The sequence below is a fragment of the Pseudomonas sp. P116 genome (genome assembly GCF_020149425.1).
Taxonomy (GTDB): domain Bacteria; phylum Pseudomonadota; class Gammaproteobacteria; order Pseudomonadales; family Pseudomonadaceae; genus Aquipseudomonas; species Aquipseudomonas anatoliensis.
On the sequence record NZ_JACVHB010000006.1, the window covers coordinates 230687 to 346029 of the forward strand.

Sequence of the window (115343 nt, forward strand, 5' to 3'; positions counted from 1 at the left end):
AAGCGGCCAAGGGTATTGGCCACGCCGTTGATTTCCGGTGGGAAGGTTTCGCTGATCAGAGTGATATGTAGAGCTGTCGTCATGACCTCAGTGTCGGCTGAGGCCATGTCGAGCTTGTGACGTTCGGATGATGGATTTGTGACGCCGCGTTAGCGCTGGGTCACGAGATTCTCGGCACCGCGCTCACGCACCCAAAACAGGGTCGCCCCGGCTACGGCGGCCGGCATCATGAGGATGTTGACCACCGGAATCAGCAGCACCAGATACACGATCCCGCCGAAACTCATGCTCTGCCAGCGCTTCTCGCGCAGCCAGGCGAGCATCTCGTTCCAGCCCAGTTTGTGGTTGTCCGCCGGGTAGTCGATGTACTGGATCGCCATCATCCACACGCCGAACAACAGCCACAGCGGTGCGGCGACGATGTTCACCACGGGGATGAACGAGAGAATGAACAGGCCGATCGCCCGAGGCAGGAAGTAGCCGAGCTTGCGCATTTCCCGGGCGAGGGTACGCGGGACCATGGCGATCAGTTCGCCCCAGCTGAAGGCCGGGAAGTCGTCGGTGCCACGCACCACCACTTCGACTTTTTCCGCGAGGAAACCGTTAAACGGCGCAGCAATGATATTGGCTAGCATGGTGAACGTGAAAAACACCATCAATGCCACCAGCACCACGAACAGCGGCCAGAGAACGTAGCTGAGGAAACTCAGCCACTCGGGCAGCGATGGCATCAGCGTGTCGACCCACAGGCTGAACTGGTGGCCGGCCAGATAGATCAATCCGACGAACAGCACCAGGTTGATCGCCAGCGGCAGCAACACGAACAGGCGCAGGCCCGGACTGAGAACCAGTTTGAGGCCTTCGCGCAGGTATTGCGGGCCGGACAGAACAGGGGCGGGCATAAGGTGCTCCGAGCAAGGGAAAACGCGCCGACCTTACCGACTTTGCACCACGTGCGAAAGCGCGGCAGAGCGATCGACATTCACTGTAACAAAGACGTCCATCTCGTCAGTGTCTCGGCATAGAGACCACCTATGAGCTGGATTGTTAAACCGTATTTCCTTAATCTTGCCCCCCTCGATACGCTGCACCCAACTTTTTACAGGACTGTCGAGTTCATGCCTTCCCCAAGGTTATCCACAGTCCTTTTTTATTCCGCCGGCAGTCCGGCGTCCGCGCCAGCTGTATTGGCCGGTCAACAGGAGCAGATTCATGTCTGAAGTCCGTCATTCGCGAGTGATCATTCTCGGTTCCGGCCCTGCCGGTTACAGCGCTGCGGTGTATGCCGCACGTGCCAACCTCAAGCCACTGCTGATCACCGGCATGCAGGCTGGCGGTCAACTGACCACCACCACCGAAGTCGACAACTGGCCGGGCGACGTCCACGGTCTGACCGGTCCGGTGCTGATGGAGCGCATGCGCGAGCACGCCGAGCGTTTTGAAACCGAGATCGTTTTCGATCACATCAATGCCGTCGACTTCGCTTCCAAGCCTTACAGCCTGACCGGCGACAGCGCGACTTACACCTGCGACGCCCTGATCATCGCCACCGGTGCCAGCGCTCGTTACCTGGGCCTGCCGTCGGAAGAAGCGTTCATGGGCAAAGGCGTTTCGGCCTGCGCGACCTGCGACGGTTTCTTCTACCGCAACAAACCGGTTGCAGTGGTTGGCGGCGGTAACACCGCTGTTGAAGAGGCCCTGTACCTGGCCAACATCGCCAGCACCGTGACCCTGATCCATCGTCGCGAAACCTTCCGCGCCGAGAAGATCCTGATCGACAAGCTCAACGCTCGCGTGGCTGAAGGCAAGATCATCCTCAAGCTCAACGCCACCCTCGACGAAGTGTTGGGCGACAACATGGGCGTGACCGGTGCGCGTCTGAAGAACAATGACGGCAGCTTCGACGAAATCACCGTTGACGGCGTGTTCATCGCTATCGGCCATACCCCGAACACTTCTCTGTTCGAAGGTCAGCTGGAGTTGAAGGACGGCTATCTGATCGTGCAGGGCGGCCGTGAAGGCAACGCCACCGCCACTAACGTTGAAGGCATCTTCGCTGCCGGCGACGTGGCCGACCACGTTTACCGTCAGGCCATCACTTCGGCCGGCGCCGGTTGCATGGCGGCACTGGACACCGAGCGTTACCTGGACGGTCTGCAGAACGCTTCGTTCTAAGATCGCAGGCACAAAAAAACCGGCTTCGGCCGGTTTTTTTATGAGAAGCAAAAGATCGCAGCCTTCGGCAGCTCCTACAGTAGATTTGTGTAGGAGCTGCCGAAAGCTGCGATCTTTTGATCTTGAATCAGCGACGGGTCAGGGGTTGTGTTTCGAACTTCACGCCCGCCAGACCCTGCGCGATCAACGCGCGAATATTGCCGTGATCACTGCCCTCAGGCGTGGCCACTACGGAGCGGTAATGCTCGCCGAACGCCAGCAGCGCTTCCTCGTCACTCAAGCCTTCCAGCAATGCCAGACCCAAGGTCTTGCACGAGCCTTCGTTCTGCCCGGCGGCGTTTTCCACGCCACCGTTGTTGAACGCTTGAGGCTGGTAGTCGTAGCCCGCGGCGATGAACGCCAGGGTGTCGGCGAAAGCGTGTTCGCCGCTCTTTAGGCTGGCGCGCAGGGTGTTCAGGTCACTCATGGGTTTTTCCTTTGGCGAACGCTGCTTGTTGCTCAGCGCTGGCTTCTTGCTGAAATTGGGCTTTCCACTCGGCGTACGGCATGCCGTAAACCACTTCGCGGGCGTCGTCGAGGCTTACCTCGATCTGGCGCTCATCGGCTTCGGCCTTGTACCACTTCGATAGGCAGTTGCGGCAGAACCCGGCGAGGTTCATCAGGTCGATGTTCTGCACATCCTTGCGGCTGTCCAGGTGCGCGACCAGTCGGCGGAAGGCGGCGGCTTCGAGTTCGAGGCGTTGTTGCTCGTTCATGGGAGTCTCTGCGAGACAGCTTCAAGCGACGAGCTTCAAGCTGCAAGATGGTTGGCGGTGATACGAAGTTTACAGCTTGGCGCTTGAAGCTTGAAGCTAGCGGCTCGCTGCAAGCGTGATTGACACCGACTCGGCAAAGCGCAGCGCGTGCGGCTTGTCGACTTCGACTTCGGCGTACAGCACCGAGGCGTTGGTCATCACCAGATCGAGCAATTCCTGGGTCAGGCGCTCGAGCAGGGCAAAACGATTGCCCTCGACGTGGGCGATGATTGCCTTGGTGATGGTGCGGTAATTGAGCGCGTGGTCGATGTCATTGTCACGCACCGCTTCTTGCGCGGCGTACAGGATGGTCAGGTTGATCAGCACATCCTGCTTGTTGAGGATTTCGTCCTCGTTGATCCCGATAAAGGTGCGCAAGCGCAGATCCTTGACCCGGATACGCGCCATTCCCGGCTGAAGTTGTGGCATTTACTTGCTCCGTCCAATCAATTGCAGGAACTCCTGACGGGTGTTGCTCGAGTCGCGGAAGGCGCCGAGCATGACCGAGGTGTTCATGGTCGAATTCTGTTTTTCGACACCGCGCATCATCATGCACATGTGTCTGGCCTCGATGACCACCGCAACACCGGCGGCATCGGTAACCTGTTGCACCGCATCGGCAATCTGCCGGGTGAGGTTTTCCTGAATTTGCAGGCGTCTGGCGAACATGTCCACCAGTCGCGCGATCTTCGACAGCCCCAGCACTTTGCCAGTCGGAATATAAGCCACATGGGCCTTGCCGATGAAGGGCAGCAAGTGATGTTCGCACAACGAGTACAACTCGATGTCGGCGACGATGATCATCTCGTCGCTGTCGGAGGCAAACAGCGCGCCATTGACGATTTTGTCGACGCTCTGCTCGTAACCGTGACACAGGTATTGCATGGCCTTGGCCGCCCGCGCCGGCGTATCGAGCAATCCTTCACGGTCGGGATCTTCACCGAGGCCAATGAGGATTTCACGGTAGTTCTCGGGCAGGGAACGGATCATCGAACATCCTCGCGGGGCAGCGTTATTTGACGTGCCTTCCGCCATTGACGGTCAGGGTCGTGCCGGTGACATAAGGGTTGTCGAGCAGGTAGCGAAGGCTCTGGTAGATCACTTCGCTACCGGGTTCGATGCCCAGCGCGGATTTGGCCAGGGCCTTGGCGCGGTACGCCACGTCGTCGTCGGGGTTGAACAATAGCAGGGCCGGCGCAATGCCGTTGACCTTGATCGCCGGCGCATAACGGGCGGCGAAGGACAGGGTCAGGCTGTCGAGCCCGGCTTTGCTGGCGCAATAGGCGATGTGCTTGCTGCTGCCCTTGCGAGTGACATCGTCGCTGATGTGGATGATGTCGGCGGGTGTCGATTGCTTGAGCAGGTCGACGCAGTGCAGGTTGATCAGATAGGGCGCCAGCATGTGAATATTGACCATGCGGTTGAACGCTTCGGCTTCGCTGCCTGGGGTTTCCGCCTGCCAGTCGGAGGCGTTATGCACGATCGCCCGCAGGCTGTCGGTGTGGGTGTTCAATTCGGCGATGAACGCGAGGATGCCGGCTTCGCTGGAAAAGTCTGCGAATACGCCGATGGCGCCCAGATCACGTAGCGTCTGGACACCGGGGCGTTCGCTGCGATAGGTGAAAATGACGCGGTGGCCGTCTTCGAGCAAACGCTGCGCGCAGTGCAGACCGACACGTTGGCCGGCGCCGGTGATCAGGATCGGGGCGGAGGTTGTAGTCATGAACGGCTCGCGTCGCGGTGGGTGCAAAAACTATAACAGCGGCGGGCCTGAAAAGATCGCAGCCTCCGGCAGCTCCCGCACTGCGCCACTGTCGCAACTGTGTAGGAGCCGCGTAGGAGCCTGTAGGAGCATTCGAGTGCAACGAGGCTGCGATCTTTTAGCGGTTCTGCGCAGAGGGTGCGACAGGCAACGGACGCGCAGGCGTGCTGTTCAACCAGTTCGCCAGCAACCGCGTCGACAACGGAATAAAGAAATAAACCATCAGCGGCGTCAGGCATGCCGTGCTGATCAACACTTTCGGCAAAAGGCTCATGTCCACGAGCAACGGACCCACGACAAAATTGAACAACAGCGACACCGGAAAGAATGCCAGCCAGATCGCAATCGCCTGTTTCCAGCGCGGCGGGCGCTGGCCGACTACGCTTGTGCCGAACCAGCCTTCGATGCCACTGACACGATGCTCTTTGGGATGGGCAAACAGATCGCTGCCACGATCCAGCCAGGCGGTACGCGAGGCCGAATGCTCCCACGCATGCAAAGTCTGTTCATCGACAAAGCGGAAGATAATCTGGAATTCGTTATCGCCGGGCGGCGGTGCGAGCACGCCGGAACCCAGATAACCGGGGAAATCGGTGGCCAGTTGTTCGCCTTCGCGCAGCCAGGCGATCAGATCCTGATAGCGGCCATCGGCGACGCGACGCGCAACCATCAGCGTGACGGGTGAAGTAGACATTGTGTATCTCCGTATCTCGATTGCGTCACTCCGGGTAGGAGTTTCGCCTGACGCAAGGCCGGGGTGGAGGCCTGCGCTTTTCAGCAAGCAAGGATTATTCCTGATTTTCGTGTTTAAACCAGAGACTTTCGTCGCATATCTCTACTTGAACGCAATCAGGGCATCGGGGTTAGAATGGGATCCAATTCACCCGTCCGGAAGTTGAGGCCCAATGCCTGTCATGACAGACGCGCACCCAGTTTCTCAGGCATCTGTTGCGCTCGAGCGCGAGGATCTGTTTCCTATCCGTGAAGTCGCGAGGCTGACAGGTGTCAATCCGGTCACGCTGCGCGCCTGGGAACGTCGCTATGGTTTGATCCTGCCGGTGCGCACCGAGAGTGGGCATCGGCTGTATTCGATGACCGAAATCGAGCGCGTTCGCAGCATCGTCGACTGGATCGATCGTGGTGTGGCGGTCAGCAAGATCGGCAAGATTCTCGCCAGGACCGAACCGCTGAAGGTTCTCGCGCACATCATTCCCGATGATCTGGTGCAAGCCGATTATCTGCAATGGCAAGTGCAGCTCCAGCAGGCGATCAGCTCTTTCGATGATCAACTACTGGATCGGGTCTACGGTCAGATCTTTTCTTCTTATGCGTTGCCCGTTGTGTTTCAGGACATCCTGATGCCGTTATGGCTGCAGTTGTTGCAGCGTCAGGATGGCTTTGGGCAGACCAGCGAATGGTTGTTCTTTGACGGGTTTCTTAGGGCGCGGGTGTTACACCGAATCATCACTCTGCGTGGCGCACAACCGCGACGGGTGATCGTCAGTGCGCTGGCCGGGCAATGCCGGGAGCTTGAGTTGCTGGTGGCGGCGCTGTTTCTCAGTGGCAATGACGCAGGCGTTCGTGTGTTGACCACCGGCCAGCCGCTCGATGAGCTGACCCTCGTTTGCGAGAAGATCAAACCTGACGCACTGGTGCTGTTTTCCAATCACGCCCCGAGTGCCGATTTGCCCCGGCGTCTGAATCGATTGGCCTTGAGTCTTGATTGTCAGCTAATGCTCGCCGGCGATGCGTCTGATCTGGCGCAAGAGAGTCTGGCCGGATCATCTGTGGCGTGCCTGGGTAATGAAGGGATGAACATGCGTCAGCGCATGACGCAGTTTCTGGCGGGGAAGCTTGATACCTGAGAATCAGGTGTGCAGGGCAGGGTGCGTCAAACGATGTTGCTGCAGGATGAACTGTCGAAGACGCTCGGTTTCGTCGCTGTCTGTCTGGCTGAGTTCGTAGGCGTAGAAACCACTCTCGGTTTCGCGCTCGAAATTGCCGCGCAATGCGATCCGCTCATAACCCGAAGGGCTGAACCACAGCGCGAAATGCTTGGGCGGTTTGGTCTTGTTGCGCACTTCCAGCAGTACGCCTTTATGTGAAACCTCGTGAACCCACAGCGTGCCCGCCTGGCCTTTGGCATTCTCCAGCGCCACCGGCTCTTCAAGTGTCAGCCGCCACGGACGAACCATCGGGCCATCTTCGTAGATGCTTGGCACACCAAGGCGCAGGTGCAGCGCATGAAACTCGTCTTCCACCAGATGCAGCGGAAACGTCATCTGCTGATTTTCGAAGTTGGCCTGAATGGTCACTTGCTCGTGAGCGGCCAGACGCGTGAGCAAATCACGGATCTGCGAACCACCGTTAACCAGCAGACTCGACGTCGCATCCCGCACATTGAGTTGCGGGTTGTGCTGCATGGTCTGGATAAAATCCAGCTCATCCTGGGTCAGGAGCGCGTCGCGTTGCATGGCTAACTCGAAAGGAATAGTTACAAAGTCATTGGTGATTGTAGTTAATGACAACCAGTTCGATGTTTTGTTTTAACCGTTTGTCGCTTTCAAGGCGGCGAGTTCTGTTTCCAGTGCAGCGACCCGGGCCTCCAGCTGCGCGACACGTTGCTGAGCCTTGACCTGCATCGTCACATCTTTTTGCACGCCGACAAAGTAAGTCTGCCCGTCATCGGCATTTTTTACCGTTGAAAGTGACAATTCATTCCAGAACGCCGTGCCGTCCTTACGGTAGTTGCGCAAAATTTCCCGACACGAGCCGTTGGTACGCAATACATCGCGAATGAGCTCCAGGCTCTCCTGATCACGGTCGCCGGCCTGCAGAAAGCGGCAATCCTGATAGAGGATTTCTTCGCTGGAGTAACCGGTGAGACGCTCGAAGGCCGGGTTGACGTAGATCAGGATGTTGTCCCGCTCGCCTTCTTTTTCCGCGACCACAATCCCGTCATTCGATGCGTTGATCACCATTTGCAGCAAGTGAGCGTTGATCATCCTTGAATCCTTTCAGAGCTGGCATTGGCACGCATTCTAGAAGAACGGCGGTGCCTGTCCATAGGACATCAGCGCTCATTGAGAGCCAATCGCAACTTCACGGCTGAGGCTGTTACTATCGGCGCTCTTTTTTTCAGTTTCAGGATCAGATTGATGAAAGTCGCCATCCTCTCCGGTTCGGTCTACGGCACCGCCGAAGAAGTCGCCCGCCACGCCCAGAACCTGCTGAAAGCCGCTGGCTTTGAAACCTTCTACAGCTCACGCGCCAGCCTGGCCGAGGTTCAGGCTTTCGCGCCAGAAGCGTTTCTTGCCGTGACCTCGACCACCGGCATGGGCGAGTTGCCGGACAACCTGCAACCGTTGTATTCGATGATCCGCGATCAATTGCCTGCCGCCTGGCGTGGTTTGCCGGGTGCGGTGATTGCTTTGGGCGACGCCAGTTACGGCGACACCTTCTGCGGTGGCGGTGAGCAAATGCGCGAACTGTTTTTCAGCGAACTCGGCCTGCGTGAAGTTCAAGAGATGCTGCGCCTCGATGCCAGCGAAAGCGTCACCCCGGAAACCGACGCCGAGCCGTGGCTGGCGGATCTGATTGGCGCGCTCAAGGGCTGATTGCCGCACCTTTGTTGGCGCCGTTGCCTTGACATGGATCCAAGGAGTTTGCATGGCTGACCCGTTCAGTCATCAAGCTGGCTGGCAATGCAACTACGCGATCGACTGCGCCTGACTAGACTGCTGACACCAGCAGAACAATAAGAACGCAGAGGTGCATACAGTGAGCGTAGCCCCCGTCCAGTCGTCCCTTAATGTCAAAGAGCGGGTCAGCGCCGCCGAGTGGCAGACACGCGTCGATCTCGCCGCTTGCTATCGTCTGGTCGCGTCGCATGGCTGGGACGATCTGATCTTCACGCACATATCCGCCAAGGTGCCGGGCACTGAAGATTTCCTGATCAATCCGTTTGGCCTGATGTTCCACGAAATCACCGCCTCAAGCCTGGTGAAAGTCGATCAAGCCGGCAACAAGCTCATGGACAGCCCCTACGAAATCAACCCGGCCGGCTACACCATTCACAGCGCCGTGCACGAAGTGCGTCACGATGTGGTTTGCGTGCTGCATACGCACACCGCTTCGGGCGTGGCGGTGTCGGCGCAAAAGCAAGGCGTGTTGCCGATCAGCCAGCAGTCGCTGTTCGTGCTGTCGAGCCTGGCGTATCACGGCTATGAAGGGGTGGCGCTGAATCACGAAGAGAAGGCGCGCTTGCAGGCCGACCTCGGTGAGAACAACTTCCTCATGCTGCACAACCACGGTCTGCTGACCTGTGGCGGCACCATCGCTGATACCTTCCTGATGATGTTCACCTTCCAGCGCGCCTGCGACATCCAGGTGATGGCCCAGACCGGCGGCGCTGAACTGATCGCCATCGAACCGCAGATTCTGGCAGGCGCCAAGGCAATGATCGCCGGCGTGACCAAAAGTGCTCAAGGCATGGGTGGCGCGCTGGCCTGGCCGGCGCTGCTGCGCAAACTCGACAAACACGACCCTGGATATAAACTCTAATGCCTCTTGCCGAGATTCCTCTGTGTGTCTGGCGTAAACGCAGCCAGACGTTTGTCTTTCGGGGCCAGTCGATCCGCTACTGGACGACGGGGCAGGGTGAGCCGCTGCTGCTGATCCATGGTTTCCCTACCGCCAGTTGGGATTGGCATTATCTGTGGCAACCACTGGCCCAGCGTTATCGGGTGATCGCTTGCGACATGCTGGGTTTCGGTGATTCGGCCAAACCGGTCAATCACCGCTACAGCCTGCTGGAGCAGGCCGATCTGCAACAGGCGCTGCTCGCGCATTTGCAGGTCGAACAGCCGCTACACATCTTCGCTCACGATTACGGCGACAGCGTCGCGCAGGAGCTGCTTGCCCGGCACTACGAAGACAAGATCGAAGTCGCCAGTTGCGTGTTCCTCAACGGCGGTCTGTTCCCGGAAACCCATCGTCCGGTATTGATGCAAAAGCTATTGCTCAGCCCGCTGGGCTGGATGATCGGCCGCGCCTTTACTCGCGACGCACTGGTGAAAAGCTTCCGCCAGATCTTCGGTCCGCAGACCGGGCCGACCGAGAGCGAGCTGGACGATTTCTGGAGCCTGGTCGACAGCAATCACGGCCCGCGCATCATGCACAAGTTGATTAACTACATCCCCGAACGCCGGGTGCAGCGTGATCGTTGGGTGGCGGCGATGCAGCGCGGCGAAGTGCCGTTGCGGGTCATTGATGGTGAAGTTGATCCGATCTCGGGTGCGCACATGGTTGAGCGCTATCGGCAGTTGATACCGGATGCCGACACCGTGCTGTTGCCGGGCATCGGCCACTATCCGCAGATCGAAGCGCCGGTGCAGGTGCTCAAGCATTACCTGGCGTTTCGCGAACGTTTTGCGCTGCCACCGCGCAAGGTCGCGTGTTCCTGACAGATCAAAAGATCGCAGCCCGCGGCAGCTCCTACACCCATCCCATGTAGGAGCTGCCGAAGGCTGCGATCTTTTGATCTTTTGATCTTTTGGTTTTGCGCTGCACATCATCCCCCAGCCTTATCGCGCACCATTCAGCCCCAGCCGTGTTCGTTGTGACCGAAAGCCCCGTGCCTGACACTCGGGGTCACTGTCCCTTGGCCTGCTGGAGTTGCCGCGATGAATGAGTCTGTGCGTTTCGAAGATAAAGTCGTGATTGTCACCGGAGCCGGTGGCGGCCTCGGACGGGCGCACGCTTTGCTGTTCGCCAAACAGGGCGCCAAAGTGCTGGTCAATGATCTCGGCGGCTCGACTCAAGGCGAGGGCGCCAATGCATCTGCGGCTGATCGAGTGGTCGCGGAAATTCGTGAAGCCGGCGGTATCGCCGAAGCCAACCACGACTCGGTTACCGACGGCGACAAACTGGTGCAGAACGCGCTGGATGTTTTCGGTCGCGTCGACGTCGTGGTCAACAACGCCGGGATCCTGCGCGACAAGACCTTCCACAAAATGGACGACGCCGATTGGGATCTGGTCTACCGCGTCCATGTCGAAGGCGCCTACAAAGTCACCCGCGCCGCATGGCCACACCTGCGCGAGCAAAACTACGGCCGGGTGATCTTCACTGCTTCAACTTCAGGCATCTACGGCAACTTCGGCCAGTCCAACTACGGCATGGCCAAACTCGGCCTCTACGGCCTGACCCGCACCTTGGCCATCGAGGGCCGCAAGAACAACATCCTGGTCAACGCCATTGCACCGACTGGTGGCACGCGCATGACCGAAGGTTTGATCCCGCCGCAAGTGTTCGAACAACTGAAGCCGGAACTGGTCAGCCCGTTGGTGGTGTACCTGGCCAGTGAGCAGTGCCAGGAGACTTCCGGGTTGTTCGAAGTCGGCGGTGGCTGGATGGGCAAGGTGCGTTGGGAGCGCAGCCTGGGCGCCGGGTTCGATCCGCGAGCGGGCTTCTCGCCCGAGGATGTAGCGGCGCACTGGCAGCAGATTTGTGATTTCGAAGGGGCGGCGCATCCGAAGGACAATATTGAAGCGCTGAAGGAAATGATGGCGAATTTGCAGAAGTATTCACTTGAGTAGTTCGGCCACCCGACTGATGTAAATCGCAGTCGGGTAGTTTTTCTGTGTTTTATTCGTAGCGTTTGTCTGTCATGAATGCCGGCGGTTTCCAATTAGGACCTTTGATCGTTTTTCCATTTTCATCATAGGCCAATACCCCGTCTCTAAAGAGCGAGTTGTACGTGTCTACAAAGACAGCGTGGGGAACTTTGTCCTTTTGATATGTTGCATACATTTGATCGATGCGCATGGGGTGAAAAGCTAGTGCAAAGAGAGAAATAACATCTGCCACCGATTCGTTTTTTATAATTTTCTCGACAGTGCTCATTGGCCGAAACTCCTCAGGTCGTTTTGATATTACCTTTGACATAACCACCCGCGTACGGACTGCTAAACACCACATAAAGCGGCGCAATCCCAGAGTCCTCCGGAAACACAATGATGAATCGTTCCCAGCCCTCGACCAGAATAGGATGCAGATCCAGACGCCCTTCAACCGGGACAATCGGTGCGCCGGAATACGCGGTCGACTCGGTTTCGACCATTGGCGATTCGGTCGAGCTGTTACCCGGGGAGATGGCGGGTGTCCAGGTCAGGAAGTCGGTTGGCGAATCCGGGAGCGCGGCCTCGTAAACATCATTCAGCAAGTCGTAAGCCGCATTCAGAACCAGCACGCTCGAGCGAATATGAAAGTCATCGGTCGAGGCGACGAATACTTCCGCGCCAGCGCCGAATGGCCGGACGCCCAAGCCTACCGGCATCTCCAGCGTGCCTTGTCGGTCGGCTATATCGCGCAGTGTCTGGGCAGACTCCGACGACAACTCGGAAAATGGAACGCTCATGGCAAACCGCTCGCCGTTTCCCAGGCGTGACGGCATCAATAAAGCCGCGAAACCTATCAACACCGGGCTGCCGAACAGCGCGGCGCCAGATGCTTTCACGGTCAGTAAACCTGAGCGCAGTGCATTGAGAATTGCGGAAGACGTCGCCGGGGGAAGACGTATGGCTGTCGAAGCAAAGGAGAAATGCGGGCTGGTTGAAGCCACTACTCCTGACGCAGCATAAACACGTTGAGTCTCTGGCGAATGGTGCCCCGGATTTTGAGCGTCAGCCTCAGTCGTAAAGTCCGGTTCAATGTCTTGCAGCCCTGGTTCATTTCCCAATTGCTGCTGGTTCTCCAATGTCGCCAGATGAGCTTGGCGTTTGGCTAAGGCGGTCGCGGTATCAAGGACTTTGTGGCGAAGTTCCATGCTCTTTTTATCTGCTTGAACCTGCTTTTGTATCGCCTCAATGCGCAGTTCCATTTCCGCTTGAAGGCGAGCCTGCTCAGCGGCGAACACCCGTGCGGCTGTTTCAGCATTGGCTTGTGCTTCAGCCAATGCGATCCTCAATTGCGCAATCCGCTCTCTTTCCCGACCTTCAGCATCGGCATTGATCCGCGCCACTTCAGCGGCTAGGCGAGCCTGTTCAGCATCCCGGCGTTGTTTCTCTGCGAGTGCGGCCAGCCTTGCCTGTTCCCGAGCGCGGGCTTGCTCTTGCTCTCGGCGTGCTGCTTCGGCAAGTTCTCTCTGCCGTTGTTGTTCGGCTGCGATCCGCGCATGTTCTGCAGCCAATCGCTGGGCTTCTTGCGCAGCGGCAGCCGCTTGCGCCTGATCATTGGCCAGCACGGCGGACAGCCAGTTCTGCACATTGATTTGCTGTTGATTGAGAAGCTGGACAGTCTGATTTAGCAGCCTCGCTTCATGGGCCGCCCGATAGGACTGACTCCATAGCTCTCGCACGGGCGGGCCTGTGCGGTTCGTTCGCCGGATAGCCGAGGCCTGATTCAGAAAATCATTGAAGTTTTTACCCAGCGGATCACTTCCAAAAAAACGATTGGCAATAGTGATCTGCTCGTGAAGTTGAGCGGACTTGCGTTGAATGAGGGTATTTCTTACATCCAGTTCGCGGACTATTGCTGCCGCGGGTGGTAGTGGACTGGTTGACCGTTCCAGCCGTGTTGCAGCGAGTTCATTCTCAATGGATTGAGGCAATGAGATGGACTTCGCGCTGAACTCCTGTTCCAGGGTGACTTGAGTTTCGTACATTAGTTCGCGGGTTTTATGGTTGGCGCCTGCCGGCCCAAACATGCCGCTATAGGAATAGCCCTGATTGCTTTCCTTGAAGGGGTCGTAATGATCAGGGGCGGGTGCATTAATATGTGTTGCATCAAGTATCAAGGGTGGAGGTCTTTGCATATTCATGTCCTTTTGAATTGCGTGGCGGCTCGCTGGAAAGTAGGCGCGGGCGATAGTGACTTCCGTGTCACCGGCGAATATTTGAGATGTTTCAAGTTACATCAGAATTGCTGTTGCAAAATCCGAGAAGCTTGTAAGTAACAAGGCGTTGTTTTGAGAGGTTTTTCGCAGACTAATAGCGAAGTGAGGAGGATTCTTCTGCGCTGCAGGAAAGGTCCGACGTTTTTCTCGGAATGTTTTTACAGTTCGTAGGGATGCCTTTTTCAACAGCCATAAAAAAGGCCGCTGCAAACGCAGCGGCCAAGGTAAGACGTTGGATCAAGGAGCTACAAATCAACGTCAGTGAACACCGGGGCGATAAACCGAATCTTCGATTCATCTGAAATCTGTCAACAGTGGCCTGAATTGCTCAGTAGCCAAGGCTGGGTGCTTTTCGGCGTGTCCCGTGAAAGCCCGCTCAGAATACGGTTTCAAATCTGTAGGAAAAATACCGATTCCAGACATGCACTGTTACGGGGCATGCAACAGTCTGCAGCGGCTGATGTGCACCATGCGCGGCACTGATGATTCTCTATCCAGCCTATCCATGATCGATGCAAAGCCGCGTACTGCATGGGCATTCATCCTTTCGAGCGACAACGCGAATACCTCCTTGGTGCGCTTATCGACCCGGTCACGCGGCAGTAGGGTGGGGCCTTCTGTCACTCACCGGGGAAGACGCATGACAACAAAAACAATGCGCGCCATCTTCACACCGCAGGCGCTGGCAGCCGCGGTGGCTCTGGGTTGCTGTGCCCAGGCGCATGCGGTTGCTTTCAATATCGGAGAAATCGAGGGCACGTTCGATTCGTCGCTCTCGGTCGGTGCGAGTTGGGGCATGCGCGATGCCGACAAGTCGCTGGTCGGTACGGTCAACGGTGGGACCGGGCAATCCTCGACCGGTGATGACGGGCGTTTGAACTTCAAGAAGGGCGAGACTTTCTCGAAAATCGTTAAAGGCATTCACGACCTCGAACTCAAGTACGGCGATACCGGTGTGTTCGTGCGTGGCAAATATTGGTACGACTTTGAACTCAAGGACGAGGACCGCGAGTTCAAGCAGATCAGTGACAGTGGCCGCAAGGAAGGCGCCAAATCATCCGGCGCGCAAATTCTCGATGCATTCGTCTATCACAACTATTCCATCGGCGACCTGCCGGGCACCGTGCGCGCCGGCAAACAAGTGGTCAGTTGGGGCGAAAGTACTTTCATCGGCAACTCGATCAACAGCATCAACCCGATCGACGTGTCGGCATTCCGTCGTCCCGGTGCAGAGATCAAGGAAGGCCTGATTCCGGTGAACATGTTGTTCGGCTCCCAGGGCCTGACCGACCAGTTGACCATCGAAGGCTTCTATCAACTGGAGTGGGACCAGACCGTTGTCGACAACTGCGGTACGTTCTTCGGCGTCGACGTGGTGGCGGACGGCTGCTCCAGCGGCTACACCGTCGGCAACCCGGCCATTGCGCCGCTGGTGCCGTTGACCACCGCGTTTGGTCAGGGCATTCAGGTCACCCGCGAGGGCGTAGTCATCCCGCGCGGCGGCGACCGCGATGCGCGGGATTCCGGGCAGTGGGGCACGGCATTGCGCTGGCTCGGCGACGATACCGAGTACGGCCTCTATTTCATGAACTACCACAGCCGCACGCCAACAGTCGGCACCACCACCGCAGGGCTTTCGACTCTGGCGGCATTGCCGGGCATGGTCGGTATTGCCAACGGTCTGGCTCCCGGCAGCGGTGCCGGGCTGGCGCAAAGTGTGATGCTCGGGCGCGGTGGCTACTACCTCGAATACCCGGAAGACATTCGCCTGTACGGTGCGAGTTTCTCTACCACGCTGCCCACCGGCACCGCATGGACCGGCGAGATCAGCTACCGACCGAACGCTCCGGTGCAAGTCAGCACCAATGACCTGACGCTGGCATTGCTCAACCCGATCGCCGGCGGCGCAGCTTCGCCGATCGCCACCTCGCCGGGTTCGGACAATACGGGATACCGGCGCAAGGAAGTGACGCAGATCCAGAGCACCCTGACGCACTTCTTCGACCAAGTGCTGGGCGCCCAACGCCTGACCCTGGTCGGTGAAGCGGCGGTGGTACGGGTCGGCGGTCTGGAGTCGCGCAGCAAGCTGCGTTATGGCCGCGATTCGGTATACGGCCAATACGGTTTTGGTGGCGACACGGACGGCTTTGTCACCTCGACTTCGTGGGGCTATCGCGGCCGCGCCATCCTCGATTACGCCAACGTGATCGGCGGGATCAACCTCAAACCCAACCTGTCGTGGTCGCACGACGTCGCCGGTTATGGCCCCAACGGCCTGTTCAACGAAGGCGCCAAAGCGATCAGCGTCGGCGTCGATGCCGACTATCGCAACACCTACACCGCGAGCCTCAGCTACACCGACTTTTTCGGTGGCGACTACAACGTCCTCGAAGACCGTGACTTCGTCGCTCTGAGCTTCGGCGTGAACTTCTGATCTGCCCGAGAAGGATGAAAGCAATGCGCAAAATGATTCTGCAATGCGGTGTGCTGGCCCTGAGTCTGCTGGCGGCCAACGTGATGGCGGCGGTGTCGCCGGATGAGGCGAACAAACTCGGCACCAGCCTGACCCCGCTGGGTGCCGAGAAGGCCGGCAACGCCGACGGCTCGATCCCGGCATGGACGGGCGGCATCGCGAAAAACGCTGGTGCGGTGGACAGTAAAGGCTTTCTCGCCGACCCGTTCGCCAATGAAAAACCGCTGTTCACCATCACCGCTGCCAACGTCGATCAGTACAAAAGCAAACTGTCTGAAGGTCAGGTAGCGATGTTCAAACGCTATCCGGAGACCTACAAGATCCCGGTCTATCCGACCCACCGCACCGTTGCCGCACCGCCGGAAATCTACGAATCGGCCAAGCGTAGCGCCCTTAACGTTACCACCATCAACGACGGTAACGGCCTGGCCAACTTCACCGGCAATCGCTACTACGCCTTCCCGATTCCGAAGAATGGCGTGGAAGTCTTGTGGAACCACATCACCCGTTATCACGGCGGCAACGTCAAGCGGATCATCACCCAGGTGACACCGCAAACCAACGGCAGCTACACGCCAATCCGCTTCGAAGAAGAGATCGCCGTGCCGCAACTGATGAAAGATATCGATCCGGAAAAAGCCGCCAACGTGCTGACCTTCTTCAAACAGTCGGTGACGGCTCCGGCGCGGCTGGCCGGCAACGTGCTGCTGGTGCACGAAACCCTTGATCAGGTGAAGGAACCGCGCCTGGCGTGGATTTACAACGCCGGTCAGCGTCGCGTCCGGCGCGCGCCGCAAGTGGCATACGACGGCCCGGGCACCGCCGCCGATGGCCTGCGCACTTCGGACAACTTCGACATGTTCTCCGGTGCACCGGACCGTTACGACTGGAAACTGGTCGGCAAAAAGGAAATGTACATTCCGTACAACAGCTACAAACTCGACTCGCCGAAGCTCAAGTACGACGACATCGTCAAGGCCGGGCACATCAATCAGGACCTGACGCGTTATGAGCTGCACCGCGTGTGGGAGGTGATCGGCACGGTCAAGGCGAACGAGCGGCATATCTACGCCAAGCGCCACATGTACATCGACGAGGACAGCTGGCAAGTGGCGCTCGCCGATCACTACGACGGTCGCGGGCAACTTTGGCGCGTCGCCGAAGGTCACGCCGAGTACTACTACGATCATCAGGCTCCGGCCTACACCCTCGAAGCGCTCTACGACATTATTGCCGGTCGCTACATCGCGCTGGGGATGAAGAACGAAGAGAAGCACGGCTACGAATTCGGCTTTGAAGCCAAGGCTGCCGACTACACGCCAGCGGCCCTGCGTACAGAGGGCGTGCGGTAACGGTTCTGATACATCGGCGGAACAAAAGGCGACCGTGCGGTCGCCTTTTTTATGGCCGCTAATCAGCGCGCTGAATACTTGTCAACAAGCCGCCGGGAGAGGGCTAGGGTGAGCTCACAACTATAAAAAGGCTCATCCGATGACCGCCATGACTGCTTGTCTGGATCGCCCCGGTTTTCTCCCCAGACTGTCCTCCCATCACCAGCCACGCACGCGATTGAGCGAGCCATTGCTGGCATCGGTGGCACGGGTCAGGCTCATTTGTGCACCCGCCGGCAGCGGCAAGAGCGCGCTGCTCGCCGAGTGCCTGCTTCAAGCGCCGCAACGCTGCGAAGTGTGCTGGCTACCACTGGCTGGCGCCGCTTTGAGTGTCGACGAATTTTGTCTGCGATTGGCACAGGCATTGGGACTGGCTGAAACAACGGAGTCCGGTCTGGTCGCTGCGCTGAGTCGTTGGTCGTTGCCTACCTGGCTGTTTATCGATGACTACTGTCGGCTGCCGGAACCTGCGCTGGATGCGTTGCTTGACCGTTTGCTGACGGTCAGTAGCCCGGCGCTTACCTGGTGGATCGGCACCCGCCGACGGCCACAATGCAACTGGCCGCGGCTGCTGCTCGACGACGAACTGTACGAGTGTGAAAACGCGACGCTGGCGCTGTCTGCGGACGAAATCGCCCAGGCGCTGCGACATCTGTCGCCCGAGCAGGCAAGCAGTGTGGCTGCACGTATCGTCCAGCGTACCGGTGGTTGGTGCGCCGGGGTGCGCATGGCGCTGCTGCAAAAGTGTGACTGGTCGCAAAGCAATCAGCCGCAGCAACGGGTGGATACGCTGCTGGATTATCTGCAACACGAGCTCTTCAATAACCTCACGCCGGAGCTGGCCGAGAACTGGCGTGTGCTCGCGCATCTACCGCGCTTCAATGCCGAGCTGTGTGAGCATCTGTTTGGTGCCGGAGAGGGCGCACAGTGCCTGCGCACCCTGCAAACACTGGGCTGCTTTATCGAGCCGTGGCACGACTCGGCCGACTGGCTGCAGGTTTTTCCACCGTTGTCGCGGGTGATGCGCGACGAACAATGGCCCGCAGGTCGTTCCTGGCATCGGCGGGCGTGTCAGTGGTTTTCCTGGCGGCAGGATTGGCGTTCGGCCTTCGAACAGGCGTTGCTCGCCGAAGAACATGAAATCGCCGTCAGCCTGTTGCAGCACTTCAGCTTCGAGCATTTGTTTGAAGAGCAAACCGTGGTCCTGTTACTGCAATTGCATGAGTATCAGGCTGAAGATTTGACCCTGAGCACGCCGCAACTGGTCGGTCTGATCACAGCTGCATTGCTCTTCGCCGGGCGTTTCGAGCAGGCGGCGCAATGCATCGAGCATTTAGGGCGGTTCATGCCGCAGCCTTCGCCAGCTCATGAGCGGCAATTGATTGCGCGTTGGCAAACGTTGAAGGGGTGGTTACTGCATCTGGAAGGGCGGATGGAGGGCGCTCACGAATACTTTTCGCAAGCGTTGGAGGTACTCGATTTCGATAACTGGATCGCTCGGGTGATGTGCTTGTCAGGGTTGACCCAGCAGGCGTTGTTGCGTGGCGAACTGGACGTAGCCCATGCCCGTAATCGTCAGGCACTGTGTCTGGCACGGGCGCAAGGCTCGCTGGTTTTCGAAGCACTGCTGGAGCTTGATCACGGGCAATTGCTCGAACAGCGCGGCGCGGCACCTCGGGCTGAAAGTCTTTTGGCGGGCGTGCATGATTTACTCGTCCGGCAACCGAACCGCCTGACCCCACTGTTGGGACGGATTGCGCTGCGTCGTGGGCGTCTTGCGCTGAGTCAGGGCCAGGATGTCTTGGCGGCGGATTTTTTCCAGTCCGGTCTGGACGGTTGCGGGCGCAACCATGACAAGCGTGCCCTCTACGGCTATCTGGGGCTGGCGCAACTGGCTGCCAATCAGGCGGATTATGAGAAAGCGTTCGTGTGGCTGCGCGATGCGGAACGGCTGATGCAACAGCGGCAGATTCCAGACACGGTTTATCGTGGCGTGGTGTTGCAAGTCAGCAGTCTGTTCTGGCTGCAGCAGGGCCGTCATGAGCTGGCGTGCGAGGCGATGGCACGTCTGTTACGGCACTATCAAGGAGCGGACGCTTTGCAGGCGCCGCCGGCAACACTCGAGTTGATTCCCCGCGTCGAGTACTTGTTGATCCTTGCTGAGGCAGGGTCAGGCTCGGCTCGCAACCCGATGGGTCGGCTACAGCGTCTGCTCGAAACGGCGCAGCGCTGCAGGATGCTCATTCTGGAAACCGACTTGCATCTGGCGATGGCAGAAGTTGCTTTTTCGCAGGGTGATCAGACTTCGGCGCGCGCCAGCCTGCAGCGGGGTCTGGAGCTGAGTCGTCAATATGGGCTGCATCAGGCGTTGCGTGAACTGCAACTGCGCCACCCGGGGCTGTTGCAAATACTGGCAAACACGGTTTCGGAGCCGGCCACTGTTGAAGTGGCGAGCGGTAGTGGTTTGCTCAGTCAACGTGAGTTGGAAGTTTTACGCCTGATTGCCAAGGGCCATTCCAATCAACAGATTGCAGATGAGCTGTTTATTTCTCTGCACACGGTAAAGACTCACGCCAGGCGGATACACGGAAAACTGGGCGTCGAGCGAAGAACGCAGGCTGTAGCCAGTGCCAAGTTGCTGGGGTTTGAGCTGTAGCAATAGTTTTCAAAGAGATTGTGCAAGAGGAAGCGGCGGGCGACAGCAAAACTGTGTTGCTGCAACCCTTCACAACGTCGCTGACCGGCGGATCGACGCAGGCGGCTAAGCGTCAAACCCCATCCGCCAACTCACGGCCCGCGTCGCAGCCAACAACCGCTGCGCCGCCGGGCCGTTTTCGTCGGCGTGGAACAGCGAGGTCGGGCCAACGATGGTCAGCACCGCTGCAACTTGTCCGACGGCGTTGAACACCGGTGCCGACAAGGCATCCACACCCGGCATCAGCAAGCCGTGGACATGATGCAGGCCGCGCTCGCGGATCTGTTCGCACAACGTCGCATAGGCGGTTTCGTCCTTCAACGGATGCTCGGCGACGGCGATTTCCCGCTCGCGCAATTCGTCGGTTTCCCGATGCGGCAGGTAGGCGCTGAACACCAGTCCTGTCGAGGAACTGAGCAGCGGCAGCACCGAACCCAATTGCGTCACCACCGTCACTGCACGCACCGCCGGTTCGATGTGCACCACGGTTGCTCCCTGATTGCCCCACACCGCGAGGAAACAGGTTTCGTTGAGTTCGTCGCGCAGTTCCGACAGGGGCAGGGCGGCGACTTTCAGCACGTCCATACTGTTGAGTGCCGCCAGGCCCACGCGCAGTGCTTCGCGGCCGAGACCGTAGTGGTTGGTCGCTGGATTTTGCTCGGCGAATCCGCTGGCAATCAACGCCTGCAAGTAGCGGTGAACCTTGCTCGCCGGCATCTGCACGTGTTCGGCCAGGCGCGACAGCGAAGTGGAGGGCGACAACTCGGCCAAAGCCTTGAGAATGTCGGTGCCGACTTCGGCGGAGCGGACTTTCTGTTTGCCGTTACTGTCGCTGGTTTTTTCCATGGTGCGGCCGGGTTCCAATACGAATGGGCGTCTTTATAGCTTGACGCTGGATAGCGAGCAAATTACGTTATGCGTAATCGAATTACGATAATAACAACCCCGGCGTGCCGAAACCTCTGAGCCAGAGCGATGGGCCACTGCCGACTCCCTGTTCAGGAGGCTCCATGAACCTCGATTCAACCGCGTCGACGCTGGCTTATCAGTCCGGTTTCGGCAACGAATTCAGCTCTGAAGCGTTGCCCGGCGCGCTGCCCGTTGGCCAGAACTCCCCGCAAAAAGCCCCCTACGGCCTGTACACCGAATTGTTCTCCGGCACCGCGTTCACCATGACCCGCAGTGAAGCGCGGCGTACCTGGATGTACCGGATTCAGCCCTCAGCCAATCACCCTGCATTCGTCAAGCTGGAGCGGCAACTGGCCGGTGGGCCTTTGGGTGAAGTGACCCCCAATCGCCTGCGCTGGAACGCGCTGGACATGCCGGCCGAACCGACCGATTTCATCGATGGACTGGTGAGCATGGCGGCCAATTCCGGCGCCGAAAAACCGGCCGGCATCAGCATCTACAACTACGCGGCCAACCGCTCGATGGAGCGGGTGTTTTTCAATGCTGACGGCGAACTGCTGCTGGTGCCACAACTGGGACGTCTGCGGATTGCCACTGAGTTGGGCGTGCTGGAAGTCGCCCCTCTGGAAATCGCCGTGCTGCCACGTGGCCTGAAATTCCGTATCGAACTGCTCGACCCGCAAGCGCGCGGCTATGTTGCCGAAAACCACGGCGCGCCGTTGCGCCTGCCGGACCTTGGGCCGATCGGCAGCAACGGTCTGGCCAATCCACGCGACTTCCTCACCCCGGTCGCCGCTTACGAAAACCTGCAACAACCCACCACGCTGGTGCAGAAATTCCTCGGCCAGTTGTGGGCCACCGAGCTCAATCATTCGCCGCTGAACGTGGTCGCCTGGCACGGTAATAACGTGCCGTACAAATATGATCTGCGCCGCTTCAACACCATTGGCACGGTCAGTTTTGATCACCCCGACCCGTCGATCTTCACCGTGTTGACCTCGCCGACCAGCGTGCACGGTCTGGCCAACCTCGACTTCGTGATTTTCCCGCCACGCTGGATGGTGGCCGAGAACACCTTCCGTCCGCCGTGGTTCCACCGCAATCTGATGAACGAATTCATGGGCCTGATCCAGGGCGAATACGATGCCAAGGCCGAAGGCTTCGTGCCCGGCGGTGCCTCACTGCACAGCTGCATGAGTGCTCACGGCCCGGACGGCGAGACCTGCACCAAAGCGATCAATGCCGAACTTGCACCCGCAAAAATCGACAACACCATGGCCTTCATGTTCGAGACCAGCCAAGTGCTGCGCCCAAGCCGCTTCGCCCTCGACTGCCCACAACTGCAACCCAATTACGACGCTTGCTGGGCCACATTGCCCGCCACGTTCGACCCGACCCGGAGATAACCCATGACTCAGAATTCCATCACCCGCAGCTGGGTTGCGTCGGCCAACGGCCACGCCGATTTCCCGCTGCAGAATCTGCCGCTGGGTGTGTTCAGCATCAACGGTTCAGAACCGCGCAGCGGTGTGGCCATTGGTGACCACATCTTCGATCTGCAAGTTGCCCTTGAAGCAGGTCTGTTCGACGGCGCCGCTCGCAGTGCTGTGGAAGCCACCCGTGGCGGCCAGTTGAATGCCTTCTTCGACCTCGGTCGCGAGGCGCGGGTTGCCCTGCGCGAACGTCTGCTGGAACTGTTCAGCGAAACCAGCACCCAGCGCGGCGACATCGAAGCTCAAGGCGCGAAACTGCTGCCATTGGCCGCCGATTGCCAGATGCATCTGCCGGCGCGCATCAGCGATTACACCGACTTCTACGTCGGCATCGAGCACGCGCAGAACGTCGGCAAACTGTTCCGCCCGGATAACCCGCTGCTGCCGAACTACAAGCACGTGCCGATCGGCTATCACGGTCGTGCGTCCACCGTGCGTGCGTCCGGCACCGATGTCCGTCGTCCTAAAGGCCAGACCCTGCCGGCCGGCGCTACCGAGCCGACTTTCGGCCCATGCGCGCGTCTGGACTATGAGCTGGAACTGGGTATCTGGATTGGTCAGGGCAACGAGATGGGCGACTCGATCGCCATCGGTGATGCCGCCGAACACATCGCCGGTTTCTGCCTGCTCAACGACTGGTCGGCTCGCGACATCCAGGCCTGGGAATACCAGCCGCTAGGGCCGTTTTTGTCCAAGAGTTTCATCACCAGCGTCTCGCCGTGGGTCGTCACTGCCGAAGCGCTGGAGCCGTTCCGCGCCGCACAACCGGCACGTCCGGAGGGCGATCCGCAGCCGCTGCCGTACCTGTTCGACAAGCGCGATCAGGACGGCGGTGCATTCGACATCGAACTGGAAGTGCTGCTGCTCACCGAAACCATGCGCGAGCAGAATCTGCCGGCTCATCGCCTGACCCTGAGCAACACCCGCTACATGTACTGGACCGTCGCGCAAATGGTCGCGCATCACAGCGTCAACGGCTGCCAGTTGCAGGCCGGTGACCTGTTCGGTTCGGGCACGCTGTCCGGTCCGGAAAACGGTCAGTTCGGCAGCCTGCTGGAAATCACCGAAGGCGGCAAAAAGCCGATCGAACTGGCGTCCGGCGAAGTGCGCAAATTCCTTGAAGATGGCGACGAAATCATCCTGCGCGCACGTTGTGCCCGTGACGGTTTCGCCTCGATCGGCTTTGGCGAATGCCGCGGCAAAGTGCTGGCGGCGCGCTGACAGGAGCGGCTCATGGATCTCTACACCTATTACCGCTCGACCTCGTCGTATCGGGTGCGGATCGCACTGGCGCTAAAAGGTCTCGACTATCAGGCGTTGCCGGTCAACTTGATCGCGGCGCCCGGTGGCGAGCATCGGCAGCCGGCGTATCTGGCGATCAATCCACAGGGCCGCGTGCCGGCCTTGCGCACCGATGACGGCGAACTGCTGATTCAGTCACCGGCGATCATCGAGTACCTGGAGGAACGTTATCCACAGGTGCCGCTGCTCCCCGAAGACCTTGCTGCCCGCGCCCATGTACGCGGCGTGGCGGCGGTGATCGGTTGCGATGTGCATCCGCTGCACAACGTCAGCGTACTCAATCGGCTGCGGCAGTCGGGGCATGACGAACCGCAGGTCACGGCGTGGATCAGCCATTGGATCAGCCAGGGACTGACGACGGTGGAACAGTTGATTGGCGATAGCGGATTCTGTTTCGGTGAGTGGCCGTGCGTGGCGGACGTGTATCTGATTCCGCAGTTGTACGCGGCTGAGCGCTTCAATGTTTCGCTGGAGGCTTATCCGCGGATTCGTCGAGTCGCGGCGCTGGCCGCTGAGCATCCGGCATTCATCCAGGCTCACCCGTCCAACCAGCCAGATACACCGTAAGCCTCAACAAATAACCTGTGGGAGCGGGCTTGCCCGCGATAGCGATTTGGCAGGCACATTTATGTCGGATGCGCTGCCGTCATCGCGGGCAAGCCCGCTCCCACAGGGTTTGTGTTGCACCACCAAAAAACCATAAAAACAAAACAGGTACCTCGCGATGCACAACCAGATTGCCAGCTTCCGGGCGGCACTCAACGCCCGTCCTGTGTCTCGATATCAGTGGTTGCTCTTGATCCTGCTCGCCTTGTTGCTGGTCACCGATGGCTATGACGCCCAGGTGCTCGGCTACGTGGTGCCTGCACTGGCGCAGGATTGGGGTCTGGAAAAAGCCGCGTTCGGGCCTGTGTTCAGTGCCAACCTGCTAGGCCTCACCATTGGCTCCCTCGCCGTCACGCCGCTGGCCGACCGTTTTGGCGTGCGGCGAATTCTGCTTGCTTGCGTGCTGATCTACGCCAGTCTGACGCTGCTGATGGTGTTCGCCGACTCCCTGAATTCGCTGATGGTCGCGCGCTTCATTTGCGGCATCGGTATGGGCGGTGCAATGCCTAGCGCGATGGCGCTGATGTCGGATTATTCGCCGCCACGCTTGCGTACCTTGATGGTCACGCTGGCGGCTTGTGGCTTCTCGTTTGGTGGTGCGGCGGGTGGTTTTGTAGCCGCCGGGTTCATCGATCAGTTCGGCTGGCAGGCAGTGTTCCTCGCCGGTGGTGTGACGCCGCTGCTGCTGTTTCCGTTTCTCTGGTGGATGCTGCCCGAATCCTTGCCGCGCCTGCTGCGTGATCAGCCACCTTATGCGCGACTGCGCAGAGTTACCGGGCGAATGTTGCCGGGCTGGCAACCTCCGCTGGCCTCGGTCGAACAGAATGAACGCGAGCAGGGCAGTAAACTGACCGTGGTCGAGCTGTTCCGCAATGGTTACGCGCGGCCGACCCTGCTGATCTGGGCGACCTTTTTTGTCAGCCTGATCTTGCTGTATTTCATGATCAGTTGGTTGCCGTCGCTGCTGCTGGAAAGTGGCCTGAAACTCAATGAGGCCAATCTGGTGACGTCGATGTTTCTGTTCGCCGGCACCCTGGGGGCGATTTGCATGGCCTGGTTTGCCGACCGTTTGAAACGCAAGGTGCGACTGTTGTCCGGCGTGCTCGCAGGCGCTGCGCTGTGCACCATTGTGCTGGGGCTTAACCACGACAATCCGCGTTATCTGGTGGCCTGCGTGTTTGCTGCCGGGTTCTGCATCATTGGCGGACAACTGACGCTGAACGCTTTTGCCAGTAATTTCTATCCGGCGCATGTGCGCGCCACCGGCACCGGCTGGGCATTGGGTGTGGGGCGATTTGGATCGATTCTCGGGCCATTGTTCGGCAGCCTGTTGCTGGCGATGCACATTCCGGTTCAGCAGATTTTCTTCTTCTGCGCGATTCCGGCCATCATCGCCGCACTGCTGATTATCCAGGTGCGTTCGCCCTCGGAGACCGTTGGGCAGCCGGTGGTGGAGCAAGCACTGAAAAGCTGAAGATCAAAAGATCGCAGCCTGCGGCAGCTCCTACATTGGGAAGGTGTACACCCTGTAGGAGCTGCCGAAGGCTCGGGCCGCGATCGGACGATCTTTTGCTGTTAGTGGACGACTGAATTCGGTGGCAGATGCCCGAGTCGTTCGGTCAGGCGTAGCCGTTGGATCGGGTCATCGCTGAGCAACAGCGCATGTTCCAGATCAAACCGCTCGGCGTTCGGGCAGTCGAGCCGCTGATACAGGCTGGCCCGGGCCAGATAATCGGCGGCGCCGGCATCGCCCAGTTCAAGCACGCGTTCGGCGTCAATCAGCGCCGCGATGAAGTCATCCTGAGTCAGGTACAACTGGCGCAAATTGCGCGACAAGCGCTGCAGCATCTGCGCCGGCGTGGCAGTCAACAGGTGCTCGGCATTGAGTTTCATGTTGGGCCCGTATTGGCGCTGTAACAGCTCACGACAGTCGTTGGGGTACAAACGGCGACCGCCGCACGGATCGAGCAGATGATCGGCACCGGGCACGCGCAACAGGAAGTGCCCGGGGAAGTTGACCCCGACCAGGGGAATCTCCAGACCGCGCGCCAGTTCCAGCGCAATCAAGGCCAACGCCAGCGGCTGCCCGCGACGGGTCTGCAACACTTTGTGAATTAAAGCGGCCTGCGGACGGAGCGGGGCGAAGTCATCCATGGCAAAGCCCAGATCATTCATGCGCCGCAATAACGGCTGCGCCAACTCGCTGACTGGCAACATCGGCAAACCGTAGCTGACACGCTGTTGCAGATCCTTGAACTCCACCAGCAGCGCCTCGGGATCGACTGCTTTTTCGTGCTCGGCGGCCATCCACAGCGCGGCTTCGAACAGCGCGGGCGGTGAACGGTGCAGGCACTCGAAAAAGCGTTGGCGCGGACTCATCGAAATCTCCGTGGAATGCCTCGTTTTTAGCCCCGTCCGTGGCATTCGTCCAGTGGCTCGGTAAACAGGTCGAGAGATATGCCGTAAAGCCGTCGTCTGCACGCCTGCTTATTCCGGTGCGCTCCAGTAATTTTCAAGGGCAAGCCTATACTGGCGTTCTACAAGAAGTGATTCGGGAGCCCAACGATGTTTGCGCTCATGCAAAGCACTCGCCTGGAATCGCTGCACCTTAGCGTCGACCCGGTTTGCGGGTTGAAGGCGGTCATTGCCATCCATAACAGCCGTCTGGGCCCAGCCCTGGGCGGGTGTCGTTACCTTGCCTACCCCAACGACGAATCCGCCGTCGAGGATGCCATTCGCCTCGCTCAGGGCATGAGCTACAAAGCCGCGCTGGCGGGCCTGCCGCAGGGCGGTGGCGTTGCGGTAATCGTGCGCCCGATACATGTTGAAAATCGTGCAGCGCTGTTCGAAGCCTTCGGCCGGTGCATCGACCAGCTCGACGGTCGCTACATCACTGCCATCGACAGCGGCACCTCGGTGGCGGACATGGATTGCATCGCCCAGCAGACCCAACACGTCACCAGCACCACGTCGGCCGGCGATCCGGCGCCGCACGCGGCGATGGGTGTCTTCGCCGGCATTCGTGCCACGGCGATGGCGCGCCTGGGCAGTGACAACCTCGAAGGCTTGCGCGTGGCAATTCAGGGCCTGGGCAATGTCGGTTATGCCTTGGCCGAGCAACTGCACGCCGCTGGCGCCGAGTTGCTGGTCAGCGACATCGACCACGGCAAGGTGCAACTGGCGATGGAACAGCTTAATGCTCACCCGATTGCCAACGACGCGTTGCTCAGCACGCCGTGCGACATCCTTGCGCCGTGCGGTCTGGGCGGTGTGCTCAATAGCCACTCGGTTGCGCAACTGCGCTGCGCGGCGGTGGCTGGTTCGGCAAACAATCAGCTGACGCATCTGGATGTGGCCGATCAACTGGAACGGCGCGGCATTCTTTATGCGCCGGATTATGTGATCAACGCGGGTGGGCTGATTTACGTCTCGCTGAAACATCGCGGTGAGGAATTGACCACCATTACCGCGCATCTGTCGAAAATCAGTTCGCGGCTGACGGAAGTTTTTGCCCATGCGCAGGCGGAGAAACGTTCACCAGCGCGGGTGGCGGATGAGTTGGCGGAGCGGGTTTTGTATCGGTGATGGAGCGAAGATCAAAAGATCGCAGCCTTCGGCAGCTCCTACAGGGGCTGCGATCCTTGATTGGGGGCGGTGTTACTTTGCAGCTTTCGCCGCTTTGGCTGGCTTGACCGGCGCTTCGGCAGATTCGTCCACCTCGGCTTTTTCGACCGGCTCGGCCGGCGCATTGATCAGCTCCGACAGAGCATCAGGCTGGCTCTTGAATGCCCGGGCGAATACATCACGGTTCTTCGCCATGTAGATCCCGGCTTCTTCCACTTGCTGTTCAGTCAGGGACGGAACGGCTTTTTGCAACACATCGGCCAGATATTCGGCCAGTTCGAGCATTTTGTCATGACGGTCAGCTTCGGCTTTATCCATGAACAAGCGCTCCAGATCTCGGCTGCTGCGGTATACCACTTCGACGGCCATTCACCACCTCACATGCCTTCACATTTAGTTGTCTTTGCGACTACTGTATCTATATACAGCGAAAAGGATAAGCGAATCCCTGCGCTTTGGGTAGTGGCATTTCAATGTAGACCGAATTCAGGGTTTGTCAGTCGAGCCGTGTGACTGCCATTCGCAAGCAGGCTCACCCCACATGAGCAGGGCATGTGCGACCAAACGCCACAGCGCGGGTTTTGCGGCACATCGCCATGATGCGTGGCCCTGTTTCTGCATGAAATCAGGCGCGTGCAGAAAACCGTCACGTCCAACACGCATCATCCGCTCGAATCGGGCTAAGGAACTTCATCGTGAAAATCAACTGGGCCGAGAAACTGCGGCAAAACGTGCATCAACTGGCCGAGTCCCTGGGCAACCTGTTCGTCGAGACTTTTCACTACCTTGCGCTGTTCGCCATCGGTGCGGTGACCGCGTATGCAGCGGTGATGGAGTTTCTCGGGATGCTCGAAGTCGGGCACATCAAGATCGATGACATTCTGTTGCTGTTCATCTATCTGGAACTGGGGGCGATGGTCGGGATTTATTTCAAGACCAACCACATGCCAGTGCGTTTCCTGATCTACGTGGCGATCACCGCGCTGACGCGATTGCTGATCTCCAACGTCTCGCACCATAACCCGCCGGACATGGGCATCATCTACCTGTGCGGCGGCATTCTGCTGCTGGCATTTTCGATTCTGGTGGTGCGTTACGCGTCGTCGCAATTTCCTTCGGTGAAGATCGAATACCCGCAACGCAAAGTCGGTACGGGTTCGAGTGAGCATCCCGATGTTGAGAAGGGCGAACTTTAAAGACCGGCCGCTGGCCGTGGCTGGCCTTTGATCTGTGGCGGTGGCGGGGTCAGCCCGTCGCCGTTGGTCATGGCTTCGAGAATCGCCATGGCGCTGTGGCCCTGCTCGATGGCGATGCCGAATTGAATGCTCTGCACCAACAGCTTGAGGCGTTTAGGGTCATTGCGCTGTTCGGCGCTGATCATCCGCTTGGCCACGATCCGGCCGCTGTTGGACAGGGTCAGCATGATGCTGCCGTCCAGGCCTTGAATGCTCAGGTTGATCTGATAGTCCGGCGCGAAGGCATCGGTAATGATCTGAAAAGGGTTGTCCATGATGCGTCACCGCCTGATTGAACGTGCAGTTGTTGACCGGCCGTGATCGGGTTGGTTCGCCCAACCAGACCATCGGCCATTCCGTGGCCATTTCGCCAAATTGTTTCTATGTAGGAGCTGCCGGAGGCTGCGATCTTTTGATCTTTCTTCAGACGACCAGGATCAAAAGATCGCAGCCTTCGGCAGCTCCTACAGAGGTAGCAAGGTGCATGCCGGGAAAATTGTCGAACAATGAATACGGCAACAAAAAGGCGAGCACTGGGCTCGCCTTGTTCATTTTTGGCCCGTTTGCGGGCGGGTGATCGCAGACAGTGCAGTCAGGCCGATCAGCACTCCACCCAGTTCACCGCCAGACCGCCCCGCGACGTCTCTTTATATTTGTCGTGCATGTCGGCGCCGGTGTCACGCATGGTGCGGATCACCCGGTCGAGTGAGATGAAGTGGTTGCCGTCACCACGCAGGGCCATTTGTGTGGCGTTGATGGCCTTCACCGCAGCGATCGCATTGCGTTCGATGCACGGCACTTGCACGAGGCCGCCGACCGGGTCGCAGGTCAGGCCAAGGTTGTGTTCCAGGCCGATTTCGGCGGCGTTTTCCAGTTGCTCGGGAGTGGCGCCGAGTATTTCGGCCAGACCGGCGGCCGCCATGGCGCAGGCCGATCCGACTTCGCCCTGACAACCGACTTCGGCGCCAGAGATCGAGGCATTTTTCTTACACAGAATGCCGACGGCGGCCGCGGACAGGAAGAAAGCGACGACGTCATCGTCAGACGCGTCCGGGTTGAATTTCATGTAGTAGTGCAAAACCGCCGGAATGATCCCCGCTGCGCCATTGGTCGGCGCGGTGACCATGCGCCCGCCGGCAGCGTTTTCTTCGTTGACGGCGAGGGCGAACAGGTTGACCCATTCCATCGCCGACAGCGTCGAACTGATCACATTCGGCTTGCCGATTTCCAGCAGGCTGCGGTGCAGTTTCGCTGCACGGCGCGGCACCTTCAGACCCCCGGGGAGGATGCCTTCGTGGCGCAGGCCCTGCTCGACGCACTCGCGCATCACCGACCAGATATGCAGCAGGCCCTGACGGATGTCCGCATCGCTGCGCCAGGCGCGTTCATTGGCCATCATCAGCTCGGAAACGCGCAGATTGTGCTGCTTGCAAAGCGACAACAGTTCGGCGGCGCTGGAGAAATCGTAAGGCAACACCACGTCACCGGCTGGAGCCACACCAGACTCAGCTTCCGTCGCTTCGATGATGAAGCCGCCGCCGACCGAGTAGTACGTCTGCGTAAACAGCTCGGCAGATTCGCCAAAAGCTGTCAGAGACATGGCATTGGGGTGGTAGGGCAGGCTCTCGTCCAGCAGCAGGAGATCGCGTTGCCAGTCGAAGGCAATCGACCGTCCGTCGGAGAGGGGCAGTTGCCCGGTGTTGCGCAGTTGCTCGATGCGCGCATCGATTGTCGTCGGGTCGATGCTGTCCGGCCATTCGCCCATCAGGCCCATGATCGTGGCGCGGTCGGTGGCGTGACCCACACCGGTGGCCGACAGCGAGCCGTACAAACGGATTTCGACGCGACGCACATCATTGAGCAGACGTTGATCGGTCAGGGCTTGAGCAAAGGTCGCGGCGGCGCGCATCGGGCCGACGGTGTGGGAGCTGGACGGGCCGATGCCCACTTTGAATAGATCGAAAACACTGATAGCCATGCTAAACCCTTACAAGCAATGGAGGAGGAATCGCTGCCATTTTTTGTCGGACAAGCGCAATGTCGGCGATACTGCCTCGCTCGGTCGGACGTGACCAACGAAACTTCCTAAGACAGCCTTTAGCAGGACTAAACGATGAGTCGTCAATTGCATGCCCAGACCTACGTCTGGCTGCAGGTATTTTCCTGTGCCGCGCGGCACCTGTCCTTCACCCGTTGTGCTGAGGAACTGCACATCACGCCGGGTGCGGTCAGTCAGCAGATCCGCCAATTGGAAGAGCGCCTCGGCTTTCGCCTGTTTCACCGGCGTGCGCGTGGCGTGGAGTTGAGCGCGGAAGGGCAGCGGCTGGCGATCACGGTGAATGAGGCGTACGGCAGCATTGATGCCGAACTGCGTCGACTGGATGCCGGGATGATCAGCGGGATCTTGCGGGTACGTTCCATCCCATCGTTCCTCAGCAAATGGCTGACGCCGCGTTTGCCGCGCTTGCAGCAGCGCTACCCGGACATTCAGTTGCGACTGGTGGCCGAGGACAGCAGCGTGCCGTTGCATGAGGGCGATTTCGATTTGGCCATCGACCTGAACGACGGTAGTTATCCGGGATTGTTATCCACAGCGTTGCTCGATGAGCAGATTTTCCCGGTGTGCGCGCCAAGCCTTTTGCGCGGGCGCCCGCCGCTGCATGGACCGGTGGATCTGGTGCATTTCCCCTTGCTGCACGACATCACCGCCTGGCGCGGCAGCTATGAATATGCGGAATGGGAGTTTTATTTGAATGCAATCGGCTTCGAAGGCGCCGACGTGCGGCGTGGGCATACTTTCAATCGCAATCATCTGACCATCGAAGCGGCCATCGCTGGCATGGGCGTCGCGATTGCCCGGCGCACATTGCTCAATGATGAGCTGGAAAGGGGCGCGTTGATCGTGCCGTTCGGGCTGTCGGTGCCCAATCACAAACGTTATGTATTGCTGTATGCGCCGGGCGCGTTGAGTCATCCGGGCGTGCGTGCAGTGCATGACTGGCTGGTGGAGGAGGCGGGGATTTTTCGCGGCTTGCACCCGTTGAACGACGGGCAATTGTGAGCAGATTTTGCCGGAAGGCATGCCGACCCAACTCCCGACCTTACCAGCGCCTTGCTCGGTTGTCCGGCTTTTTTTGCGAATGAATATTTATCTTTTTTCAGGGGTTGAAATGTTCGACGGTCGGGCCGATTGTTGTAACCAAGGGGTCAGGAAATTCAATTCAAGGCCTCTCGCGAGCTAGCTGAAATAAGGGATGAACTATGCAAATCCAAGTCAACAGCGATAACCATATTCAAAGTAGTCAACGACTGGAGGAGTGGGTACGCACCACCATTGAGAGCACGCTCGAACGTTATGAAGAAGACCTGACCCGTGTCGAAGTCCATCTGAGCGACGAGAACGGTGACAAACCAGGTCCCCACGATTTGCGCTGCCAACTGGAAGCGCGGCCAAAAGGCCATCAACCGGTTTCCGTTACCCATAAAGCCGATTCGCTGGAGCTGGCGATCGATGGCGCTGCCGAAAAACTCGAGCACGCGCTGGAACACCTCTTTGGCAAACTGCGAGGTAAACCACGTGCCGCTGTAGTGCCGTTCAGCAAAACAAACGACGCGCTGCTGGAAGAAGAATTTCTAGAGAACGAACAGGCAGCGATCAACAGTTGATGCGCTGAATAGTTAGTCACCCAATGAGGACGGGCCTGCTGATGCAGGCCCGTTTTTGTTTGTGGTGTTGCTGGAGGTTGTGCACGGCTCAGGCTCCAAACCCTCACCCCAGCCCTCTCCTGGAGGGAGAGGGTTAGGGTGAGGGGCTTTTCAAAACATCAGAACGCCACAGAAGTTTGCACATAAACCGTGCGCGGCTCACCCACATACTTCCCTTTGTTGTTGTCATCGAACGACCGCGTGAAGTACTGCGTGTTGAAGATGTTCTTCACGCCCACCGCCACATTCAAATCCGACAATTGCGGTCCGAAATCGTAGCCCGCGCGGCTGCTGAACAGCATGTAGCCCGGGATCTTGCCGGTGCTGCCGTCGGCGCTTTCTTTTGAGGTGTTGGCGTTGTCGGCGAACTGGTCGCTCTGGAAGCTGCTGTCCAGATTCAACTTCCACGGGCCTTCGGTGTAACCGACGCCAACCGTGCCTTTGTGTTTCGAAGAGAACGGCACGCGATTACCCTTGTTCGGTCCATCTTCGCGGATGTTCGCGTCAACATAGGCGTAGGACGCATAGACATCGAAACCGGCCAGTGCCGGGCTCAAGTCATCGAGCGCGTAATTGATGCTGGTCTCGATGCCTTGATGGCGAGTTTCGCCACGGGCGATCACCGAATCGTTGGTCTGGTTACTTTCGTACTGATTGTCGAAGTTGATCAGGAACGCACCGATTTCCGCGCGCAATGCGCCGTTGTCATAGCGAGTGCCGAGCTCCCAGGTGCGGGCCTTCTCCGGTTTTACTTCACCACTGGTCACCCGGTTGGGCATCTGGCTGTACTGCACGCTGCCGAACGAGCCTTCGGTATTGGCGTACAGATTCCAGCTATCCGTCAGGTGATAGAGCACGTTCAGCGCGGGCAGCGCGGTGTTGTAGTCGCCCTTGTATTTGACGTTGGTCAGGTTGTTGGTCTGCTGGGATTCGATCATCTCGTAGCGCACGCCCGGGGTGATCGTCCATTTGCCGATGTCGATGCGGTCGTCGACGAAGAACGCATTGGCCTCGGTGCCGCCCCGAGTGTCGCGGTCGTTACGGCTGTTGGTGGTCGGGTATTCGTTGCTGGCGATCGGCGTGCGATAGCGCAATTCGTGGCCGGCCTCGTTGATGTAGCGGTAGCCGACGCCGACTTCATGGCTGGTCGGGCCGAGATCGAAGCCTTGGGCGAAACGGGTTTCGAAACCGCGCACCCAATACTCGCGTGGCGACAGCGACAGGAAGGTGCCCTGATCCAGATAACCGCTGCGCAGGGTTTTGGTGAAGAACGTGTTAGCGGTGAATTCGCGGCGATCTTCCTGATAGCGATACCCGAAGTTGAACATCGTGCGACGGCCCCAGAACTGGTCTTTGGGGCGCGTCGATTGGTACGGATCGGCATCGTAATCAGCGACGTTCAAACCGCCGGGCATGTCCGCTTTACCTTCGTAATACTGGGCCATGGCGTTGAAGCTGTTGGCGTCGTCGAGCTGGTATTTGCCCTTGAGGATCAGGTCGTCGATTTCGGTGTCGCTGTGTTCGCGCCAGTCGCCACCGCGGGTGCCGGAATACAGAAGGGCGCCGCCCAGACCGTTGGCGTTGGTGCCGCCGGCCAGCAGATTGGCGCTGGTCTTGAAGCCGTCGTGGCTCGACGAAGGGCTGGTCTCGGTCTGAAAGCCTCCCTTGACCGTCGGCTCGTCAGGAATCGCCCGGGTCACGAAGTTGACTACGCCGCCGACGTTCTGCGGGCCGTAACGTACTGCACCGCCGCCGCGCACCACGTCCACGGCATCCATGTTGCCCATGCTGATGGGCGCGAACGATAACTGCGGCTGACCGTAAGGGGCGAACGGCACCGGGATGCCGTCCATCAACACGGTCGAGCGTGCAGCCAGGCGCGGGTTCAAACCGCGGATGCCGAAATTCAGCGCCATGTCATGGCTGCCCGTGCCGTTGTTTTCCGGCGCGTTGACGCCGGGAATGCGGTTGAGCACATCGCGTGCCTGAGTCGCGCCTTGGCGTTCGAACTCTTCGCGGCGGATCACGTCGCGGGCGCCGGGATGTTCAAACACGTTGATCTGCGCCGCGTCGCCGAGCCAGTCGCCGACGACTTTCGAGGTGTCCAGCTCCAGCGCTGCATCACTGACCGGTTGCAGGCTGAAAGCGTTGTCGCCCTCGGTGCGGGCTTGCAAACCGGTGCCTTCGAGCAACGCATCCAGACCTTGCTCGGTCGTGTAATTGCCTTCCAGACCACGGCTTTGCACGCCGCTGGTGACTTGCGAACCGAAAGAAATCAGCACCCCGGCTTCACGGCCAAACTGATTGAGAGCGTTTTCCAGCGCCGACGGTGCGATGTGATACGCCTTGGCATCGCTGGCCATGGCAGCGGGCAGGGCGCTGAAGCTCAGGCTGGCGCCGAGGATGAGATTGCGCAGGCAGCGGGCCAGTGGCGTGAGGCGGGTGAGGTGCATGGTGGATGATCCTGAGAAGGTTGAATCAAGGTGGCTTTCCTTCTCTGTCACGCCAGATCTGAAAAACGGCTCATTTATTTTTGAAGATCAAAAGATCGCAGCCTGCGGCAGCTCCTAGAGGGTGAACACAAATCCCATGTAGGAGCTGCCGCAGGCTGCGATCTTTTGACCTTGCGGTTACACCCGCGCCCCAACGCTCACCCAATACCGGGTAAAGCGCTTCACCTTCACCGGCAAAGTGATTTCCAGCAGATCGAGAATCCGCTCACTGTCGTCCAGTGGATACGTCCCGGAGATCAGCAGATCGGCGACTTGCTTATCGCAATTGAGCTGCCCGCGCCGGTAGCGGCCAAGTTCTTCAAGGAAGTCGCCGAGGCGCATATGCGCGGCCACCAACATGCCGTCCGCCCAAGCGCCGCTGTTGGCGTCCAGTGGTTTGGCGTCGCTGGCGGCAGTCGCGGTGAAACTCAATTGCCGAGCGACCGGCAGCAGCATCGGCGCGCGTCCGTTGGCAGTCAGTTCGACGCGACCTGCAAACAGCGCCACCTGTGTGCGATCGGCAAATTGCCGCACATTGAGTCGTGCGCCCCGGGTTTTCAGAATGCCCTGCGCGGTGTGTATTTCGAACGGTTGCGCGGCCGTCAGGAGGATTTCGCCTTCGAGCAAGCGGATCAAACGTTGATCGACGCGCACGTCTGCCGCACTGGCCGTGTTCAGTTGCAACTGATCGTCCGCCCCCAGACCGATCTTGCGACGCTGGCCAATCGGGCTGCGGTAATCGGCGAGCAGCGAAGGTAGCGGATTGTGCTCGCGCAGGCCCCAGGTGGCGGCAGAACCGGCGCCGAGAATCAGCAGCAGTTTCAGTGCCTGACGTCGGCTACCGGACTTCGGCCTGTTCAATGCCGCATGCGCCAGCGGTGAAGAAACACCGCGCAAACGCTGGTTGACCCGTTGAATGTGTTCCCACGCGCGGCGGTGCTCACTGTGGGCATCCAGCCACTGCTGCAACGCCAGTTGCTGGCGCGCGTTGAGCGCACCTTGCTGCACTTCCATCAGCCAGTGCACCGCTTGTTCAGCCACTTGCGAGGAAAAATCCGCCGCTTGATTCATAGGGCGAAATAGCAGCGCAGCGCCGCTTTGTTCAGATGACGTTTGACCGTGGCCACGGAAATACCCAGCTCAGCGGCGATCTGCGGGTAGGTCAGGCCATCGACCTGCGCCAATAGAAAAGCGCGTTTGACCTGACGTGGCAAACCATCGAGCAACTGATCCAGCTCGATCAGGGTTTGCAGGATGATTGCTTTGTCTTCCTCCGACGGCGCCACCATGTCCGGCATCTGCGCCAATGTTTCCAGATAGGCGCGCTCCAGATCCTGGCGGCGGTAGTGATTGAACAAAACCCGTTTGGCGAGGGTGGTAAGAAAGGCGCGTGGTTCGATGATCACCGGTGGCTCGCGCGCGGTGAGCACTTTGATAAAGGTGTCCTGCGCCAGATCCGCCGCGCTGTCCGGGCAGCCGAGCTTGCGCCGCAGCCAGCCGGTAAGCCAGCTGTGGTGAGCCTGATAAAGCGATTCGACGGGATGGGCGGATGGCAACGGTAGTGCTCCGGGCGCTTTCGCTCTGCGGCAGAAAGCATGCGTTAGAGAACAAGAATGGTTCGCATTGTAGGGTCGGAGATGGCTGCCCGGCAATCAGATGCTTTTGCATATGAGAATATTTATCATTAAACTCGATCGCCTGTTGGTTCGGCTTGTCGGCCGGACGTTTTTCGTTTCAGGGTGGAAACATGAAAGCCAAACTCGCCACACTCCCGATGTCCTATCGTCTGGCCGTTACCTCGCGGGTGCTGGCGGCGGTGTTTGGCGGCTATCTGGTGGCTGCACTGGCCAGTGTCACCCTGACGATGTGGCTGCCATTGAGCCGCGCCGAAGCGGTAGTGACGGGCATGACCGTTTCTTTTCTGGTCTATCTGGTTGCGGTGCTCTGGTGTTTTGCCTGCCGCACGGCGTGGTCGGCATGGGTCGGTTTGCTGGTGCCGAGTGTGATTCTGGCGACCATTTCCGGCGCGGCGCGCGGGTTGGGTTTCGCATGAAAGAGGGTTTCCGCCAGGCCATGGCATGGCTGCACACCTGGACCGGGCTGGTGTTCGGCTGGTTGCTGTTTGCGATTTTCCTCACCGGAACGCTGGCGTACTTCAATGACGAAACCACTCACTGGATGCAGCCGGAAATCCCCGCACGGCCGATCAATGCCGAAGCGAGCCTGACGCTCGCCCAGGACTATCTACAGCAACATGCTGGCGATGCCTCACGCTGGCTGATCGACTTGCCTGACGCCCGCGACCCCGGCCTGACCGTGCGTTGGCAACAAGCGCCAGCCAAACCCGGCGAGCGCGGCCGCTTCGAATCGAAAACCCTCGACGCGCAAACCGGTGCCCAAGTGCAGGGCCGCGAAAGCATGGGCGGCGAGTTCTTCTACCGCTTCCATTTCCAGCTGCAGATGCCTTATCCATGGGGCCGCTGGCTGGCGACGATTGCCGCCATGGTGATGTTCGTCGCGCTGATCACCGGGATCATCACCCACAAAAAAATCTTCAAGGACTTCTTCACGTTCCGCCCGCGCAAAGGCCAGCGTTCCTGGCTCGATGGGCATAACGCCGTGGGCGTTCTGGTGCTGCCGTTTCACTTGATGATCACCTACAGCAGTCTGGTGATTTTCATGTCGATGGTCATGCCGGCGAGCATCGTGGCGTCTTATGGCAGCGACGTTCGCAAGTTCTACGATGAGGTTTTTCCTGCGTCGAAAACCCCGGAGCGGGCCAACATTCCTGCGGCACTGGCACCGATGGCGCCGCTGCTGGTCAAGGCCACTGAGCAATGGTCGGGTGGCTCTACCGCACGACTGTCCGTGAGCAATCCGGGCGATGCAAATGCCACGGTGGTGTTGTCCCGCGCGGGCGACCGAGTGGTCCACGATTTCGGTCGCGCGGTGACCTTTAACGGCGTCACCGGGCAGATGCTCGACAGCACGCCGGAGCAACCTGTGGCGATGGCAGTCGGTGGCGCGTTCTACGGTTTGCACATGGGCCATTTCGCCGGGCCGGTGCTGCGCTGGTTGTATTTCATCTGCGGTCTGGCCGGCACGGCGATGATCGGCACCGGGCTGGTGATCTGGCTCGGCAAGCGTCAGCTCAAACATGCCAAGAGCGGCGTCATGCCGTTCGAATTGCGCCTGGTGGAAGTGCTGAACATTGCCAGCATGGCCGGGTTGGTGACGGCAGTGGCAGTGTTTTTTCTGGCCAATCGGCTGTTGCCGGTGGGTCTGGCCGGGCGTGCCGATTGGGAAGTGAATGCATTCTTTATCGCCTGGGGTTTGAGCGTCGTGCATGCGCTGTTGCGCCTGGGACGCAAAGCCTGGATTGAACAATTAGCGTTGGGCGCTTTGCTGTTTATCGCGGTGCCTTTGATCAATGCGCTGACCACGCCGTGGAACCTTGGCGTAACGCTGGCGCAGGGCGATTGGGTGCTCGCCGGTTTTGACCTGACCTGTCTCGGGACAGGTGTGTTTCTAGCGTGGGCCGCGTGGAAAATGCAGCGCGCCGGCAGCACCGTCAGCGTGAAAAAAACTCGCCGCGAAATACCTCGCCCCGTCACGCTAGAGCAAGGGACAAACTGATGCTGCTGGCGCTATTGCTGTGCTACGCCGGGTTCACGGCATTGTGTCTGTCGATGCCTCGGCACCACGATGAATTGCTCGGTCATAAACCGTCGACGCGACGGGGTAGGGGTCTGAAGCTGGCGGGGTGGTTGCTGCTGGGTTTGTCACTTTGGGCGGCAGTCACAGGCAACGGCTGGAGTATGGGGCTGGTCGACTGGTTCGCGGTGCTGATGCTCAGCGCCCTGGCTTTGGTGCTGTTGCTGCCGTATCGCCCGCGTCTGGCGTTGGCGCTGGCCGGGTTAAGTCTGTTGGCCAGTCCGGTCGCAGCCTGGGCGCAGTGCTGACGTGCTGATCGGTCATCCCCCGGAATCGCGCGACGACGAACCGCGTGGCGCGCGTGCGCATTTCCTTCAGGTGTTCCTGTCCCAGCGTTCACAGATGGAAGCGTTGGTGAACCGCCGCGTTGGCTGCCGGGCGACGGCAGCAGATCTGGTGCAGGATCTGTTTCTGCGTTTCTGGCGTCGGCCGTTGGTACAGGTCGAAGAACTCAGCACCTACCTGTTGCGCTGCGCCGGCAACATCGCCATCGACCATTTGCGCAGTGAAGGCACGCGGGTGCGCGTCAATGAAGGCTGGCAACCCGACGAGCCGGACAGCCATGGCAGCGAACCACAAGCGGCACTCGAAGCCGGCAATGATCTGCGCCATGTCGAAGCGGCGTTGCGCGCCTTGCCCGAACGCACCCGGCAGATCTTTTTGCTCAATCGCATACACGGCCGCAAGTACGCGGACATCGCCAAAGCCATGGGCCTGTCCCAAAGCGCCGTGGAAAAACATATGATGCGCGCCCTCGAGGCCTGCAAGGCCAGCCTGCGCGAACCCGCGCCACGCACGCCAGGGAAAGCACCGTGAAACACACCGATCGCGTCACGCCGACGCCCTCCCAGGAACAGGCCGCGTTTGCCTGGCTGAGCCTGTTGCATGATCGGCCCAGCGCAGGGGATCAACTCAGGTTCAGCCAGTGGCTGCGCGCCGACCCCGCCCACGCCGAGGCCTACGCACAGGCGCAAGTGGTCTGGGAATTGAGTGAAGGCCCGGCGAAAACTCTGGCCGATGAAGAGGCTTTCGCGCTGCAAGGCTATCTCAACGCTATGGATCGCCCGCGTCGCCAGCCGCTCTTGCGCTGGTCCGGCGGGTTGGCGATGGCCGCGTGTCTGTTGCTGATGATCAGCCTCGGCACCGGGTGGCAACCGCAGCGTTGGCTCGATGATCTCAATGCCGATTACGTTTCTGCTCCGGGCGAAGTCCGCACCGTAACCCTCGCCGATCAATCACAAGTGACGCTTGATGCGGACAGTGCCATCGCCGTGGATTTCAGCCAGGGCGAGCGCCATGTGCAGTTGCGTCGCGGCGCCGGTTTTTTCAGCGTCACGCACACGGGCGATCCGTTTGTTGTCGAGGCTGAGAAGGGCCAGGCACGGGTGCTCGGGACGCAATTCGAAGTGCGTCTGCAACCGCATGGGGCGCAGGTGACGGTGTTATCCGGGCGCGTCGGCGTGACGGCCGATCAAGGGGGCGAGCAGCAGATTCTCACCGCCGGCCAGCAAGTGGCTTACGGTGATGGGGCTGCGGAAAAACTCCATGCCGTAGACAGCGAGGCGCAACTGGCCTGGCGCCAAGGCTGGCTGACTTACTACAAATCGACGCTGGCGGATGTAGTGCAGGATCTTCGCCGTTATTACCCGGGGCGAATTGTTTTGCTCAACGATGAACTGGCGGCGCGCAAGGTCAGTGGCAGTTTTCCGAGCAAGGATCCGCAGGCAGTGCTTAATTCCCTGCAAGGGGTGTTGGGGTTTGAGCAGCATCGGGTTTTGGGGCAGTTGATTATTTTGCGCTGACAACAAAGTCAAAAGATCGCAGCCTTCGGCAGCTCCTACAGGGTGCGCGCACATCTACTGTAGGAGCTGCCGAAGGCTGCGATCTCTTGATCTTGAAAATAATTTCAAAATTGTAGTGAGGTAAACCCGAGCCCCATCCGTGTAGTGACTGAAACTGCGAGTCATTCGCATCCGTTGCGGTTCTACACAGGTCATTGAGCAATGAAGTCCAGGGCAAAATCGGGTTCGGTCAAACAATGGTTGGGCGTTTCGGCATTAAGTTTTTCGGCATTGGCGCTGTTGCCGATGAGCGTCGCACTCGCCGCTGAAACCGTCAGCAGCCAGGCGCAAAAGCAATTCAATTTCGCATTGGTTGCCAAACCGTTGCCGCAAGCCCTGAGCGACTTCAGCCGCGTCACCGGGCAAAGCGTGGTCTACACCGATGAAGCGCCGTACGGCCTCACCGCGCCAGCCGTCAATGGGCAGATGAATGCAGAACAAGCGCTGCAACGCCTGCTTGCCGGTTCCGGCCTGAGCTTTCGCCGCACCGACAGTCACACCCTGGCACTTGAGCCGCAGCCCACCGAAGGCGCGCTGAATCTGGGCGCTACTACCATCACCTCGATGCGCGATGAGTCGACGAGTTACCAGCCGCCGCCAACCAGTTCGGTGATGCGTTCCTCGGCCTCGCTTCAGGAAATCCCGCAGACCGTCAACGTCATCCCCGCGCAGGTCATTCGCGATCAGGCGCCGCGCAATCTCGACGACGCGCTGGCCAACGTCAGCGGTATCACCCAGGGCAACACGCTGGGCAGCACCCAGGACTCGGTGATGACCCGCGGTTTCGGTGACAACCGCAACGGCTCGATCATGCGCGACGGCATGCCGATCGTGCAGGGCCGTGGCATGAACGCCACGGTCGATCGCGTCGAAGTGCTCAAAGGCCCGGCCTCCTTGCTGTACGGTATTCAGGACCCGGGCGGCGTGGTCAATCTGGTCAGCAAGAAACCTGAACTGACGCAATACAACGCCTTGACCTATACCGGCTCGACCTACGGCGATGGCAAGAACGGCAGCGGCGGTACCTTCGACAGCACGGGCGCACTGGGCGATTCCGGGCTGGCCTATCGCATGGTGGTGGATCATGTCGACGAAGATTACTGGCGCAATTTCGGCACGCATCGGGAAACGTTGATCGCGCCTTCGCTGGCCTGGTACGGCGAACGCACCCAACTGTTATTCGCCTACGAACATCGCGAATTCCTCACCCCGTTCGACCGTGGCACGCTGATCGATCCGCGCACCAATCACCCGTTGGATATCTCGCGCAAGCAGCGTCTCGACGAGCCGTTCAACGACATGGAAGGGCGTTCGGATCTGTATCACTTCGAAGCCGATCACGAGCTCAACGACGACTGGAAAGCCCACTTCGGCTACAGCTGGAACCGCGAAACCTACGACGCCAGCCAAGTCCGCGTAACCGCTATCGACACCAACAAAGGCACGCTGACCCGCAGCATGGACGGCACCCACGGCGCGATCAGCACCGACCGTTTCACCACCGCCAGCCTCGAAGGCAAGGTCAAGGTGCTGGGCATGCAGCATGACCTGGTGTTCGGCGTCGATGACGAGTACCGCAAGATCTACCGCGCCGACCTGATACGCCAGAAAAGCCTGAGCACCTTCAGCTACACCAACCCGGTGTACGGCCGTGAAGTCGAGGGCTCCACGGTCAGCGCCGCCGACAGCGCGCAGACCGATGAACTGCGCAGCGACTCGGTCTTTGTGCAGGACTCCATCCACCTCAACGACCAGTGGATTCTGGTCGCCGGCGGACGTTTTCAGGAGTACGACCAGTACGCCGGCAAAGGCGTGCCGTTCAAAGCCAACACCGACAGCAACGGGCAGAAGTGGGTGCCGCGCGCCGGTCTGGTGTATCGCTTTACCGACGAGTTGTCGTTCTACGGCAGCTACACCGAATCATTCAAACCCAACTCGACCATCGCCCCGCTGAGCGGCAGCAGCACCGTGCTCGACGGCAGCATCGCGCCGGAAGAAGCGAAGTCGTGGGAGCTGGGTGCGCGACTGGATATGCCGGGGCGCATCACCGGCAATATCGCGCTGTTCGACATCAAGAAACGCAACGTGCTGGTGGCCAATTCCGAAGGCCCGACGACGATTTACAGCGCGGCCGGTGAAGTGCGCTCCCGCGGTCTGGAAGTGGACCTGACCGGTCAGTTGAGCGACCGCTGGAGCATGATCGGCAGCTACGCCTACACCGATGCCGAAGTCACCGAAGACCCGGAATACAAGGGTAAGCGTTTGCAAAACGTGGCGAAGAACAGCGGCTCGTTGTCGGCGGTGTATGACTTCGGCAGCGTGATCGGCGGTGATCAGTTGCGCGTTGGTGCCGGGGCGCGCTACGTCGGCGAGCGGGCGGGTAACGCGGTGAATGATTTCGATCTGCCGAGCTACACCGTGGCCGATGCCTTCGCCACTTACGACACCAAAATCGAAGGGCAGAAGGTCAAGTTTCAGCTCAATGTGAAGAACCTGTTCGACCGCACTTATTACGCGTCGGCGGCGAGCCGGTTCTTTGTGTCGATGGGGGATTCGCGGCAGGTTTCGTTGTCCAGCACATTAGAATTTTGAGGTGCCTGCAAAAGATCGCAGCCTTCGGCAGCTCCTACAGGGGAATGCATTTCAAATGTAGGAGCTGCCGAAGGCTGCGATCTTTTGATCTTGCTCTAACGCAAAAACGCCTGCCGATACTCCCCCGGTGTCCCACCCAAAACCTGCCTGAACCGATTGGTGAAATGACTCGCACTGGCAAACCCGCACGCCAATGCAATCTCCCCCAATGGCAACGCTGTCCCCCGCAACAACTCTCGCGCCCGGCTCAAGCGCCGCGCCAGCACGTATTGATGCGGCGGCAGCCCGAAGCTCACGCGAAACATTCGCGCAAAGTGATATTCCGACAGCGCGCACAAACCGGCCAATTGCCCGAGGCTGATCGGCTCGGCCAACTGACTGTCGATGAAGTCCACCAGTTGCCGACGCTGGTGCGGTGCCAGCCCGCCCTTGAGGCGCAAACCCTGACGCGCACCGACCTGGCTGAGCAAGGTATGGCTGATCAATTCATGGGCAATGCTGCTGGTCAGCAAACGTTCGGCCGGCTCGTCCCAGTTCAGGTTCAGCAGTTGCCGAAAGCGCTGCGCTTGCTGCGGGTCTTCGAGAAAGGTCTGCTCGCGCAGTTGCATCTCGCGCGGCTCGCGATCGAGCAACGTCACACAACCGAGGGCAAATTGCTCGGCACTGAAATACAGGTGCGCCAGACGGATATCGCCATTGATCACCCAGCCTGATTCGTGATCCGCCGGCAAGATGCACAGTTTGTCCGGCCCGCCCTTGTGGCCCGGCTGACCGCGACGAAACGTGCCAGTGCCACCGGCGATATAGCAGGAGAGGGTGTGATGGCTCGGCGCTTCGTATTCCTGGGCGTCGTGATGATTGGTCCACAAAGCCGCAGACAAGCCGTCACCGAGTTCGACGCTGTGCACAAGGCATGCGTTCTGCGAGCGGTTAAGCGCTTGGAAGACTTGCAGGTTTTCGATGGTGGCCATGATCGGTTCTCTTCAACGACTTGCATCCTACTCCGTCGCATTCGCGCTGCCAGCCAGTCGGCCGACAAAAGCGCAAGTTTATGCAAGCGGGATTTCCATGTCGCGACGGACACTGAAATCCAATTGAGGAGCGTCTGCCATGAACCTGTCGTTGTATCTGCTGACCGTGCTGATCTGGGGCACCACCTGGATTGCCTTGAAATGGCAATTGGGCGTGGTGGAGATTCCGGTGTCGATCGTCTACCGCTTCGGTCTCGCCGCGCTGGTGCTGTTTGCGCTGTTGCTGCTCAGCCGGCGGTTGCAACCGATGAACCGGCGCGGGCACCTGATCTGCGTGGCGCAGGGCGTGTGTCTGTTCTGCGTCAACTTCATGTGCTTTCTGACCGCCAGCCAGTGGATTCCCAGCGGTCTGGTGGCGGTTGTTTTTTCCACCGCAACCTTGTGGAACGCGCTCAATGCGCGGGTGTTCTTCGGCCAGCGCATTGCCCGCAATGTGCTGATGGGTGGGGGCGTGGGGTTGTTCGGCCTGGGCCTGTTGTTCTGGCCGGAACTGGCCGGCCATCAGGCTACGCCGCAAACCTTGCTCGGTCTTGGCCTGGCACTGTGCGGTACGTTGTGTTTCTCGGCGGGCAATATGCTCTCGAGCCTGCAACAGAAGGCCGGGCTCAAACCCCTGACCACCAATGCCTGGGGCATGGCTTACGGTGCCGCGATGCTGTCGGTGTGGTGTCTGGTCAAAGGCATCCCGTTCGAAATGGACTGGAGCCCGCGTTATGTCGGCGCGTTGTTGTACCTGGTGATTCCCGGCTCAGTGATCGGCTTCACCGCCTACCTGACGTTGGTTGGGCGAATGGGGCCCGAACGTGCAGCGTATTGCACAGTGCTGTTTCCGGTGGTGGCGTTGAACGTTTCGGCATTTGCCGAAGGCTATCAATGGACAGCGCCGGCGCTGGCGGGCTTGGTACTGGTGATGCTGGGCAATGTGCTGGTGTTTCGCAAACCACGTATGTCCGTATTGCCGAGTCAGGGCAAACTGGCCTGAAATTTTTGAGCGTTGCGCGTTCAGCGCTCAACTTTCATAACCATGTAAATCAATACCGGAAGTATAAAGTCGATAATGTGTCGGGCCCAGTCCTTGGCATTCCATGATTGTGAGGTGTCCATGTCGAACCATTCAACGCCGATGGTTTGCAGGCCCACGTAATATATGAATATGGCGATCATCAAACCGATAATCGAGAGTTTCTTGGCGTCGTGGAAGGCTTCTGCTGATTCGTCCAGCTTTTGATAAAGGTGATAAGTGCCCAGCAGGCAGCACACGGTGTAAATCACTTCCAGGGTTATGATGAGCCAGTAAATGCGGTGGTGCAGCATGGGCGATGTGATTGCTCTATAACGAATGTTTTCGTTGGTTTTAGTGGTGTCCATACTGAGGATGTGCCCGACATATTCATAGTTTGACGGGTAGTCAGTGAAATTGCTGTATATCACCAGAATGCCAAAGAAGCTGATGTAGGCCATCAGCATTATTTTGCTGTAGCGGACAAGTTGGTCGGTGCTGAGGTTTCTCAAGTTTTATACTCTCCAGAGAGGTTTTTGTCTGGCGAGTTTATAGCGGCAGTGTTTATTTCGTTGTTCAGTAAAGTTGCAAGTTATGTGTTTCGGGAGAATGAACGGGCAAGTGCTGCAGAGCACTTGCCCTGTTTTTTATCCTCGCCAGACCTGCGGGTTGACCAGATCCTGCGGACGTTCGCCGAGCAGCGCGCTGCGCAGGTTGGCGAGGGCGCGATTGGCCATGGCTTCGCGGGTTTCGTGGGTGGCCGAGCCGATGTGCGGCAAGGTCACGGCGTTTTTCAGCTGGAACAGCGGCGACTCGGCCAGCGGTTCTTTTTCGTAGACGTCGAGGCCGGCACCGCGGATGCGGTTGTTTTGCAGCGCCTCGATCAGTGCCGGTTCATCGACCACCGGGCCGCGGGAGATGTTGACCAGAATCGCGCTCGGCTTCATCAGGGCCAGTTCACGATAGCTGATCAGGTGGCGGGTCTTGTCACTGAGTGGCACCACCAGGCAGACAAAGTCGGCTTCGGCCAGCAGTTGGTCGAGGCTGCGAAATTGTGCGCCGAGTTCTTGCTCAAGTTCGGTCTTGCGGCTGTTGCCGCTGTAGATGATCGGCATGTTGAAACCGAACCGACCCCGGCGGGCGACGGCGGCGCCGATGTTGCCCATGCCGACGATGCCGAGGGTTTTGCCGTGTACGTCAGAGCCGAACAGCGGGGCGCCGACGCTGGCTTGCCATTGGCCTGCCTTGGTCCAGGCGTCGAGTTCGGCGACGCGGCGGGCGCTGCTCATGATCAGCGTGAAGGCGAGGTCGGCGGTGCTTTCGGTGAGCACGTCCGGGGTGTTGGTGAGCATGATCCCGCGTTCGTTGAAGTAGTCGAGGTCGTAGTTGTCGTAGCCGACCGACACGCTGGAGACCACTTCGAGTTTTGTGGCGGTTTCGAGTTGGGCCTTGCCGAGTTTGCGGCCGACGCCGATGAGGCCGTGGGCGTGGGGCAGGGCTTCGTTGAACTGGGCGTTGATGTCGCCGGCTTTTGGGTTGGGGACGATGACGTCGAACTCTTGTTGCAGGCGTTCGATCATTGGGGGGGTGATGCGGCTGAAGGCCAGGACAGTCTTTTTCATCGTTTTTGGCTCTTGTTCGGGCTTGATGCCAAGCAAGCTAACATTTTTGTTTTGGGGTGTCTTGGCGGCCTTTGGGCCGACCATGTTCTTGGGGGGGTTGGGTGTATATCCGTTGCTTGGGGTGTTGCTGATCAGGGTTCCGCGCTTACGGCGGGTCACTTTTTCCAGACGCCGAAAAAGTAACCAAAAAGGCTTGCTCCTACGTGCGGCCCGCTCGCTGGGGCTCGGGGTTCCTTCGCTCCGGGATCGATCCGGGCGCAGCGTCTACGGTTTGCTTCGCTGCACCTCCTTTCGCTGTGTTTGGCTTCGCCAAACGGTCGCTGCGCTCCCACGCCCGGATCAATCCCTGCGCTCAGCCTTCCGACGTCGCCCGTGGATCAAGATCAAGAGCTTTACTCGAGCTAACGCTCATTGTTGAGTGGGGCGGCATTCGCCGCGTGCGGGTTGTACTCATCTCCCGTGTAGGAGCTGCCGATGGCTGCGATCTTTTGATCTTGCTGATGGCGGCCTGACAGCCGACCGGTCTTTGGCGGGTGCACTCCTTTCAAATGTGGGAGCTGGCCTGCCAGCGATGGCGGCCTGACAGCCGACCGGTCTTTGGCGGATGTACTCCTTTCAAATGTGGGAGCTGGCTTGCCAGCGATGGCGGCCTGACAGCCGATCGATTTTTAGCAGGTTGTATGCGATTCAAATTGTAGGAGTGAGCCTGCTCGCGATGACGGTGTGTCAGGCACCAACGATGTTGAATGTGAGCCTGCAATCGCGAGCAGGCTCACTCCTGCAAGGGGTCAGCTGTGTGGCGCGGGTTGGGGTATGTCGACGTTATCCAGCACCCGATTCACCGCCAGTTCCGCCAGCATGATGATCTGCTGAATCGCCAGAATCGTCCGGCGCTGCGGAAGGTCGACGTACGCAGCAATGTCACTGCTCATGAGGCTGGCTTGCGCCAGTGATTCGCAGGCGTGGACGAGGAGGCTTTCGTTGTCTTGGTCCGGCGCGACCTGGAACATGGTGCTGGGTTTGTGGAAGCGCAGGGTCAGGGCGTTGGGTTTGAGGTAGTGGTCGAGGGCGCGCTCGGCGGCTTCGTGGAATTTCTTCGAACCGGCGGCTTCGTAAGGCGTGGTGTTATCCGCTTCGGGTGGATTGGGTGTTGGCTTTTTCAAGGTGAAACTCCATTCGGGATGTGGAGTTCGCCAGACGCTGCGACCAAGCAGAAGGGTGGCGAACCGTACGCGGGTTGGTCGACCAGGGAATGGAAACCCGGCAGGGCCGAGGCCCTCCCACGCACAGCTCGCCATTAAGCAAGCTTGAAAAGTGCGCCATTCTAAACCCGGACGACCAAGTCCGGTCGCTGATTCGTCAGCGACACCCAAAGCCTATCCACCGCACTTCCGACGGACAACCTTCAAAACCTGTCGGAAACTTCCGCGAAAACCACGAAATGTAGGAGCTGCCGTAGGCTGCGATCTTTTGATTTTTAAACATCAAGGTCAAAAGATCGCAGCCTTCGGCAGCTCCTACAGGTTTCACGGTGTGTTGAAAATCACTTGGCGACTCGGGCTCCGGCGAGGCTGCCGCTGAGTTCGTAGGCGGCCAGTTCCGCCTGATGCGCTGCGAGAATTTCCGGCAGGGAGCCGCGCAGGTACTCGACCCAGGTCTTGATCTTCGCATCCAGGTATTGGCGCGACGGGTAGATCGCGTACAGGTTCAGTTCCTGCGAGCGGTAGTTCGGCATGACCCGCACCAGCGTGCCGTTGCGCAAACCTTCGATGGCGGCGTACACGGGCAGGACGCCGACGCCCATGCCGCTGATGATTGCGGTTTTCATCGCGTCGGCAGAGTTCACCAGAAACGGTGAGCTATTGATGGTGACCATCTCCTGACCTTCCGGGCCGTCGAATGCCCATTTCTCCAGCGGGATCACCGGGCTTACAAGGCGCAGACAGGCGTGGTTGAGCAGGTCGCTGGGCTTTTGTGCGCAGCCGTTGGTTTTCACGTAGGCCGGTGAGGCACAGACGATGCTGTAGGTGATGCCCAGGCGCTGCGAGACGAAGCCCGAGTCCGGCAGTTCGCGAGCCAGCACGATGGAGACGTCGTAGCCTTCATCGAGCAGGTCTGGCACGCGGTTGGCCATGGTCAGGTCGAAGGTCACGTCGGGGTGTGTCTTGCGATAACGGGCGATGGCGTCGATGACGAAGTGCTGGCCGATGCCGGTCATGGTGTGCACTTTCAGCTGTCCGGCCGGGCGGGCGTGGGCCTGGCTGGCTTCTGCCTCCGCTTCTTCGACGTAAGCGAGGATTTGTTCGCAACGTAGCAGATAACGCTTGCCGGCCTCGGTCAGGGCGATGCGCCGGGTCGTGCGGTTGAGCAGTCGGGTTTGCAGATGGGCTTCCAGGTTGGAGACCGCGCGCGAAACGTTGGCGGTGGTGGTGTCGAGTTGCACGGCGGCGGCGGTGAAGCTGCCGGCTTCGGCCACGCAACTGAAGGCGCGCATGTTTTGCAAAGTGTCCATGGGGTGCTCTCAAGGCAGATGGCAAATTGTGACACGAAGTTTCGGGGCCGAAACCCCCGACCAAGGGATTATCTCGTTAACGGTAACAAAGATTCACAAGATTCCCAGCTTATCGCGGCCAAGGCGCCCACCTAGAATTGCGCCGTTCCCTGTAGGAGCTGCCGAAGGCTGCGATCTTTTGATTTTGTTTTAAGGGATCAAGATCAAAAGATCGCAGCCTGCGGCAGCTCCTACAGAGTGAGTAAGCCCCGCCATATCCCCTTCTCAGGAATTCGCAGCTGTGCCGCGTCGCATCAACAGAGCGCTTTTGCCGCTCAGTGTTCTGGCTTTCGCCCTGGGTCTCGGCGGCTGCATCTCAACCGAAGGTATTGCCCCGCAGGGCAAGGCACTGCAAGCCAATGCACTGGCTACCGACGACGCCATCGCCCACGCCGCCCGTGACGCCAATTGGCCCACCGCACAATGGTGGCAAGCCTACGGCGACCCGCAATTGAACCGCTGGATCGACCTCGCCGTACAAGGCAGCCCGAGCATGGCCATGGCCGCCGCGCGGGTGCGTCAGGCCAAGGCCATGGCCGGTGTCGCTGAAGCGGCCGAGTCGTTGCAGATCAATGGTGAGTCAACGCTCAAGCGCCACAACTGGCCGACCGATCAGTTCTACGGTCCGGGCGAGCTGGCCAACACCACCACCTGGGACAACAACGCCGCGCTGGGTTTCAGTTACGCCCTCGACCTCTGGGGACGCGAAAGCAATGCCAGCGAACGGGCGGTGGATCTGGCGCACATGAGCGCTGCCGAGGCGCGATTGGCGCAGTTGGAGTTGCAGAACAACATCGTGCGTGCCTACATCGAACTGTCGCTGCACTACGCCCAGCGCGACATCGTCGCCGCGACACTAAAGCAGCAACAGCAGATTCTCGATCTGGCGCAAAAGCGTCTGGACGGCGGGATCGGCACGCACTTTGAAGTCAGCCAGGCGCAAACGCCGTTGCCGGAAACCCATCGGCAACTCGATGCGCTGGACGAAGAGATCGCCCTCAGTCGCAATCAACTCGCCGCACTGGCGGGTAAAGGCCCGGGTGACGGCGCGCAGTTGCAGCGCCCGACGCTGGCCCTCGGTGCGGCGCTGAAACTGCCTTCGGCACTGCCCGCGCAATTACTCGGTCAGCGTCCGGATGTGGTCGCCAGTCGTTGGCAAGTGGCGGCGCAGGCGCGTGGCATTGATGTGGCGCACGCCGGTTTTTATCCCAACGTCGATCTGGTCGGCAGCCTCGGTTTCATGGCCACTGGCGGTGGGGCGCTGGAGTTTTTGACCGGCAAGAAACTCAATTACAACGTGGGGCCGGCGATCTCGCTGCCGATCTTCGACGGAGGGCGACTGCGTGCCGAACTGGGTGAAGCGTCGGCCGGTTTTGACATCGCCGTGGCGCATTACAACCAGACGCTGGTCAATGCGCTGAAGAACATCTCTGACCAGTTGATCCGCCGTGAGTCGATGGACAAGCAGCAAGAGTTCGCCGCCGAATCCGTGGCCACCGCGCAGAAGACTTACGACATCGCGATGATCGCTTATCAGCGCGGCCTCACCGATTACCTCAACGTGCTCAACGCGCAAACACTGCTGTTCAAACAGCAGCAAGTGCAACAGCAGGTGCAGGCAGCGCGGTTGAGTGCGCATGCGGAATTGGTGACGGCGCTGGGTGGTGGGCTGGGTGCGGGGAATGACGTGCCGAGCGACGAGAAAACCCAAGCCCCGAAAACTCCGATGCTCCTGCGTTGAACACCCAACTACTGCACACCAATCCTGTGGCGAGGGGATTTCTGTGGCGAGGGGATTTATCCCCGATGGGCTGCGCAGCAGCCCCAAAACCAGCGTGCGCGGTGTGTCTGTGAAAACTCGATTGCATTGGTTGGGGCCGCTTCGCAGCCCATCGGGGATAAATCCCCTCGCCACAGGGTTTTCCATGTACCTAAGTAAAACTTCCTGCCGACAACCATGAGCAAGTTTAAATGACTCCCTTGCCCGCCCCCCTGCGCTGGCTCTACTCCCTGGAATGGCGCCGGGGTTTTTTTGACTGGGCGCGCAGCGATGGCGTGACCTGGGTCTACATCTTCAAGGTGTTGCTCGCCGCGTTCCTCACCCTGTGGCTGGCGATGCGTCTGGAATTGCCGCAACCGCGCACGGCGATGATCACCGTGTTCATCGTCATGCAGCCGCAAAGCGGGCAGGTGTTCGCCAAGAGTTTCTATCGCTTTCTGGGCACGCTGGCCGGCTCGGCGATGATGGTCACGTTGATCGCGCTGTTTGCGCAGAACACCGAGCTGTTCCTCGGCTCGCTGGCGATCTGGGTTGGCATCTGCTCGGCCGGTGCCGCGCGTTGCCGTAACTTCCGCGCCTATGGATTCGTGCTGGCGGGTTACACCGCCGCAATGGTCGGGTTGCCGGCGCTGGCCCACCCGGACGGCGCGTTTATGGCGGCGGTTTGGCGGGTGCTGGAGATCTCGTTGGGGATTCTCTGCGCCACCGTGATCAGCGCCGCGATCCTGCCGCAAACCGCCAGTGCGGCGATGCGCAACGCTCTTTATCAGCGTTTCGGCGTGTTCGCGCTGTTCGTCACCGATGGCTTGCGCGGGCGTAGCAAAACCGAATCCTTTGAGGCGACTAACGTGCGCTTCATTGCCGAAGCGGTGGGGCTGGAAGGGCTGCGCAGCGTGACCGTGTTCGAAGACCCGCACATGCGCCGGCGCAATGGTCGCCTCAGCCGTTTGAACAGTGAGTTCATGGGCATCACCACGCGCTTCAACGCCCTGCACCAGTTGCTTGAACGCCTGCGCGGCAATGGCGAGGCGCACGTCGTGGCGGCAATCAGGCCGGGTCTGCAGGACCTCGCCGAAGTGCTCGACGCCTTCAGCGGTCGTGCCCTGACCAGTCCCGATGCTGCACGCCTGGCGACGGCGCTTGCGACCTATAAAGAAGGCCTGCCAGCGCGGGTGCGTAGCCTGCGCGCGACGTTTCAGGAAAGTGAGCCGAGCGACGCCGAGCAGCTGGATTTCCACACCGCTTACGAGTTGCTCTATCGCTTCGTCGATGACCTGCACAGTTATGCACAGACCCATGCGTCCTTAGCCGATCACCGCCACGAACGCGAGCGTTGGGATGAGCCGTTTACCCCGCAAACCAACTGGTGGGCAGCGGCTGCTTCGGGGATTCGCGCCTCGTTCATCCTGATCGTGCTGGGCAGTTATTGGGTGGCCACCGCGTGGCCGAGCGGCGCGACCATGACCCTGATTGCCGCCGCCACGGTGGGGCTGTCCGCCGCCACGCCGAACCCGAAACGCATGGCATTCCAGATGGCGTGCGGCACATTCCTCGGCGCGCTGATCGGCTTCTTCGAGATGTTTTTCATCTTCCCGTGGATCGACGGTTTTCCATTGCTGTGCGTGATGCTCGCGCCGGTGATCGTGCTCGGTTCGTTTCTTACGTCGCGGCCGCAATACGCCGGTGTCGGTCTCGGTTTGCTGATCTTCTTCAGCACAGGCTCCGTGCCGGACAACCTGACGGTCTACAACCCGTACACCTTCATCAATGACTACATCGCCATGGTCATCGGCATGCTGGTCTGCGCAGCTGCCGGGGCGATTATTCTGCCGCCGAACAGCCGCTGGTTGTGGCAACGGCTGGAGCAGGATCTGCGCGGGCAAGTGGTCTATGCGATCAGCGGCAAACTCAAAGGGCTGGCGTCGAGTTTCGAGAGCCGCACCCGCGACCTGCTGCATCAGGCCTACGGTCTGGCGGCCGGTGAGCCGAAGGTCCAGAAGAACTTGCTGCGCTGGATGTTCGTGGTGCTTGAAGTCGGCCACGCGATCATCGAGTTGCGCAAGGAGCAGGCGATTTTGCCGGTGCATCCGGCGTACGCCGAATCGCAGCCGTGGCGTCAGGCGATCCGGGTGATGGGGCGCTCGCTGGTGCGGCTGTTTCTGCACCCCAACGCCAGCAATCTGGAGCGCGCACTGGTCGCGGTCGATCACGCGATCAGTCGTGTCGCGGCCACCGATGAACCGTTCGCGCCGCACTTCGATACCTCGGCGTTGCGTCGGGTGAAGAGCTATCTGCACTTTATCCGCACGTCCTTGCTCGACCCGCAATCACCGCTTGCCGCGTTCGCGCCCGCCAAGCCCGAAGGACTTGCCCATGCCTCGTGAAATCGCCTTCCACGGCGTGTACATGCCGACCATGACCTTGATGTTTTTCATCGCTGCGGCGCTGGCCTGGGCGGTGGACCGGTTCTTGTCGGGGTTCGATCTGTACCGCTTCTTCTGGCACCCGGCGCTGCTGCGCCTGAGTCTGTTTACCTGTCTGTTCGGCGCGATGGCGCTGACTGTCTACCGTTGAGAACGATCTGATGAAAAAGTTTTTCAGCCTGCTCGCGACCCTGCTGGTGCTGGCCCTTGCGCTGTGGATCGGCCGGACCTTGTGGGTGCATTACATGGACACGCCGTGGACCCGCGACGGCCGGGTGCGTGCGGACATCATCAACGTCGCCGCCGACGTCACCGGTGAAGTGGTCAACGTGCCGGTGCGCGACAACCAACTGGTGAAGAAGGGCGATTTGCTCATGCAGATCGACCCTGAGCATTACCGCATCGCGGTGAAACAGGCGCAGTCGCTGGTTGCTTCACGCAAGTCGACGTGGGAGATGCGCAAGGTCAACGCCCATCGCCGCGCCGACATGGACGCGCTGGTGATCTCAAGGGAAAACCGCGACGACGCCAGCAACATCGCAGACGCCGCACTGGCCGATTACCAACACGCGCAGGCGCAACTGGAAGCCGCCGAACTCAACCTCAAACGCACCGAAGTGCGCGCGGCGGTGGATGGCTACGTGACCAACCTCAACGTGCATCGCGGCGACTACGCGCGCATCGGCGAGGCGAAGATGGCCGTGGTCGACATGAATTCATTCTGGGTCTACGGCTTCTTCGAAGAAACCAAACTGCCGCACGTGCGCGTCGGTGATAAGGCCGACATGCAACTGATGAGCGGCGAAGTGTTGAAGGGCCATGTGGAAAGTATTTCTCGCGGCATCTACGACCGCGACAACCCTGAAAGCCGCGAGCTGATCGCCGATGTGAATCCGACGTTCAACTGGGTGCGCCTGGCGCAGCGGGTGCCGGTGCGCATTCACATCGATGAAGTGCCAGAGGGTGTGCTGTTGGCGGCGGGGATTACTTGCACGGTCGTGGTGAAACAGGACGTTGTGGATAACTGAGGCAGACCGAGTCGCTGCCATCGCGGGCAAGCCCGCTCCCACAGGATCCGTCGTGTACAAGATATTTGGGTACACCGCAAAACCTGTGGGAGCGGGCTTGCCCGCGATGCAGGCGCCTCGGTCCTGCAAGAAAATGCCGAACGTCTAAACGCCGCAAAACGTCTCGTGCAAATGCAGCCAGACCACGCGCCCGGATTCGAGTTTTTCAAACACCACAGTCGATTGGCGATCAGTGTGCAACCCACTCGCATCCGACTGCTGCTCTCGATAACTCAGCGTCGCGCCACGTTCATGCAACGCAATCCCGTGCAGTTGGCTGAGCTCAATCCTGAACCCGTTCTTCTTGCCTCCAGCTATTTGAAACAGCCCCCGCAAGGCTTCGAAATCAAGCACGCGACCCAGCGGCGAAATCATCGAAAACCGAGGTGAAAAGCGCGTCAGTAATCGCTCCAGAGCGGTCTCGTCCTCTGCCACGGCAAACCATCGCTCGATGGCCTCGTGCGCCTCGATCACTTCGGCAAAGTAGTCGGTGTAGTCAGTCATGTGGATTTTTCCTGAAGGGCAGGTGAGTTCAGCAGCGCGAGCACTTTGCTCGCATCGAAACGCAGCACGGCGCCCATCGGCAAGAGCGTGAGCAGCGCGGCGGCGAGAAAACAATATTTGAAACCGTTGGCGCCCAATGCGCCCAGCAATGAACTGAGCAGCGCCGCGCCGAGGCAGAAACCGAGCTGGCGATTGATGTTCCAGAGGGCGCTGGAGTGACCCATTTTTTCCGCGCTCATGCCGACAAACGCCAAGGTCTGCGCGGTGACGCTGCACAGGCTGCCGCCCAGGCCCATCAGCGCATAGGCGATTATCAGAGGGCCGGCTGCGGGTTGTTCGATCTGCATCAGCATGACAATGCCCAGGCTTTGCAAAAGCATGCCCGCGATCAGCAGCGGCTTGGGACCGACTCGGTTGAAACTGCGTTTGCCTAGCATGATCGCCAGTCCCGAAGCCGCCGCCCAGGACAGCATCAGTGCACCGGTTTGCGCCGCGCCGAAACCGAGGTCGTGCAGGTACAACACGGCAAGCATGTTGGTACCGGTAAAGACGCCCGGCACAAACAGGTAGATCAGCATTGCCAGACGCAATGACGGGTTCTTGATCAGTTGCAGGTCAAGCACCGCACCAGGTTTGTGCCAGCCATCGCGCAAGTACACGCACAAGGTTAAGGCGCTGAGCAGCAGCACGCCGCCAGCCAGGTGGCGGGTTGCGGTTGCGCTTGCCAGGCTCACGGCAATCAACAACAGGCTCAGGGCCGACACGGCCAACAGCAGGCCGCGTGCGTCCAGTGTCGGTCGTTCGCGGGTGGGTTGGTCTGGCTTCAACCAGAGCAGGCCGAGCCCGAAAGCCAGCAGCGCCATAGGCATGTTCAGGTAGAAAATCCAGCGCCACGACAACGCCTGAACAATCAGTCCACCGGCCGCGGGCGACAGGGCCGGCACCATCAGCGCCACCAGCAGCACCACACCGGTGAAGTGCGCGCGCTGCGTCGCAGGAAACTCTCGGTAGGCCAGGGCCTGACCGACCGGCAGCAGCAACCCGCCACCCAGCCCTTGCAGCAGCCGCCAGCCGATCAGGCTTTCAATCGACCCGGCCTGAGCCACCAGTCCGGACGCGATGGCGAACAACAGCAACGAGCCGAGAATCAGCCGGCGCTCGCCTACCCGTGCCGCCAGCCACACACTCATCGGAATGATCAGCGTCAGCCCGAGCATGTAGGCGTTGGTGATCCACGCCAGTTGCGTCACCGAGGCGTGCAACTGCCGGGCGATGTCCGGGTAGGCAATGCTGGCGGCGAACATGTTGAGCAGGTCAAGGGCGAAACCCAGCAAATACACCAGCGCGACTTTTGAGCGATAGGCCATGGCAACTTCCCTGTGATGAGGCGTGCAGGGTAGGGCGCTTCTGACGATAGGAAAACGCTGGTTTGGCTGCTAGTTTGTCAAAATAATTTTGACAAGGAGCGCCGTGAACATGGTCAGTCTGGACCGTTTTGACACCTTTAAAGCCGTGGTCGAGGCCGGGTCGCTGACCGCAGCCGCCGATACGCTTGGGCAGACGCGAGCGGTGGTGAGCTTCAACCTCAAGCGGCTGGAAGAGGAGCTGGGCGTCACGTTGCTCACCCGCAATACGCGGCAATTGGCGATGACCGATGCCGGCGAGCGCTTCTATCGGCGCTGTTTGCGCACGCTGGATGAAGCGCGACTGGCCATCGAGGAGGCTCGTTCCGAGCACTCACAGCTAAAGGGCACGTTGCGCATCACCACCACCGTGGAATTTGCTCTGGCGCAGGTGGTGCCGGCGCTGGAAGTGTTTCGTCAGCAGCAGCCGCAACTGAATATTCACCTGTCCACTTCCTCGACCCACGCCGATCTGATCTCTGAACGTTTTGATCTGGCGATTCGCCTCGGACGCATGCACGACTCCAATCTGCGCGCGGTGCAGTTGTCGACGTTCGAGGTGTTTGCAGTGGCGGCACCTGAGTTGGTCGAGCAGTTTTCTCCCGTCAGCACCCTGGCGGTGCTGGAGTCGATGCCGACACTGGGGCATGGACGCGTACCGGAAATGACGGTCACCGACCCGGCCGGCAGCGAGCATTTCTATCAGCCAAAACCGGGGACGACTGCGATCGTCGCGGACAACTCGGCAACGCTGCGGGCATTTGCATTGACCGGGCAGGGCGTGGCCATTCTGCCGCAGTGGCTGATCCAGGAAGATCTCGACGCCGGACGGTTACAGCGCTTGTTGGCGGACTACTGTTTTGCCCAGCAAGGCGTGTACGCACTGTACCCGGACACCCGGCATTTGCCGCTGAAGGTGCGAGCGTTCATTGATTTCATGAAAGGCTGGGGCTGAGATTTTGCGGTGATTGCTCCGGCCCAATCGCGAGCAAGCTCGCTCCCACAGGTTATGTAGCGTTTTGGGTTTTCGAGTACACCGAAAAACCTGTGGGAGCGGGCTTGCCCGCGATGAGGTCAACCCGGTCTCAGAGGTTTGCGCGCAAGCCGAACCGCTTCATCAACGTCGATTCCAGCAACCCTTTGGGCAACAGTGCTGCCAACAACGGCAACGCCCGGCTTCCATTGCCGATGCGGATCAGCCGTGGTGGTTTGCTCTGCTGCACGGCTTTAAGCAGTTCAGCAGCAAAGTCTCGGGCCGGTGTCGGATTGTCCTGCGAGGCCTTGGCCCGCGCCCGAATGCCTTCACGCAAGGGAAACCATGGCGATTGCTCGTTGATCAACTGCTCGGCCTCGTGCCCGGCGTTCTTGGCAAAGCTCGACTGAATCGCCCCGGGCTGGACTTCCATCACGCGGATGCCGAACGGTGCCAGCTCCATACGCAACGCGTCGCTCAAGGCATGTACGGCGGCTTTCGAGGCACAGTAGGCGCCGGCGAACGGCGTAACCAAAACCCCGGAAACGCTGCCGATATTCACCACCAGGCCTTTGCCCCGACGCAGCACCGGGAACAGCGCACGGGTGACGCCGACAATCGAGAATACGTTGGTTTCGAACTGACGCTGCATGGCGGGCACGCCGCCGTCGAGCAGCGGGCCCATAGCGCCATAACCGGCGTTGTTGATCAGCACATCGAGGCCGCCGTGTTGTTGATTGATTCGCACGCCAAGTTGCTCAAGTGCCACGCCGTCATTGACGTCGAGCTGCACCGTAATAAACCCGGCTGAGGCCAGCGCGGCGACATCTTCAGCCTTGCGCGCAGTGGCCCAGACTTCGAAACCGGCGTTCTTGAAAGCGTCGGCCAGGGCGCGGCCGATGCCGCTCGAACAACCGGTAATCAACGCAACGGGCATGGCGCATTCCTTGTGCAAAAAAAACGGTGGGGGAGGGATCAGTCGGAGAAACTACCCTGCAATCGCTCGGCGCGAAACTCCAGGGTTTGTGGGCGATAACCGGGCCGCAGCGGCGGCATCGGCAGGCAATCTTCCCAACTGCCACCAGCCTGCAATTCGCCGGGGCCGCGATAGCGCGGGGCAGTGTATTGGTTGTCGGCCAGATTGACGGTGTCGCCCGGTGCATAGGCCGCGATGCGCCAGCGCAGTTCGGTCAGTGGCACGTCGTTGCCGTTGTTCATCTTCAGTTGCAGCGGTCGATCTGCCGGGCATTGTTCGGGCGCATAGCTGATGCGCAGTTCCAGGCGTGCCAGTTGCTTGACCTCGCGGTTGTCCAGCCACACCACCCACATCGCCACCAGTGCGAGGCCGACGGCCGCTGCGACCGAAACCGGTAACGCCTTGGCCGGATAGCGCAGCAACAGGATCAACCAGGTGATGACCAGCAAGACGCCGATGAACATGTTTGAACGCTCCTTTAACTCGTGAGCACCATCCTACCGAAGGGACGCCCCAATAGACATTCGTTGCGCAAGCGAATGCACCGTTGGTCGGAACTGTAATTTCTGACAGTAGGCATTCGTGTCGCCCGACTGCTTTGATGCCGACAGACGAAAAGGACGTCGCTACCGTGCGAAGCAGAACTGATGAGCGTGCACAGCAGAACACCGGCGCTTTCGGCAAACGACCCGCGTGGATTGCCGGTTCGTACCGTCGACTATTGGCGCACCGAGGTCGTTGAACCGGTTCAAACCCGCGTCAACCGCACTCGGCATGACGTAGCCGGGCGCGCCGTCGCCCAGTGGGATCCACGTTTGTGGGCGCTGCAAATCAGCGATCCGCAGACTCCGGCCAATCTGACCTCGGTTTATTCGCTGAACGGCCAGGTGCTGCGCTCGGACAGCGTCGATGCCGGCATACAGATCGCCTTGCATGGGGGCGGTGGGCAAGTGCTGTTCGATTGGGACAGTCGTGGCACTCGTCGCGAAATACAACACGACCCGCTGCTGCGCCCGTTGGCGGTGTTTGAAGAAGGTGAATCGCAACCTCGGCTATGCGTCGAGCGTTTCATGTATGGCGAGCCCGATACGGCTGATCCGACCCGCAACCAGCTCGGCCAGTTGATTCGCCATGATGATCCGGCGGGCAGTGTGTTGTTTGAAACCTTTGCGTTCAGCGGCCAATGCAGCGAAAACACCCGGCATTTCACCCTGGATTCCGTCACCCCGGATTGGCCCGAGCCGATTGATCAACGTGCGCGGTTGCTGGAGCCCGGCGAGGGCGCAACGACCCAATGGCGTTTCGGGCCACAGGGGCAGGTGATCGAACAGGTCGATGCGCGGGGCAATCGGCAGGGCAGCGACTTCACCCTTGATGGCCGCTTGCGTGCCAGCCATCTGCAACTGAAACATCAGTCCGAAGCGCAGGTACTGGTCAGTGACATTCGCTACAACGCTGACGGGCAAGTCACCCAGGAGTTGGCAGGCAACGGGGTGCGGACGACATTAACCTATCGCCCCGAGGACGGCCGTTTGCTGGAACGTCAGGCGAAGAAGGGCAGCGGTGAAGACTTACAGCTTCTTCGCTACGAATACGACCGGATTGGCAATGTGCTGAGCATCGAGGACAAGGCACTGCCGATTCGCTACTTTGCCAATCAGCGCATCGATCCGGTCAGCCGGTTTACCTACGACAGCCTCTACCAATTGAGCGAGGCAACCGGATGGGAGGCGGGGGCTGCCAGTCAGGGGCCAGAGTCTCTGGACCGCAATGATCCGGCGGCGTTGAGTAATTATCGACAGAGCTATCGCTACGATGAATCCGGCAATCTGCTGGAGCTGACGCATGTGGGCGCGCGCAGCGGACGAAAGCTTAAAGCCGCGCGGTTCAGCAATCGCTGCCTGCCTTTTCGCGACGACGTACCGCCCACTGAAGAGGAGATCGCTGCGACGTTTGATTCCCGTGGAAATTTGCGGGCGCTGGAGGCGGGGCGTTCGTTGACGTGGAATCTGCGTAATCAGCTGCAATTAGTCACGCCGGTCGAGCGGGCCAGTGGACTCAATGACCTTGAGCAATATGTTTATGACGGTGACGAACAGCGTGTACGCAAGACGCGCTCATCGCAGACAAACGCCCGTGGCATTGTTGACGAGGTGCGCTATCTACCCGGGTTGGAATTGCGCGACGACACGGCAACTGGCAGACAGCTGCACGTAATCATTGCCGGAGGCGGCCTCAACAGCGTGCGGGTTTTGCATTGGGACAGTGCGCCGCCGACCGGTTCCAACGACCACTACCGGTACACCATCACCGATCATTTGGGATCAACCAGTCTGGAGCTGGGCGAGGATGCCCGGATTATCAGTCAGGAAAGCTTTTACCCTTTTGGCGAGACGGCATGGAGCAAGGACAGCGAAGTCAGTTACAAAACCATCCGTTATTCGGGTAAGGAGCGCGATGCCACCGGACTTTACTATTACGGTTGTCGCTATTACATGCCGTGGTTGCAGCGGTGGCTGAATCCCGATCCGGCAGAGGCTATAGATGGCCTCAATCTTTTCCGGATGGTGGTCAACAATCCAGTATCGCTGATCGACGAAAATGGACTTGTTGCTACGAGCAATTTAACGGGAGTTGGTTCAAGCCGGACCAATGGTCCTTCGTCCGCGCGTCCTCCGATCCCTCCGAGGCCCAATGCATTCCCGACTCCTGGCCGTCCCCAAGTGCCACCACGGCCGACTGCATTCCCGACTCCGATCCGTTCAGCTATGCCCATTCCACCGATTAAAAATATGTCTGCCGAAATGGAAAACGTGACACCTCGTCCACCCAATCCGCAGGTTGATGTGGGTAGAAGCACGCAAACGTCAGGCCCACTGCCATCCTACGCGAGCAGCAGAAGGATGATTGGCCACCATGAATTGATGATTAGTTCGACAGGCGCGGTGATAGTCATGAGGTCGGATAATCGTTCTCCCGACGATATCCGAAGCGCGGGCGGTTTTTTCCCGAAGGAGCCTAGAAAAGACTACAAGCAAATTTTTCGCAATGACGTCACTAAGCAGGGATGGAATGGACATGCCCGCACACATGTCGGGTTTAGTAACCCACGTTATGTCTCGACAGGCATAGATGACCAATCCGGTGGCTACGCTGGTCAGCGCCGCTACCTCTACCGGATGGAAATACCTGGACTGGAAGAGCGAGCGATCAACGATTCAACCTTGGGACTTGCGGCACCCATGTCGTTTAACCCGAATAGACGTATGGATACTCGGCTCTTGATGAGTGCGACAACGGTGGAAGAATCCGATTTTGTGGCAATGATTCCGGGTACTACATCCGAAATGACTTTCATCAACCCGATTCCGAGTGCATTTATTGTGAGCTATAGCGAAGGAGGAACGGGTTCTTGGAAACCATTCCACTGAGCCAATAAAAACCCCCACCCAACCCGCTGCGGATAGGGAACGCAACGGGCTGGGCGAGGGCTTCTTGTCTTACTGAGCGTTACTGCGCGATGGTTTTCACCGACACGCCGCGCTCGATCGGAGTGGAACGACCGTAGATATCTTCAAAGCGCTCGATATCGTCTTCGCCCAGGTACGAACCCGATTGCACTTCGATGATTTCCAGCGGGATCTTGCCCGGGTTGCGCAGGCGATGCACCGACGCGATCGGGATGTAGGTCGACTGGTTCTCGCACAGCAGGAACACGTTGTCATCGCAGGTCACTTCGGCGGTGCCGCTGACCACGATCCAGTGTTCGGCGCGGTGGTGGTGCATTTGCAGCGACAGGCACGCGCCCGGTTTGACCGAGATGTGCTTGACCTGGAAACGCCCGCCCATGTCCACCGAGTCGTAGGAACCCCACGGACGATAGACTTCGCAGTGGTTCTGGGTTTCGCTGCGGCCCTGTTCGTTGAGGGTGTTGACCATCTGCTTGACGCCCTGGACCTTGTCCTTGTGGGCAATCATCATCGCGTCCTTGGTTTCGACCACGACGATGTTTTCCAGGCCGATCACCGACACCAGTTTGCCGTTGCCGTGGATCATGCAGTTCTTGCTGTCCTGAATCACCACATCACCTTTGGTGACGTTGCCATTGGCGTCTTTCTCGTTGACTTCCCACAGCGACGACCAGCAACCGACATCGCTCCAGCCCGCGCTCAGCGGCACGACGCAGGCACGCTGGGTTTTTTCCATGACGGAGTAGTCGATGGAGTTGTCCGGGCAGCAGGCGAAAGTCGCTTCGTCCAGCGTGACGGTGTCGGCGTCATGCTCGCTGCGCTCAAGGGTCAGCAGGCAGGTGTCGTAGATGTCCGGGTCGTGCTTTTTCAGCTCTTCGAGGAAGCGGCTGGCGCGGAACAGGAACATGCCGCTGTTCCAGAAGTAACCGCCGGATTGCACGTATTCGGTAGCGCGTTTGACGTCTGGTTTTTCGACGAAGTGCGAGACGCGGCTGACGCCTTCGGGCAGCAGCGAATCAGCGGTGGACTTGATATAGCCGTAGCCGGTTTCCGGTTTGGTCGCCGGTACGCCGAACAGCACCATTTCGCCGTTTTCGGCAGCGACGGTGGCCAGGGCCAATGCACGTTGCAGGGCTTTCTGGTCTTCCAGTACGTGGTCGGCGGGCAGCACCAGCATCAGTTCGTCACGGCCTTCATTGACCAGCATCATCGCGGTCAGCGCCACGGCTGGCGCGGTGTTGCGGCCGAACGGTTCCATCAGGATGCGCTGGCATTCCAGTTTGCGGTTGGCCAACTGCTCGTTGACGATGAAGCGGTGATCTTTGTTGCAGACCACGATCGGGGTGTCCATGCCTTCGAACACCAGGCGTTCCAGGGTTTGCTGGAACAAGGTGTGTTCGCCGGTCAGGGCGAGGAATTGCTTAGGGAACTGCTTACGCGAAAGCGGCCAAAGACGTGAGCCGCTACCACCTGACAAGATCACCGGAATCATATTGTTTACTCCATAAAATCGATTGGGTTAGAGCCACGAACGCTGTGTCGTTTCACTCTTGTTTTTGTTTCGTACCCAGAGACCGCCGCCATTCCCTGTAGGAGCTGCCGAAGGCTGCGATCTGTTGATCTTGATCTGCAAAAGCAAAGTCAAAAGATCGCAGCCTGCGGCAGCTCCTACAGAGGTCAGCGTCTCTGTGGGAAATTGATTAGCGCGTCGACACCGGGCGTTTCACCCAGACTGGCGACAGGCTGCTGCCGGAACCGGTGACGTACAGCACCGCTGCTTCACCGCGTTCCAGGGCAACCGGCTTCACGTCGCCGACTTTCTTGTCACCTTCGTACAGCGCCAAGCTGACTTTCACCGGGTTGATTTCACGTTCGCCACGGCCCTTGGCAGCCACGGTTTTGACCACTTCAGTCTTGCCGTCGGCAGTCTTCAGGGTCAGCGGCTTGTCGCTGAGGTTCTGCACGCGTACCAGGGATTTCTGCTTGTTCTTGAACGGCGGCTCTTCGATCAGTTGCGGCGCGCCGGAAGCGTTGTTGACCAGGGTGTAGTAGTGATCACCGGCGAGTTTTACCGGCAGGGTCTGGCTGCCGACCTTGGCGCTGTAGTCGCCGCCCGGCATGAAGCTGAAGTCGCTGCTGGCCAGTGGCGCAACATCGCTCAGGTTGGTGCTGCCAACGGTGGCGCTGACTTCAGCGTTGCTGGCGTTATAGATGCGCACGAAGCTCGAACCTTTCGGCGCCGTAGGGCCGTAGAGGGCAGCATCGCCACCAGCGAAGGCAGGTACGGAAAGCACGCTGAGGCCAGCAACCAGAGCGAAGCTTTTAGCGAGACGGCGAGGAGTTGTAGTGAAAGTCATGGTGTACCTCTCTTTCAGTTTTGCGCCCGGTCGGGCGTCTCGGATTTAGTGTTTGCAGCTACGTTTTGTTGGCGTGCGCCGGCTTGTTTAAGCTCTGCGACCCACTGCGGGTCGGCGTCACCGATTTCGTTGTTCACAGGCAGATAACGTTCAGGAAACTCCCAGATCAGCACTTGTGGCGGGCTGTTCTTGAAGTCATCGCTTTTGAGGTAGCTGAGCATCGGCAGGATCGGGCCGTGGCCGTCTTCGGCGTAGCTCACGACGTCGCTGTGCAGCGCTTGTTTCAGCGCACCGACGAAGTTCCAGTTCGGGTTGGCGCTGTAGCTGGTACCGATCAGCGCGACCGGCACTTCGCTGTTGGCGAACAGTGCGTCGTCACCGCCAGGTTGCTCGCCAGCGGCTACGGTGTTGCGCTTTTGCAGCGGCTCTTGCGCCGGCATCAGGTTTTCGAACAGCGGATCAAGCGGCAGGAACAGACGCAGATCGCCCTTGTGCGTGACCTTTTCCGCTGGCGTGGTGACGAAACGCTGCGGCTCGCCGCTGAGCGGGAACTTGTCGGCGATGGTCTTGGCCAGGGTGTTGGCGGCAACTTCGGCACCCTCTGGCGTCCAGTGTGTGTCGGTGCGCAGGAACACTTGCTGACCGTTCTGCTTGGCTTGTTGCAATGGCTTGAGCAGATCGGGCGCAAGGATCTTGTCCGCCGCAACCCGTGCGTGGAAGTCCTCGTAAAGGTTGGCGTGAATGCTCGCCGGTTTCACTTCACCCAGGTGCTCCGGGTACAGACGAACCTTGGCCGGCACGATCGCCATCACCAGTTTCACGCCTTTGTCTTTCAGGGTCTGGCGCACGCCTTCAACCAGCGCGTAGTTGCCTTGCAGGTTCAGCTCTTCGTTAACGATCGGGTTGAATTCCTCATCGCTGTACAACCACTGATCGCGACCGAGCACGACGCCCGGACGACCTTCGTTGAACAGTTTGAAATCCAGCGCGGCCCAGAGGTTGGTGCCCAGACGCTTGATCGGAAACTCTTCGTCGTAATGGGTTTCCACAGCCTTGGTCCAGCGGCCGTTGAGCACCGTCGCGTCGGCGTTGGTGCTGAAGCCGAAGAAGCTGCGAACCGACCACAGGCCCAAGACCAACAGGGTCACCAGGAACAGGGCGATGTAGAAGATGCGTAATGAGCGGGTCATGTCAGATCCCTCAGAACTGGAAGTAAAGGAACGGCGAGAAGCTTTGCGCCGAGAGTTTGAGAATCGAGGCAATGAACAGCAGCAGAATCACGGCGCGCATTGCGTAGCGCGACCAGTCAGCCGTCCAGTAGGCCGCTTGCACCTGGGCTTCGACGCCGACGGTGTAGCCTGGCTCGTGGATGCTTGCCGGGTTGTCGCCGGGCACCGCTTTGATCATTCCTGGAGTTGCAGTGGCAGGGCCGTCGGCCTCGACGTTGACTTCAGGTTTGGCCTTGACCGGTGGCTGATTGGTGTACAGATCACGCAGGCCGAAGAACGCCAGCGTCACGTACGCCACCACCAGAGTTGCCACTTGCAGACCGGTGAGGCTGGCCTGATTGAGTTCCGACAACGACCATTCGCCGAAGCTGAACATCGCGCCGTACATGCGACCGGCAACGTGCAGGTTCTCTGCGCGGAAGATCACCCAGCCCATCACCACCAGCAGGAAAGTCAGTGCCCAGCGGATCGGGTTGAGACTGCGTGGCGAGGTGTTCAGGCCCAGCGCTTTCTCGATGGCCAGCCACATGCCGTGCCAGGCGCCCCAGACGATGTAGGTGATGTTCGCGCCGTGCCACAGACCACCCAGAAGCATGGTCAGGAACAGGTTGCGATAGGTCATCAACGTACCTTTACGGTTACCGCCAAGGGTGATGTACAGGTAGTCACGCAGCCAGGTGGACAGGCTGATGTGCCAGCGACGCCAGAACTCGGTGATCGACTGACTGATGTACGGCTGCTTGAAGTTTTCCATGAAGCGAAAACCCATCATCAAGCCCAGACCAATCGCCATGTCGCTGTAACCGGAGAAGTCGAAATACAGTTGCGCGGTATACGCCAGCGCACCCAGCCAGGCATCGCCCGTGGTCGGGTTTTGCAGGGCGAAGCAATGGTCGGCAACTACCGCCAGGGTGTCGGCGATGAAGACCTTCTTGATGAAACCCTGCATGAACCGCGTGCAGCCCTCGGAGAACTTGTCGAGGGTGTGCGTACGGTTGTTGAACTGATCGGCGAGGTCACGGAAACGCAGAACCGGGCCGGCGATCAGGTGCGGGAAGATCGCCACGAATGCTGCGAAGTCGATCAGGTTGCGCGTCGCCGGGGTGTCACCGCGATACACATCGATGATGTAGCTGATCGACTCGAAAATGTAGAACGAGATACCGATCGGCAATAGCACGTGGGTCAGGATGAACGGCGACAGACCGACCGAGGTCATCATCGCGTTGATGCTGTCGACGCCGAAGTTGGCGTACTTGAAGTAGCCGAGGATGCACAGATCCACTGCCACGCCGAGCAACAGCCAGCGTTGCGCCGGTTTGGTCCGGACGCCGGCAGCACCGACTTTCAGGCCGATCCAGTAGTTCCACAACGTGACGGCAGCGAACAGCGCCAGGAAGTCCACTCGCCACCACGCATAGAACACGTAGCTGGCAAGTAGCAGCAGCAGATTGCGATAACGAATCCCGCTCAGGTAGTACATGCCGAGAAAGATCGGCAAGAACAGAAACAGGAATACGTTGGATGAAAATACCATCCCGATCTCTCCAGTTTTAACCAACAGTCAAGGGCCAAAGCCCCCCCAAACCCCCCACCGAAAAACCGGAGGGCCAACTCAAATCTCAAACCTGATACCTACCCCTGCAGGAGCTGCCGGAGGCTGCGATCTTTTGATTTTGATTTTCAAAAGACAAGATCAAAAGATCGCAGCCTTCGGCAGCTCCTACAGGGTTTTGCGTTTGGCCTAGGAGCCCTTTTCGCCCTTTTCGTGGGACGGGTCGTAGACCTTGGTCAGATCCCCGCCAAGGCGGAAGGTCTTGAACGGTTGCATATCGCGCTTCTTCTCGATCACATCGGCCGGGCAGGTGTAGAGGGTGCAGAACGGTTCGAGCCAGGCGAATTTGGAGTCGACCTTGAGGTCGTCCATGTCTTGCTCTTTGCCGTTCTTCTTCTCGAATTCATCCGGGTCTTTCACCCCCGACAGCACCCGATCACCCAGACGTTTCAGCGCACTGTTGTTTTCCTGACGCAGATCGACACCGTTGACCTGCGCAAAACTGGCGATCATCGCCAGCGGCGGCAGGGCGTAGTTGTGGTAGGCGAGGGCGCGTTGCTGGCGCTTGAGTTCGTTGGGCAGGAAACCGTCGGCATCAACCTGATTCACGCCGACCTTGTATTCCTTCACCGCCCAGTCAAACAGGTCGCGACGGTTGGTGGCGATGGACGTCGCCATTACCGACCACGCCGCCCAGTACGAATGGTTGTTGGTTTTTTCCAGCGGCAGGTTGTCCCAATCGCTGACGACCTGGTCGGCCATTTTGCTGAACCATGCCTCGATCAACTGCGCTTGCTGCTGATGCTGCGCCAGCGGATGCGAGTCGGAGAATTTCAGGCGAATGTACGAAGAGGCCATGCTGCCCAGCGCCCATTTGCGCATCGACTTGCCGGTGTGGTTGAAGTCTTTCGACATCAAGGCGTCAGCCTTGGCCCAAGCGGTCAGCCAGTTGAGCGTGCATTCGAGCTGCTCCGGGCGACCGTCGCGCATGAATTGCATCACGCGTTTAGCGGTGCCGCGTTCCAGCGTGGTGATGTCTTTGGTAGTGTCGCGGAAGGCTTTTTCCGACTGCACGTTCAGGGTCGAACGGGCCTTGTCCGAGCCTTCGTATTTGCTGCGAAATTGCAGCGCGCCGGTGTACGGCGTCGGCATTGCATCGCAGCCTTCGCTTTTGTCGCCAGTCTTGAATTTATCCACAGGGGCGAAATAGCCCTGAGGTGGACGCAGTGGCGCGGCGGCCTGCGCGGTGCCGGCGAAGATCGCCAGCCCGAGCAGCGTCGGCGCTAAAAGAGTTTTCAATTTCGGATTTCGCATAGCAGACCTCATTGCCCGACCTGAGCGGTTTGTTGCCCAGCGCCCGGGAATACGTTGCGTTTGCAGATTTTCGCTTCGACTTTCTGTGGCGCGGCGCCCGCTTCCGGGCCCTGGACTTCGACTGCCAGCAGGTTTTGCGAGGCCCAGTCTTCGTCCGTGCGCAACTCAAAGGCGAAACGACCGTCGGTGTCGGAGGTTTCCGGCTTCTCGATCTTGATGTCCTCGTGGCGACCGTTCATGTACCAGAGGGTGGCTTGCAGGGTTTTCACCGAGGTGTCGGCGAAGCGAATGTCGACCTGATGGCTGCTGTTCTGCAGGTTCAGGTTCTTGCTGTTGACCATTAGTTCTTGCTTGCTGCCCGGCTTCAGTGTGGCGCTGCCGGTCATCTGTGCATCTTTGCCTTCGCAGCCGTTGTCGAGCAGCGCCATCATCTGGCGGTAGATGGTTTCCTGGTCGAGGCGATACAGCGGCGAGAATTCCCAGATGAGAATTTTCGGCGGGGTTTTCTGGAACTCGTCGCTGCCCAGGTACTGCAACATCGAGCCTTCCAGACCACCGCCCGGGAACGCGACGTTGAGGATGTCGGCGCCGATCGACTCTTCGAGGAAACCGGCAAAGTTGTAGTTTTTGCCACTGTGCGAGGTGCCGACCAGGGTGATTTGCGGGTTGCCGGAATCACCGAACAGGTCGCCGTCGCCCGCTTCGCCTTTCGGCTCGGTGGTGAACTGGTCCATGTACTGGATCGCGTAACTGGTGCCGCACAGTTGCCCGGCCATGTTGTGCAGGGTGCCGGTCTTGCCCATGCGCCCGGACTTCTTGGTCTCGAACTCACGCTTGGGAATGTCGGCGAAGGCCGGGATCTGCTTGACCTTCTCGGCGACGATTTTCGCCGTGCGCTGCGCGCCGTATGGCGTCCAGTGCTGGTCGCCACGGAAGTAGAAATCGTGGGCGGGCAGGGTGTCTGGCAGCGATTCGTTGGTCAGCGGCGACAAGTCCGGCACCACGTAACCCATCTTGGCGAAACGGCCGAGCATGGTCTTGTAGTTGCCCAACGCTTTCTCGTAATCGAACGCGGCTTTTTCCTGCGGGTTGAGCTTGTTGCGGTTCACCAGACCACGGGTCGGCTGATAGACAATCACCAGCTCGACGCCTTTGCTCTTGAACGCATCGTGCAGTTGCTGCATGCGTTTGTAGCCGGCCGGGGTGGTGTTGAACTCGGTGCGCAGGTCTTCCTGGGTACGGAACAACCAGTCGCCTTGCGCCTGTACCAGCGTGGTGAAGTTCTGCTGATAGCGCGTGGTGTAATTCTTCGCGTCATGCGCTTCCGGGCACAGGTTGCAGCACGGATCAGCGGTGAACCTGGGCGGTGTGACGGCGCTGGCTTCATCTGCGCGGGCGCCATTGCTGGCCGCCAGAATGCCCATGGTCAGGGCCGACAGGCTGAGTAATTTGATCAAGTGTGGGTGCATAAAATTATCCTCAGTCCTGCATTTCGGTCTGGCGTTCGACAGGGTCGATCAGCACGGCTTTCTGCTGGCGCACCAGCAGGTCAAGAATTTCATCCTGGCGCTCGCCGAGGATGCCGTTGAAGCTGATGCCGCTGGATTTGGTCGGCGCCAGCATCGATACGCGATACAGCTCAACACTCAAGGGCGAGTCGATCGACAACGGACCGCTGCCATTGGCCGCCAGTTCACCGCCGACCACGATCAGCGATACCTGCGCATCGAACGGATCGAGCTTGATGTCGCGGTCGGTGTCGGTCAGGTCTTTGATGTGGCCGTAGACGCCGGTCAGACCGTTGGCCATGGCGATGTTTTCGTAGAGGCGGATGTTCACGCTGTTACGAATGCGGATGCCGTGGCGCTTGTTGCTGATGACCTTGTTGCCCCACAGCAGATTGTCGGCAGACTCGTAGAGGGTGATGCCGTCGGTGTGGTTCTTGTAAATCTCGTTGTAGGCAATGATGTTGTTGACGCTGTTCCGGTCGATCACCAGGCCCGAGAGTTTGTTGTCGTAGCTTTTGTTGTTGAAGATGAAGCTGTCGTTCACTTCACGGGAAATGATGATCCCGTGCTTCTTCTTCGTACCGTAAACGGTGTTCTCGGCAATGATCAGGCCGTGAGAACGGTCGTGTGGGTCGATGCCGTAGACGATGTTGTCTTTGTAGGTGTTGCCCTTGACCACGAAGTCGCGGGTCTCGTAGCAGTAGAAGCCGTACCACATGTCCGAGAATTCGGAACCGACGATCCAGCCAGTCGGCTCGGCGCGCTTGAGGACCTTGGCCATGTTCGGCGTGTACTGGGAAATACTCACGCCGTACGACTTACTGTTGGCGTAGCCGAAGCTGGCCATCTTGCTGTTGATGATGTAAGTCTCGGTGCCCCCCCAGGCGAGCAGGAACGGGCGGAATTCTTTCGGCGAACGGAAGGTTGCCGGGCCGTTTTCCTTCTCGCGCCAGCCAGTGATTTTGGTATCACGCACGAACAGCTGACCGTCGTTGACCAGGAACGAACCGGCCTCTTGGGACAGGCGCAATTCCTGGGTCTGGCCGTCGATTTCGAGGATGCCTTTACGGCCAACCACGATCGGCAACTTCGCCAGGTACACGCCCGGCGAGGTTTCGCTGAAGTACTGCTTGGGCAGTTTCTTCGCCAGATCCTTGAGGTTCATGTAGCCGTCGTCGACGAAGATCGCCTGCGGAATACCGTGCTGACGCACCACCCACTCGGCCATCTTGTTGTCGCCGCCGATGAAGTCCTTCAGAGCGTCTTCCTGCATCATCCGGCGCACACTGACCTTGCCCGCCTTGCTGCGAACGATCTTCGCGGCGGCGGCTTCGGCGGTGTAGCCGGAGATGTCCGGCAGTGTCGGCGCGGCCAGGTTCAGCGCCTCGGTCGGTGCGCTGCTGACGGTGTAGGTCTTGGCTTGTTGCAGCTCTTTCGCCGTGGTCGCTGGCTTCGCCGGCTCCACGCTGGCGAAGGCGCCTGCCGAGGCCAGCAGCATCGCGCCGGCCAGCAGGCTGAGTGAGCCTTTGCGGGCACTGTTCATGTCGGGCACTCCCTTGGCGGTTGGCATCAGAAGCGCCAGATCACGTCGATGAACGCGCGGTGCATGTACGAATCAACCTGCTTGCCGTAGGCATCGCCCGGCTTGAACACGCCGCCACGGAAACGCACCAGGGCCGAAGGCTCATCGATCGACTGGCTCAATGCGGCCGGCAACAGGCCTTGCTTGAAGTACTTGGTGACGACCAGATCCATCTCCTGACCCATGTCCTTGTTGCCGTCTTCAAGCGGCAACGAGGTGCTGGACAAGATTGCGCCGGTGACGTCGTCGGTGTTGTTCTCGACGGCGTTGATACCGTTGCTGCCGACTGGCTTGTTGCCGTCGACGCGCCAGAATTTGTGGTAGATCAGGCTGGCGTCGTACTCGTCGTTGAGCATCCACGAGCCGAACAACGTAGCGGTCTGCATGTTGTTCATTTCGCCACGGAACGCTTCGCCGAAACGGTGAACGCGTGAACGTGTACCGGTGTAGTTCGAGCGGTTGCTTTCCAGACCGGTCTGTTCGTAATCGGCGCTGGCGCGGGCATACGCGGCACCGACTTGCCATTGCGGATCGAGGCGCAGACGCACACCGATGTCAGTGGCCCAGCCGTTGACGTCATCGCTGCGTTTGGCTTGCGTCGGGCGGCTGCCATCGGCGTTCAGCGCGTTGACCGTGTCGCGGTCGCCGCTCATACCGGTGATGCTGCCCCAGTAGTTGACGGTGTTGGTGTTGCGCCAGTTGTAGGCATCGCTGTCGGCAGTCAGGCCAATCCAGCTGATGTCGCCATTCTCTTTCTTGTCCAGCGAATCGCCGGCAACGCCGGGTTCTGGATAGTCGAGTTTGCCGTCATCGTGAGTATGGTGACCGCGAATCCCGACCCAGTTGCCCGGTGTCCACTGATAGGCAGCATCGGCGTAGGCGTGCAGGCGATCCTTGTCTTTCGGCGCCAGCTCTTTGAGGTCAGTGCGGTACTCGCTGAAGCGTTCGGCAACACCGGCGTTGGCACGCAACAGGGTGGTGTCGAAGGTCCAGTTCAGCGCTTCGATGTTGGTGTCGCGCCATTGGCCGTCGTCATTGCGCAGGCGCTGGCGACCGAGCTTGAGCATCTCGCCCGGGTAAGGCGTCAGGCCGCTGTAGCCGACCCAGAATTCGCGCATCGCCAGGTAGTTTTTCTTGGTCTTGCGATCACCATTGTCGGTGGTCTGGGTGCCGTCGCTGTCGGACTGCTGCAGGGTGTCGGTCTCGATGATGTCGGTCGAGGTCACCGCTTGGCCCATGGCGTAGGCGCTCCACGCGCCGCTCTCGCCGTAGACCCACGGACGCAGGTCAAGGCCGACACCGTTGACGTCGCCGCCGCTGGCGGTACCGAGGTCACGGTCGTCTTCGGACTGGCCGGTGATCTTCACTTCCAGGCCGAAGTTCTTGCTTTCAGTCATCGCGGCCAGTGTCGGGCAAGACCAGATCAGCGCGAATGTGAGGCCAATGCCGGCCTTCACGAATGGATTGAGCTTCATAGTTTTTCCTCGCCGTCTTCTTCTTGCAGGGCGTGCAGTTGCAGCGTGTTCGGGTTCAGGGCGCCACGGCTGGCCTGTTCCTGTTGCAGCAGGCGCTGGGCTTCGGCCAGACGCTCGGGCGGCAATTGAGCAGCGATGGTGGTCGCCAGTTCATCGGCTTGCGGCGTGTTTTGTGCCTTGGCCAGTTGGCTGAAGACATACGCGTTGAGCGGGTCGGGCTTGGTGCCTTTGCCTTGGGAGAACAGTTGGGCGATGGCGAAATCGGCGCTGTTCTGGCCGTTGCGCGCAGCGGTCAGCAGATGGTCGAGAGCCTTCTGCGGGTAAACCTTGCCCAGGTAACCACGGCGATAGATCTGGCCAAGGTAATAGTCGGCGGCGACTTCACGGCCAACGGCTTTCTGGAAATGTTCTTCGGCGACCTTCGCATCGGCCGGAACCACTTTGCCTTCGTAGTAGAGCTTGCCCAGCAACAGCTCGGCGCGTGGCTGGTCGGCGGCGCGGCCGTTGTCCAGGTACTTCATCATCTGGTCGACGTCGCCCAGTTCCGGGAAGTCGTAGAGCAATTGCGCGAGGGTGACCCACGACGCCGGGTAGCCTGGAGCGATCGGCTCAAGCAACGACTGCGCGGTTTTCTCGTCAGTCTTGCCCAGAGTCGAATCGGCCAGTACACGGGCAACCGAATCGACGCGCTGCGCAGTGACGGTGCCACGGCTGTAAGCGGCCTGCATTTGCTTGATCAGCTCGGCCTGTTGTTCTGGCTGGGCACGTTTCTGATAGACCGTGGCCAGTTCGACGTAGCAGATGTCGGTGGTGTTGAGCGCGGCTTTGCAGATTTTTTCCACGTCATCCAGATGCTGGTCGTAAGTGCCCTGGGTGCGATACAGCAGCACCTGCGCCAGACCTGCTTCCGGGTAGCCGGATTTGCGCCACTGATCGATCTGCTGCTGAGCGTTGATGTTCGGGAAGCTGTGCGGGTATTGCAGGTAGAGCATCGCCAGCGGGATCAACGTGTTGCCTTCGCCATTGGCGGCGGCTTTTTTCAGCAGGGTTTCGGCTTCGTGGTGCTCGGCTTCGGTCGAACCGGGCTTGGCCACCAGCAAGCGACCCAGACGTGCCTGAGCACGCGGCGAAACACTGGCCGCTGCGCGATAAGTCGCTTCGGCCTGTTTCATTTGCGCAGGGTCGCGGCTGTCGACCTGGATATCAGCGAGGCCCACTTGCGCTTCGCTGTAGCCCAGATCGGCCAGTTGCTGATAATTCTGCGCAGCAGTGGCGGTATCGCCACGCTTGAGCGCTTCGTTGGCCAGACGCTGATCGGGCAGGCCGGCGCAACCGGCCAGACTGACTGCCAATGCCAAGGCACACACTGATCCTTTGTGGGAGCTGGCTTGCCAGCGATTCAGGCGACTCGGTGTTTCAGCTGGACCACATTGATCCGATCGCTGGCAAGCCAGCTCCCACAGGGATCGTGGCGTTCTGAAAAGACTGGTGATAGTCACAGGCATGTCCTCGACTTAAAGACCGGCAGCCATGGCTTTGTCGATCAGCCAGTTCAGGTTCGGGCCACGGTCGCTGTTCACTTCCACCGGGCGGCCGGCGAGGCTGCTGTCGAGCGACTCGTCAGGCTTGATCTGCACGCGGATGTCGGAGGACAGGTCGGCGCTTTTCAGGCTGGTGCTGCTGACGATCTTGCCGGTGCGGATCTTGTCTTCGCCGGCGATCTGGAAGCTCACCGGGGTGCCCGGACGCACGTCGCCGAACTGGCGATAGGAGAAGCGTGCTTCCACATTGGCCTCGGTGTTGCGCGGCACCAGTTGGAAGATCACGTCGCCCTTGCTCGCGTATTGACCGTCAGCCACCAGTTGCTGGGCCACGGTGCAATCGCACGGCGAGGTGAGGGTGCCGGTCATTTGCTTGCCGAACAGTTCTTCAACCTTGGCGGGCGACAGTTGATCTTCCTGCATGTGGCCCTTGAGCACGTCGAGCATGCTGGTGCTGAAGGTCGCCAGTGGCGCGCCTTTGGCCGCAACGCCGTCGGACTTGATCAGGCTCTGCACGGTGCCGTCACGCGGCATGGTGATGTTCATGCCCGGCACGCTGACCAGACCGGCCTGTGCATGGCTGACGAAGTACATGCCGTACACCGATTTGGCAATGAAACCCGCCGCGATCAGACCGACCGCGAAGATCCCGGCGCTGAACGTCACGGCTTTCAGACGCCCGAACGGGGTCATGCCGTGGCCGCCGTCCTTGACCTTGCGCGCCTTGGTGAAGTTGTCGCGCTGCAGGGTCGCCAGTACTTCACCCATGCTGACGATGTCGCCGGCCAGGTGCGAAGTGATCAGGTGGCGCAGGGTGGAAATATCCTGCGGCTCAAGGTTCTGGAATTGGCAACCCGCGCGGCCGGTCTGGCGGTCAAAGGAACGCACTTGCAATTCGACGTCCATGGCCAGGCCAAGGTTGTCGATGACGAATTGCAGACGCGCCTTGTACACCTCGCCGATGGTCAGCGGCAGTTGACCGGCGTTAAACGCCAGGCCACCGGCGGACAGGTCGAGGACCCGCGCCTCCATCGGCGTCCGGTCGGGGCCGAAGAAACGCAGTTTGGCCGGGATTTTCACTCGGGCGTGCTGGCGCTGGGCTTCGGATTCATGCACTACGTTGGCGTTGACGGCGGTATTCATAGGGGCGATTTCCTTGTTAATTCAATAGGGGCGGGTCAGACCATCATCAGCAGCACGGCGACGAAAATGCTGCCGGCGGAGAAGGTCATGGTCCGAGACGACCAAGTGTTGAACCAACGTTGAAAGCTGGCGAGATCACGGGTCAGGGAAGTGGGCTGGCGAGTCCAGGATTGTTGGTCGAGGCGGAAGAACACGTAGATCTTCACCAGCGCACCGACGATCTGGTTGTAATAAAGAATCGCCGGGTAAGCCGGGCCGATCTTGTGCCCTGAGCAGGACAACAGCAGCGTCAGAATCAGGCGGGTGATGCCGATCCACAGCAGGTACACCAGGATGAACGCGGTGCCGTACTTGAAGCTGGCGATGATTGCCACGGTCAGGCCGAGCAGCGACGTCCACATCGACACGCGCTGGTCGAACAGCACCACCGAGGTGAAGGCGCCGAGGCGTTTCACACCCAGGCCCAGCGCTCGCGAGTTCTGGCGCAGGTTGTTGCCGTACCAGCGGAACATCAGTTTGCGGCTGGCCTTGATGAAGCTCTTTTCCGGCGGGTGTTCCACGGTGTGGATCGCCGCGTCCGGCACATAGAACGTGTCGTAGCCAAGGCGCATCAGGCTGAACCAGCTCGACTTGTCGTCGCCGGTCAGAAACTTGAAGCGGCCCAGGCGCCAGTGTTGCAGCGAGTCGCTTTCCACATCGGCGATGAAGTCCGGATTGGTCACCACGGAGGCGCGGAATACCGACATCCGGCCGGTCATGGTCAGGACGCGTTTGGACAGGGCCATCGAGCACATGTTGATGTGGCGCTGGGCGAAGCGCAGCTTGTGCCATTCGCTCATGATGTAGCCGCCGCGCACTTCGCAGAATTCGTTGGTGGTCAGGCCGCCGACGTTGCCGAACAGCTGGAACCACGGCACGGTTTTGCGCACTACGCCTTCGGCGAGCACGGTGTCGCCATCGATCACGGCGACGACGGCGCGGTCGTCCGGCAGGTGGCGGGAGATCGCGCGGAAACCGTAGGCCAGGCCATCGCGTTTGCCGGTGCCGGGAATGCGCACGAAGTCGAGTTTCACTCGATCCGGCGGATTCATTCGCGCCCACAGCGCTTTGACCAGCAACTCATCGGACATTTCGACGATGGAGCAGACCATGGTGGTCGGCAGTCCGCAGTCGATCGCTTCGCGGATCACCGAGCTGTAGACCTGCGCTGTGGTCAGCGCGTCGATACGAAAACTGGTGACCATCAGGTACACGTGCGACGGATCTGCCGCCTTGCCCAGCTTGCGCACTTTACGGCGCAGGTGCGGGTAGACGATGTAGAGAAAAATCATGCCGCGCACAAAGTGCGTTGCACCCATCGAGTAGCGCCAGATACCCACGGCGCCAATCAGGAAAATGAAGTCCTTCGACTCGGAGTCGAATGTGGACGTGGGCAGCATCAAGGCCAGGCCCATCAGCAGACTGAGATAAAAAAGCCAGCCGGCGGATTGCAGAAAAAAATGTTTGAGCTTGTTCGACATGACCGTCATCCGAAGGTGAGAAGGCTTCAAGCCGCAAGCTGCGAGCTGCAAGCAAAACGCTTTGGCTTGCAGCTCGAAGCTTGTCGCTTAGGGCTGCTTTACCAGCAGATACCTTCGGTACGGGTGCCAGCGTCGGTGGCTTTGGCCATGAAGCCGACCAGGTCGATGACCTGTTTGCCGTCCGGTGCTTGCTGAGCCAGCGCACGGAACTTCTCGTCGCGGTTGCCGAGGATGATCACGTCGGAGTTGTCGATCACCGAGTCGAAGTCCGAATTGAGCAGGGACGACACGTGCGGGATTTTCGACTCGATGTAGTCCTTGTTCGCACCGTGAACACGGGCGTACTCGACGTTGCTGTCGTAGATGCTCAGGTCGTAACCCTTGCCGATCAGCATTTCAGCCAGTTCCACCAGCGGGCTTTCGCGCAGGTCGTCGGTGCCGGCCTTGAAGCTCAAGCCGAGCAGGGCGACTTTGCGTTTGTCGTGGCTTTCAACGATGTCGAAGGCGTTCTGCACTTGCGATTCGTTGCTGCGCATCAGCGAGTTGAGCAGTGGCGCTTCGACGTCCAGCGAACCTGCGCGGTAGGTCAGGGCGCGGACGTCTTTCGGCAGGCACGAACCGCCGAAAGCGAAGCCTGGACGCATGTAGTACTGGGACAGGTTGAGGGTCTTGTCCTGGCAAACGACGTCCATCACTTCACGGCCATCGACGCCGACCGCTTTGGCGATGTTGCCGATCTCGTTGGCGAAGGTCACTTTGGTGGCGTGCCAGACGTTGCAGGTGTACTTGATCATTTCGGCAACGGCGATGTCCTTGCGGATGATCGGTGCGTCGAGTTCTTCGTACAGCGATTGCAGAACGTCGCCCGAGGCCTTGTCGAACTCGCCGATAACGGTCATCGGTGGCAGGTCGTAGTCGGCAATCGCGGTGGATTCACGCAGGAACTCAGGGTTGACCGCAACGCCGAAATCGACGCCAGCCTTTTTCCCGGAGCAATCTTCGAGGATCGGGATGACAACGTTTGCGACAGTGCCCGGCAGTACGGTGCTGCGCACCACGATGGTGTGGCGGGTGGTCTTGTCACGCAGAACAAAACCGATCTCGCGGCACACGGCCTCGATGTAGTTCAGTTCCAGGTCGCCGTTCTTTTTGCTCGGCGTGCCGACGCAAATCATCGACAGGTCGGTATCGCGAATCGCTTCGGCGAAGTTGGTCGTACCGCGCAGACGTCCGTTCTGAATACCTTGCTGCAACAGTTCGCCCAGACCCGGCTCAACAATGGGAGATTTGCCAGCGTTGATCATGTCGATCTTGTCTTTGGCTACATCGACGCCAACCACGTCATGGCCCCGTGCAGACAGGCAACCGGCACACACTGCGCCAACGTAACCCAAACCAAATATGCTGATGCGCATCGCAATTACCTCTGTATATATCAGGCCACTAGAGGGCCGGAGTTAATGGTGTTCAGCGTTCGTTAGTGCACTCGAAAGTGCGACGCACAGGCGCAACAATGCCGTGTGCAGGCATACTAAGTTCCGAGTGTCTAAATAAGTGCACTCAAGATGTGCGCAACCAGGCCTTGTTGTTATGGCATGCCCTGTTATGCAGCCGATCTTCATTGGTGAAGACCTTGGTGCAATCGTTTTTACGCGCTTGATGTCAGGTGGAAGCCTTGTAAATCAAGCGGTTGGGTGCTCAGGCGAGCACGTTTATAGGGGCGTGGCCATGGCCTTGCAGGGGATATTAATGGTGCGTATCTCCTGAACTTCAGTTTGCTTTCAGACTAGTTAGTCATCTAGGCAAGTTGCTGTGACAACTTGGTTACATGACTATCTGTCTTGCGTAAGTTATCTCGTACAAACTCGGCGAGAATCGTTACCGGTGGTATGAGCTATGCATTTGGACGAAGTTCCTGTCCACTCATCGCGAAATCTGAAATTTCTTGAAATATTGTCGAAGATGGCACTAGTCTCAATTTGATGGCACCTTCGTTTCCGACCTTTATTAACAGGCGAATAATCACGTTAGATAGTTTTGTGCCACTACAGTGAAAAAAATTAGGTGCCACTACTGAAAAAAATGATCAGTGTCGAGTGAAACTAATATTAGAAAAGAGGCTGTTGATTTTATGGCGCCATAAAAATGGCGATATGTAGCGAGGGATTTTTGACATCGTGCGAGCTGCACGACTCTCGATAGAAAGAGTCGTGCAATAGGCATGCTTTATTCGGGGGCGTGATCGCGCAAAAACACCAGATTGTCCGGTTTGGATTGTTCAGCACTGTAGCGATAACCCTGAACATCGAACTGCTTGAGGTGGGCTGGATCGTTGATACCTTCCTGGATAACGAAACGGCTCATCAGGCCACGGGCCTTTTTTGCGTAGAAGCTGATGATCTTGTACTGACCGTTTTTCAGATCCTTGAAATCGGCATTGATGATTCGCGCATTCAACGCGGTGCGTTTGACCGCCGAAAAGTACTCGTTGGACGCCAGGTTGAGCAGCAGGTCATCGCCTTGCTCGGCCAATGCTTCGTTCAGCCATTCACTGATGCGCGTGCCCCAGAACGCGTACAAATCCTTGCCGCGCGCGTTGGCCAGTTTGGTGCCCATTTCCAGACGATACGGTTGCATCAAGTCCAGCGGGCGCAGCAGGCCATAGAGGCCGGAAAGCATGCGCAGGTGTTTTTGCGCGTAATCGAAATTCGCTTCACTGAAGGACTGCGCATCGAGACCGGTGTAGACGTCACCCTTGAACGCGAGCAGTGCCTGCTTGGCGTTTTCCGGAGTGAACGCTGGCGTCCAGCTGCCGAAACGCGCGGCGTTGAGCCCGCCGATCTTGTCGGAGACGTGCATCAGCTCGCTGATCTGCGCCGGCGATAGCTCGCGCAACTGCTGGATCAGTTCCTGGGAGTGGTCGAGATATTGCGGCTGGGTGAAGCGCTGGGTCGCCGGCGGCGTTTCGTAATCGAGGGTCTTGGCGGGGGAAATCACCATCAGCATGAAGTCGTCTCCTTTAATCGTGGGGGCGATTCTAGGGGGTTGTCGGTGTTGACTCCAGCTATGAGCGTAATAGGTGATCGGTGGTGTCATGGAGCAAGATCGCTGCCTCGCTGGGGCTCGAGAGCTCTTACAGTGTGCGCCTGGCATGAAGTGGCCTCGAGTCTGTGGCGTGAACCTGTAGGAGCTGCCGCAGGCTGCGATCTTTTGATCTTTCTTTTGATCCACCCGCGATATAGTGCCTCCCGGGTTTTGTGACGGAGACACCCCATTGCGCATTGTTCTTTTATTCACCGCGTGGCTGTTGAGCTTCGGAGCCGTCGCGGCGCCGGGCGATGTGGCGACGCTGGATCGCGACACCTGGCCTGAGCAACTGAGCAGTCCGACGCTGTTCGACGTCGCTTCACGTGCGGAAATCCTCATGTTTGCCCGCGGCTTGCTCGGCACCGAATCGATGACGGAGGCCGCGCTGGCTCAGCGCCTGGGCCTGCGCACGGTCAATCTGGATTCAGTCAACAGCCTGCGCGAGCGCCTGTGGCAGCGCTTGCTGGCCAACTACAACTTCGCCCAGCAGAGTTGCGATCAGGACGCCTCGTTCTGCTTCCTCGTCGAAGACTTGCCGACGCTGCGTGAGCAAGCCGCCAAATTCGTCGTCAGCGATGACAGCTATTACACCAAGTGGGCCGAGCCGAGTCGGATCTTCCATCTGCAGTATCTGGACGAACTGCTGCGCAAGGCTGCGCTGTTCCCGCAGACCAGCAGCGAAATCGATCGTTTCGGCGACTATGAGCGCAACGGCGACGAGATGCATGACCGACTGTTTCTGCTGACCTTCGACAGCGCCGCCAACGCGCAACCGGACAACACCGATTGGCTCACCGAGTACCTGCGCAAGTCAAACATGAGCGGCACGTTCTTCATGTTGGGCAAGGATATTCAGGCGCGACTGGGTGACCGTTCCGTGAGCGGCCTGCAAGCGGCGTTCTCGCAGCAATGCGTCGGCGTGCAGGGTTGGGAGTTCCGCTCCCACAGCCATTGGCAGGACTGGCAGGACTCGGTGCGCCGCAGTGCCGATCTGGTGAAGAACAAACTGCCGGAAAACTATGTACCGCTGTTTCGTCCGCCAGATGGCCAGCGGCGCAGCGATGCAAAAGGCTTCTTTAACACGCAGGGCCTGCAAGTGGCGCTTTGGGACATCGATGCCGCGGACGGCGCAGGCAAACTCAAAGGCCCGCAGAGTGCACAGCGAGTGCTGACCCTGATGCTGTTGTGGCGTCACGGAGTGATCAATTTCAACATGAAACAGGATGCCGTGAAGACCGCCATGCCTTGGCTGATCACGCAAACCGCGCAAAGCGGCATCGGTTGGGAAGACTGTCTGGACGGGTTTCGCTGAGAAACGAAGAAAGCCCGGAAATATTGGGCTTGGGGCGATTTTTTTGCAGGATTCGATGCAGGCGGACTTCCGACTTTAGCGGGGTCTGGACGGTCCGCCAAGGGCTTTTCGTCACTCTGCAAAATAAACTTCAAAAAACCGTCAAAGTGCTTTTTCCTGTCATGGGTTTTGGAGTATTACGAAGACAGACCGCCGAAACCTGCAACACAGGTGGCGTCTTCCAAGACCCACTTTGTGTGCAAGTCACCTGCCTCTTTCAATAAAAGCCCGGCAGATGAATCGGCAGTCACTTCGAGGCGCAGCACTGTAGAGGTATTGCGTCGAATGGCTCTGACAAAGGTGACCGAGTATGGATGATCACGGACGTAGCCCTTCCAACCAGCCAATCCTTTATGTACTCGATACCAACGTACTGATTCACGATCCAAACGCCCTGCTTAATTTCGAAGAACACCACGTCGCCATCCCGATGACCGTGCTGGAAGAGCTGGACAAGCTCAAGAGCGGGCATCACAGCGTTGCCGCCGAATGCCGTCAGGCCATCCGGCTGATCGACAAGACCCTGGGCGATGCCTCCCCCGAGGACGTCGAACTGGGCGTGCCGATTCAGCGTGGCAAGGGCGGTCCGAAGGGCTTGCTGTCAATTCTGATGAGCAAGCAGGCCGAGTCGAATCTGATTCTGCCCGAGCATCTGAACGACAACAAAATCATCAACCAACTCATCGATATGCACACCCGTGACCCACAGAAACCTGTGGTTCTGGTGACCAAAGACATCAACATGCGCCTCAAGGCGCGCGCCTGCGGGATCGCGGCCGAGGACTACAGCACCGACCAACTGGTCGATGACGTGTCGCTGCTGCCCAATGGTTATCACAACATGACCGGCTCCTTCTGGGACCTGGTGAGCAAGGTTGAAACCCGTCAGGACCACGGCCGCACCTGGCACGAAGTGAAACTGATCGATAACCTGCCAGCAGTGCATATCAACGAGTTCATCATCGATGAACAGGGCTTCGTTGGCTGGATCAAGGAGATTGACGAAGACCGCCTGCTGATTCTCGATCTGCATCAGGAACCCCTGTTGCACCAGGAAGCCTGGGGCCTGAAACCGCGTGACATCTACCAGAGCCTGGCGCTGTATGCGCTGCTCGATCCGGACATCCATCTGGTCAACCTGTCGGGTGCGGCCGGTTCCGGTAAAACCATTCTGGCGTTGGCCGCTGCGATCGAGCAGACCATGGTCAGCAAGCGTTATCGGCGCATCATCGCCACCCGCAGCGTGCAGGGCCTGGACCAGGAAATCGGCTTCCTGCCTGGCACCGAAGCGGAAAAAATGGAGCCTTGGCTTGGCGCCATCACCGACAACCTCGAAGCCTTGCACATGGATGACGAAAACACCCATGGCAGCGTCGACTACATCCTCAGCAAAGTGCCGTTGCAGTTCAAATCGCTCAACTACATTCGCGGTCGCAGCTTCCAGCAGAGCCTGATCCTGATCGACGAATGCCAGAACCTCACGCCGCACCAGATGAAAACCATCATCACCCGTGCCGGCGCGGGTTCCAAAGTGGTGTGCCTGGGTAACCTCGCACAGATCGACACCCCATACCTGTCCGCGACCAGCTCCGGGCTGACCTACCTGACCGAACGTTTCAAGGATTTCCCTAACGGTGTGCATATCACCCTGCAAGGGGTGCCTCGCTCGATCCTGGCCGAATACGCCGAAACGCATTTGTAACCCTTCGAAACAAACCGGGCGGCCGAAAAAGCTGCCCGGTTTTTTTATGGATAAATGCCGATCAAATGTAGGAGCTGCCGAAGGCTGCGATCTTTTGATTTTGGTTCTAAAAAGCAAGATCAACAGATCGCAGCCTCCGGCAGCTCCTAAAGGGAGATATGTGAATCGGTGCGTGCGGAAATTTGACTCGCAGGTTTACAATCCCCGCTCCTGATCAGGAGTAATCCCGTGCTGACTCATCTCGATTCCCAAGGTCGCGCCAACATGGTCGACGTCACTGAAAAAGCCGTGACGTTTCGTGAAGCGACGGCTCAAGCGCTGGTGCGCATGCTCCCCGAAACGTTGCAGATGATCGTCAGCGGCGGCCATCCCAAGGGTGACGTGTTCGCCGTGGCGCGCATTGCCGGTATTCAGGCTGCAAAGAAAACCAGCGATCTGATTCCCCTGTGCCATCCGCTGATGCTCACTGGCGTCAAAGTCGAGCTCAGCGCTGAAGGCGAAGACACCGTGCGCATCGTCGCCCGTTGCAAATTGTCCGGGCAGACCGGCGTCGAGATGGAAGCGCTGACCGCCGCCAGCGTCGCCGCGCTGACTATCTATGACATGTGCAAAGCGGTGGATCGCGGCATGACCATCGAAAGCGTGCGTCTGCTGGAAAAGGTCGGCGGCAAGAGCGGGCACTTTCAGGCGGATCAAGCATGAAGCTGACGGTTAAGTTTTTTGCCCGTTACCGTGAAGCGCTGGGCGTTGACTCGGTAACGGTCGACGGCGATTTCGCCACCGTCGATGACGTGCGCGCGCTGTTGGCGCAGCGTGACGGCGCCGAGGTATTGAGCGAGCAGAACCTGATGTGCGCGCGCAACGAAGATTTGTGCCAGCTCGACGAGCCGGTGGTCGAGGGTGACGAAGTGGCATTTTTCCCCACAGTGACCGGAGGCTGAGTCATGGCGATTCGTGTGCAGGCCGCGCCGTTCGATCCGGGTGCTGAAGTCAACGCGATGCACGCGGCCAATGTCGGCGTCGGCGCGGTGGTGAGTTTTGTCGGCTACGTGCGCGACTTCAACGACGGGCTGGATGTGGCGGGGATGTTTCTCGAACACTATCCGGGCATGACTGAAAAAGCCCTTGGCAAGATCGCCATCGAGGCCGAGCAGCGCTGGCCGTTGCTGAAACTGGAAGTGCTGCACCGCATCGGCGCGCTGGAACCGGGCGAGCCCATCGTGTTTGTCGGCGCTGCCAGCGCCCATCGCCAGGCAGCGTTCGACGCCTGCGCTTTCGTCATGGATTACCTGAAAACCCGTGCACCGTTCTGGAAGAAGGAAAACACCAGTGATGGGCCGCGTTGGGTTGAGGGGCGGGACAGTGATCATGCGGCGGCGGATCGCTGGAAACAGTAAGTTCTTCAGTGTCCCCAAGTCAGCCATCGTGAGCAGGCTCACTCCTACAGTGGATCTTCATGGACACAGATTTTGTGTTCGCCACCGATCCCCTGTAGGAGTGAGCCTGCTCGCGATGGCGTCATCGGCATCACCGAAATCTTGCTTATCTGTCCGATTGACGATCTGTACCTATAAGTCCAATATGGATTTCCAAGTACAAAAAAAGCTTCAGTCTTGCCGCTCGTAGCTACAAGCTCCCAGCTGCTCTTCTTCATCTTGCCAAACCAACAACAACCCGCGAGAGAATGAACATGAAGAAACTTCCCCTCATCACCGGTCTGGCCCTCAGTCTGTTGGCGTGCTCCAGCGTCTTCGCCGCCGAGAAAACCCTGCGCATTGGTATCGAAGCTGCTTATCCGCCATTCGCCTCGAAAACCGACAAAGGCGAAATCGTCGGTTTCGACTACGACATCGGCAATGCTCTGTGCGCGCAGATGAAGGCCAAGTGCGTGTGGGTCGAAGGAGAGTTTGATGGCCTGATTCCTTCGTTGAAAGTGAAGAAAATTGACATGGCGCTGTCGTCGATGACCATCAACGAAGACCGCAAGAAGTCGGTGGATTTCACCCACAAGTATTACTTCACTTCGTCGCGGTTGGTGATGAAGGACGGCGCTACGGTCGATGATCAATACGCCAGCCTCAAGGGCAAGAACGTCGGCGTGCAGCGTGCGACCACGACCGACCGCTATGCCACCGAGGTGTTTGAACCCAAGGGCGTCAACGTCAAGCGCTATAGCAACAACGAAGAGATCTACATGGACCTGGCTGCCGGTCGCCTTGATGCGATTTTTGCCGACACCATTCCGCTGAATGACTTCCTGTCGATGCCGCGCGGCAAGGGCTATGCGTTTGTCGGCCCGGAGCTGAAGGATCCGAAGTATGTGGGCGAAGGTGCGGGGATTGCGGTGCGCAAGGGTAATAGTGAGCTGGTCAGCGAGCTGAATACCGCAATCGACGGGATTCGCGCGAGTGGCGAATATCAGAAGATTTCCGAGAAGTATTTCAAGTCCGATATCTACGGCGACTGATAGTCCGTTATCGCTGGCAAGCCAGCTCCCACAGTGATCGAGTCGTACACAGATTTTGTGTACATCAAAATCCCTGTGGGAGCTGGCTTGCCAGCGATGGGGCCAGATCAATCACCGCGAATCTTCAGCCCTTTAATTCCTTCAGGTGTTTGTACACCGTCGCCCGCCCCATGTTCAGCACATTGGCCACATAGTTCGAGGCGCTCTTGCCCTTGAACGCGCCTTCGGCGTGCAGCGCCAGCACCAGTTCACGTTTGTGATCGCGGGTCAGCAGATTCAGGCTCAGTTGCCGCTCGCGCAGCCAGGCGTGCAGGAACGTGTTGATGCGCTCCTGCCAGTCATCGCGAAACAGTGAGTCGGGTTGCGGGATCAGTTTGCTTGGCGACAGGAACAGATCCAGCGCCGCCTTGGCATTCTCGAACAGCGAAATATTCAGATTGATGCACAGCACCGCCAGCGGCAGGCCTTCGCTGTCACGCAGCACGCTGCTGAGGCTGCGGATTTTCTGACCATCCCAATTGAGTTTTTCGTACGGGCCGATGTTCCGCTCGCTGACGTCTTCGCTGAGCATGTCTTCGAGTGACGACTCGTCACCGATCTCGCGTTTGGACAGGTTATTGGCGATGTAGTCGACTTTTTGCGTGCGCAAATCGTGCAGCACCACTTCGGCGTGGGGAAAAAACAGCGTGGCGATGGCGTCGGCGATGGCCCGGAAGTTATCCAGTGCCGGGTCGAGTTCGGGGGCGGTCATGACAGTGGAGCTCCAGGCAGCGTCAGCGCCCCCATGAACAGGGGCGCTGCGAGTTTGCCGCAATCGGTTGGGCGCGTCATCCGCAGCGCGGATTAACCGAGCCGGGCAGGGGAGAGCATGTTGCTGCTCAGCCCGAACTGACGCAGTTGCTCGGGTAACGGCAGACCGCGTACCAGGGCCGCGCTGGCCTGGCCCATCGCCGGTGACGTCTGGATGCCGTACCCGCCCTGGGCTGCGACCCAGAACAAGCCCGGCACCTGTGCATCGAACCCGCTGAGCAAATCACCGTCGGCGACGAAACTGCGCAAACCGGCCCACGTGCGCGTCGGGCGGCGAATGGTCAGCGTTGTGGCTTCTTCGATCTGATAGATGCCCATGGCGATGTCCAGTTCTTCAGGCTGCACGTCGTGGGGTTCGACCGGGTCAGCATTGGCTGGCGAGCCGAGGAACATGCCGGCGTCGGGTTTCATGTAGAACGATTCGTCGAGGCTGACCAGCATCGGCCAATGATGAATGTCGACGCCTTCGGGTCCGGCGAATATGAATGCGGCGCGGCGTTTCGGTTGCAGGCCCAGCGATTGTGCACCGGCCATTGCGCCGATCTTGTCGGCCCAGGCGCCGGCCGCGTTGATGATCACTGGCGCGCTGAAGGTCTGGCCGTTGGTCTGCACCTGCCAGACATTATCGGCATCGCGCTCAAGGCTCAGCACCTGGCAGTCGGTGTGCACCTCTCCGTGGTTGCGGCGGATACCGCGCAGGTAGCCTTGATGCAGGGCGTCGGTATCGATGTCACAGGCTGTCGGGTCGTAAATCGCCCCGTGGACTTTTTCCCGGCGCAGGATCGGCAGGCGCGCGCAGGCTTCATCAGCGCTGAGCAGTTGCATTTGCGGCACCGTGGCTTTGGCGCTCAGGTACTGGTTGTTGAGTTCGGCGGCGTCACCGGTGAAATCCACGGTCATTTCGCCGCGTGGGGTCAGCAGCGGGTGCTCGCAGAATCCGGCCGGCGGCTGGTCGAAAAACTCACGGCTGGCCTGAGTCAGCGCGCGTACCTGCGGTGTGCCATAAGCAGCGGTGAACAGGGCGGCGGACCGTCCGGTGGAGTGATAGGCCGGGTGAGATTCACGCTCCAGCACAATCACTTTGGCGTGGGGCGACAGCCAGAAACCGGTGGAAGCGCCGGCAATCCCGCCGCCGATGATGATGAAATCTGCCTGGCTCATGAACATCTCCAAAGGTATCGAGGTTCTCTGTGGGATCTGCCTTTTGGCGACACCCACTCTGGAATGCGTTGTCAGTGGATCTGCCTTCGGCGACATCCACTCTGGAATGCGTTTTCTGTGGATCTGCCTTCGGCGACATCCACTCTGGAATGCGTTTTGTGTGGATCTGCCTTCGGCGACACCCACTTTGGAATGCGTTTTCTGTGGATCTGCCTTCGGCGACATCCACTCTGGAATGTGCTTTCTGTAGGAGCTGCCGCAGGCTGCGATCTTTTGATTTTGATTTTCTGAAGGCAAGATCAAAAGATCGCAGCCTGCGGCAGCTCCTACAGGGGACCGAGGTGTCAGTGCTTCAGGCGATAAACCGCATTCGCCAGGGCAATGTCTTCCAGGCCCAGCCCGATCGAGCGGAAAAACACGTGACGGTGGTAATCCGGGCGTTGCACTTTTTCACTGAGCAGATCGGCGAGGTCACCCATGATCGAATCCTTGCTCCAGCCATGTTGCTCAACAGCAATCAGCATCTCGCCCGCCGAACCCGGTGTGGTCAGACGGTAGTCGCAGAACACCTGCATGTCGTTGAGGCTTTGCGGTGGCACTTCGTGGGCGCGGGGGGCGTTGGTGCTGATCGAGGTGATCAACGCGGGTTTGCTCAGTGCTGCCGGGTCGATCACCGGCCCCGCTGACGAAGTGCAGAGCATGATCACATCGGCATCGGCGAGGGCAGTTTCACGGCTCTTGGCAACCGTCAGCAGGGGAGCAATGGCTTTGAGCTGCGCCTGGGTTTCAGGATCCTCATTCAGGCTCGGCGAATACACACTGATGCTTTGCCAGTCGCGCAAAGACTTCACGTAATGCAGATGCGCCTGTGCAACTTTGCCGCTGCCGATGATCGCCAGTCGCCGCGCATCCAGTGGGGCGAGGGCATCGACGGCCACTGCGGTAGTCGCAGCCGTACGCGCAGTGGTCAGTTCGCCGGCATCGCACAGCAGCAAGGGCTGGCCGGTCTGCATCGACATCAACAATGTCCAAGCGGTCACCAACGGGCCTTGCTCGCGGACGATGTACGGCGAGGTTTTCACCCCGTACACGCCGTCTTCGGCCAACACACCCAGGTAATTGATGAAGTCCCCGGCACCCTGTGGGAATTCCACCAGTTGCTGCGCCGGTTGTACCGCGTTACCGGCAGCGAGATCACGGAACAGTTTGCGCAATGTCTGCGGCACATCAATGCGGGCCAGCAACTCTCGGGCCTGGGTTTGGTCGATCACGTAGGGCGTACTGGACATGTCAGGCTCCGGAAGCGAAATCTAAACTTATTTGTCTATTATGGACTTTTAGTTTTATCGGGCAAGATCCTCCGGGAAAAAAGGCAGGCACAAAAAAAGCGCAGTCCGTTGCCGGCTGCGCTTCTCTTTTATCGTGTCGCTTACTCTGGACGCTTGCGCTCGACTGCACGCAATAGATGCGTTGGAGGTGTTTCACAGCTGATCTTGCGGCCGAGCTTCTCTTCGATGGACGGCAACTGGTAGGAGTCGTCTTCACCGGCAAAGCTGATCGACACGCCATCGGCGCCGGCACGACCGGTACGGCCGATGCGGTGCACGTAATCGTCCGGGACTTCCGGCAGGGTGAAGTTGATGACGTGGCTGATGCCGTCGATGTGGATGCCGCGACCGGCAACATCGGTGGCGACCAATACGCGAATCTTGCCTTCGCGGAAGCCTTCCAGGGTCTTGATGCGCTTGTGCTGCGGCACGTCGCCAGACAGTTGCGCGGCGTTGATGCCATCGCGCACCAGGCGTTCTTCGATTCGGCGTACTTCGTCTTTGCGGTTGGCAAACACGATCACCCGCTCCCAGCCGTTATCGTTGACCAGGTTGAAGAGCAGTTTGTATTTGTCGGCAGCGGCCACGGCAAAGATGTGCTGTTCGACGTTTTCGTTGGCCACGTTCTGCGATTCGATCTCGACGATCGACGGGTCGGTGGTCCACTGCTTGGCGAGGTTCATCACGTCTTCGGTGAACGTCGCGGAGAACAGCAGCGTCTGACGTTCGCTTTTCGGCGGGGTCTGGCGAATGATCTGCCGAACTTGCGGGATGAAACCCATGTCGAGCATGCGGTCGGCTTCGTCCAGCACCATGACTTCGACCATGTCCAGATGCACGTCGCCGCGCTGGTTGAAGTCGAGCAGACGGCCCGGGGTCGCAACGAGGATGTCGCAGTGGCGCGCTTCAAGATGCTTGAGCTGCTTGTCGAAATCCATGCCGCCGACAAACGTCATCACGTTGAGGCCGGTGTACTTGGTCAGGTCAGCGGCGTCTTTTGCAATCTGCACCACCAGCTCACGGGTCGGCGCGATGATCAGCGCACGGGGTTCGCCCATGTAGCGTTCTTTCGGCGGCGGGGTCTGCAACAACTGAGTGATGATCGAGATGAGGAACGCGGCGGTTTTACCGGTACCGGTCTGGGCGCGGCCGATGGCGTCTTTGCCGGCGAGGGTGAAGCCCAGCACCTGCGCCTGGATCGGCGTGCAATAAGGAAAGCCCAGATCCTGAATGGCGTGCATCAGCTCTGGAGAAAGCTTGAAATCGTGAAAGCGGGTTTTGCCTTCCTGAGGTTCGACGACGAAGTCTTCGAGTTTCCACGGGATGACCGGTGCCTTGGGCTTGGGTTCGCGACGCGGCTTGAGCGGTTTTGGCGCTTCGCTGCGGGCAGGCTCGGCGGCGATTGGCGCGGCCGGTGCAGGTTGCGGTTGTTGCTTCGGTGCCGCTGCGGGAGCGGGGCGGTCGGCCTGCGGGGCATCGTTGCGATGACCGGCGGCGTGCGACGGCGCACGGGTAACTGGCGCGAGCTGCTCAGCCTCGCTTTTACCGAACATTTTCTTGAGTGCTTCGAGCACGGTCATCTCATCAATTGGTTAAGGAATGTACGCCGGCCAGTGTAATGCAAGAAACGGGCGCGGCGTAGTGTGATGATCAAAGGGCGGACGTTGTGCGGATAATCAGCGCAGGCGCTCGCTCAGCCAGGTACCGATATCACGAATTTCCTCGGGTAACACTTCGTGCTCCATTGGGTATTCCTGCCATGTCACGGTGACACCATGGGCTTTCAGATACTCATAAGCAGTGCGGCCCATGGAGTTTTGCACAACGTTGTCGAACTGACCGTGCAACGAAAGCACCGGAATTCGTTGCTGGCTGGCCGATAACTGCAGTTCTTCACTGAACGTCGGCGCATACGTCGACAACGCCATCACGCCACCCAACGGCCCCTGCCATTTCAGAAAAGCGGTGTGATAGACCACGGCGCCACCCTGGGAGAAACCCGCGAGAAAAATCCGCGAGGCGTCTATTCCGCTGGCTCGCTCGTTTTCGATCAATTCAATGACGTGATCGGCCGACGCTTCCAGCTCATCGCGATCGATCGCCCGCGCCGGGCTCATGGCTTTAATGTCGTACCAGCTCGGCATGGCGTATCCGCCGTTAATTGTCACAGGGCGTGTCGGCGCCTGAGGCAGCACGAAGCGTGTGCTCAGCAGGCTTTCCTGCAATGCCTCGGCGACCGGCAGGAAGTCATAGCGGTCGGCGCCGAGGCCGTGCAGCCAGATCACGCAGGCGTCTGCGGGCTTAACAGGCTGAAGAATCAAGGGCTCGGTCATGTCTGCTCCAAATATGTGCGGGCGCTCTCATTGAGTGCGTGATTGAAGTGCGCGCCCGGTTGATCCGTTAAGAAGATGTCGCAAGGGTACAAGTTTTGCTATTGACCTGTCGCTTATGTGCTTCAGCGGCCGGTGTGGTACGGGCTTTGCTATGGCTTGAAGCGTGCAACCGATCTCGCGTCTGGCGGTAACACTATCAGTGAACGCCTGGCGATGGGATGCAAAGAATCCGGTAATGGATGTTCGCCAATGGCCGCCATGGGCTTAGCGAATATGAAAGGGCTACAGCCCGTTCGGCCAATTGGTGAGAAGTGAGTTGTCCATGATGTGGATTTTCTCCTGAAACACTCATAGCGAAGGTCTTTACGTCGGTTGACCCAATAAAAAGCCAACTAGGGTCAACACCGCCTCAAAAGGGTGCGACTGGACTCAAGCTCCGACACAACAAGAGCAAAACTGGAGGTTTGAATGAAGATGTTGAAATCCACTCTGGCGATCGTGACTGCAGCAGCAGTACTCGGCGTCAGCGGGTTCGCTCAGGCGGGTGCAACCCTGGATGCCGTGCAGAAGAAAGGTTTCGTGCAATGTGGCGTGAGCGACGGTCTGCCGGGCTTCTCGGTACCGGACGCTACCGGCAAGATCCTCGGCATCGACGCTGACTTCTGCCGCGCAGTAGCCGCTGCCGTATTCGGCGACGCAACCAAGGTCAAATTCAGTCAGTTGAACGCCAAGGAGCGCTTCACCGCGCTGCAGTCCGGCGAGATCGACATCCTGTCGCGCAACACCACCATGACCAGCTCCCGTGATGCGGGCATGGGCCTGAAATTCCCGGGCTTCATTACCTACTACGACGGCATCGGCTTCCTGGTAAACAACAAGCTGGGCGTGAAGAGTGCCAAAGAGCTGGACGGCGCAACTATCTGCATCCAGGCCGGTACTACCACCGAGCTCAATGTTTCCGACTACTTCCGCGGCAACGGTCTGAAATACACCCCAATCACTTTCGACACCTCCGATGAAAGCGCCAAGTCGCTGGAATCCGGTCGTTGCGACGTGCTGACTTCCGACAAATCCCAGCTGTTCGCCCAGCGCAGCAAACTGGCTTCGCCGAAAGACTACGTGGTTCTGCCGGAAACCATTTCCAAGGAACCACTGGGTCCGGTCGTGCGTAACGGCGACGACGAGTGGCTGGCTGTAGTGCGCTGGACTGGCTACGCCATGCTCAACGCTGAAGAGGCCGGCATCACTTCGAAGAATGTCGAAGCTGAAGCCAAGTCCACCAAGAATCCGGACGTCGCTCGTATGCTCGGTGCTGACGGTGAATACGGCAAAGACCTGAAACTGCCGAAGGACTGGGTCGTGCAGATCGTCAAGCAGGTCGGCAACTACGGTGAAGTGTTCGAGAAAAACCTCGGCAAGAACACTCCGCTGGAAATCGACCGTGGCCTGAACGCCCTGTGGAACAACGGCGGCATTCAGTACGCACCACCAGTGCGCTAATGGTTCTATCGCCCGGCGGGCCAACCGCCGGGTGATGTTCTTGTTCCATTTTTTCCGGGGCACTTCATGCAAAATTCAATCGGCGCACCAAAGCAGAGGTTTAGCCTCAGCGATCCACGAGTGCGCGCCTGGGTATTTCAGATCGTCACTATCGTGGCAGTCGTCTCCCTGGGCTGGTTCCTGTTCGATAACACACAAACCAACCTTGAACACCGGGGCATCACCTCCGGCTTCAGCTTTCTGGAGCGCAGTGCCGGGTTCGGCATCGCTCAAACCCTGATCGACTACACCGAAGCGGACAGCTATGCCCGCGTGTTTGTGATCGGTCTGCTCAATACATTGCTGGTGACCATCATCGGCGTGATCCTGGCGACTCTGCTGGGCTTCATCATTGGTGTCGCGCGTCTTTCGCCGAACTGGATCATCAGCAAGCTGGCGACCGTGTATGTGGAAGTCTTCCGCAACATTCCGCCCCTGCTGCAAATTCTGTTCTGGTACTTCGCGGTGTTCCTGACCATGCCGGGACCGCGCAACAGCCACAACTTCGGCGACACTTTCTTTGTCAGCAGCCGTGGCCTGAACATGCCGGCCGCGCTGGCAGCTGATGGTTTCTGGGCGTTCGTGATCAGCGTCGTGGTGGCCATCGTCGGCATCGTGCTGATGTGCCGCTGGGCCAACAAACGCTTTGAAGCGACCGGTGAGCCGTTCCACAAGTTCTGGGTGGGTCTGGCGATTCTGCTGGTGATCCCGAGTTTGTGCGCGCTGATCTTCGGCGCTCCGCTGCACTGGGAAATGCCCGAGCTCAAGGGCTTCAACTTCGTTGGCGGCTGGGTGCTTATCCCGGAACTGCTGGCCTTGACCCTGGCCCTGACCGTTTACACCGCGGCGTTCATCGCCGAGATCGTGCGTTCGGGGATCAAGTCGGTCAGCCACGGCCAGACCGAAGCGGCCCGTTCGCTCGGTTTGCGTGAAGGCCCGACCCTGCGCAAGGTGATCATTCCCCAGGCACTGCGGGTGATCATCCCGCCGCTGACCAGCCAATACCTGAACCTGGCGAAGAACTCCTCGCTGGCCGCCGGTATCGGTTATCCGGAAATGGTTTCGCTGTTCGCCGGCACCGTGCTGAACCAGACCGGTCAGGCGATCGAAGTGATTGCGATCACCATGAGCGTGTACCTGGCGATCAGTATCAGCATTTCCCTGCTGATGAACTGGTACAACAAGCGCATTGCGCTGATCGAGCGGTAAGGAAAAGCGCATGAGTACTCATACTTTCAAACCCGACATGCCCCCTCCGAGCAGTAGCATCGGCGTAGTGGCATGGATGCGCGCGAACATGTTCTCCAGCTGGCTCAACACCTTGCTGACGCTGTTCGCGTTCTACCTGATCTACCTGATCGTTCCGCCGATTCTGGGGTGGGCGATCATCGACGCCAACTGGATCGGCACCACCCAGGCCGATTGCACGAAGGAAGGCGCCTGCTGGGTGTTCATCCAGCAACGCTTCGGTCAGTTCATGTATGGCTACTACCCGACCGGCTTGCGCTGGCGCGTGGACCTGACCGTGTGGCTGGCGGTGATCGGCGTGGCACCACTGTTCATCTCGCGCTTCCCGCGTAAAGCGGTATACGGGCTGAGTTTTCTGGTGATCTATCCGATTGCCGCCTGGTGCCTGCTGCACGGCGGCGTATTCGGCCTGCAAACCGTCGCGACCAGCCAATGGGGCGGTTTGATGCTGACTCTGGTGATCGCCACGGTCGGTATCGCTGGAGCCTTGCCGCTGGGGATTGTGCTGGCGCTGGGTCGACGTTCGAACATGCCGGCGATTCGAGTGGTCTGCGTGACCTTCATCGAGTTCTGGCGCGGCGTGCCGTTGATCACGGTGCTGTTCATGTCTTCGGTAATGCTGCCGCTGTTCCTGCCCGAAGGCATGAACTTCGACAAGTTGCTGCGGGCGCTGATCGGCGTGATCCTGTTCCAGTCGGCCTACGTGGCTGAAGTGGTGCGCGGCGGTCTGCAAGCGATCCCCAAGGGTCAGTACGAAGCGGCCGCTGCGATGGGCCTGGGCTACTGGCGTTCGATGGGCCTGGTGATTCTGCCGCAAGCCCTGAAAATGGTGATCCCCGGCATCGTCAACACCTTCATCGCGCTGTTCAAGGACACCAGTCTGGTGATCATCATCGGCCTCTTTGACCTGCTCAACAGCGTCAAGCAAGCCGCTGCCGATCCGAAATGGCTGGGCATGGCCACCGAAGGCTACGTATTCGCCGCCCTGGTGTTCTGGATTTTCTGTTTTGGTATGTCGCGCTATTCCATGCATCTGGAACGCAAGCTCGACACTGGCCACAAGCGTTAGGAGTTCTGTAATGAGTGAAGCAATCAAAAAGCCTGTGAGCCCTGAAGGCATTATTCAGATGCAGGGCGTCAACAAGTGGTATGGCCAGTTCCACGTGCTCAAAGACATCAACCTCAACGTCAAACAGGGCGAGCGTATCGTGCTGTGCGGCCCGTCGGGTTCCGGCAAGTCGACCACCATTCGTTGCCTCAATCGACTGGAGGAACACCAGCAGGGCCGCATCGTTGTCGATGGCGTGGAACTGACCAACGACCTCAAGCAGATCGAAGCGATCCGCCGTGAAGTCGGCATGGTGTTCCAGCATTTCAACTTGTTCCCGCACCTGACCATTTTGCAGAACTGCACCCTGGCGCCGATGTGGGTGCGTAAGATGCCCAAGCGCAAGGCCGAGGAAATCGCCATGCATTATCTGGAACGCGTACGCATTCCGGAGCAGGCGCACAAGTTTCCGGGGCAACTGTCCGGCGGTCAGCAACAGCGTGTGGCGATCGCCCGCGCGCTGTGCATGAAACCGAAAATCATGCTGTTCGACGAACCGACGTCGGCCCTCGATCCGGAAATGGTCAAAGAGGTGCTCGACACCATGATCGGTCTGGCCGAAGACGGCATGACCATGCTCTGCGTAACCCACGAAATGGGCTTCGCCCGTACCGTGGCCAATCGCGTGATCTTCATGGACAAGGGCGAGATTGTTGAGCAGGCGGCACCGAACGACTTCTTCGATAATCCGCAGAATGAGCGGACGAAGCTGTTCCTGAGCCAGATTCTGCATTGATGGCTGATGTGTAAAACGAACCCGGCCAAGTGCCGGGTTTGTTTTTTTGGGGTCAGGATACGGTGAGGGTTTCGTGTTCTTTGTGGATGGTGTGCTTGAAGCCTCTCAAGTCTGCACCTTCACCGAGAATTTTCGCATCGGTCAGCAAGTACGGGTAACGATCCAATAGTCGCATCAGCAGCATCAACGCCTTGGGCGGTAGTATTTCGCCGCGTTCGTAGCGAGAGAACGCGTTATGCCCTCCACCGGACAGCAGTTGCACCGTCTCTTTTTGCGTGAGGTGCAATTTGCGCCGAATACGCTTCATCTCGGCGCCGATCATTTGCCTGGCAGCGAAAACCAACTCATCCCCTGCATCACAATAACGTTCTGCGCTATCGGTATCGTGATCCCACTCAACCTCTCCGCACTGCTGGCATTCCCAACCAGAAAGATCATCTACACGGCGCTCCATGCCTTTGACACTCAGGGTTTCGCCGCGCCCTGCAAAATGTCTCATTCCCTCACGTGCACCGCAGCCGACACATTGCTGGGTTTTCATGGGTTTTTCTCCTTGAAGGAGATTACCGGTGGGCCGCCACCGGGGCGGTAGGTCACCTTGATGTAAATCTCCAGATCTTGTGAATGGGTGTGATACACGTCTTGCCAGACCCGATGATCGTCGTAGCTGGTCATCGATTTGTACAACATCCTGTTCTGCAATTCGAAAACGATCTCTTGCATCTCGCTGATGCTAAAGCCGAGATACTCGCCTGAATCTGCCGAGGTCTTTGTGAAGGCTTTTTTTCCAAGCCGCCGGACCTCAGCCTTGATCACCGCCAAGTCGTAATGGGGCGTGTTCTTCTCCATAAGAAACCAAAACCCTGTCCCTGAAATTACCCTTAAAGGGTAATTTTGACTAATCGAAAATTCCGCTCCATTTCCCTCCCATTCACCCTAGGTGGTTGCCGTCCTACACGGGTCTGACTACCATGTCGGAAAATTCATCCTATGATTGGATGAAAGGGCGAATCCTATGTCAGACATTTCTCCACTTGTTAAGCGGTCCTTGGTCGATCAGGCCTTGGATCAATTGCGTCAGCGCATCAACAGCGGCACCTGGCAGGTCGGCGAGCGATTGCCGACCGAGCCCGAGCTGTGCGCCGAGCTGGGCATCAGCCGCAACACCGTGCGTGAAGCCATGCGCGTGTTGGCGTTTTCCGGGTTGATTGAAATTCGCCAGGGCGACGGTAGTTATCTGCGTGCGCTGATTGATCCGCTGGACACCCTCAAGGCGCTCTCGCGTTGTTCGCTAGAGCAAGCGCGGGAAACCCGGCACATCCTTGAGGTCGAGGCCATTGGCCTCGCGGCGTTGCGCCGCACCGATGAAGACCTGGTCGCCTTGCGTGAAGCGCTCGGCACCAGCGGCAGTCATTACCACGGCGATCTCGATACCTACATCGCCTGCGATCTGGTGTTCCACCGCCGCTTGGTCGACGCCGCGCACAACCCGACACTCAGCGAGCTATATCGCTATTTCTCCAGCATCGTCGGCGCGCAATTGCGCCAGACGCTGAACATCGTTCCGCGCCGTCAGGAAGTGTTCGACCTGCACATCGAGTTGCTCGATGCCGTCGAACAACGCGACCCGGAACGGGCCAAAGCCTTATCGAGGCAGTTGATCAATGAACCTTGAAACAGAGAAATCCATGCCCCGCAACGAGATATCCACAGCCCCGAAACGCACGGCAGAGCTCGAAGAGCTGCTGATCGATGCCGAGGCTGATGACGAGCAAGTACAGCAAAGCCATCCGCTGGTGCGCCGGCCATGGCTGTTGCTGCTGGGCTTGATTCTAGTGGCGCTGAACCTGCGTCCGGCGCTGTCGAGCCTGGCACCGCTGCTCAGCGATGTTTCGAAAAGCCTCGGGCTGTCTGCTGCGCAGGCGGGTCTGCTGACCACGTTGCCGGTGCTGTGCCTCGGCCTGTTTGCACCGCTGGCGCCGATTCTGGCGCGGCGTTTTGGTGCCGAGCGAGTGGTGTTGGGGATTCTCCTGACCCTCGCAGGCGGGATTATTCTGCGCAGCAATTTCGGTGAGATCGGTCTGTTTGCCGGCAGCGTATTGGGCGGCGCCAGTATCGGCATCATTGGCGTCTTGCTGCCGGGCATCGTCAAGCGCGACTTCGCCAAACACGCCGGCACCATGACGGGCGTTTACACCATGGCGCTGTGTCTCGGTGCCGCGATGGCGGCGGGATCGAGCGTGCCGTTAAGTGAACACTTCGGCAGCAGCTGGGCGGTGGGACTGGGTTTCTGGGTGATACCGGCGCTGGTCGCTGCGGTGTTCTGGCTACCACAAGTCGGCCAGAAACACGGTGCGCACAATGTTGCTTATCGCGTGCGCGGACTGTTGCGTGATCCGCTGGCGTGGCAGGTGACCTTGTACATGGGCCTGCAATCGTCGCTGGCCTACATCGTGTTCGGCTGGTTGCCGTCGATCCTGATTGGGCGCGGTCTGACGCCGACCCAGGCCGGCCTGGTGCTGTCCGGTTCGGTGATCGTCCAGCTCGCCAGTTCACTCGCGGCGCCGTGGCTGGCGACTCGTGGCAAGGATCAGCGTCTGGCGATTGTGGTGGTGATGGCGCTGACCCTCGGCGGTCTGTTCGGTTGCCTTTATGCGCCGATCGAAGGCCTGTGGGGCTGGGCGATTCTGCTAGGTCTGGGGCAGGGTGGTGCATTCAGTCTGGCGCTGACGTTGATCGTACTGCGTTCGCGTGACTCCCATGTCGCAGCCAACCTGTCGAGCATGGCCCAGGGTTTCGGCTACACGCTGGCGTCGATGGGGCCGTTTGCAGTCGGCGTTGTGCATGACTGGACGGGCGGCTGGAATGCGGTGGGCTGGATCTTCGGCATCATTGGCACGGGGGCGATCATCGCCGGCCTTGGCGCCGGGCGGACGCTGTATGTGCAGGTCACAAGCGAAAAAATCTGATTCATGTAGGCGCTGCGGCACGCTGCGATCTTTTGATGGTGATTTTAAAGACCAGGATCAAAAGATCGCAGCCTCGTTGCACTCGAATGCTCCTACAGGGTTTGTGCTGAACGAAGACGCTGCTGATATTCGGTGCACGAATGCCGATAGTGTTTCCGCGCTTTGCAGATTATCGTGCTGGCAATCTGTCCATTCCTTGGAGTTTGCCCATGAGTGACGCCCACGCTGCGTTGATCACCCGCTTCTATCAGGCCTTCCAGCGTCTCGACGCCGAGGCGATGGCTGCGTGTTACACCGACGATGTAGTGTTCAGCGATCCGGCCTTTGGTGAGCTGCGCGGGCGTGATGCTGGCGACATGTGGCGGATGCTCACCACTCGCGCCAAAGACTTTTCGCTGACTTTCGACAACGTTCGCGCCGACGAGCGCAGCGGCGGTGCACATTGGGTCGCGACTTACCTGTTCAGCCAGACCGGCAATGTGGTGGTCAACGATATCCAGGCACGCTTCGTGTTCCGTGACGGCAAGATCTGCGAGCACCATGATCATTTCAATCTGTGGCGCTGGTCGCGTCAGGCCCTCGGTTTCAAAGGTCTGCTGCTCGGTTGGACGCCTCTGGTGCGTAACGCAGTGCGTGCCCAGGCGCTGAAGGGACTGAAGGCATTTCAGGCCGGTCGCTGATAAGATCGCGGCCTGTTTCCTACGCGTCTTGATCCCGAAGTGACCAGCCTTAGCGAAAAATCTGTCGATGTTGTCGAGCCAGTGAGCAAATCCTGGTTCGTCTATCTCGTGCGCGCGGCCAACGGTTCGTTGTATTGCGGGATCAGCGATGATCCTGTCCGCCGTTTTGCCAAGCATCAGAGCGGTAAAGGCGCGCGCTTCTTCCTGTCCAGCCCGGCGATGGCGCTGGTTTACACCGAGCTTTGTCGCGACAAGAGCGACGCCTTGCGGCAGGAAAGGTTGATCAAAAAACTGCGCAAGAGTGCGAAGGAGTGTCTGGTCGCGTCTTATCAATCTGACTGATCAGTTCCCATCAGCCAGATCTGTAGGCTGCTAAGTAAATGCGCGCTAAGCTGCCGACTCACTTTCTGAGCGGCGGAGCCGAGCATGTCCGAGTTGATTCTGCATCATTACCCGACCTCTCCATTTGCCGAGAAGGCCCGTCTGCTGCTGGGCTTCAAAGGTCTGTCCTGGCGCTCGGTGAACATTTCGCCGGTGATGCCAAAACCGGACCTGACGGCCTTGACCGGTGGTTATCGCAAAACCCCAGTGCTGCAGATCGGCGCTGACATCTATTGCGACACTTCGTTGATCGCCCGCCGACTTGAGCAAGAGAAGGCACAGCCGTCGTTTTTTCCCGAAGGTCAGGAAATGACCACCGCCAGCTTCGCGACGTGGGCGGACTCGGTGGTGTTCCAGCATGCCGTCAGCCTGGTGTTCCAGCCGGAGTCGGTTGCCGTGCGTTTCGGCAAATTACCGCCGGAAGCGATCAAGGCGTTTATGGCCGACCGTGCCGGCCTGTTCAGTGGCGGCAGCGCCACGCGTTTGTCTACCGAGCAAGCCAAGCATCAATGGCCGACGATCATGGCGCGTCTGGAGCAGCAGTTGCAGCGCGAGCAAGGTGATTTCCTGTTCGGCGATCCATCGATTGCCGACTTTGCTTTGGCGCACCCGATGTGGTTTCTCAAGGCGACCCATGTGACAGCGCCTTTGGTGGATGAGTATCCAGCCGTCGTCGCGTGGCTGGGACGCGTGTTGGGCTTCGGGCATGGCGCTGCGAGCGAAATGACGTCCGACGAGGCGCTGGAGGTCGCACGCAATGCGACGCCAGCAGCATTGCCGGATGAACAGTTTGTTGACCCGAACGGGTTCAAAGCCGGGCAGCAGGTGGCAATTGCCGCAACGGATTACGGGGTTGATCCGGTGGTGGGTGAGTTGCTGTTTGCCGGTCGTGAGCAGTTGATCGTGCGGCGCGAAGACGAGCGTGCCGGCGTGGTGCATGTGCACTTCCCGCGGTTCGGTTTCCGTATCGAAGCACGCTAAAAGCAAAAGATCGCAGCCTGCGGCAGCTCCTACAGTGGGATTGATGCTGCACCTGGAGCTGCCGCAGGCTGCGATCTTTTGATCTTGCTGTTATTTCAATGCGGCGAGGATCTCGTCCGGATCAAACCCGCGAATCAACGTGCCATTCACATCGATCAGCGGAATCCCGCGCCCACCCAGTGCCTCGTACGCCTTGCGCGCCTCGCCATCCTTCTCGATGTCGAATTCCTTGAAGGCAATCCCCTTGCTGTCGAGAAAGCGCTTGGTCTGCTTGCAGTAGCCGCACCAGTCTGTGGCATACAGCACGACATTAGCCTGCGCCCGCGTCTGCTCGGCAACCATCTGCGAGGGGTTGAACACCCGCTCGATCTTGCCCCAGTTCTGATAGATCACGACCACCAGCAGAACCAGCGCGACCTTTTTCAGCACATTACCGAGCATCAGTTACGGCGCTTCAGCTGATCGGTCAGAGAGGTTGGCAGACCCTTGATCATCAGGGTGCCGTTCTCTTCGTCGTACTCGATCTTCGAGCCCAGCAGGTGCGCCTCAAAGCTGATCGACAGGCCCTCTGCGCGGCCGGTGAAGCGGCGGAATTGGTTCAAGGTACGTTTGTCCGCCGGAATCTCTGGCGACAGGCCGTAATCCTTGTTGCGGATGTGATCGTAGAAGGCTTTCGGGCGTTCTTCGTCGATCAACTCCGAGAGCTCTTCCAGGCCCATCGGCTCGCCGAGTTTGGCCTGGCTGCTGGCGTAATCGACCAGGGTCTTGGTTTTCTCGCGGGCGGACTCTTCCGGCAGGTCTTCGCTCTCGACGAAGTCACTGAAAGCCTTGAGCAGGGTGCGGGTCTCGCCCGGGCCGTCGACGCCTTCCTGGCAGCCGATGAAGTCGCGGAAGTATTCCGAAACCTTTTTGCCGTTTTTGCCTTTGATGAACGAGATGTACTGCTTGGACTGCTTGTTGTTCTGCCACTCGGAGACGTTGATCCGAGCTGCCAGATGCAACTGGCCGAGATCGAGGTGGCGCGACGGGGTCACGTCCAGCGAGTCGGTGACGGCCACGCCTTCGCTGTGGTGCAGCAGGGCGATGGCCAGATAATCGGTCATGCCTTGCTGATAGTGGGCGAACAGCACGTGGCCGCCGACCGACAGGTTCGACTCTTCCATCAGCTTCTGCAGATGCTCGACCGCCACTTTGCTGAACGCGGTGAAGTCTCTGCCGCCCTCCATGTACTCCTTCAGCCATCCGCTGAACGGGAACGCGCCGGATTCCGGATGGAACAACCCCCAGGCTTTGCCCTGTTTGGCGTTGTAGCTCTCGTTGAGGTCGGCGAGCATGTTCTCGATGGCCGCCGACTCTGCCAGTTCAGAATCACGGGCGTGCAGAACTGCGGGCGTGCCGTCGGGTTTTTTGTCGATCAGGTGGACGATGCAATGACGGATCGGCATGGGCTTCTCGGCTGTTGGATGGGAGGAGGGCAGGCTCCCCCGAAAAAGCGCCCAGTGTACCGCAATCACTGGTTTTGGCGCCGGGTGAGGGGCAAATCCTGGGCGCTGTGCGGCGCTTATGCAGTTTTTTACCGGTTTAGAGCAATAAAGCTGACCAAATGGGTAGCTAGAGGCGGATATTTCCTTGTCTCTGTGCTAGTTTTGCCCGGTCTTACGCGAAGTCACTGCGTTAAGCGTGCAATCAGCATTTGTCAGGTCGAACCAAACCCTGATTTCGGTATCTATAACCCGACTCGTCGTGGTTATCGCCGAGGGTGCCAGATCCAGAAGATCGGGCTCGATGGCTGACACTGCACTCTGCAATCCATATGAATTTGATAGGGAAGGAACACTACATGGCTCTTACTAAAGACCAACTGATCGCCGACATCGCTGAAGCTATCGACGCGCCGAAAACCACCGCGCGTAGCGCTCTGGACCAACTGGGCCAAATCGTTGCCGATCAGCTGGAAAACGGCGGCGAAATCACTCTGCCAGGTATCGGCAAGCTGAAAGTGACCGAGCGTCCTGCCCGCACTGGCCGTAACCCTTCGACTGGCGCTGCCATCGAAATCCCTGCGAAGAAAGTGATCAAGCTGGTTGTGGCCAAAGGCCTGACCGACGCTGTGAACAAGTAAGACGCAGCAAGAAAAAACCGTGCACCGGAGTGATCCGGGCACGGTTTTTTTGTGTCTGCGATTTGGTGAATCTTCACTGGGTCCCTGTAGGAGCTGCGGCACGCTGCGATCTTTTGATCTGGCTTGTGAAAAAACAAGATCAAAAGATCGCAGCGTGCCGCAGCTCCTACACGAATATCATGCAGTGACTCAGTCTTAGCGCGTCCAGCGCTCGCGGCGCCAGATCTGCTGTTCGGACTTGGTCTGGAAGGTCCAGGCGACGAAGCGGCTCTGTTTCTGCCCCTGAGACATCTCCACCACCTGACTTTCCAGTACGCCGGCCTTTTTCAGGGCGGTTTCAATGGCTGGCAGGTTCGAGGCTTTCGAGACCAGAGTGCTGAACCACAGCACTTTGTGCTGGAAGTTGGCGCTCTCGGCGATCAATTGCGTCACGAAACGTGCTTCACCACCCTCGCACCACAACTCGGCCGATTGACCGCCGAAGTTCAGCACCGGCAGTTTGCGTGTTGGATCGGCGCGGCCCAGTGCGCGCCATTTGCGCTCGCTGCCCTTGGTCGCTTCGTCCATCGAGGCGTGGAACGGCGGGTTGCACATGGTCAAGTCGAAACGCTCGCCCGGCTCCAGCAGGCCGATCAGGATGTGCTTGCGGTTCTCCTGCAGGCGCAGCTGGATGACCTTGTTCAGGTCGTTGGACTGGACGATAGCCTTGGCTGCGGCCACGGCCGTCGGGTCAACCTCCGAGCCGAGGAAGTGCCAGCGATATTCGCTGTTACCGATCAGCGGATACACACAGTTGGCGCCCATGCCGATGTCCAGCACGTTGATGATCGCCCCGCGCGGGACCTTGCCGTCGTTCATGCTGGCCAACAGATCTGCCAGGAAGTGCACGTAATCGGCACGGCCCGGGACCGGTGGGCAAAGGTAATCAGCCGGGATATCCCAATGCTGGATGCCATAGAACGACTTGAGCAGCGCCCGGTTGAACACGCGCACCGCGTCTGGACTGGCGAAGTCGATGCTTTCCTTGCCGTACGGGTTGATGATCACGAACTTCGCCAGTTCAGGCGTGGTCTTGATCAGCGCCGGGAAGTCGTAACGACCCTGATGGCGGTTGCGCGGGTGCAGGCTGGCCTTTTCACGCGGCTCCACGGCTTTGGCCGGGGTGGCGGAATCAGGCTTTTTGCGCGGCGGGCGAGGTGTGCGGGGGGCGTTCATGGGCGTGGTCGATTCGGGTATGGCTGAAAGTGGCGGGTATTGTCCCACATTGATGAAGTCTACGCCGAACCCATGTAGGAGCTGCCGAAGGCAGCGATCTTTTGATGTTGATTTTAAAAGACAAAATCAAAAGATCGCAGCCTTCGGCAGCTCCTACAGGGGAGTGGTGGTGCAGGAATAAAAAAGGGAGGCCATTGCGGGCCTCCCTTTTTCATTGCGATTTGCTGTTACAGGCTGGCAATCCGCGCGTGCTGCTCGGCCAGTTTGCCCAGGGCTTGTTCAGCCTCGGCCAGTTTGGCGCGTTCCTTCTCGATGACTTCGGCCGGGGCCTTGTCGACGAAACCGGCGTTGGACAGCTTGCCGCCAACACGCTGGACTTCGCCCTGCAGACGCAGGATTTCCTTGTCCAGACGCGCCAGTTCCGCAGCCTTGTCGATCAGGCCGGCCATAGGCACCAGCACTTCCATCTCGCCGACCAGTGCGGTGGCGGACAGCGGTGCTTCTTCGCCAGCGGCCAGAACGGTGATCGATTCCAGACGCGCCAGCTTCTTCAGCAGCGCTTCGTTCTCGGTCAAACGGCGCTGGTCTTCGGCGCTGACGTTCTTCAGGTAGATCGGCAGTGGTTTGCCCGGGCCGATGTTCATTTCGCCACGGATGTTACGCGTGCCGAGCATCAGTTCCTTGAGCCACTCGATGTCGCTTTCGGCAGCCGGATCGATGCGCTCTTCGTTGGCCACCGGCCAAGGTTGCAGCATGATCGTCTTGCCCTGGATACCGGCCAGCGGCGCAATGCGCTGCCAGATTTCTTCAGTGATGAACGGCATGAACGGGTGCGCCAGACGCAGCGCCACTTCCAGTACGCGAACCAGCGTGCGACGGGTGCCGCGCTGGCGCTCGACCGGGGCGTTTTCGTCCCACAGCACAGGCTTGGACAATTCCAGATACCAGTCGCAGTACTGGTTCCAGATGAACTCGTACAGCGCTTGCGCCGCGAGGTCGAAACGGAACTGATCCAGTTGACGGGTCACTTCGGCTTCGGTGCGTTGCAGCTGCGAGATGATCCAGCGATCCGCCAGCGACAGTTCGTAGGCTTCGCCGTTCTGGCCGCAGTCTTCGCCCTTGTCCAGAACATAACGTGCGGCGTTCCAGATCTTGTTGCAGAAGTTGCGATAGCCTTCAACGCGGCCCATGTCGAACTTGATGTCGCGACCGGTGGACGCCAGCGAGCAGAAGGTGAAGCGCAGGGCGTCGGTGCCGTAGCTGGCGATGCCGTCAGCGAACTCGTCGCGAGTCTGCTTCTCGATCTTCTTCGCCAGTTTCGGCTGCATCAGGCCCGAGGTGCGTTTCTGCACCAGCGTTTCCAGGTCGATGCCGTCGATGATGTCCAGCGGGTCAAGGACGTTGCCCTTGGACTTGGACATCTTCTGGCCTTGGCCGTCACGCACCAGACCATGCACGTAAACGGTCTTGAACGGCACTTGCGGCGTGCCGTCTTCGTTCTTCACCAGGTGCATGGTCATCATGATCATCCGGGCGACCCAGAAGAAAATGATGTCGAAACCGGTGACCAGCACGTCGGTGGAGTGGAATTTCTTCAGGAACTCGGTTTTTTCCGGCCAGCCGAGGGTGGAGAACGTCCACAGACCCGAACTGAACCAGGTGTCGAGAACGTCGTTGTCCTGTTGCAGCGCAACGTCCGGGCCAAGGTTGTTCTTGGCACGCACTTCGGCTTCGTCGCGACCGACGTAGACCTTGCCCGACTCGTCGTACCAGGCCGGAATCCGATGGCCCCACCACAACTGACGGCTGATGCACCAATCCTGGATGTCGCGCATCCAAGAGAAGTACATGTTTTCGTATTGTTTCGGCACGAACTGGATGCGGCCGTCTTCGACAGCAGCAATCGCAGGCTCGGCCAGAGGCTTGGTCGACACGTACCACTGGTCGGTCAGCCACGGCTCGATGATGGTGCCGGAGCGGTCGCCTTTCGGCACTTTCAGGCCGTGGTCGTCAACGCTGACCAGCAGGCCGGCAGCGTCGAACGCGGCAACGATCTGCTTGCGCGCTTCGAAACGATCGAGGCCGGCGTATTCAGCCGGGATCTTGCCGTCGATGCTCTCGTTCAGCGTGCCGTCGAGGTTGAACACCTGACAGGCCGGCAGTACGTGGGCATTTTTGTCGAAGATGTTCAGCAGCGGCAGGTTGTGGCGCTTGCCGACTTCGTAGTCGTTGAAATCGTGGGCCGGGGTGATTTTCACGCAGCCGGTGCCGAATTCTGGATCGCAGTAATCGTCGGCGATGATCGGGATGCGACGGCCAACCAGTGGCAGTTCGACAAACTTGCCGATCAGGGCTTTGTAGCGCTCGTCGTTCGGGTTCACCGCGACGGCGGAGTCGCCGAGCATGGTTTCCGGACGGGTGGTCGCGACGATCAGGAAATCGTTGCCTTCAGCGGTTTTCGCGCCGTCAGCCAGCGGGTATTTCAGGTTCCACAGGAAACCTTTCTCGTCGTGGTTTTCCACTTCGAGGTCGGAAATCGCCGTGTGCAGCTTGGTGTCCCAGTTGACCAGACGCTTGCCGCGATAGATCAGACCGTCTTCGTGCAGGCGCACGAACGCTTCTTTAACCGCTTCGGACAGACCGTCGTCCATGGTGAAGCGCTCGCGGCTCCAGTCAACGGACGAGCCGAGGCGACGGATCTGACGGCTGATGTTGCCACCGGACTCATCTTTCCATTCCCAGATTTTCTCGAGGAATTTCTCGCGGCCGAGGTCGTGACGGCTCTGGCCCTTGGCTTCGAGTTGACGTTCCACCAGCATCTGCGTGGCGATACCGGCGTGGTCGGTGCCCGGCTGCCACAGGGTGTTACGACCCTGCATGCGGCGGAAACGGATCAGGGCATCCATGATCGCGTTGTTGAAACCGTGACCCATGTGCAGGCTGCCGGTGACGTTCGGCGGCGGGATCATGATGGTGTAGGAATCGCCCGCGCCTTGCGGGGCGAAGTAGTTCTCGGACTCCCAGGTGTTGTACCAGGAAGTTTCAATGGCGTGCGGCTGGTAGGTCTTATCCATGCGCGGCGGGACCCTATTGGCATTTATTCAGGAAAAGCCGGGAAGTATAGCGAGCCATGGTGCCGAGGGCGAGCGGGGCAGGACAATGCGTCGACCAGTCTTATGGTTCGACGATTTCCATGCAGGAGCTGCCGCAGGCTGCGATCTTTTGATCCTGTTTTTTATAACCAAAGTCAAAAGATCGCAGCCTGCGGCAGCTCCTACAGGGATCGGGGGTTATTCGTACTGGCTGAGTAGCCGTTCCATGCGCGCATCGAGGCGGCGTTTGATTTCGGTTTCGATGTGCGGCGCGAAGTCGTCGATCACGTCTTGCATGATCAATTGCGCGGCGGCGCGCAGTTCGCTGTCCAGGTGTAGCAGGGCATCCGGGCCTTTATCGACGGTTGCTGCAGGTTGCGCAGCGGGTGCCGGTGGCGATTCAGCGGCTGGGGGGACGTTGCCGACCGAGTCGAACAACATCGGAATCTGTTCCTGCTCACCGTCATCGACCGTATCGGTCAGCAGTGGCGGTTGCAGGTTGTCATCGCCGAGCAACTGGCGGATTGATTCGAGATCATCCAGCAGGTGCGCGGACTTTTGCTGCGGTTTCGGAGTGTCCATTGGAATGCTCAGAGTCGCTGTAATCGGTGGTCTTGCAGAGGATAGCCTTGTTCGCGGTAGAAGCGAAAACTCTCCCGCGCGGCAGCTCGAATCGTCGGATCTTCTACCACCACTTCCGCCACTCGGGCGAATTTGTTGGCGAAGGCCGGGACTTTCAGGTCCAGATTGACCAGTAAATCCTGATGCTGACCGCAGTCATCGCCCAGCCCCAGGACAATCAAACCGTCCGGTTCGCTGTCAGTCGGGCCGTGAGGCACGAAGCTTTCGCCCTTGAATGCCCACAGGCGCGCATCGAGATCATCACGCTGAGCGGCATCGCTGCAATGCAGATAGATGCGGTGACCCATGCGCCAGGCTTTCTCGGTGAGCTTGCAGGCAAAGTCCAGGCGCGCGGAAGGATCGGCGCTGGGCAGGATATAGAAGTCGACTTTGGTCATTGCGGTTCCAGAGCGGCAAACGGCGTCACCCGAAAGTGACGCCGCTCATCAGCGGTTTCAGGCTTTGGCGCGGTCCAGCAGGTACTGGGTCAACAGAGGGACTGGACGGCCAGTGGCGCCCTTGTCCTTGCCGCCGCTGGTCCACGCGGTGCCCGCGATGTCCAGGTGCGCCCAGTTGAGGTTCTTGGTGAAACGCGACAGGAAGCATGCGGCGGTGATGGTGCCGGCCTTCGGCCCGCCGATATTGGCGATGTCGGCGAACGGGCTGTCCAGTTGCTCCTGATACTCGTCGAACAGCGGCAGCTGCCAGGCGCGATCGTCGGCAGTCTGGCCGGCGCTGAGCAGTTGGCTGATCAGTTCGTCGTTGTTGCCCAGCAGGCCCGAAGTATGAGCGCCCAGAGCAACTACGCAGGCGCCGGTCAGGGTGGCGATGTCGATCACCGCTTGCGGCTTGAAGCGCTCGGAGTAGGTCAGGGCATCGCACAGCACCAGACGGCCTTCGGCGTCGGTGTTGAGGATTTCCACGGTCTGGCCGCTCATGGTGGTGACGATGTCGCCCGGACGGGTCGCATTGCCGCTTGGCATGTTTTCGGCGCAGGCGAGGATGCACACCAGGTTGATCGGCAGTTTCAGCTCAAGCACGGCACGCAGGGTGCCGAACACGCTGGCGGCGCCGCCCATGTCGTACTTCATTTCGTCCATGCCGGCGCCCGGTTTCAGGCTGATGCCGCCGGTGTCGAAGGTGATGCCTTTACCGACCAGGGCGTACGGCTTCTCAGATTTCTTGCCGCCGTTGTATTGCATGACGATCAGGCGCGGCGGCTGTTCGCTGCCTTGGCCGACGGCGTAGAACGAGCCCATGCCCAGGGATTTGATCTTTTTCTCGTCGAGGACTTCGACTTTCAGATCCTTGAACTCTTTGCCCAGATTCTTGGCTTGCTCGCCAAGGAACGTCGGGTGGCAGATGTTCGGTGGCAGGTTGCCCAGGTCGCGGGTGAAGGCCATGCCGTTGGCAATCGCGGTGGCGTGGGTCACGGCGCGTTGCACTTCGGCTTGTGCAGCCTTGATGGTCAACAGAGTGATTTTTTTCAGCGCGCGTGGTTCGGCTTTTACGCTCTTGAACTGATCGAAGCAGTATTCGCCGTCGACCAGGGTTTCGGCCAGCAGACGGGTTTTACCGTAGCTGTCGCGGCCCTTGACGATGACTTCGTCCAGCGCCAGCACGGCATCGCTGCCATTCAGGCCTTTGAGAGTGGTGAGGATGCCGGCCACGATTTTGCGGAACGGGCGATCGCCCAGTTCTTCATCTTTACCGACGCCGACCAACAAAACGCGCTCGGCTTTGAGGTTCGGCAGACTGTGCAGCATCAGGCTCTGACCGACCTTGCCGGCCAGATCGCCACGCTTGAGTACGGCGCTGATGGCGCCGCCGCTCAGTTCGTCGACCTGTTTGGCAGCAGCGCCGAGTTTGCGGCCTTCGCCGACGGCAACCACCAGGGTGGCGGTTTTCAACGTTTCTGGGCTAACGCTTTTTACAACCAGTTCCATGTCCGGATCCCTGAATGAATGGTCAACACACAGGCGTTCGACGGTGTCCGCAGTCGCCTGCTTATAAATAGAAGAGGCGCAGGCCAAAGCCTGCGACAAGGGCCGCAGTTTGAACCTCGCTCCCCGCGCCTGACAACCCTAGGGGGCGTTCTCAATTAGTTTTCACACCGCGTTGTCGCTTTAAAGCCGGCCATGCAAGGCGCAGGCCGCTGGGAATGGTTGTTCCCTTTCCAAGGCCTGCAACGCAGCCTGGCCGGCTTTAAAGCACAACCCGAAGGGCCGGGCCTGCTGTTGTGCAGGGCTGCGTTGCTCGAAGCTTATTTGGAATGACCAAACCGCGCTTCTCGCGCCTTGCCCTGCACAACAGCAGACCCGGCGCGGTGTGAAAACCAATTGAGAACGCCCCCTGGGCTGGACGATCTTCAACGTATTGCGTGCGCGGATGAGTGTGCGCAGTGACAGGCGCCCTCAATCACAGGATAATGCCGCATCTTTTTCCGACGGCTCTGCGTAGCGGGCCGGTCGATGTGTTTGCTTGTTTGGCCGCCTTAGCCTGACAACCCTGGAGTGTCTGGTTTGATCGTCTTCCGTTATCTGTCCCGCGAAGTTCTGTTGACCCTCAGCGCCGTGAGTGCGGTGCTGCTGGTCATTATCATGAGCGGTCGCTTCATCAAATACCTCGCTCAGGCCGCTGCCGGCCAGCTCGATCCGGGCTCGCTGTTCCTGATCATGGGCTTTCGCCTGCCGGGCTTCCTGCAGTTGATTCTGCCGCTGGGCCTGTTTCTCGGGATCCTGCTGGCCTACGGTCGCCTGTACCTGGAAAGCGAAATGACCGTGCTCTCGGCCACCGGCATGAGTCAGCAGAAGCTGCTGCGCATGACCCTGTTCCCGGCGACGCTGGTTGCACTGGTCGTGGCCTGGCTGAGCCTGGGTCTGGCGCCGCAAGGTGCCAACCAGTTCCAGTTGCTGCTGAACAAGCAGGACGCGCTGACCGAATTCGACACCCTGGAGCCTGGTCGCTTTCAGGCCCTGCGCGACGGCAGTCGGGTGACTTACACCGAAACCCTGAGCGATGATCGCGTCAATCTGGGCGGCGTGTTCATTTCGCAGAAGAACCTCGGCGCCGATCAGAAGGACCGCGGGATTTCCGTACTGGTAGCCGAATCGGGTCGCCAGGAAATCCGCCCCGACGGCAATCGCTACCTGATCCTCGATAACGGCTATCGCTACGATGGCAGCCCGGGCCAGGCTGATTACCGCGCCATTCATTACGAGAACTATGGCGTGCTGCTGCCCAAGCCGGACGTCAGTGAAGAAGTCACCGACCGTGACGCCATGCCGACTTCGTCCTTGCTGGGCAGCGACGACATCCGCTCCAAGACCGAACTGCAATGGCGCCTGTCCCTGCCATTGCTGGTGTTTATCGTGACCCTGATGGCGGTGCCGCTGTCGCGAGTCAATCCGCGTCAAGGGCGCTTCCTCAAGCTTCTGCCGGCGATTCTTCTTTATATGGCTTACCTGACCATCCTGATTGCCGCGCGCGGCGCCCTTGAAAAAGGCAAGATCCACCCGACGCTCGGCTTGTGGTGGGTGCATGCGATCTTCCTGTTCATCGGCCTCGGCCTGCTCTATTGGGAGCCGCTGCGCCTGAAGATGGCCAGCCGTCGCGCCGCTGCGCTGGAGGTGGCTCGTGGTTAAACTCGACCGCTACATCGGCAGCAGCGTGTTCATGGCGATCATCGCTGTGTTGGCGATCATTCTCGGCCTGGCGACACTGTTTGCCTTCATCGATGAAATGGGCGACGTCAGCGAAACCTACACCTTGGTTGACGTGCTGAGCTTCGTGCTGCTGACCGCACCGCGTCGTCTTTACGAAATGCTGCCGATGGCGGCGTTGATCGGCTGTCTGATTGGCCTCGGCAGTCTGGCCAGCAGCAGCGAGCTGACCGTGATGCGCGCCGCGGGCGTCTCCATCGGCCGTATCGTCTGGGCGGTGATGAAGCCGATGCTGGTGCTGATGCTGGCCGGCGTGCTGATCGGCGAATACGTCGCGCCAGCCACCGAAAGCATGGCCCAGGCCAACCGCTCGCTGGCTCAGGGCAGTGGCGACGCGCAAAGCGCCAAGCACGGCATGTGGCACCGTCAGGGTGAAGAGTTCATCCACATCAATGCCGTGCAACCCAACGGCCTGTTGTATGGCGTGACCCGCTACCACTTCGACAAGGAGCGCCATCTGCTGAGTTCGAGCTTTGCCAAAAAGGCCGAGTTCGACGGCGATCACTGGCAGCTCAGCGACGTGTCGACCACCAGGTTCAATGAGCGCAGCACTGAAGTCGTGAACATGCCAACCGAGCGTTGGGATGTGGCACTGAGCCCGCAATTGCTCAGCACCGTGGTCATGGCGCCGGAATCGCTGTCGATCAGCGGTTTGTGGGGTTACATCCACTATCTGGCCGAGCAGGGCCTGAGCAACGGTCGTTACTGGCTGGCATTTTGGGTCAAGGTGTTGCAGCCGCTGGTGACCGCTGCACTGGTACTGATGGCAATCTCCTTTATCTTCGGCCCGTTGCGTTCGGTGACATTGGGTCAGCGTGTGTTCACGGGTGTGCTGGTGGGTTTCACCTTCCGCATCGTCCAGGATTTGCTCGGCCCATCGAGCCTGGTGTTCGGTTTCTCGCCTTTGTTTGCGGTGCTTGTACCGGCTGGGGTCTGTGCGCTGGCGGGTGTCTGGCTGCTTAGACGAGCCGGTTGATGAACAAGCTTTCATCCGCCGTTTAACCTTGAAAACGCCTCGGTCGACAGATCGGGGCGTTTTTGCATGCAATCCGGGTGACAGGTGAACGTGACGCTTGCGCCGTGTATCAGGTACAATTCCCGGCTATTTTTCGGCGGGCTATGCCTGCAGCCTTTTTGAGTGTTGATCCGTGAGTGATTTGAGTCATATCCGCAATTTCTCCATCATCGCCCACATTGACCATGGCAAGTCGACGCTGGCCGATCGCTTCATCCAGATGTGCGGCGGCCTGGCCGAGCGTGAAATGGAAGCCCAGGTACTGGATTCCATGGACCTGGAGCGTGAACGCGGGATCACCATCAAGGCCCACAGCGTCACCCTTTATTACACCGCCAAAGACGGCATCAAATATCAGCTGAACTTCATTGACACCCCGGGCCACGTCGACTTCACCTACGAAGTCAGCCGTTCCCTGGCTGCGTGCGAAGGTGCATTGCTGGTAGTCGACGCGGGTCAGGGTGTTGAAGCCCAGTCCGTGGCCAACTGCTACACCGCTATCGAGCAGGGCCTTGAGGTCATGCCGGTACTGAACAAGATCGACCTGCCACAGGCCGACCCCGATCGCGTCAAGGACGAGATCGAGAAGATCATCGGCATCGACGCCACCGACGCCGTCACCTGCAGTGCTAAAACCGGCCTGGGTGTCGATGAGGTGCTCGAGCGTCTGGTACACACCATTCCTGCGCCAACCGGCAATATCGAAGATCCGCTGCAAGCGTTGATCATCGATTCCTGGTTCGACAACTACCTGGGCGTTGTTTCCCTGGTACGTGTCCGTCACGGCCGCGTGAAGAAGGGCGACAAGATCCTCGTCAAGTCCACCGGCAAGATCCATCTGGTCGACAGCGTTGGCGTGTTCAACCCGAAACACACCGCCACGGCTGATCTGAAGGCCGGCGAAGTGGGCTTCATCATCGCCAGCATCAAGGACATTCACGGTGCTCCGGTGGGTGACACCCTGACGCTGAGCTCGACGCCGGACGTTGAAGTGCTGCCAGGCTTCAAGCGCATCCAGCCACAGGTTTACGCCGGTCTGTTCCCGGTCAGCTCCGACGACTTCGAAGATTTCCGCGAAGCGCTGCAGAAGCTGACCCTCAACGACTCGTCGCTGCAATACACCCCGGAAAGCTCCGATGCACTGGGCTTCGGCTTCCGTTGCGGTTTCCTCGGCATGCTGCACATGGAAATCATCCAGGAACGTCTCGAGCGCGAGTACGACCTGGACCTGATCACCACGGCGCCGACGGTAATCTTCGAGCTGGTGCTGAAAACCGGTGAAACGATTTACGTCGACAACCCATCCAAGCTTCCGGATGTGTCGTCGATCGAAGACATGCGCGAGCCGATCGTGCGGGCCAACATTCTGGTGCCGCAGGAACACTTGGGCAACGTCATCACCCTGTGCATCGAGAAGCGTGGCGTTCAAGTCGACATGCTGTTCCTCGGCAATCAGGTGCAGGTCACCTACGACCTGCCGATGAACGAAGTGGTCCTGGACTTCTTCGACCGTCTCAAATCCACCAGCCGCGGCTATGCTTCGCTGGACTACCATTTCGATCGTTACCAATCGGCTAATCTGGTGAAGCTGGATGTGCTGATCAACGGCGACAAGGTCGATGCCCTGGCGTTGATCGTGCACCGTGACAACTCGCACTACAAAGGTCGCCAGTTGACCGAGAAGATGAAAGAACTGATTCCGCGTCAGATGTTCGACGTCGCGATCCAGGCCGCCATCGGTGGTCAGATCGTTGCCCGGACAACCGTCAAGGCACTCAGAAAGAACGTATTGGCCAAATGCTACGGTGGTGACGTCAGCCGTAAGAAGAAACTGCTGGAGAAGCAAAAGGCCGGTAAGAAACGCATGAAGCAGGTCGGCAACGTGGAAATTCCACAAGAAGCCTTCCTCGCAGTGCTCAGGTTGGATAGTTAGGTCCTATGTCACTAAATTT

General features: G+C 59.3%; 105 protein-coding genes and 1 pseudogene (2 of these 106 running past the window's edge). 50 read left to right on the plus strand and 56 right to left on the minus strand.

The features are described from left to right. Together ICA15_RS21180 and cysZ are read right to left on the minus strand one after the other, a co-directional pair. On the minus strand, nt 1-107 hold the 5' end (the start) of the coding sequence (locus ICA15_RS21180) for a glycosyltransferase family 4 protein (protein WP_210554524.1). The gene continues 1093 nt to the left of window position 1, outside the view; only the first 107 of its 1200 coding nucleotides appear in the window; its start codon is at nt 105-107; its stop codon lies off the left edge, out of view. A gap of 42 nt (nt 108-149) precedes the next feature. Next, nucleotides 150-902 (minus strand): sulfate transporter CysZ, encoded by a 753-nt coding sequence (gene cysZ, locus ICA15_RS21185; protein ID WP_150604390.1) that lies wholly within the window; start codon nt 900-902, stop codon nt 150-152. 310 nt (nt 903-1212) lie between these two features. Here cysZ and trxB point away from each other — a divergent pair, with 310 nt between their 5' ends. Further along, nucleotides 1213-2175, plus strand: coding sequence for a thioredoxin-disulfide reductase (trxB, locus tag ICA15_RS21190; RefSeq protein WP_150595022.1), 963 nt, complete (start codon nt 1213-1215; stop codon nt 2173-2175). A gap of 127 nt (nt 2176-2302) precedes the next feature. Here the strand turns inward: trxB and ICA15_RS21195 are convergent, their stop codons facing one another. From ICA15_RS21195 to ICA15_RS21220, 6 genes are all read right to left on the minus strand, one after another. Continuing rightward, on the minus strand, nt 2303-2641 hold the full coding sequence (locus tag ICA15_RS21195) for a HopJ type III effector protein (protein WP_150604388.1): 339 nt from the start codon (nt 2639-2641) through the stop codon (nt 2303-2305). Next, nucleotides 2634-2930, minus strand: coding sequence for a DUF1244 domain-containing protein (locus ICA15_RS21200; protein WP_042557694.1), 297 nt, complete (start codon nt 2928-2930; stop codon nt 2634-2636). The genes ICA15_RS21195 and ICA15_RS21200 overlap by 8 nt, the downstream gene beginning before the upstream one ends. Before the next feature lie 96 nt (nt 2931-3026). Continuing rightward, a complete protein-coding gene (gene folX / locus ICA15_RS21205; RefSeq protein ID WP_016771653.1) occupies nt 3027-3398 on the minus strand; it encodes a dihydroneopterin triphosphate 2'-epimerase in 372 nt (123 codons plus the stop codon). Then, nucleotides 3399-3959: a GTP cyclohydrolase I FolE gene (gene folE, locus ICA15_RS21210; RefSeq protein WP_210554525.1), complete on the minus strand. Its 561-nt coding sequence runs from the start codon at nt 3957-3959 to the stop codon at nt 3399-3401. A 22-nt stretch (nt 3960-3981) separates the two neighbouring features. Continuing rightward, a complete protein-coding gene (gene folM, locus ICA15_RS21215) occupies nt 3982-4692 on the minus strand; it encodes a dihydromonapterin reductase (protein WP_210554526.1) in 711 nt (236 codons plus the stop codon). Nucleotides 4693-4849: 157 nt separating this feature from the next. Further along, nucleotides 4850-5425: an antibiotic biosynthesis monooxygenase gene (locus tag ICA15_RS21220; protein ID WP_210554527.1), complete on the minus strand. Its 576-nt coding sequence runs from the start codon at nt 5423-5425 to the stop codon at nt 4850-4852. Nucleotides 5426-5636: 211 nt separating this feature from the next. Here ICA15_RS21220 and ICA15_RS21225 point away from each other — a divergent pair, with 211 nt between their 5' ends. After that, nucleotides 5637-6596: a MerR family transcriptional regulator gene (locus ICA15_RS21225; RefSeq protein WP_210554528.1), complete on the plus strand. Its 960-nt coding sequence runs from the start codon at nt 5637-5639 to the stop codon at nt 6594-6596. A 3-nt stretch (nt 6597-6599) separates the two neighbouring features. On the opposite strand, the gene ICA15_RS21230 is transcribed toward ICA15_RS21225, so the two are convergent. Then, the gene (locus ICA15_RS21230) at nt 6600-7205 is read right to left on the minus strand and encodes a hypothetical protein (protein WP_150604383.1); all 606 of its coding nucleotides are present in this window, start codon (nt 7203-7205) and stop codon (nt 6600-6602) included. Between the two features lie 72 nt (nt 7206-7277). Further along, nucleotides 7278-7736 carry a PAS domain S-box protein gene (locus ICA15_RS21235; protein WP_210554529.1) on the minus strand — a complete coding sequence of 153 codons (459 nt, stop codon included), beginning with the start codon at nt 7734-7736 and terminating at the stop codon, nt 7278-7280. A gap of 153 nt (nt 7737-7889) precedes the next feature. Between ICA15_RS21235 and ICA15_RS21240 the strand changes: the two genes are divergently transcribed. From ICA15_RS21240 to ICA15_RS21255, 4 genes are all read left to right on the plus strand, one after another. Beyond that, a complete protein-coding gene (locus tag ICA15_RS21240) occupies nt 7890-8348 on the plus strand; it encodes a flavodoxin (protein WP_047299792.1) in 459 nt (152 codons plus the stop codon). A gap of 163 nt (nt 8349-8511) precedes the next feature. Continuing rightward, nucleotides 8512-9294: a class II aldolase/adducin family protein gene (locus ICA15_RS21245; RefSeq protein ID WP_210554530.1), complete on the plus strand. Its 783-nt coding sequence runs from the start codon at nt 8512-8514 to the stop codon at nt 9292-9294. Next, nucleotides 9294-10196, plus strand: a complete 903-nt coding sequence (locus tag ICA15_RS21250; RefSeq protein WP_210554531.1) for an alpha/beta fold hydrolase — start codon at nt 9294-9296, stop codon at nt 10194-10196. The genes ICA15_RS21245 and ICA15_RS21250 overlap by 1 nt, the downstream gene beginning before the upstream one ends. A 219-nt stretch (nt 10197-10415) precedes the next feature. Further along, nucleotides 10416-11330, plus strand: a complete 915-nt coding sequence (locus tag ICA15_RS21255; RefSeq protein ID WP_210554532.1) for an SDR family oxidoreductase — start codon at nt 10416-10418, stop codon at nt 11328-11330. A 49-nt stretch (nt 11331-11379) separates the two neighbouring features. Here ICA15_RS21255 and ICA15_RS21260 read toward each other — a convergent pair whose 3' ends face one another. Both ICA15_RS21260 and ICA15_RS21265 read right to left on the minus strand, forming a co-directional pair. Next, nucleotides 11380-11637: an immunity protein gene (locus ICA15_RS21260; RefSeq protein ID WP_210554533.1), complete on the minus strand. Its 258-nt coding sequence runs from the start codon at nt 11635-11637 to the stop codon at nt 11380-11382. A 13-nt stretch (nt 11638-11650) separates the two neighbouring features. Continuing rightward, nucleotides 11651-13546 (minus strand): S-type pyocin domain-containing protein, encoded by a 1896-nt coding sequence (locus ICA15_RS21265; RefSeq protein WP_210554534.1) that lies wholly within the window; start codon nt 13544-13546, stop codon nt 11651-11653. A gap of 721 nt (nt 13547-14267) precedes the next feature. Here ICA15_RS21265 and ICA15_RS21270 point away from each other — a divergent pair. The 3 genes from ICA15_RS21270 to ICA15_RS21280 all read left to right on the plus strand — a co-directional run bounded on the left by ICA15_RS21270 (nt 14268) and on the right by ICA15_RS21280 (nt 20147). Continuing rightward, nucleotides 14268-16061 carry a DUF1302 domain-containing protein gene (locus ICA15_RS21270; protein WP_210554535.1) on the plus strand — a complete coding sequence of 598 codons (1794 nt, stop codon included), beginning with the start codon at nt 14268-14270 and terminating at the stop codon, nt 16059-16061. A gap of 23 nt (nt 16062-16084) precedes the next feature. After that, a complete protein-coding gene (locus ICA15_RS21275) occupies nt 16085-17452 on the plus strand; it encodes a DUF1329 domain-containing protein (RefSeq protein ID WP_150617166.1) in 1368 nt (455 codons plus the stop codon). Between the two features lie 139 nt (nt 17453-17591). Next, nucleotides 17592-20147: a LuxR C-terminal-related transcriptional regulator gene (locus ICA15_RS21280; RefSeq protein WP_210554536.1), complete on the plus strand. Its 2556-nt coding sequence runs from the start codon at nt 17592-17594 to the stop codon at nt 20145-20147. A 105-nt stretch (nt 20148-20252) separates the two neighbouring features. On the opposite strand, the gene ICA15_RS21285 is transcribed toward ICA15_RS21280, so the two are convergent. Then, nucleotides 20253-21032: an IclR family transcriptional regulator gene (locus tag ICA15_RS21285; protein ID WP_150617168.1), complete on the minus strand. Its 780-nt coding sequence runs from the start codon at nt 21030-21032 to the stop codon at nt 20253-20255. Between the two features lie 164 nt (nt 21033-21196). Here ICA15_RS21285 and hmgA point away from each other — a divergent pair, with 164 nt between their 5' ends. The 4 genes from hmgA (at nt 21197) to ICA15_RS21305 (ending at nt 25970) form a co-directional block, all read left to right on the plus strand. Further along, nucleotides 21197-22501, plus strand: a complete 1305-nt coding sequence (gene hmgA, locus ICA15_RS21290) for a homogentisate 1,2-dioxygenase (RefSeq protein WP_210554537.1) — start codon at nt 21197-21199, stop codon at nt 22499-22501. A 3-nt stretch (nt 22502-22504) separates the two neighbouring features. Then, nucleotides 22505-23809 carry a fumarylacetoacetase gene (fahA, locus tag ICA15_RS21295; RefSeq protein ID WP_210554538.1) on the plus strand — a complete coding sequence of 435 codons (1305 nt, stop codon included), beginning with the start codon at nt 22505-22507 and terminating at the stop codon, nt 23807-23809. A 12-nt stretch (nt 23810-23821) separates the two neighbouring features. Beyond that, on the plus strand, nt 23822-24457 hold the full coding sequence (gene maiA, locus ICA15_RS21300; RefSeq protein WP_210554539.1) for a maleylacetoacetate isomerase: 636 nt from the start codon (nt 23822-23824) through the stop codon (nt 24455-24457). A 157-nt stretch (nt 24458-24614) separates the two neighbouring features. Next, entirely contained in the window at nt 24615-25970 is a 1356-nt protein-coding gene (locus tag ICA15_RS21305) for an MFS transporter (protein ID WP_150617172.1), read from the plus strand. A 101-nt stretch (nt 25971-26071) separates the two neighbouring features. Here ICA15_RS21305 and ICA15_RS21310 read toward each other — a convergent pair whose 3' ends face one another. Next, complete coding sequence (locus ICA15_RS21310) at nt 26072-26875, minus strand: SirB1 family protein (protein WP_150605496.1); 804 nt, start codon at nt 26873-26875, stop codon at nt 26072-26074. Nucleotides 26876-27061: 186 nt separating this feature from the next. Between ICA15_RS21310 and ICA15_RS21315 the strand changes: the two genes are divergently transcribed. Continuing rightward, nucleotides 27062-28081: a Leu/Phe/Val dehydrogenase gene (locus ICA15_RS21315; RefSeq protein WP_210554540.1), complete on the plus strand. Its 1020-nt coding sequence runs from the start codon at nt 27062-27064 to the stop codon at nt 28079-28081. 153 nt (nt 28082-28234) lie between these two features. On the opposite strand, the pseudogene ICA15_RS21320 reads toward ICA15_RS21315, so the two are convergent. After that, a pseudogene (locus ICA15_RS21320) lies at nt 28235-28489 on the minus strand (YebG family protein); the annotation flags it as partial. Between the two features lie 326 nt (nt 28490-28815). Between ICA15_RS21320 and ICA15_RS21325 the strand changes: the two are divergent. Beyond that, a complete protein-coding gene (locus ICA15_RS21325; protein ID WP_150605499.1) occupies nt 28816-29316 on the plus strand; it encodes a phosphate-starvation-inducible protein PsiE in 501 nt (166 codons plus the stop codon). Here ICA15_RS21325 and ICA15_RS21330 read toward each other — a convergent pair. Both ICA15_RS21330 and ICA15_RS21335 read right to left on the minus strand, forming a co-directional pair. Next, entirely contained in the window at nt 29313-29630 is a 318-nt protein-coding gene (locus tag ICA15_RS21330) for a DUF3509 domain-containing protein (protein ID WP_150605500.1), read from the minus strand. The genes ICA15_RS21325 and ICA15_RS21330 overlap by 4 nt on opposite strands. 326 nt (nt 29631-29956) lie before the next feature. Then, nucleotides 29957-31333, minus strand: a complete 1377-nt coding sequence (locus ICA15_RS21335; protein ID WP_210554541.1) for an L-serine ammonia-lyase — start codon at nt 31331-31333, stop codon at nt 29957-29959. A 135-nt stretch (nt 31334-31468) separates the two neighbouring features. Here ICA15_RS21335 and ICA15_RS21340 point away from each other — a divergent pair, with 135 nt between their 5' ends. Together ICA15_RS21340 and ICA15_RS21345 are read left to right on the plus strand one after the other, a co-directional pair. Then, nucleotides 31469-32416, plus strand: coding sequence for a LysR substrate-binding domain-containing protein (locus ICA15_RS21340; protein WP_042557721.1), 948 nt, complete (start codon nt 31469-31471; stop codon nt 32414-32416). A gap of 200 nt (nt 32417-32616) precedes the next feature. Next, nucleotides 32617-33021, plus strand: a complete 405-nt coding sequence (locus ICA15_RS21345; protein WP_047299805.1) for an HPF/RaiA family ribosome-associated protein — start codon at nt 32617-32619, stop codon at nt 33019-33021. 158 nt (nt 33022-33179) lie between these two features. Here the strand turns inward: ICA15_RS21345 and fecA are convergent, their stop codons facing one another. The 3 genes from fecA to ICA15_RS21360 all read right to left on the minus strand — a co-directional run bounded on the left by fecA (nt 33180) and on the right by ICA15_RS21360 (nt 37108). Then, nucleotides 33180-35513, minus strand: a complete 2334-nt coding sequence (gene fecA, locus ICA15_RS21350) for a TonB-dependent Fe(3+) dicitrate receptor FecA (RefSeq protein WP_210554542.1) — start codon at nt 35511-35513, stop codon at nt 33180-33182. 177 nt (nt 35514-35690) lie between these two features. Next, nucleotides 35691-36623, minus strand: a complete 933-nt coding sequence (locus ICA15_RS21355) for a DUF4880 domain-containing protein (protein ID WP_210554543.1) — start codon at nt 36621-36623, stop codon at nt 35691-35693. Next, nucleotides 36620-37108: a sigma-70 family RNA polymerase sigma factor gene (locus tag ICA15_RS21360; protein WP_150617176.1), complete on the minus strand. Its 489-nt coding sequence runs from the start codon at nt 37106-37108 to the stop codon at nt 36620-36622. Before ICA15_RS21360 ends, ICA15_RS21355 begins: the two co-directional genes overlap by 4 nt. A gap of 191 nt (nt 37109-37299) precedes the next feature. Here ICA15_RS21360 and ICA15_RS21365 point away from each other — a divergent pair, with 191 nt between their 5' ends. The 6 genes from ICA15_RS21365 (at nt 37300) to ICA15_RS21390 (ending at nt 43699) form a co-directional block, all read left to right on the plus strand. Then, nucleotides 37300-37605 carry a DUF3649 domain-containing protein gene (locus ICA15_RS21365; RefSeq protein ID WP_150603691.1) on the plus strand — a complete coding sequence of 102 codons (306 nt, stop codon included), beginning with the start codon at nt 37300-37302 and terminating at the stop codon, nt 37603-37605. Beyond that, on the plus strand, nt 37602-39188 hold the full coding sequence (locus tag ICA15_RS21370; RefSeq protein ID WP_210554544.1) for a PepSY-associated TM helix domain-containing protein: 1587 nt from the start codon (nt 37602-37604) through the stop codon (nt 39186-39188). Before ICA15_RS21365 ends, ICA15_RS21370 begins: the two co-directional genes overlap by 4 nt. Next, nucleotides 39188-39514, plus strand: coding sequence for a DUF3325 domain-containing protein (locus ICA15_RS21375; RefSeq protein ID WP_210554545.1), 327 nt, complete (start codon nt 39188-39190; stop codon nt 39512-39514). Before ICA15_RS21370 ends, ICA15_RS21375 begins: the two co-directional genes overlap by 1 nt. Nucleotide 39515: 1 nt before the next feature. Then, nucleotides 39516-40082: an RNA polymerase sigma factor gene (locus tag ICA15_RS21380; RefSeq protein WP_150597468.1), complete on the plus strand. Its 567-nt coding sequence runs from the start codon at nt 39516-39518 to the stop codon at nt 40080-40082. Further along, nucleotides 40079-41068, plus strand: coding sequence for a FecR family protein (locus tag ICA15_RS21385; RefSeq protein ID WP_210554546.1), 990 nt, complete (start codon nt 40079-40081; stop codon nt 41066-41068). Before ICA15_RS21380 ends, ICA15_RS21385 begins: the two co-directional genes overlap by 4 nt. A gap of 201 nt (nt 41069-41269) precedes the next feature. Beyond that, complete coding sequence (locus ICA15_RS21390; protein WP_210554547.1) at nt 41270-43699, plus strand: TonB-dependent siderophore receptor; 2430 nt, start codon at nt 41270-41272, stop codon at nt 43697-43699. A gap of 95 nt (nt 43700-43794) precedes the next feature. Here the strand turns inward: ICA15_RS21390 and ICA15_RS21395 are convergent, their stop codons facing one another. After that, the gene (locus ICA15_RS21395; RefSeq protein WP_210554548.1) at nt 43795-44670 is read right to left on the minus strand and encodes an AraC family transcriptional regulator; all 876 of its coding nucleotides are present in this window, start codon (nt 44668-44670) and stop codon (nt 43795-43797) included. Nucleotides 44671-44809: 139 nt separating this feature from the next. On the opposite strand from ICA15_RS21395, the gene ICA15_RS21400 reads away from it, so the two are divergent. Continuing rightward, nucleotides 44810-45712, plus strand: a complete 903-nt coding sequence (locus ICA15_RS21400) for a DMT family transporter (RefSeq protein WP_210554549.1) — start codon at nt 44810-44812, stop codon at nt 45710-45712. Nucleotides 45713-45732: 20 nt separating this feature from the next. Here ICA15_RS21400 and ICA15_RS21405 read toward each other — a convergent pair whose 3' ends face one another. The 4 genes from ICA15_RS21405 to ICA15_RS21420 form a co-directional block, all read right to left on the minus strand. Continuing rightward, nucleotides 45733-46242, minus strand: coding sequence for a DUF2165 family protein (locus ICA15_RS21405; protein ID WP_150617183.1), 510 nt, complete (start codon nt 46240-46242; stop codon nt 45733-45735). Nucleotides 46243-46377: 135 nt separating this feature from the next. Then, nucleotides 46378-47352, minus strand: a complete 975-nt coding sequence (locus ICA15_RS21410) for a 2-hydroxyacid dehydrogenase (RefSeq protein WP_210554550.1) — start codon at nt 47350-47352, stop codon at nt 46378-46380. A 788-nt stretch (nt 47353-48140) separates the two neighbouring features. Beyond that, nucleotides 48141-48515: a DUF6124 family protein gene (locus tag ICA15_RS21415; RefSeq protein ID WP_150617185.1), complete on the minus strand. Its 375-nt coding sequence runs from the start codon at nt 48513-48515 to the stop codon at nt 48141-48143. 380 nt (nt 48516-48895) lie between these two features. Continuing rightward, on the minus strand, nt 48896-49864 hold the full coding sequence (locus tag ICA15_RS21420; RefSeq protein WP_210554551.1) for a LysR family transcriptional regulator: 969 nt from the start codon (nt 49862-49864) through the stop codon (nt 48896-48898). A 280-nt stretch (nt 49865-50144) separates the two neighbouring features. Between ICA15_RS21420 and ICA15_RS21425 the strand changes: the two genes are divergently transcribed. The 4 genes from ICA15_RS21425 (at nt 50145) to ICA15_RS21440 (ending at nt 55134) form a co-directional block, all read left to right on the plus strand. Next, complete coding sequence (locus ICA15_RS21425; protein WP_210554552.1) at nt 50145-51644, plus strand: efflux transporter outer membrane subunit; 1500 nt, start codon at nt 50145-50147, stop codon at nt 51642-51644. Nucleotides 51645-51874: 230 nt separating this feature from the next. Next, complete coding sequence (locus ICA15_RS21430) at nt 51875-54067, plus strand: FUSC family protein (RefSeq protein ID WP_210554553.1); 2193 nt, start codon at nt 51875-51877, stop codon at nt 54065-54067. Next, nucleotides 54057-54257 carry a DUF1656 domain-containing protein gene (locus ICA15_RS21435; RefSeq protein WP_007914106.1) on the plus strand — a complete coding sequence of 67 codons (201 nt, stop codon included), beginning with the start codon at nt 54057-54059 and terminating at the stop codon, nt 54255-54257. Before ICA15_RS21430 ends, ICA15_RS21435 begins: the two co-directional genes overlap by 11 nt. A 10-nt stretch (nt 54258-54267) precedes the next feature. Continuing rightward, nucleotides 54268-55134, plus strand: coding sequence for an HlyD family secretion protein (locus ICA15_RS21440; RefSeq protein WP_150617188.1), 867 nt, complete (start codon nt 54268-54270; stop codon nt 55132-55134). Between the two features lie 144 nt (nt 55135-55278). On the opposite strand, the gene ICA15_RS21445 is transcribed toward ICA15_RS21440, so the two are convergent. Continuing rightward, nucleotides 55279-55677: a DUF4440 domain-containing protein gene (locus ICA15_RS21445; RefSeq protein ID WP_210554554.1), complete on the minus strand. Its 399-nt coding sequence runs from the start codon at nt 55675-55677 to the stop codon at nt 55279-55281. Then, on the minus strand, nt 55674-57044 hold the full coding sequence (locus ICA15_RS21450) for an MFS transporter (protein ID WP_210554555.1): 1371 nt from the start codon (nt 57042-57044) through the stop codon (nt 55674-55676). Before ICA15_RS21450 ends, ICA15_RS21445 begins: the two co-directional genes overlap by 4 nt. A gap of 109 nt (nt 57045-57153) precedes the next feature. Here ICA15_RS21450 and ICA15_RS21455 point away from each other — a divergent pair, with 109 nt between their 5' ends. Beyond that, nucleotides 57154-58035: a LysR family transcriptional regulator gene (locus ICA15_RS21455; RefSeq protein ID WP_210554556.1), complete on the plus strand. Its 882-nt coding sequence runs from the start codon at nt 57154-57156 to the stop codon at nt 58033-58035. Between the two features lie 130 nt (nt 58036-58165). Here the strand turns inward: ICA15_RS21455 and ICA15_RS21460 are convergent, their stop codons facing one another. Next, nucleotides 58166-58990, minus strand: coding sequence for an SDR family oxidoreductase (locus ICA15_RS21460; RefSeq protein WP_210554557.1), 825 nt, complete (start codon nt 58988-58990; stop codon nt 58166-58168). Nucleotides 58991-59028: 38 nt separating this feature from the next. Beyond that, nucleotides 59029-59493 carry a hypothetical protein gene (locus ICA15_RS21465; protein ID WP_042557745.1) on the minus strand — a complete coding sequence of 155 codons (465 nt, stop codon included), beginning with the start codon at nt 59491-59493 and terminating at the stop codon, nt 59029-59031. A gap of 183 nt (nt 59494-59676) precedes the next feature. On the opposite strand from ICA15_RS21465, the gene ICA15_RS21470 reads away from it, so the two are divergent. Then, the gene (locus ICA15_RS21470) at nt 59677-62460 is read left to right on the plus strand and encodes an RHS repeat domain-containing protein (protein ID WP_210554558.1); all 2784 of its coding nucleotides are present in this window, start codon (nt 59677-59679) and stop codon (nt 62458-62460) included. Nucleotides 62461-62539: 79 nt separating this feature from the next. On the opposite strand, the gene ICA15_RS21475 is transcribed toward ICA15_RS21470, so the two are convergent. From ICA15_RS21475 to yaaA, 13 genes are all read right to left on the minus strand, one after another. Continuing rightward, nucleotides 62540-63991, minus strand: coding sequence for a mannose-1-phosphate guanylyltransferase/mannose-6-phosphate isomerase (locus ICA15_RS21475; protein WP_150603712.1), 1452 nt, complete (start codon nt 63989-63991; stop codon nt 62540-62542). Nucleotides 63992-64199: 208 nt separating this feature from the next. Beyond that, nucleotides 64200-64856 (minus strand): alginate O-acetyltransferase AlgF, encoded by a 657-nt coding sequence (locus ICA15_RS21480; protein WP_042557747.1) that lies wholly within the window; start codon nt 64854-64856, stop codon nt 64200-64202. A 14-nt stretch (nt 64857-64870) separates the two neighbouring features. Then, nucleotides 64871-66046, minus strand: a complete 1176-nt coding sequence (locus tag ICA15_RS21485; protein ID WP_150603714.1) for an alginate O-acetyltransferase — start codon at nt 66044-66046, stop codon at nt 64871-64873. Nucleotides 66047-66056: 10 nt separating this feature from the next. Further along, a complete protein-coding gene (locus tag ICA15_RS21490) occupies nt 66057-67622 on the minus strand; it encodes an MBOAT family O-acyltransferase (RefSeq protein WP_150597484.1) in 1566 nt (521 codons plus the stop codon). A 207-nt stretch (nt 67623-67829) separates the two neighbouring features. After that, a complete protein-coding gene (locus tag ICA15_RS21495) occupies nt 67830-68954 on the minus strand; it encodes a mannuronate-specific alginate lyase (protein ID WP_210554559.1) in 1125 nt (374 codons plus the stop codon). An 8-nt stretch (nt 68955-68962) separates the two neighbouring features. Next, nucleotides 68963-70423, minus strand: coding sequence for an alginate O-acetyltransferase (locus ICA15_RS21500; protein ID WP_210554560.1), 1461 nt, complete (start codon nt 70421-70423; stop codon nt 68963-68965). 10 nt (nt 70424-70433) lie between these two features. Then, nucleotides 70434-72005, minus strand: a complete 1572-nt coding sequence (algG, locus tag ICA15_RS21505; RefSeq protein ID WP_210554561.1) for a mannuronan 5-epimerase AlgG — start codon at nt 72003-72005, stop codon at nt 70434-70436. Between the two features lie 26 nt (nt 72006-72031). Next, nucleotides 72032-73519 (minus strand): alginate export family protein, encoded by a 1488-nt coding sequence (locus ICA15_RS21510; RefSeq protein WP_150603718.1) that lies wholly within the window; start codon nt 73517-73519, stop codon nt 72032-72034. Beyond that, nucleotides 73516-75024: an alginate biosynthesis TPR repeat lipoprotein AlgK gene (gene algK / locus ICA15_RS21515; RefSeq protein WP_210554562.1), complete on the minus strand. Its 1509-nt coding sequence runs from the start codon at nt 75022-75024 to the stop codon at nt 73516-73518. Before algK ends, ICA15_RS21510 begins: the two co-directional genes overlap by 4 nt. Nucleotides 75025-75033: 9 nt before the next feature. Then, nucleotides 75034-76203 carry an alginate biosynthesis protein Alg44 gene (locus ICA15_RS21520; protein ID WP_150603720.1) on the minus strand — a complete coding sequence of 390 codons (1170 nt, stop codon included), beginning with the start codon at nt 76201-76203 and terminating at the stop codon, nt 75034-75036. Nucleotides 76204-76238: 35 nt separating this feature from the next. After that, entirely contained in the window at nt 76239-77723 is a 1485-nt protein-coding gene (gene alg8 / locus ICA15_RS21525; RefSeq protein ID WP_411959664.1) for a mannuronan synthase, read from the minus strand. A 98-nt stretch (nt 77724-77821) separates the two neighbouring features. Beyond that, nucleotides 77822-79138, minus strand: a complete 1317-nt coding sequence (locus tag ICA15_RS21530) for a nucleotide sugar dehydrogenase (RefSeq protein ID WP_150603721.1) — start codon at nt 79136-79138, stop codon at nt 77822-77824. An 811-nt stretch (nt 79139-79949) separates the two neighbouring features. Then, nucleotides 79950-80729 carry a peroxide stress protein YaaA gene (gene yaaA / locus ICA15_RS21535; protein WP_150617198.1) on the minus strand — a complete coding sequence of 260 codons (780 nt, stop codon included), beginning with the start codon at nt 80727-80729 and terminating at the stop codon, nt 79950-79952. A gap of 268 nt (nt 80730-80997) precedes the next feature. On the opposite strand from yaaA, the gene ICA15_RS21540 reads away from it, so the two are divergent. The 6 genes from ICA15_RS21540 to ICA15_RS21565 all read left to right on the plus strand — a co-directional run bounded on the left by ICA15_RS21540 (nt 80998) and on the right by ICA15_RS21565 (nt 86330). Next, entirely contained in the window at nt 80998-82122 is a 1125-nt protein-coding gene (locus ICA15_RS21540) for a polysaccharide deacetylase family protein (protein WP_210554563.1), read from the plus strand. A 349-nt stretch (nt 82123-82471) separates the two neighbouring features. Next, nucleotides 82472-83863, plus strand: coding sequence for a PhoH family protein (locus tag ICA15_RS21545; RefSeq protein WP_150617200.1), 1392 nt, complete (start codon nt 82472-82474; stop codon nt 83861-83863). A gap of 228 nt (nt 83864-84091) precedes the next feature. After that, nucleotides 84092-84565, plus strand: coding sequence for a cyclic pyranopterin monophosphate synthase MoaC (moaC, locus tag ICA15_RS21550; RefSeq protein WP_042557760.1), 474 nt, complete (start codon nt 84092-84094; stop codon nt 84563-84565). Further along, nucleotides 84562-84804, plus strand: coding sequence for a MoaD/ThiS family protein (locus ICA15_RS21555; RefSeq protein ID WP_150617201.1), 243 nt, complete (start codon nt 84562-84564; stop codon nt 84802-84804). The genes moaC and ICA15_RS21555 overlap by 4 nt, the downstream gene beginning before the upstream one ends. Nucleotides 84805-84807: 3 nt before the next feature. After that, nucleotides 84808-85260 carry a molybdopterin synthase catalytic subunit MoaE gene (moaE, locus tag ICA15_RS21560; RefSeq protein WP_150603726.1) on the plus strand — a complete coding sequence of 151 codons (453 nt, stop codon included), beginning with the start codon at nt 84808-84810 and terminating at the stop codon, nt 85258-85260. Nucleotides 85261-85553: 293 nt separating this feature from the next. Beyond that, complete coding sequence (locus ICA15_RS21565; RefSeq protein ID WP_210554564.1) at nt 85554-86330, plus strand: ABC transporter substrate-binding protein; 777 nt, start codon at nt 85554-85556, stop codon at nt 86328-86330. Nucleotides 86331-86454: 124 nt separating this feature from the next. Here ICA15_RS21565 and ICA15_RS21570 read toward each other — a convergent pair whose 3' ends face one another. The 5 genes from ICA15_RS21570 to ICA15_RS21590 all read right to left on the minus strand — a co-directional run bounded on the left by ICA15_RS21570 (nt 86455) and on the right by ICA15_RS21590 (nt 91962). Further along, nucleotides 86455-87081, minus strand: a complete 627-nt coding sequence (locus tag ICA15_RS21570; RefSeq protein ID WP_150597492.1) for a transcriptional regulator — start codon at nt 87079-87081, stop codon at nt 86455-86457. A gap of 92 nt (nt 87082-87173) precedes the next feature. Next, nucleotides 87174-88301: an NAD(P)/FAD-dependent oxidoreductase gene (locus tag ICA15_RS21575; RefSeq protein ID WP_210554565.1), complete on the minus strand. Its 1128-nt coding sequence runs from the start codon at nt 88299-88301 to the stop codon at nt 87174-87176. A gap of 344 nt (nt 88302-88645) precedes the next feature. Further along, complete coding sequence (locus tag ICA15_RS21580; RefSeq protein WP_210554566.1) at nt 88646-89590, minus strand: ornithine cyclodeaminase family protein; 945 nt, start codon at nt 89588-89590, stop codon at nt 88646-88648. A gap of 140 nt (nt 89591-89730) precedes the next feature. Further along, nucleotides 89731-91209, minus strand: coding sequence for an ATP-dependent RNA helicase RhlB (rhlB, locus tag ICA15_RS21585; RefSeq protein WP_150603730.1), 1479 nt, complete (start codon nt 91207-91209; stop codon nt 89731-89733). Between the two features lie 96 nt (nt 91210-91305). Beyond that, nucleotides 91306-91962 carry an alpha/beta hydrolase gene (locus ICA15_RS21590; RefSeq protein WP_150603731.1) on the minus strand — a complete coding sequence of 219 codons (657 nt, stop codon included), beginning with the start codon at nt 91960-91962 and terminating at the stop codon, nt 91306-91308. A 468-nt stretch (nt 91963-92430) separates the two neighbouring features. Here ICA15_RS21590 and ICA15_RS21595 point away from each other — a divergent pair, with 468 nt between their 5' ends. The 4 genes from ICA15_RS21595 to ICA15_RS21610 all read left to right on the plus strand — a co-directional run bounded on the left by ICA15_RS21595 (nt 92431) and on the right by ICA15_RS21610 (nt 96593). After that, a complete protein-coding gene (locus tag ICA15_RS21595; protein ID WP_042557768.1) occupies nt 92431-93462 on the plus strand; it encodes an amino acid ABC transporter substrate-binding protein in 1032 nt (343 codons plus the stop codon). 66 nt (nt 93463-93528) lie between these two features. After that, entirely contained in the window at nt 93529-94710 is a 1182-nt protein-coding gene (locus tag ICA15_RS21600; protein WP_095188817.1) for an amino acid ABC transporter permease, read from the plus strand. Nucleotides 94711-94720: 10 nt separating this feature from the next. Further along, nucleotides 94721-95818 (plus strand): amino acid ABC transporter permease, encoded by a 1098-nt coding sequence (locus ICA15_RS21605; RefSeq protein WP_210554567.1) that lies wholly within the window; start codon nt 94721-94723, stop codon nt 95816-95818. A gap of 10 nt (nt 95819-95828) precedes the next feature. Beyond that, the gene (locus ICA15_RS21610; protein ID WP_150603734.1) at nt 95829-96593 is read left to right on the plus strand and encodes an amino acid ABC transporter ATP-binding protein; all 765 of its coding nucleotides are present in this window, start codon (nt 95829-95831) and stop codon (nt 96591-96593) included. A gap of 52 nt (nt 96594-96645) precedes the next feature. Here ICA15_RS21610 and ICA15_RS21615 read toward each other — a convergent pair whose 3' ends face one another. Together ICA15_RS21615 and ICA15_RS21620 are read right to left on the minus strand one after the other, a co-directional pair. Further along, nucleotides 96646-97134 carry a type II TA system antitoxin MqsA family protein gene (locus tag ICA15_RS21615; RefSeq protein WP_210554568.1) on the minus strand — a complete coding sequence of 163 codons (489 nt, stop codon included), beginning with the start codon at nt 97132-97134 and terminating at the stop codon, nt 96646-96648. Beyond that, nucleotides 97131-97442: a type II toxin-antitoxin system MqsR family toxin gene (locus ICA15_RS21620; protein WP_095188819.1), complete on the minus strand. Its 312-nt coding sequence runs from the start codon at nt 97440-97442 to the stop codon at nt 97131-97133. Before ICA15_RS21620 ends, ICA15_RS21615 begins: the two co-directional genes overlap by 4 nt. Nucleotides 97443-97608: 166 nt before the next feature. Between ICA15_RS21620 and ICA15_RS21625 the strand changes: the two genes are divergently transcribed. The 5 genes from ICA15_RS21625 (at nt 97609) to ICA15_RS21645 (ending at nt 101604) form a co-directional block, all read left to right on the plus strand. After that, a complete protein-coding gene (locus tag ICA15_RS21625) occupies nt 97609-98268 on the plus strand; it encodes a FadR/GntR family transcriptional regulator (protein ID WP_150594946.1) in 660 nt (219 codons plus the stop codon). After that, nucleotides 98258-99562, plus strand: coding sequence for a CynX/NimT family MFS transporter (locus ICA15_RS21630; RefSeq protein WP_150617208.1), 1305 nt, complete (start codon nt 98258-98260; stop codon nt 99560-99562). The genes ICA15_RS21625 and ICA15_RS21630 overlap by 11 nt, the downstream gene beginning before the upstream one ends. 209 nt (nt 99563-99771) lie before the next feature. Then, a complete protein-coding gene (locus tag ICA15_RS21635; RefSeq protein ID WP_210554569.1) occupies nt 99772-100242 on the plus strand; it encodes a nuclear transport factor 2 family protein in 471 nt (156 codons plus the stop codon). A 39-nt stretch (nt 100243-100281) separates the two neighbouring features. Next, entirely contained in the window at nt 100282-100584 is a 303-nt protein-coding gene (locus ICA15_RS21640; RefSeq protein ID WP_150617209.1) for a GIY-YIG nuclease family protein, read from the plus strand. Between the two features lie 84 nt (nt 100585-100668). Then, nucleotides 100669-101604: a glutathione S-transferase family protein gene (locus ICA15_RS21645; RefSeq protein WP_210554570.1), complete on the plus strand. Its 936-nt coding sequence runs from the start codon at nt 100669-100671 to the stop codon at nt 101602-101604. Between the two features lie 90 nt (nt 101605-101694). Here ICA15_RS21645 and ICA15_RS21650 read toward each other — a convergent pair whose 3' ends face one another. Both ICA15_RS21650 and yejK read right to left on the minus strand, forming a co-directional pair. Further along, nucleotides 101695-102045 carry a glutaredoxin family protein gene (locus tag ICA15_RS21650; RefSeq protein ID WP_150617211.1) on the minus strand — a complete coding sequence of 117 codons (351 nt, stop codon included), beginning with the start codon at nt 102043-102045 and terminating at the stop codon, nt 101695-101697. Beyond that, nucleotides 102045-103049 (minus strand): nucleoid-associated protein YejK, encoded by a 1005-nt coding sequence (gene yejK, locus ICA15_RS21655; RefSeq protein WP_042557778.1) that lies wholly within the window; start codon nt 103047-103049, stop codon nt 102045-102047. The genes ICA15_RS21650 and yejK overlap by 1 nt, the downstream gene beginning before the upstream one ends. Before the next feature lie 395 nt (nt 103050-103444). On the opposite strand from yejK, the gene ICA15_RS21660 reads away from it, so the two are divergent. After that, nucleotides 103445-103726, plus strand: coding sequence for an HU family DNA-binding protein (locus ICA15_RS21660; RefSeq protein ID WP_150603742.1), 282 nt, complete (start codon nt 103445-103447; stop codon nt 103724-103726). Nucleotides 103727-103921: 195 nt separating this feature from the next. Here the strand turns inward: ICA15_RS21660 and rlmF are convergent, their stop codons facing one another. The 5 genes from rlmF to ICA15_RS21685 all read right to left on the minus strand — a co-directional run bounded on the left by rlmF (nt 103922) and on the right by ICA15_RS21685 (nt 110600). After that, the gene (rlmF, locus tag ICA15_RS21665) at nt 103922-104941 is read right to left on the minus strand and encodes a 23S rRNA (adenine(1618)-N(6))-methyltransferase RlmF (protein WP_150603743.1); all 1020 of its coding nucleotides are present in this window, start codon (nt 104939-104941) and stop codon (nt 103922-103924) included. Nucleotides 104942-105168: 227 nt separating this feature from the next. Then, a complete protein-coding gene (locus ICA15_RS21670) occupies nt 105169-108015 on the minus strand; it encodes a valine--tRNA ligase (protein WP_042557780.1) in 2847 nt (948 codons plus the stop codon). 216 nt (nt 108016-108231) lie between these two features. Then, nucleotides 108232-108615 (minus strand): DNA polymerase III subunit chi, encoded by a 384-nt coding sequence (locus ICA15_RS21675; protein WP_150617212.1) that lies wholly within the window; start codon nt 108613-108615, stop codon nt 108232-108234. Between the two features lie 8 nt (nt 108616-108623). Further along, nucleotides 108624-109052 (minus strand): DNA polymerase III subunit chi, encoded by a 429-nt coding sequence (locus tag ICA15_RS21680; protein WP_210554571.1) that lies wholly within the window; start codon nt 109050-109052, stop codon nt 108624-108626. A 57-nt stretch (nt 109053-109109) separates the two neighbouring features. After that, nucleotides 109110-110600, minus strand: coding sequence for a leucyl aminopeptidase (locus tag ICA15_RS21685; RefSeq protein ID WP_150603746.1), 1491 nt, complete (start codon nt 110598-110600; stop codon nt 109110-109112). Between the two features lie 576 nt (nt 110601-111176). Here ICA15_RS21685 and lptF point away from each other — a divergent pair. From lptF to lepB, 4 genes are all read left to right on the plus strand, one after another. Next, nucleotides 111177-112298 carry an LPS export ABC transporter permease LptF gene (lptF, locus tag ICA15_RS21690; RefSeq protein WP_150617215.1) on the plus strand — a complete coding sequence of 374 codons (1122 nt, stop codon included), beginning with the start codon at nt 111177-111179 and terminating at the stop codon, nt 112296-112298. Next, entirely contained in the window at nt 112291-113352 is a 1062-nt protein-coding gene (lptG, locus tag ICA15_RS21695; protein WP_150594934.1) for an LPS export ABC transporter permease LptG, read from the plus strand. Before lptF ends, lptG begins: the two co-directional genes overlap by 8 nt. Nucleotides 113353-113524: 172 nt before the next feature. After that, the gene (gene lepA / locus ICA15_RS21700) at nt 113525-115324 is read left to right on the plus strand and encodes a translation elongation factor 4 (protein ID WP_016986097.1); all 1800 of its coding nucleotides are present in this window, start codon (nt 113525-113527) and stop codon (nt 115322-115324) included. A gap of 5 nt (nt 115325-115329) precedes the next feature. Then, nucleotides 115330-115343, plus strand: the 5' portion of a protein-coding gene (lepB, locus tag ICA15_RS21705) for a signal peptidase I (protein WP_150617216.1). Its footprint extends 841 nt past the window's final position; the window shows 14 of its 855 coding nt (coding positions 1-14); the start codon lies at nt 115330-115332; the stop codon falls past the right edge of the window.

Bases quoted from the DNA above. Each gene is read 5' to 3' on its own strand.
- cysZ (WP_150604390.1), bottom strand. From the start codon at position 902: ATGCCCGCCCCTGTTCTGTCCGGCCCGCAATACCTGCGCGAAGGCCTC.
- trxB (WP_150595022.1), top strand. From the start codon at position 1,213: ATGTCTGAAGTCCGTCATTCGCGAGTGATCATTCTCGGTTCCGGCCCT.
- ICA15_RS21195 (WP_150604388.1), bottom strand. From the start codon at position 2,641: ATGAGTGACCTGAACACCCTGCGCGCCAGCCTAAAGAGCGGCGAACAC.
- ICA15_RS21200 (WP_042557694.1), bottom strand. From the start codon at position 2,930: ATGAACGAGCAACAACGCCTCGAACTCGAAGCCGCCGCCTTCCGCCGA.
- folX (WP_016771653.1), bottom strand. From the start codon at position 3,398: ATGCCACAACTTCAGCCGGGAATGGCGCGTATCCGGGTCAAGGATCTG.
- folE (WP_210554525.1), bottom strand. From the start codon at position 3,959: ATGATCCGTTCCCTGCCCGAGAACTACCGTGAAATCCTCATTGGCCTC.
- folM (WP_210554526.1), bottom strand. From the start codon at position 4,692: ATGACTACAACCTCCGCCCCGATCCTGATCACCGGCGCCGGCCAACGT.
- ICA15_RS21220 (WP_210554527.1), bottom strand. From the start codon at position 5,425: ATGTCTACTTCACCCGTCACGCTGATGGTTGCGCGTCGCGTCGCCGAT.
- ICA15_RS21225 (WP_210554528.1), top strand. From the start codon at position 5,637: ATGCCTGTCATGACAGACGCGCACCCAGTTTCTCAGGCATCTGTTGCG.
- ICA15_RS21230 (WP_150604383.1), bottom strand. From the start codon at position 7,205: ATGCAACGCGACGCGCTCCTGACCCAGGATGAGCTGGATTTTATCCAG.
- ICA15_RS21235 (WP_210554529.1), bottom strand. From the start codon at position 7,736: ATGATCAACGCTCACTTGCTGCAAATGGTGATCAACGCATCGAATGAC.
- ICA15_RS21240 (WP_047299792.1), top strand. From the start codon at position 7,890: ATGAAAGTCGCCATCCTCTCCGGTTCGGTCTACGGCACCGCCGAAGAA.
- ICA15_RS21250 (WP_210554531.1), top strand. From the start codon at position 9,294: ATGCCTCTTGCCGAGATTCCTCTGTGTGTCTGGCGTAAACGCAGCCAG.
- ICA15_RS21255 (WP_210554532.1), top strand. From the start codon at position 10,416: ATGAATGAGTCTGTGCGTTTCGAAGATAAAGTCGTGATTGTCACCGGA.
- ICA15_RS21260 (WP_210554533.1), bottom strand. From the start codon at position 11,637: ATGAGCACTGTCGAGAAAATTATAAAAAACGAATCGGTGGCAGATGTT.
- ICA15_RS21265 (WP_210554534.1), bottom strand. From the start codon at position 13,546: ATGCAAAGACCTCCACCCTTGATACTTGATGCAACACATATTAATGCA.
- ICA15_RS21270 (WP_210554535.1), top strand. From the start codon at position 14,268: ATGACAACAAAAACAATGCGCGCCATCTTCACACCGCAGGCGCTGGCA.
- ICA15_RS21275 (WP_150617166.1), top strand. From the start codon at position 16,085: ATGCGCAAAATGATTCTGCAATGCGGTGTGCTGGCCCTGAGTCTGCTG.
- ICA15_RS21280 (WP_210554536.1), top strand. From the start codon at position 17,592: ATGACCGCCATGACTGCTTGTCTGGATCGCCCCGGTTTTCTCCCCAGA.
- ICA15_RS21285 (WP_150617168.1), bottom strand. From the start codon at position 21,032: ATGGAAAAAACCAGCGACAGTAACGGCAAACAGAAAGTCCGCTCCGCC.
- hmgA (WP_210554537.1), top strand. From the start codon at position 21,197: ATGAACCTCGATTCAACCGCGTCGACGCTGGCTTATCAGTCCGGTTTC.
- fahA (WP_210554538.1), top strand. From the start codon at position 22,505: ATGACTCAGAATTCCATCACCCGCAGCTGGGTTGCGTCGGCCAACGGC.
- maiA (WP_210554539.1), top strand. From the start codon at position 23,822: ATGGATCTCTACACCTATTACCGCTCGACCTCGTCGTATCGGGTGCGG.
- ICA15_RS21305 (WP_150617172.1), top strand. From the start codon at position 24,615: ATGCACAACCAGATTGCCAGCTTCCGGGCGGCACTCAACGCCCGTCCT.
- ICA15_RS21310 (WP_150605496.1), bottom strand. From the start codon at position 26,875: ATGAGTCCGCGCCAACGCTTTTTCGAGTGCCTGCACCGTTCACCGCCC.
- ICA15_RS21315 (WP_210554540.1), top strand. From the start codon at position 27,062: ATGTTTGCGCTCATGCAAAGCACTCGCCTGGAATCGCTGCACCTTAGC.
- ICA15_RS21330 (WP_150605500.1), bottom strand. From the start codon at position 29,630: ATGGACAACCCTTTTCAGATCATTACCGATGCCTTCGCGCCGGACTAT.
- ICA15_RS21335 (WP_210554541.1), bottom strand. From the start codon at position 31,333: ATGGCTATCAGTGTTTTCGATCTATTCAAAGTGGGCATCGGCCCGTCC.
- ICA15_RS21340 (WP_042557721.1), top strand. From the start codon at position 31,469: ATGAGTCGTCAATTGCATGCCCAGACCTACGTCTGGCTGCAGGTATTT.
- ICA15_RS21345 (WP_047299805.1), top strand. From the start codon at position 32,617: ATGCAAATCCAAGTCAACAGCGATAACCATATTCAAAGTAGTCAACGA.
- fecA (WP_210554542.1), bottom strand. From the start codon at position 35,513: ATGCACCTCACCCGCCTCACGCCACTGGCCCGCTGCCTGCGCAATCTC.
- ICA15_RS21355 (WP_210554543.1), bottom strand. From the start codon at position 36,623: ATGAATCAAGCGGCGGATTTTTCCTCGCAAGTGGCTGAACAAGCGGTG.
- ICA15_RS21365 (WP_150603691.1), top strand. From the start codon at position 37,300: ATGAAAGCCAAACTCGCCACACTCCCGATGTCCTATCGTCTGGCCGTT.
- ICA15_RS21370 (WP_210554544.1), top strand. From the start codon at position 37,602: ATGAAAGAGGGTTTCCGCCAGGCCATGGCATGGCTGCACACCTGGACC.
- ICA15_RS21375 (WP_210554545.1), top strand. From the start codon at position 39,188: ATGCTGCTGGCGCTATTGCTGTGCTACGCCGGGTTCACGGCATTGTGT.
- ICA15_RS21390 (WP_210554547.1), top strand. From the start codon at position 41,270: ATGAAGTCCAGGGCAAAATCGGGTTCGGTCAAACAATGGTTGGGCGTT.
- ICA15_RS21395 (WP_210554548.1), bottom strand. From the start codon at position 44,670: ATGGCCACCATCGAAAACCTGCAAGTCTTCCAAGCGCTTAACCGCTCG.
- ICA15_RS21400 (WP_210554549.1), top strand. From the start codon at position 44,810: ATGAACCTGTCGTTGTATCTGCTGACCGTGCTGATCTGGGGCACCACC.
- ICA15_RS21410 (WP_210554550.1), bottom strand. From the start codon at position 47,352: ATGAAAAAGACTGTCCTGGCCTTCAGCCGCATCACCCCCCCAATGATC.
- ICA15_RS21420 (WP_210554551.1), bottom strand. From the start codon at position 49,864: ATGGACACTTTGCAAAACATGCGCGCCTTCAGTTGCGTGGCCGAAGCC.
- ICA15_RS21430 (WP_210554553.1), top strand. From the start codon at position 51,875: ATGACTCCCTTGCCCGCCCCCCTGCGCTGGCTCTACTCCCTGGAATGG.
- ICA15_RS21435 (WP_007914106.1), top strand. From the start codon at position 54,057: ATGCCTCGTGAAATCGCCTTCCACGGCGTGTACATGCCGACCATGACC.
- ICA15_RS21440 (WP_150617188.1), top strand. From the start codon at position 54,268: ATGAAAAAGTTTTTCAGCCTGCTCGCGACCCTGCTGGTGCTGGCCCTT.
- ICA15_RS21445 (WP_210554554.1), bottom strand. From the start codon at position 55,677: ATGACTGACTACACCGACTACTTTGCCGAAGTGATCGAGGCGCACGAG.
- ICA15_RS21450 (WP_210554555.1), bottom strand. From the start codon at position 57,044: ATGGCCTATCGCTCAAAAGTCGCGCTGGTGTATTTGCTGGGTTTCGCC.
- ICA15_RS21455 (WP_210554556.1), top strand. From the start codon at position 57,154: ATGGTCAGTCTGGACCGTTTTGACACCTTTAAAGCCGTGGTCGAGGCC.
- ICA15_RS21460 (WP_210554557.1), bottom strand. From the start codon at position 58,990: ATGCCCGTTGCGTTGATTACCGGTTGTTCGAGCGGCATCGGCCGCGCC.
- ICA15_RS21465 (WP_042557745.1), bottom strand. From the start codon at position 59,493: ATGTTCATCGGCGTCTTGCTGGTCATCACCTGGTTGATCCTGTTGCTG.
- ICA15_RS21470 (WP_210554558.1), top strand. From the start codon at position 59,677: ATGAGCGTGCACAGCAGAACACCGGCGCTTTCGGCAAACGACCCGCGT.
- ICA15_RS21475 (WP_150603712.1), bottom strand. From the start codon at position 63,991: ATGATTCCGGTGATCTTGTCAGGTGGTAGCGGCTCACGTCTTTGGCCG.
- ICA15_RS21480 (WP_042557747.1), bottom strand. From the start codon at position 64,856: ATGACTTTCACTACAACTCCTCGCCGTCTCGCTAAAAGCTTCGCTCTG.
- ICA15_RS21485 (WP_150603714.1), bottom strand. From the start codon at position 66,046: ATGACCCGCTCATTACGCATCTTCTACATCGCCCTGTTCCTGGTGACC.
- ICA15_RS21490 (WP_150597484.1), bottom strand. From the start codon at position 67,622: ATGGTATTTTCATCCAACGTATTCCTGTTTCTGTTCTTGCCGATCTTT.
- ICA15_RS21495 (WP_210554559.1), bottom strand. From the start codon at position 68,954: ATGCGAAATCCGAAATTGAAAACTCTTTTAGCGCCGACGCTGCTCGGG.
- ICA15_RS21500 (WP_210554560.1), bottom strand. From the start codon at position 70,423: ATGCACCCACACTTGATCAAATTACTCAGCCTGTCGGCCCTGACCATG.
- algG (WP_210554561.1), bottom strand. From the start codon at position 72,005: ATGAACAGTGCCCGCAAAGGCTCACTCAGCCTGCTGGCCGGCGCGATG.
- ICA15_RS21510 (WP_150603718.1), bottom strand. From the start codon at position 73,519: ATGAAGCTCAATCCATTCGTGAAGGCCGGCATTGGCCTCACATTCGCG.
- algK (WP_210554562.1), bottom strand. From the start codon at position 75,024: ATGCCTGTGACTATCACCAGTCTTTTCAGAACGCCACGATCCCTGTGG.
- ICA15_RS21520 (WP_150603720.1), bottom strand. From the start codon at position 76,203: ATGAATACCGCCGTCAACGCCAACGTAGTGCATGAATCCGAAGCCCAG.
- alg8 (WP_411959664.1), bottom strand. From the start codon at position 77,723: ATGTCGAACAAGCTCAAACATTTTTTTCTGCAATCCGCCGGCTGGCTT.
- ICA15_RS21530 (WP_150603721.1), bottom strand. From the start codon at position 79,138: ATGCGCATCAGCATATTTGGTTTGGGTTACGTTGGCGCAGTGTGTGCC.
- yaaA (WP_150617198.1), bottom strand. From the start codon at position 80,729: ATGCTGATGGTGATTTCCCCCGCCAAGACCCTCGATTACGAAACGCCG.
- ICA15_RS21545 (WP_150617200.1), top strand. From the start codon at position 82,472: ATGGATGATCACGGACGTAGCCCTTCCAACCAGCCAATCCTTTATGTA.
- ICA15_RS21555 (WP_150617201.1), top strand. From the start codon at position 84,562: ATGAAGCTGACGGTTAAGTTTTTTGCCCGTTACCGTGAAGCGCTGGGC.
- moaE (WP_150603726.1), top strand. From the start codon at position 84,808: ATGGCGATTCGTGTGCAGGCCGCGCCGTTCGATCCGGGTGCTGAAGTC.
- ICA15_RS21565 (WP_210554564.1), top strand. From the start codon at position 85,554: ATGAAGAAACTTCCCCTCATCACCGGTCTGGCCCTCAGTCTGTTGGCG.
- ICA15_RS21570 (WP_150597492.1), bottom strand. From the start codon at position 87,081: ATGACCGCCCCCGAACTCGACCCGGCACTGGATAACTTCCGGGCCATC.
- ICA15_RS21575 (WP_210554565.1), bottom strand. From the start codon at position 88,301: ATGAGCCAGGCAGATTTCATCATCATCGGCGGCGGGATTGCCGGCGCT.
- ICA15_RS21580 (WP_210554566.1), bottom strand. From the start codon at position 89,590: ATGTCCAGTACGCCCTACGTGATCGACCAAACCCAGGCCCGAGAGTTG.
- rhlB (WP_150603730.1), bottom strand. From the start codon at position 91,209: ATGACCGTGCTCGAAGCACTCAAGAAAATGTTCGGTAAAAGCGAGGCT.
- ICA15_RS21590 (WP_150603731.1), bottom strand. From the start codon at position 91,962: ATGACCGAGCCCTTGATTCTTCAGCCTGTTAAGCCCGCAGACGCCTGC.
- ICA15_RS21595 (WP_042557768.1), top strand. From the start codon at position 92,431: ATGAAGATGTTGAAATCCACTCTGGCGATCGTGACTGCAGCAGCAGTA.
- ICA15_RS21600 (WP_095188817.1), top strand. From the start codon at position 93,529: ATGCAAAATTCAATCGGCGCACCAAAGCAGAGGTTTAGCCTCAGCGAT.
- ICA15_RS21605 (WP_210554567.1), top strand. From the start codon at position 94,721: ATGAGTACTCATACTTTCAAACCCGACATGCCCCCTCCGAGCAGTAGC.
- ICA15_RS21610 (WP_150603734.1), top strand. From the start codon at position 95,829: ATGAGTGAAGCAATCAAAAAGCCTGTGAGCCCTGAAGGCATTATTCAG.
- ICA15_RS21615 (WP_210554568.1), bottom strand. From the start codon at position 97,134: ATGAAAACCCAGCAATGTGTCGGCTGCGGTGCACGTGAGGGAATGAGA.
- ICA15_RS21620 (WP_095188819.1), bottom strand. From the start codon at position 97,442: ATGGAGAAGAACACGCCCCATTACGACTTGGCGGTGATCAAGGCTGAG.
- ICA15_RS21625 (WP_150594946.1), top strand. From the start codon at position 97,609: ATGTCAGACATTTCTCCACTTGTTAAGCGGTCCTTGGTCGATCAGGCC.
- ICA15_RS21630 (WP_150617208.1), top strand. From the start codon at position 98,258: ATGAACCTTGAAACAGAGAAATCCATGCCCCGCAACGAGATATCCACA.
- ICA15_RS21635 (WP_210554569.1), top strand. From the start codon at position 99,772: ATGAGTGACGCCCACGCTGCGTTGATCACCCGCTTCTATCAGGCCTTC.
- ICA15_RS21645 (WP_210554570.1), top strand. From the start codon at position 100,669: ATGTCCGAGTTGATTCTGCATCATTACCCGACCTCTCCATTTGCCGAG.
- ICA15_RS21650 (WP_150617211.1), bottom strand. From the start codon at position 102,045: ATGCTCGGTAATGTGCTGAAAAAGGTCGCGCTGGTTCTGCTGGTGGTC.
- yejK (WP_042557778.1), bottom strand. From the start codon at position 103,049: ATGCCGATCCGTCATTGCATCGTCCACCTGATCGACAAAAAACCCGAC.
- ICA15_RS21660 (WP_150603742.1), top strand. From the start codon at position 103,445: ATGGCTCTTACTAAAGACCAACTGATCGCCGACATCGCTGAAGCTATC.
- rlmF (WP_150603743.1), bottom strand. From the start codon at position 104,941: ATGAACGCCCCCCGCACACCTCGCCCGCCGCGCAAAAAGCCTGATTCC.
- ICA15_RS21670 (WP_042557780.1), bottom strand. From the start codon at position 108,015: ATGGATAAGACCTACCAGCCGCACGCCATTGAAACTTCCTGGTACAAC.
- ICA15_RS21675 (WP_150617212.1), bottom strand. From the start codon at position 108,615: ATGGACACTCCGAAACCGCAGCAAAAGTCCGCGCACCTGCTGGATGAT.
- ICA15_RS21680 (WP_210554571.1), bottom strand. From the start codon at position 109,052: ATGACCAAAGTCGACTTCTATATCCTGCCCAGCGCCGATCCTTCCGCG.
- ICA15_RS21685 (WP_150603746.1), bottom strand. From the start codon at position 110,600: ATGGAACTGGTTGTAAAAAGCGTTAGCCCAGAAACGTTGAAAACCGCC.